General features: G+C 71.0%; 110 protein-coding genes and 1 pseudogene (1 of these 111 only partly in view). 55 read left to right on the forward strand and 56 right to left on the reverse strand.

Translation table 11 applies throughout. From position 1 onward, the window contains the following. Positions 1-327: transposase (locus tag BMZ47_RS08080; protein WP_139220957.1), on the forward strand; the 327-nt coding region annotated here is incomplete at its 5' end. Between the two features lie 519 nt (positions 328-846). On the opposite strand, the gene BMZ47_RS08085 is transcribed toward BMZ47_RS08080, so the two are convergent. Continuing rightward, complete coding sequence (locus tag BMZ47_RS08085; RefSeq protein WP_091860596.1) at positions 847-2,982, reverse strand: S9 family peptidase; 2,136 nt, start codon at positions 2,980-2,982, stop codon at positions 847-849. 393 nt (positions 2,983-3,375) lie between these two features. On the opposite strand from BMZ47_RS08085, the gene BMZ47_RS08090 reads away from it, so the two are divergent. From BMZ47_RS08090 to BMZ47_RS08100, 3 genes are all read left to right on the forward strand, one after another. Further along, positions 3,376-3,792, forward strand: a complete 417-nt coding sequence (locus BMZ47_RS08090; RefSeq protein ID WP_091860599.1) for a Ros/MucR family transcriptional regulator — start codon at positions 3,376-3,378, stop codon at positions 3,790-3,792. Positions 3,793-3,980: 188 nt separating this feature from the next. After that, the gene (locus tag BMZ47_RS08095; RefSeq protein ID WP_407942903.1) at positions 3,981-4,139 is read left to right on the forward strand and encodes a hypothetical protein; all 159 of its coding nucleotides are present in this window, start codon (positions 3,981-3,983) and stop codon (positions 4,137-4,139) included. Positions 4,140-4,231: 92 nt separating this feature from the next. After that, positions 4,232-5,080, forward strand: coding sequence for a DUF6456 domain-containing protein (locus BMZ47_RS08100; protein ID WP_208601022.1), 849 nt, complete (start codon positions 4,232-4,234; stop codon positions 5,078-5,080). Between the two features lie 240 nt (positions 5,081-5,320). Here the strand turns inward: BMZ47_RS08100 and BMZ47_RS08105 are convergent, their stop codons facing one another. Both BMZ47_RS08105 and BMZ47_RS08110 read right to left on the reverse strand, forming a co-directional pair. After that, a complete protein-coding gene (locus tag BMZ47_RS08105; protein WP_091860601.1) occupies positions 5,321-7,351 on the reverse strand; it encodes a methyl-accepting chemotaxis protein in 2,031 nt (676 codons plus the stop codon). A gap of 549 nt (positions 7,352-7,900) precedes the next feature. Then, on the reverse strand, positions 7,901-8,335 hold the full coding sequence (locus BMZ47_RS08110) for a response regulator (protein ID WP_007569116.1): 435 nt from the start codon (positions 8,333-8,335) through the stop codon (positions 7,901-7,903). Between the two features lie 229 nt (positions 8,336-8,564). Between BMZ47_RS08110 and argJ the strand changes: the two genes are divergently transcribed. From argJ to BMZ47_RS08125, 3 genes are read left to right on the forward strand one after another with little or no spacing between them, the layout of a single operon-like run. After that, positions 8,565-9,815: a bifunctional glutamate N-acetyltransferase/amino-acid acetyltransferase ArgJ gene (argJ, locus tag BMZ47_RS08115; protein WP_091860604.1), complete on the forward strand. Its 1,251-nt coding sequence runs from the start codon at positions 8,565-8,567 to the stop codon at positions 9,813-9,815. Beyond that, complete coding sequence (locus BMZ47_RS08120) at positions 9,812-10,531, forward strand: SIMPL domain-containing protein (RefSeq protein WP_091860607.1); 720 nt, start codon at positions 9,812-9,814, stop codon at positions 10,529-10,531. The genes argJ and BMZ47_RS08120 overlap by 4 nt, the downstream gene beginning before the upstream one ends. After that, positions 10,528-10,944: a (deoxy)nucleoside triphosphate pyrophosphohydrolase gene (locus BMZ47_RS08125; protein ID WP_007569123.1), complete on the forward strand. Its 417-nt coding sequence runs from the start codon at positions 10,528-10,530 to the stop codon at positions 10,942-10,944. The genes BMZ47_RS08120 and BMZ47_RS08125 overlap by 4 nt, the downstream gene beginning before the upstream one ends. Positions 10,945-11,419: 475 nt before the next feature. Here BMZ47_RS08125 and BMZ47_RS08130 read toward each other — a convergent pair whose 3' ends face one another. From BMZ47_RS08130 to BMZ47_RS08145, 4 genes are all read right to left on the reverse strand, one after another. Then, positions 11,420-12,397, reverse strand: coding sequence for a Gfo/Idh/MocA family protein (locus BMZ47_RS08130; protein ID WP_091860609.1), 978 nt, complete (start codon positions 12,395-12,397; stop codon positions 11,420-11,422). Positions 12,398-12,424: 27 nt separating this feature from the next. After that, complete coding sequence (locus BMZ47_RS08135; RefSeq protein ID WP_091860613.1) at positions 12,425-12,832, reverse strand: DoxX family protein; 408 nt, start codon at positions 12,830-12,832, stop codon at positions 12,425-12,427. A 38-nt stretch (positions 12,833-12,870) separates the two neighbouring features. Further along, on the reverse strand, positions 12,871-13,518 hold the full coding sequence (locus tag BMZ47_RS08140) for an alpha/beta hydrolase (RefSeq protein WP_091860616.1): 648 nt from the start codon (positions 13,516-13,518) through the stop codon (positions 12,871-12,873). A gap of 62 nt (positions 13,519-13,580) precedes the next feature. After that, positions 13,581-14,507: a ring-cleaving dioxygenase gene (locus tag BMZ47_RS08145; RefSeq protein WP_091860619.1), complete on the reverse strand. Its 927-nt coding sequence runs from the start codon at positions 14,505-14,507 to the stop codon at positions 13,581-13,583. Positions 14,508-14,630: 123 nt separating this feature from the next. On the opposite strand from BMZ47_RS08145, the gene BMZ47_RS08150 reads away from it, so the two are divergent. Next, complete coding sequence (locus tag BMZ47_RS08150) at positions 14,631-15,584, forward strand: LysR family transcriptional regulator (RefSeq protein WP_091860622.1); 954 nt, start codon at positions 14,631-14,633, stop codon at positions 15,582-15,584. A 398-nt stretch (positions 15,585-15,982) separates the two neighbouring features. Further along, positions 15,983-16,675, forward strand: a complete 693-nt coding sequence (locus BMZ47_RS08155) for a GntR family transcriptional regulator (RefSeq protein ID WP_091860625.1) — start codon at positions 15,983-15,985, stop codon at positions 16,673-16,675. 39 nt (positions 16,676-16,714) lie between these two features. Here the strand turns inward: BMZ47_RS08155 and BMZ47_RS08160 are convergent, their stop codons facing one another. Genes BMZ47_RS08160 through BMZ47_RS08175 form a run of 4 tightly spaced genes read right to left on the reverse strand, consistent with a single transcriptional unit; the run spans position 16,715 to position 19,907 of the window. After that, entirely contained in the window at positions 16,715-17,293 is a 579-nt protein-coding gene (locus BMZ47_RS08160) for a GbsR/MarR family transcriptional regulator (protein WP_007569136.1), read from the reverse strand. Between the two features lie 58 nt (positions 17,294-17,351). Beyond that, a complete protein-coding gene (locus tag BMZ47_RS08165) occupies positions 17,352-17,474 on the reverse strand; it encodes a DUF2474 family protein (RefSeq protein ID WP_007569138.1) in 123 nt (40 codons plus the stop codon). Further along, positions 17,474-18,481: a cytochrome d ubiquinol oxidase subunit II gene (gene cydB / locus BMZ47_RS08170; protein ID WP_091860629.1), complete on the reverse strand. Its 1,008-nt coding sequence runs from the start codon at positions 18,479-18,481 to the stop codon at positions 17,474-17,476. Before cydB ends, BMZ47_RS08165 begins: the two co-directional genes overlap by 1 nt. A 7-nt stretch (positions 18,482-18,488) precedes the next feature. Beyond that, positions 18,489-19,907 (reverse strand): cytochrome ubiquinol oxidase subunit I, encoded by a 1,419-nt coding sequence (locus BMZ47_RS08175; RefSeq protein WP_091860632.1) that lies wholly within the window; start codon positions 19,905-19,907, stop codon positions 18,489-18,491. Positions 19,908-20,143: 236 nt separating this feature from the next. Between BMZ47_RS08175 and BMZ47_RS08180 the strand changes: the two genes are divergently transcribed. Further along, the gene (locus BMZ47_RS08180) at positions 20,144-21,370 is read left to right on the forward strand and encodes a pyridoxal phosphate-dependent aminotransferase (protein ID WP_091860634.1); all 1,227 of its coding nucleotides are present in this window, start codon (positions 20,144-20,146) and stop codon (positions 21,368-21,370) included. A 250-nt stretch (positions 21,371-21,620) separates the two neighbouring features. Here BMZ47_RS08180 and BMZ47_RS08185 read toward each other — a convergent pair whose 3' ends face one another. Beyond that, positions 21,621-22,547, reverse strand: a complete 927-nt coding sequence (locus BMZ47_RS08185; protein ID WP_091860637.1) for a dihydrodipicolinate synthase family protein — start codon at positions 22,545-22,547, stop codon at positions 21,621-21,623. A gap of 204 nt (positions 22,548-22,751) precedes the next feature. Continuing rightward, positions 22,752-22,973, reverse strand: a complete 222-nt coding sequence (locus tag BMZ47_RS08190; protein WP_091860639.1) for a cupin domain-containing protein — start codon at positions 22,971-22,973, stop codon at positions 22,752-22,754. A gap of 359 nt (positions 22,974-23,332) precedes the next feature. Here BMZ47_RS08190 and BMZ47_RS08195 point away from each other — a divergent pair, with 359 nt between their 5' ends. From BMZ47_RS08195 to BMZ47_RS08210, 3 genes are all read left to right on the forward strand, one after another. Then, a complete protein-coding gene (locus BMZ47_RS08195; RefSeq protein ID WP_007569151.1) occupies positions 23,333-24,109 on the forward strand; it encodes an amino acid ABC transporter substrate-binding protein in 777 nt (258 codons plus the stop codon). Between the two features lie 316 nt (positions 24,110-24,425). Continuing rightward, a complete protein-coding gene (locus tag BMZ47_RS08205) occupies positions 24,426-25,106 on the forward strand; it encodes an amino acid ABC transporter permease (protein WP_050733667.1) in 681 nt (226 codons plus the stop codon). Next, the gene (locus BMZ47_RS08210; RefSeq protein WP_091860645.1) at positions 25,103-25,858 is read left to right on the forward strand and encodes an amino acid ABC transporter ATP-binding protein; all 756 of its coding nucleotides are present in this window, start codon (positions 25,103-25,105) and stop codon (positions 25,856-25,858) included. The genes BMZ47_RS08205 and BMZ47_RS08210 overlap by 4 nt, the downstream gene beginning before the upstream one ends. Positions 25,859-25,861: 3 nt before the next feature. Here BMZ47_RS08210 and BMZ47_RS28455 read toward each other — a convergent pair whose 3' ends face one another. From BMZ47_RS28455 to BMZ47_RS08225, 4 genes are all read right to left on the reverse strand, one after another. Next, positions 25,862-26,017, reverse strand: a complete 156-nt coding sequence (locus BMZ47_RS28455; RefSeq protein WP_007564628.1) for a hypothetical protein — start codon at positions 26,015-26,017, stop codon at positions 25,862-25,864. Further along, complete coding sequence (locus BMZ47_RS08215) at positions 26,014-26,505, reverse strand: DUF2243 domain-containing protein (protein ID WP_007564627.1); 492 nt, start codon at positions 26,503-26,505, stop codon at positions 26,014-26,016. The genes BMZ47_RS28455 and BMZ47_RS08215 overlap by 4 nt, the downstream gene beginning before the upstream one ends. 150 nt (positions 26,506-26,655) lie before the next feature. Further along, positions 26,656-28,677 (reverse strand): OPT family oligopeptide transporter, encoded by a 2,022-nt coding sequence (locus BMZ47_RS08220; protein WP_091860648.1) that lies wholly within the window; start codon positions 28,675-28,677, stop codon positions 26,656-26,658. Positions 28,678-28,954: 277 nt separating this feature from the next. After that, entirely contained in the window at positions 28,955-29,770 is an 816-nt protein-coding gene (locus BMZ47_RS08225; RefSeq protein WP_091860651.1) for an FTR1 family iron permease, read from the reverse strand. 382 nt (positions 29,771-30,152) lie between these two features. On the opposite strand from BMZ47_RS08225, the gene BMZ47_RS08230 reads away from it, so the two are divergent. From BMZ47_RS08230 to BMZ47_RS08240, 3 genes are read left to right on the forward strand one after another with little or no spacing between them, the layout of a single operon-like run. After that, complete coding sequence (locus BMZ47_RS08230) at positions 30,153-30,551, forward strand: DUF350 domain-containing protein (protein ID WP_007564624.1); 399 nt, start codon at positions 30,153-30,155, stop codon at positions 30,549-30,551. A gap of 1 nt (position 30,552) precedes the next feature. Then, positions 30,553-31,215 (forward strand): DUF1190 domain-containing protein, encoded by a 663-nt coding sequence (locus BMZ47_RS08235; RefSeq protein WP_091860654.1) that lies wholly within the window; start codon positions 30,553-30,555, stop codon positions 31,213-31,215. Further along, positions 31,215-32,381: a glutathionylspermidine synthase family protein gene (locus BMZ47_RS08240; protein ID WP_091860657.1), complete on the forward strand. Its 1,167-nt coding sequence runs from the start codon at positions 31,215-31,217 to the stop codon at positions 32,379-32,381. Before BMZ47_RS08235 ends, BMZ47_RS08240 begins: the two co-directional genes overlap by 1 nt. Before the next feature lie 49 nt (positions 32,382-32,430). Here the strand turns inward: BMZ47_RS08240 and BMZ47_RS08245 are convergent, their stop codons facing one another. The 4 genes from BMZ47_RS08245 to rsgA all read right to left on the reverse strand — a co-directional run bounded on the left by BMZ47_RS08245 (position 32,431) and on the right by rsgA (position 36,617). Then, entirely contained in the window at positions 32,431-33,009 is a 579-nt protein-coding gene (locus tag BMZ47_RS08245) for a cyclase dehydrase (RefSeq protein WP_091860660.1), read from the reverse strand. Further along, positions 33,006-34,178: a zinc-dependent alcohol dehydrogenase gene (locus BMZ47_RS08250; RefSeq protein WP_007564619.1), complete on the reverse strand. Its 1,173-nt coding sequence runs from the start codon at positions 34,176-34,178 to the stop codon at positions 33,006-33,008. The genes BMZ47_RS08245 and BMZ47_RS08250 overlap by 4 nt, the downstream gene beginning before the upstream one ends. Before the next feature lie 135 nt (positions 34,179-34,313). Continuing rightward, positions 34,314-35,171, reverse strand: coding sequence for a manganese catalase family protein (locus BMZ47_RS08255; RefSeq protein ID WP_007564618.1), 858 nt, complete (start codon positions 35,169-35,171; stop codon positions 34,314-34,316). A gap of 411 nt (positions 35,172-35,582) precedes the next feature. Beyond that, positions 35,583-36,617 (reverse strand): ribosome small subunit-dependent GTPase A, encoded by a 1,035-nt coding sequence (gene rsgA / locus BMZ47_RS08260; RefSeq protein WP_091860663.1) that lies wholly within the window; start codon positions 36,615-36,617, stop codon positions 35,583-35,585. A gap of 165 nt (positions 36,618-36,782) precedes the next feature. Here rsgA and BMZ47_RS08265 point away from each other — a divergent pair, with 165 nt between their 5' ends. Further along, positions 36,783-37,019, forward strand: a complete 237-nt coding sequence (locus BMZ47_RS08265) for a hypothetical protein (protein WP_007564616.1) — start codon at positions 36,783-36,785, stop codon at positions 37,017-37,019. A gap of 381 nt (positions 37,020-37,400) precedes the next feature. Here the strand turns inward: BMZ47_RS08265 and egtD are convergent, their stop codons facing one another. Continuing rightward, on the reverse strand, positions 37,401-38,351 hold the full coding sequence (egtD, locus tag BMZ47_RS08270) for an L-histidine N(alpha)-methyltransferase (protein ID WP_091860666.1): 951 nt from the start codon (positions 38,349-38,351) through the stop codon (positions 37,401-37,403). Beyond that, entirely contained in the window at positions 38,348-39,310 is a 963-nt protein-coding gene (locus BMZ47_RS08275; RefSeq protein ID WP_091860669.1) for a methyltransferase, read from the reverse strand. Before BMZ47_RS08275 ends, egtD begins: the two co-directional genes overlap by 4 nt. A 495-nt stretch (positions 39,311-39,805) precedes the next feature. Here BMZ47_RS08275 and BMZ47_RS08280 point away from each other — a divergent pair, with 495 nt between their 5' ends. Continuing rightward, positions 39,806-40,384, forward strand: a complete 579-nt coding sequence (locus BMZ47_RS08280) for a YgjV family protein (protein WP_091860672.1) — start codon at positions 39,806-39,808, stop codon at positions 40,382-40,384. A gap of 117 nt (positions 40,385-40,501) precedes the next feature. Continuing rightward, positions 40,502-41,242 (forward strand): DUF4336 domain-containing protein, encoded by a 741-nt coding sequence (locus BMZ47_RS08285; protein ID WP_091860675.1) that lies wholly within the window; start codon positions 40,502-40,504, stop codon positions 41,240-41,242. Here BMZ47_RS08285 and BMZ47_RS08290 read toward each other — a convergent pair whose 3' ends face one another. Further along, positions 41,243-41,509 (reverse strand): hypothetical protein, encoded by a 267-nt coding sequence (locus BMZ47_RS08290; RefSeq protein WP_091860678.1) that lies wholly within the window; start codon positions 41,507-41,509, stop codon positions 41,243-41,245. Between the two features lie 87 nt (positions 41,510-41,596). Then, the gene (locus tag BMZ47_RS08295) at positions 41,597-41,953 is read right to left on the reverse strand and encodes a hypothetical protein (RefSeq protein WP_091860681.1); all 357 of its coding nucleotides are present in this window, start codon (positions 41,951-41,953) and stop codon (positions 41,597-41,599) included. A gap of 219 nt (positions 41,954-42,172) precedes the next feature. Here BMZ47_RS08295 and BMZ47_RS08300 point away from each other — a divergent pair, with 219 nt between their 5' ends. Continuing rightward, on the forward strand, positions 42,173-42,439 hold the full coding sequence (locus tag BMZ47_RS08300; RefSeq protein ID WP_091860685.1) for a hypothetical protein: 267 nt from the start codon (positions 42,173-42,175) through the stop codon (positions 42,437-42,439). 24 nt (positions 42,440-42,463) lie between these two features. On the opposite strand, the gene BMZ47_RS08305 is transcribed toward BMZ47_RS08300, so the two are convergent. After that, positions 42,464-42,706 (reverse strand): hypothetical protein, encoded by a 243-nt coding sequence (locus BMZ47_RS08305; RefSeq protein WP_193375354.1) that lies wholly within the window; start codon positions 42,704-42,706, stop codon positions 42,464-42,466. Positions 42,707-42,856: 150 nt separating this feature from the next. On the opposite strand from BMZ47_RS08305, the gene BMZ47_RS08310 reads away from it, so the two are divergent. Next, positions 42,857-43,090, forward strand: a complete 234-nt coding sequence (locus BMZ47_RS08310; protein ID WP_050733686.1) for a DUF2171 domain-containing protein — start codon at positions 42,857-42,859, stop codon at positions 43,088-43,090. A gap of 9 nt (positions 43,091-43,099) precedes the next feature. On the opposite strand, the gene BMZ47_RS08315 is transcribed toward BMZ47_RS08310, so the two are convergent. Beyond that, the gene (locus BMZ47_RS08315) at positions 43,100-43,432 is read right to left on the reverse strand and encodes a hypothetical protein (RefSeq protein WP_039903142.1); all 333 of its coding nucleotides are present in this window, start codon (positions 43,430-43,432) and stop codon (positions 43,100-43,102) included. Positions 43,433-43,662: 230 nt separating this feature from the next. On the opposite strand from BMZ47_RS08315, the gene BMZ47_RS08320 reads away from it, so the two are divergent. The 4 genes from BMZ47_RS08320 to BMZ47_RS08335 all read left to right on the forward strand — a co-directional run bounded on the left by BMZ47_RS08320 (position 43,663) and on the right by BMZ47_RS08335 (position 47,012). After that, the gene (locus BMZ47_RS08320) at positions 43,663-44,034 is read left to right on the forward strand and encodes a VanZ family protein (RefSeq protein WP_208601023.1); all 372 of its coding nucleotides are present in this window, start codon (positions 43,663-43,665) and stop codon (positions 44,032-44,034) included. 60 nt (positions 44,035-44,094) lie between these two features. Next, a complete protein-coding gene (locus tag BMZ47_RS08325; protein ID WP_091860690.1) occupies positions 44,095-44,394 on the forward strand; it encodes a hypothetical protein in 300 nt (99 codons plus the stop codon). A 329-nt stretch (positions 44,395-44,723) separates the two neighbouring features. After that, the gene (locus tag BMZ47_RS08330) at positions 44,724-45,221 is read left to right on the forward strand and encodes a Ros/MucR family transcriptional regulator (protein ID WP_091860693.1); all 498 of its coding nucleotides are present in this window, start codon (positions 44,724-44,726) and stop codon (positions 45,219-45,221) included. Positions 45,222-45,698: 477 nt separating this feature from the next. Next, entirely contained in the window at positions 45,699-47,012 is a 1,314-nt protein-coding gene (locus BMZ47_RS08335) for an MFS transporter (RefSeq protein ID WP_091860696.1), read from the forward strand. A gap of 270 nt (positions 47,013-47,282) precedes the next feature. On the opposite strand, the gene BMZ47_RS08340 is transcribed toward BMZ47_RS08335, so the two are convergent. The 3 genes from BMZ47_RS08340 to BMZ47_RS08350 all read right to left on the reverse strand — a co-directional run bounded on the left by BMZ47_RS08340 (position 47,283) and on the right by BMZ47_RS08350 (position 51,584). Further along, positions 47,283-49,772 (reverse strand): TonB-dependent siderophore receptor, encoded by a 2,490-nt coding sequence (locus BMZ47_RS08340; protein WP_244536762.1) that lies wholly within the window; start codon positions 49,770-49,772, stop codon positions 47,283-47,285. Positions 49,773-49,943: 171 nt separating this feature from the next. Continuing rightward, entirely contained in the window at positions 49,944-50,948 is a 1,005-nt protein-coding gene (locus tag BMZ47_RS08345; protein WP_091861326.1) for a FecR family protein, read from the reverse strand. A 90-nt stretch (positions 50,949-51,038) separates the two neighbouring features. Then, a complete protein-coding gene (locus BMZ47_RS08350; protein WP_091860702.1) occupies positions 51,039-51,584 on the reverse strand; it encodes an RNA polymerase sigma factor in 546 nt (181 codons plus the stop codon). A 491-nt stretch (positions 51,585-52,075) separates the two neighbouring features. Here BMZ47_RS08350 and BMZ47_RS08355 point away from each other — a divergent pair, with 491 nt between their 5' ends. Next, positions 52,076-53,131, forward strand: coding sequence for a zinc ribbon domain-containing protein (locus BMZ47_RS08355; RefSeq protein ID WP_091860704.1), 1,056 nt, complete (start codon positions 52,076-52,078; stop codon positions 53,129-53,131). 10 nt (positions 53,132-53,141) lie between these two features. Here BMZ47_RS08355 and BMZ47_RS08360 read toward each other — a convergent pair whose 3' ends face one another. Together BMZ47_RS08360 and BMZ47_RS29295 are read right to left on the reverse strand one after the other, a co-directional pair. Further along, complete coding sequence (locus tag BMZ47_RS08360) at positions 53,142-54,839, reverse strand: PAS domain-containing hybrid sensor histidine kinase/response regulator family protein (RefSeq protein WP_425285056.1); 1,698 nt, start codon at positions 54,837-54,839, stop codon at positions 53,142-53,144. After that, positions 54,828-55,283, reverse strand: a pseudogene (locus BMZ47_RS29295) (PAS domain-containing protein); the annotation flags it as partial. The pseudogene BMZ47_RS29295 and the gene BMZ47_RS08360, both read right to left, overlap by 12 nt. A gap of 414 nt (positions 55,284-55,697) precedes the next feature. Here BMZ47_RS29295 and BMZ47_RS08365 point away from each other — a divergent pair. Beyond that, positions 55,698-57,173 (forward strand): protein adenylyltransferase SelO, encoded by a 1,476-nt coding sequence (locus BMZ47_RS08365; RefSeq protein ID WP_091860707.1) that lies wholly within the window; start codon positions 55,698-55,700, stop codon positions 57,171-57,173. A 164-nt stretch (positions 57,174-57,337) separates the two neighbouring features. On the opposite strand, the gene BMZ47_RS08370 is transcribed toward BMZ47_RS08365, so the two are convergent. Beyond that, the gene (locus BMZ47_RS08370) at positions 57,338-57,562 is read right to left on the reverse strand and encodes a hypothetical protein (protein WP_091860710.1); all 225 of its coding nucleotides are present in this window, start codon (positions 57,560-57,562) and stop codon (positions 57,338-57,340) included. 457 nt (positions 57,563-58,019) lie between these two features. Here BMZ47_RS08370 and BMZ47_RS08375 point away from each other — a divergent pair, with 457 nt between their 5' ends. The 3 genes from BMZ47_RS08375 to BMZ47_RS08385 are packed head-to-tail and all read left to right on the forward strand — an operon-like array spanning position 58,020 to position 59,752. After that, entirely contained in the window at positions 58,020-58,205 is a 186-nt protein-coding gene (locus BMZ47_RS08375; protein WP_007564576.1) for a hypothetical protein, read from the forward strand. A gap of 57 nt (positions 58,206-58,262) precedes the next feature. Then, entirely contained in the window at positions 58,263-59,345 is a 1,083-nt protein-coding gene (locus BMZ47_RS28790; protein ID WP_091860712.1) for a hypothetical protein, read from the forward strand. Between the two features lie 8 nt (positions 59,346-59,353). After that, complete coding sequence (locus BMZ47_RS08385; RefSeq protein WP_050733696.1) at positions 59,354-59,752, forward strand: lysozyme inhibitor LprI family protein; 399 nt, start codon at positions 59,354-59,356, stop codon at positions 59,750-59,752. Positions 59,753-59,762: 10 nt separating this feature from the next. On the opposite strand, the gene BMZ47_RS08390 is transcribed toward BMZ47_RS08385, so the two are convergent. Then, positions 59,763-60,095 carry a hypothetical protein gene (locus BMZ47_RS08390; RefSeq protein ID WP_007564570.1) on the reverse strand — a complete coding sequence of 111 codons (333 nt, stop codon included), beginning with the start codon at positions 60,093-60,095 and terminating at the stop codon, positions 59,763-59,765. A 101-nt stretch (positions 60,096-60,196) separates the two neighbouring features. Between BMZ47_RS08390 and BMZ47_RS08395 the strand changes: the two genes are divergently transcribed. From BMZ47_RS08395 to BMZ47_RS08410, 4 genes are all read left to right on the forward strand, one after another. Beyond that, entirely contained in the window at positions 60,197-60,643 is a 447-nt protein-coding gene (locus tag BMZ47_RS08395; RefSeq protein WP_244536763.1) for an MliC family protein, read from the forward strand. Between the two features lie 250 nt (positions 60,644-60,893). Next, on the forward strand, positions 60,894-61,916 hold the full coding sequence (locus BMZ47_RS08400; protein WP_091860715.1) for a glycosyltransferase family 2 protein: 1,023 nt from the start codon (positions 60,894-60,896) through the stop codon (positions 61,914-61,916). Between the two features lie 372 nt (positions 61,917-62,288). Next, positions 62,289-63,545 (forward strand): NAD(P)/FAD-dependent oxidoreductase, encoded by a 1,257-nt coding sequence (locus tag BMZ47_RS08405; RefSeq protein ID WP_091860718.1) that lies wholly within the window; start codon positions 62,289-62,291, stop codon positions 63,543-63,545. A 10-nt stretch (positions 63,546-63,555) separates the two neighbouring features. Further along, a complete protein-coding gene (locus tag BMZ47_RS08410; RefSeq protein WP_091860721.1) occupies positions 63,556-64,557 on the forward strand; it encodes a 4-hydroxyproline epimerase in 1,002 nt (333 codons plus the stop codon). Positions 64,558-64,587: 30 nt separating this feature from the next. Here the strand turns inward: BMZ47_RS08410 and BMZ47_RS08415 are convergent, their stop codons facing one another. The 6 genes from BMZ47_RS08415 to BMZ47_RS08440 form a co-directional block, all read right to left on the reverse strand. Continuing rightward, positions 64,588-65,649 (reverse strand): SLAC1 anion channel family protein, encoded by a 1,062-nt coding sequence (locus BMZ47_RS08415; protein ID WP_244536764.1) that lies wholly within the window; start codon positions 65,647-65,649, stop codon positions 64,588-64,590. Between the two features lie 120 nt (positions 65,650-65,769). Next, positions 65,770-68,043 (reverse strand): xanthine dehydrogenase family protein molybdopterin-binding subunit, encoded by a 2,274-nt coding sequence (locus BMZ47_RS08420; protein ID WP_091860724.1) that lies wholly within the window; start codon positions 68,041-68,043, stop codon positions 65,770-65,772. 10 nt (positions 68,044-68,053) lie between these two features. Beyond that, entirely contained in the window at positions 68,054-68,500 is a 447-nt protein-coding gene (locus tag BMZ47_RS08425) for a (2Fe-2S)-binding protein (protein ID WP_007564555.1), read from the reverse strand. A gap of 126 nt (positions 68,501-68,626) precedes the next feature. After that, entirely contained in the window at positions 68,627-69,583 is a 957-nt protein-coding gene (locus BMZ47_RS08430; RefSeq protein WP_091860727.1) for a GlxA family transcriptional regulator, read from the reverse strand. Between the two features lie 243 nt (positions 69,584-69,826). Continuing rightward, complete coding sequence (locus BMZ47_RS08435; protein ID WP_007564551.1) at positions 69,827-70,099, reverse strand: usg protein; 273 nt, start codon at positions 70,097-70,099, stop codon at positions 69,827-69,829. 230 nt (positions 70,100-70,329) lie between these two features. After that, complete coding sequence (locus tag BMZ47_RS08440; RefSeq protein ID WP_091860731.1) at positions 70,330-71,373, reverse strand: taurine ABC transporter substrate-binding protein; 1,044 nt, start codon at positions 71,371-71,373, stop codon at positions 70,330-70,332. Between the two features lie 513 nt (positions 71,374-71,886). Here BMZ47_RS08440 and serA point away from each other — a divergent pair. The 3 genes from serA to BMZ47_RS08455 all read left to right on the forward strand — a co-directional run bounded on the left by serA (position 71,887) and on the right by BMZ47_RS08455 (position 74,955). Then, positions 71,887-73,110: a phosphoglycerate dehydrogenase gene (gene serA / locus BMZ47_RS08445; protein WP_091860734.1), complete on the forward strand. Its 1,224-nt coding sequence runs from the start codon at positions 71,887-71,889 to the stop codon at positions 73,108-73,110. Between the two features lie 232 nt (positions 73,111-73,342). Next, positions 73,343-74,398 carry a catalase family peroxidase gene (locus BMZ47_RS08450; RefSeq protein ID WP_091860737.1) on the forward strand — a complete coding sequence of 352 codons (1,056 nt, stop codon included), beginning with the start codon at positions 73,343-73,345 and terminating at the stop codon, positions 74,396-74,398. Continuing rightward, positions 74,395-74,955, forward strand: coding sequence for a cytochrome b (locus BMZ47_RS08455; RefSeq protein ID WP_007564542.1), 561 nt, complete (start codon positions 74,395-74,397; stop codon positions 74,953-74,955). Before BMZ47_RS08450 ends, BMZ47_RS08455 begins: the two co-directional genes overlap by 4 nt. A 28-nt stretch (positions 74,956-74,983) precedes the next feature. On the opposite strand, the gene BMZ47_RS08460 is transcribed toward BMZ47_RS08455, so the two are convergent. Further along, positions 74,984-75,361, reverse strand: coding sequence for a PH domain-containing protein (locus BMZ47_RS08460; RefSeq protein ID WP_091860741.1), 378 nt, complete (start codon positions 75,359-75,361; stop codon positions 74,984-74,986). Positions 75,362-75,495: 134 nt separating this feature from the next. On the opposite strand from BMZ47_RS08460, the gene BMZ47_RS08465 reads away from it, so the two are divergent. Continuing rightward, positions 75,496-75,873 carry a hypothetical protein gene (locus BMZ47_RS08465; protein WP_091860744.1) on the forward strand — a complete coding sequence of 126 codons (378 nt, stop codon included), beginning with the start codon at positions 75,496-75,498 and terminating at the stop codon, positions 75,871-75,873. Positions 75,874-75,959: 86 nt separating this feature from the next. Here the strand turns inward: BMZ47_RS08465 and BMZ47_RS08470 are convergent, their stop codons facing one another. Genes BMZ47_RS08470 through BMZ47_RS08480 form a run of 3 tightly spaced genes read right to left on the reverse strand, consistent with a single transcriptional unit; the run spans position 75,960 to position 78,594 of the window. Beyond that, positions 75,960-76,853, reverse strand: a complete 894-nt coding sequence (locus tag BMZ47_RS08470; RefSeq protein WP_091860747.1) for an NAD(+)/NADH kinase — start codon at positions 76,851-76,853, stop codon at positions 75,960-75,962. 11 nt (positions 76,854-76,864) lie between these two features. Then, positions 76,865-77,851: an SPFH domain-containing protein gene (locus BMZ47_RS08475; protein ID WP_007564533.1), complete on the reverse strand. Its 987-nt coding sequence runs from the start codon at positions 77,849-77,851 to the stop codon at positions 76,865-76,867. A gap of 17 nt (positions 77,852-77,868) precedes the next feature. Continuing rightward, the gene (locus BMZ47_RS08480) at positions 77,869-78,594 is read right to left on the reverse strand and encodes an NUDIX hydrolase (RefSeq protein ID WP_091860750.1); all 726 of its coding nucleotides are present in this window, start codon (positions 78,592-78,594) and stop codon (positions 77,869-77,871) included. A gap of 251 nt (positions 78,595-78,845) precedes the next feature. Here BMZ47_RS08480 and BMZ47_RS08485 point away from each other — a divergent pair, with 251 nt between their 5' ends. From BMZ47_RS08485 to BMZ47_RS08510, 6 genes are all read left to right on the forward strand, one after another. Then, on the forward strand, positions 78,846-81,008 hold the full coding sequence (locus BMZ47_RS08485) for a marine proteobacterial sortase target protein (RefSeq protein WP_091860753.1): 2,163 nt from the start codon (positions 78,846-78,848) through the stop codon (positions 81,006-81,008). Next, positions 81,005-81,583 (forward strand): class GN sortase, encoded by a 579-nt coding sequence (locus BMZ47_RS08490; RefSeq protein ID WP_091860757.1) that lies wholly within the window; start codon positions 81,005-81,007, stop codon positions 81,581-81,583. The genes BMZ47_RS08485 and BMZ47_RS08490 overlap by 4 nt, the downstream gene beginning before the upstream one ends. A 119-nt stretch (positions 81,584-81,702) precedes the next feature. Beyond that, positions 81,703-82,416 carry a helix-turn-helix domain-containing protein gene (locus BMZ47_RS08495; RefSeq protein WP_244536779.1) on the forward strand — a complete coding sequence of 238 codons (714 nt, stop codon included), beginning with the start codon at positions 81,703-81,705 and terminating at the stop codon, positions 82,414-82,416. A gap of 94 nt (positions 82,417-82,510) precedes the next feature. After that, the gene (locus BMZ47_RS08500; protein ID WP_091860763.1) at positions 82,511-82,807 is read left to right on the forward strand and encodes a hypothetical protein; all 297 of its coding nucleotides are present in this window, start codon (positions 82,511-82,513) and stop codon (positions 82,805-82,807) included. A gap of 137 nt (positions 82,808-82,944) precedes the next feature. Further along, complete coding sequence (locus tag BMZ47_RS08505; RefSeq protein WP_091860766.1) at positions 82,945-83,334, forward strand: hypothetical protein; 390 nt, start codon at positions 82,945-82,947, stop codon at positions 83,332-83,334. A gap of 208 nt (positions 83,335-83,542) precedes the next feature. Continuing rightward, positions 83,543-83,728, forward strand: coding sequence for a hypothetical protein (locus BMZ47_RS08510; protein ID WP_091860769.1), 186 nt, complete (start codon positions 83,543-83,545; stop codon positions 83,726-83,728). A gap of 66 nt (positions 83,729-83,794) precedes the next feature. On the opposite strand, the gene BMZ47_RS08515 is transcribed toward BMZ47_RS08510, so the two are convergent. Next, entirely contained in the window at positions 83,795-84,028 is a 234-nt protein-coding gene (locus BMZ47_RS08515) for a hypothetical protein (RefSeq protein WP_091860772.1), read from the reverse strand. An 887-nt stretch (positions 84,029-84,915) separates the two neighbouring features. On the opposite strand from BMZ47_RS08515, the gene BMZ47_RS08520 reads away from it, so the two are divergent. Next, complete coding sequence (locus BMZ47_RS08520; RefSeq protein WP_268868566.1) at positions 84,916-85,293, forward strand: DUF1236 domain-containing protein; 378 nt, start codon at positions 84,916-84,918, stop codon at positions 85,291-85,293. 98 nt (positions 85,294-85,391) lie between these two features. Here BMZ47_RS08520 and fghA read toward each other — a convergent pair whose 3' ends face one another. Next, complete coding sequence (gene fghA, locus BMZ47_RS08525; protein ID WP_007564514.1) at positions 85,392-86,225, reverse strand: S-formylglutathione hydrolase; 834 nt, start codon at positions 86,223-86,225, stop codon at positions 85,392-85,394. Between the two features lie 175 nt (positions 86,226-86,400). Beyond that, entirely contained in the window at positions 86,401-87,537 is a 1,137-nt protein-coding gene (locus tag BMZ47_RS08530) for an S-(hydroxymethyl)glutathione dehydrogenase/class III alcohol dehydrogenase (protein ID WP_050733717.1), read from the reverse strand. Positions 87,538-87,782: 245 nt separating this feature from the next. On the opposite strand from BMZ47_RS08530, the gene BMZ47_RS08535 reads away from it, so the two are divergent. Continuing rightward, the gene (locus BMZ47_RS08535) at positions 87,783-88,895 is read left to right on the forward strand and encodes an FAD-binding domain-containing protein (protein WP_208601024.1); all 1,113 of its coding nucleotides are present in this window, start codon (positions 87,783-87,785) and stop codon (positions 88,893-88,895) included. 181 nt (positions 88,896-89,076) lie between these two features. After that, positions 89,077-91,500 carry a PAS domain S-box protein gene (locus BMZ47_RS08540; protein WP_007564509.1) on the forward strand — a complete coding sequence of 808 codons (2,424 nt, stop codon included), beginning with the start codon at positions 89,077-89,079 and terminating at the stop codon, positions 91,498-91,500. Positions 91,501-91,506: 6 nt separating this feature from the next. On the opposite strand, the gene BMZ47_RS08545 is transcribed toward BMZ47_RS08540, so the two are convergent. From BMZ47_RS08545 to BMZ47_RS08555, 3 genes are all read right to left on the reverse strand, one after another. Beyond that, positions 91,507-91,755 carry a hypothetical protein gene (locus tag BMZ47_RS08545; RefSeq protein WP_139220959.1) on the reverse strand — a complete coding sequence of 83 codons (249 nt, stop codon included), beginning with the start codon at positions 91,753-91,755 and terminating at the stop codon, positions 91,507-91,509. A 231-nt stretch (positions 91,756-91,986) separates the two neighbouring features. Further along, positions 91,987-93,294 (reverse strand): glycosyltransferase, encoded by a 1,308-nt coding sequence (locus tag BMZ47_RS08550; RefSeq protein WP_091860780.1) that lies wholly within the window; start codon positions 93,292-93,294, stop codon positions 91,987-91,989. 139 nt (positions 93,295-93,433) lie between these two features. Then, the gene (locus BMZ47_RS08555; RefSeq protein ID WP_244536765.1) at positions 93,434-94,600 is read right to left on the reverse strand and encodes a cytochrome P450; all 1,167 of its coding nucleotides are present in this window, start codon (positions 94,598-94,600) and stop codon (positions 93,434-93,436) included. A 368-nt stretch (positions 94,601-94,968) separates the two neighbouring features. Here BMZ47_RS08555 and BMZ47_RS08560 point away from each other — a divergent pair, with 368 nt between their 5' ends. Beyond that, positions 94,969-95,217, forward strand: a complete 249-nt coding sequence (locus BMZ47_RS08560; RefSeq protein WP_007564505.1) for a hypothetical protein — start codon at positions 94,969-94,971, stop codon at positions 95,215-95,217. Between the two features lie 63 nt (positions 95,218-95,280). On the opposite strand, the gene BMZ47_RS08565 is transcribed toward BMZ47_RS08560, so the two are convergent. From BMZ47_RS08565 to BMZ47_RS08580, 4 genes are all read right to left on the reverse strand, one after another. Beyond that, positions 95,281-96,138 carry an alpha/beta fold hydrolase gene (locus BMZ47_RS08565; RefSeq protein WP_091860786.1) on the reverse strand — a complete coding sequence of 286 codons (858 nt, stop codon included), beginning with the start codon at positions 96,136-96,138 and terminating at the stop codon, positions 95,281-95,283. 16 nt (positions 96,139-96,154) lie between these two features. Further along, on the reverse strand, positions 96,155-97,402 hold the full coding sequence (locus BMZ47_RS08570) for a multidrug effflux MFS transporter (protein WP_091861335.1): 1,248 nt from the start codon (positions 97,400-97,402) through the stop codon (positions 96,155-96,157). Continuing rightward, the gene (locus BMZ47_RS08575) at positions 97,399-98,667 is read right to left on the reverse strand and encodes a glycosyltransferase (protein WP_091861338.1); all 1,269 of its coding nucleotides are present in this window, start codon (positions 98,665-98,667) and stop codon (positions 97,399-97,401) included. The genes BMZ47_RS08570 and BMZ47_RS08575 overlap by 4 nt, the downstream gene beginning before the upstream one ends. 226 nt (positions 98,668-98,893) lie before the next feature. Then, on the reverse strand, positions 98,894-99,193 hold the full coding sequence (locus BMZ47_RS08580) for a hypothetical protein (protein WP_091860788.1): 300 nt from the start codon (positions 99,191-99,193) through the stop codon (positions 98,894-98,896). Between the two features lie 358 nt (positions 99,194-99,551). On the opposite strand from BMZ47_RS08580, the gene BMZ47_RS08585 reads away from it, so the two are divergent. From BMZ47_RS08585 to BMZ47_RS08605, 5 genes are all read left to right on the forward strand, one after another. Then, positions 99,552-100,313, forward strand: coding sequence for a response regulator (locus BMZ47_RS08585; protein WP_007564501.1), 762 nt, complete (start codon positions 99,552-99,554; stop codon positions 100,311-100,313). A 2-nt stretch (positions 100,314-100,315) separates the two neighbouring features. Next, a complete protein-coding gene (locus BMZ47_RS08590; RefSeq protein WP_091860791.1) occupies positions 100,316-101,320 on the forward strand; it encodes a cytochrome-c peroxidase in 1,005 nt (334 codons plus the stop codon). After that, positions 101,317-103,827: a two-component system VirA-like sensor kinase gene (locus BMZ47_RS08595; protein ID WP_091860794.1), complete on the forward strand. Its 2,511-nt coding sequence runs from the start codon at positions 101,317-101,319 to the stop codon at positions 103,825-103,827. The genes BMZ47_RS08590 and BMZ47_RS08595 overlap by 4 nt, the downstream gene beginning before the upstream one ends. Before the next feature lie 289 nt (positions 103,828-104,116). Next, positions 104,117-104,518, forward strand: coding sequence for a hypothetical protein (locus BMZ47_RS08600; protein WP_091860797.1), 402 nt, complete (start codon positions 104,117-104,119; stop codon positions 104,516-104,518). A gap of 205 nt (positions 104,519-104,723) precedes the next feature. Continuing rightward, positions 104,724-106,079 (forward strand): cytochrome P450, encoded by a 1,356-nt coding sequence (locus tag BMZ47_RS08605; RefSeq protein ID WP_091860801.1) that lies wholly within the window; start codon positions 104,724-104,726, stop codon positions 106,077-106,079. Between the two features lie 153 nt (positions 106,080-106,232). On the opposite strand, the gene BMZ47_RS08610 is transcribed toward BMZ47_RS08605, so the two are convergent. Continuing rightward, positions 106,233-106,775, reverse strand: coding sequence for a DUF3291 domain-containing protein (locus tag BMZ47_RS08610; protein WP_091860804.1), 543 nt, complete (start codon positions 106,773-106,775; stop codon positions 106,233-106,235). Positions 106,776-107,244: 469 nt separating this feature from the next. On the opposite strand from BMZ47_RS08610, the gene BMZ47_RS08615 reads away from it, so the two are divergent. Together BMZ47_RS08615 and BMZ47_RS08620 are read left to right on the forward strand one after the other, a co-directional pair. Beyond that, the gene (locus tag BMZ47_RS08615) at positions 107,245-108,051 is read left to right on the forward strand and encodes an SDR family NAD(P)-dependent oxidoreductase (protein ID WP_244536766.1); all 807 of its coding nucleotides are present in this window, start codon (positions 107,245-107,247) and stop codon (positions 108,049-108,051) included. Between the two features lie 80 nt (positions 108,052-108,131). Further along, positions 108,132-108,869, forward strand: coding sequence for a phytochelatin synthase family protein (locus BMZ47_RS08620; protein ID WP_091860810.1), 738 nt, complete (start codon positions 108,132-108,134; stop codon positions 108,867-108,869). A 130-nt stretch (positions 108,870-108,999) separates the two neighbouring features. Here the strand turns inward: BMZ47_RS08620 and BMZ47_RS28905 are convergent, their stop codons facing one another. Continuing rightward, positions 109,000-109,101: the 3' portion of a fumarylacetoacetate hydrolase family protein gene (locus BMZ47_RS28905; protein ID WP_244536767.1), read on the reverse strand. Its footprint extends 48 nt past the window's final position; only the last 102 of its 150 coding nucleotides appear in the window; its start codon lies beyond the right edge, outside the window — the gene reads right to left on this strand; it ends in the stop codon at positions 109,000-109,002.

Below are 109,101 nucleotides of genomic sequence, written 5' to 3' on the forward strand. Positions count from 1 at the left end.
CATCTCATGGCCGAGATGCCCGAGATCGGCACCCTGTCCAACAAGGCCGTGGCCAAGCTCGCCGGGCTGGCGCCCATCGCCAACGACAGCGGCCGGCGCGCCGGCAAGCGCCCGGTGCGCGGCGGCCGCGCGGGCGTGCGCGGCGTCCTGTTCGTCGTCGCCGAGATCGTGCGCCGGTACGAGCCTGACTTCGCCGACCTCCACCATCGGTTGAGCCAGGCCGGAAAGCCCAAAAAGCTCATCCGCGTCGCGCTCGCCCGCAAGCTGCTCGTGCGCCTCAACGCAAAGGCCCGCGATATCCGACGCGACCTCGCAATCGCCCCTTGACCCGACAGACAGTCGCTCTCCCCTCATCCCTAGCGAATTCACGGAACACGGTCCGAATGATTCTCGGCTGAAAGAGACGTCTGTCCGAGGCCGACACGCGCTTCCCTCCCCCCTCTGCGGGGGAGGGTGGCCCCCGAAGGGGGTCGGGAGAGGGGAGCGACGTGGCAGAACAGGGCTTTGCCCGTCATGCCGGTCGCGCCCTCTGCTGAACCCGGGCTCCCCTCTCCCGACCCGACCTGACGGCCGGCCCACCCTCCCCCGCAAAGGGGGGAGGGAGGCGCGCTTGGGGTTGGCCTTGGTTCTCGTCCGGCAGCGATGTGGAACATCGTAGCCCCTCATCCCGAGGTGCCGGAGCGCAGCGGAGGCCTCGCAGGAGCCTCCAGCCAATCGTGCGATCCCTGGAGGGCTCGCTCGAGGCCGCTGCGCGGCACCGCAGGATGAGGCAAGGGGGTGGGAAGGGCCGATCAGACGGGACGCAAGGCCGCCGGTGCCGATTGTTTATCCGCCCCTCGACGCTCCCTACGCCCGCTCCACCGCCATCAGCGCGAAGGCGTAGATCAGCGCCACCTCCTCCAGCCGGTCGAAGCGGCCGGCGGCGCCGCCGTGGCCGGCTTCCATATTGATGCGCAGGAGGATCGGGCCGCCGCCGGTCATGGTGGCGCGCAGGCGGGCGACCCATTTCGCCGGCTCCCAGTAGGTCACCCGCGGGTCGGTGAGGCCGCCGAGCGCGAGGATCGCCGGGTAGTCCTTGGCGGCGACGTTGTCGTAGGGCGAGTACGACAGAATCGTCTCGAACGCGGCGACGCTCTCGGCCGGGTTGCCCCATTCGGGCCATTCCGGCGGGGTGAGCGGCAATTCCGCGTCCAGCATGGTGTTGAGCACGTCCACGAACGGCACGTCGGCGACGATGCCGGCGAACAGCTCCGGGGCCAGGTTGGCGACCGCGCCCATCAGCATGCCGCCGGCCGATCCCCCGTGGGCGACGATGCGCTTCTCCGCCGTGTAGCCGGCCGCGATCAGCGCCCGCCCGCAGGCGATGAAATCCGTGAAGGTGTTGGGCTTCTTCTCGCGCTTGCCGTCGAGATACCAGCGCCAGCCCTTCTCGGTGCCGCCGCGGACATGCGCGATGGCGTAGACGAAGCCGCGATCGACTAGGCTCAAGAGGTTGGTCCGGAAGCCCGCCGGCATCAGCGTCCCGTAGGAGCCGTAGCCGTAGAGCAGGAGCGGCGCGGAGCCGTCGAGCGCAAGGTCCCGGCGGTGCAGGAGCGAGATCGGTACCTGCTCGCCGTCCGGCGCGGTGGCGAACAGCCGGCGGGTGACGTAGGCGGCCGGATCGTGCCCGCTCGGGACGTGCTGGCGCTTGCGCAGGGTCCGGTCGCGGCTGTCGCAGGCGTAATCCCAGGTCTCGGACGGCGTCGTCATGGACGAGTAGACGAAGCGGATCGTCGCCGTGTCGAATTCGTGCCCGCCCCGCAGGCCCAGCGCGTAGGCCTCCTCGGGGAAGGCGACGCTGTGCTCGGACTCGTCGGCGAGATCGCGCACGATGATCCGCGGCCGGGCGTTCTCGACCTCGAGGCGGATCAGGTGGCCGGCCAGCAGGTGCAGGTGGCGGATCATCACCCCGGGCCGGTGGGGCACGAGGTCGGTCCAGTTCGCCCGGCCGGGATCGTCCAGGGGGGCGGTGACGATCTTGAAGTCCTCGGCGCCGTCCGCGTTGGTCCGGATGTAGAGCCGGTCGCCGCGATGCTCGACGTCGTAGATCAGCAGCGGCTCGCGGGGCTGGACCAGCCTCAAGGAGCCCGAGGGCGCGTGCCGGTCGAGGAGCCGGATTTCGGAGGTCTCGTGGTCGCTCGCGGTCACGTCCAGGAAGGCGCCGGACTGGGTGCGGCCGATATGGACGAAGTAGCCGGCATCCGGCTCGGTGTAGAGGGTCTCGTCGGCCGATTGCGCGGTGCCGAGGCGGTGGCGCATGACCTTGGCGGGCCGGTGATTGGCGTCGAGGGCCACGTACCAGAAGCTGTGCCCGTCCGCGGCCCAGACGGCCTCGCCGGAGGTCGCCTCGACCCGGTCCTCGCGGTCGAGGCCGGTGGCGAGGTCGCGGACCTTGATCGTGTAGAGTTCCGAGCCCTTGGTGTCGGCGCTCCAGGCGAGCAGCCGATGGTCGTCGGAATGGACCGCGGCGGCGATCTCGAAGAACGGCAGGCCCTCGCCCTCGCGGTCGCCGTCGATCAGGATCGTCTCGTCCGGATCGGGGCCTGACTCCGGCACGTTCGGCGACGTGGACGGCCGCCGGCAGACCAGCGGGTGCTGCCCGCCCTCGCGGTGGCGGGTGTAATAGGCATAGGGCCCGTCGGGATCGGGCACGCCGCTCTCGTCCTCCTGGATGCGGCCGCGCATCTCGGAGACCAGGATCTTGCGCAGGTCGGCGCTGCCGGCGAGCGCGGCTTCCGCGTAGGCGTTCTCGGCCTTGAGGTAGGCGGCGATGTCCTCGGGGAGCGCGGCCGGGTCCTTGAGGACCGCCTGCCAGTTCTCCGCCTTCAACCACGCGTAGTCGTCGACGATCTCCCGTCCGTGGACGCTGAAGCGCCGCGGCCGGGGTTCGGCCACCGGCGCTTCGGTCCGGTGAGCATGAAAGCCGCGCCCGATCTCCGTCATCGTATCTCCCGCCGGGTCCTGTCCGCCCGGTCCGGGCGCCCGGTCCTGGCATGTGTCGCGCCCGGGGCCGCGACGCAAGCCGCCGCGACGCCGGAGCCCGCCGCCGCCAACTTTAAGTTCGATCGAAGCAAGAGCGTATCTACTTCTGGATGGACAATCTGATCCAATAGTGTCCGGGATCGGACGTATCGAACAGAACTTGGTAATCTCATTCGATCTTGTGGCCTAAAACTTCTTGTTGTACCTTGGTACAAGGGATCGATTGGTGCACGCGCGGCTTGGGGCCAGCACGTTCGCGTCGTGTACCCGTACGTCCCGGCGTGTGATCAGAAACACGCACGAAACTGTCATTGCGCTGGCGAATACAGAGCCTCGCAATACATCGGGGGTATCATGATAAGCGAAAACGGGAAACCCTTAGATCTTGTCGGCGCGACGGCCGAGGTCGTGGCTGCCTATGTGCGTAACAATTCCATTCCGGTGAGCGAGCTCCGCCCGCTGTTCGGCAACGTCTACGCGGCCCTGAAGCGCGTCGCCGACAGCCATGCGGTCACGGTATCGGAGCCGGCCGTGCCGGTTGAGGCGTCGGTGACGCCGGATCACATCGTCTGTCTGGAGGACGGCCGGAAGTTCAAGTCGCTCAAGCGGCATCTCCGGGCGATGTACAACATGAGCCCCGAGCAATACCGCGCGAAGTGGAATTTGCCCGCCGACTACCCGATGGTCGCGCCGAATTACGCCAAGACCCGCTCCGAGCTCGCCAAGGCGATCGGGCTGGGCCGGACCGACGCGCTGCGCGACGCCGCCTGAGCCGGACCCGGCCCGGACTCTCGGCACAACCGGGGGATACGGGCGAGGGATACGGAACCGATGTCGGACGTTGGGTTGCGATCGCTCGTTTGTGCGATGCGGTCGAGACCCCGTCCGGCGCCGAGGTGCTGTGCATGAACGCGTTTCCCGACCCGCGGGATGGTGATCCTGCGAAAGATCTCGAGCGGATGAACACCCTTCTCTCCGAATGGGCCGCGCGGTCCGCCACCGACAGCGCCGCCCTGATCGATCGCTTCGAAGAGTTGGGCTACCCGGTCCGCGGCAAGTCCGAGGACGAGATCGCCGAGATCCTGCGCCAGCCACCGAGTCGACCGCGCCGGACCTGATTCTTTTGATAGGCAAAAAATCCTTGACTTCGTAAAGGCGCCCTGCAAGGGTCGCGGCCGGTCGAGCCTGCGTACCATGGTAGGAACAAATCATGAACAAAAACTCGAGGGCCGGACGGGCCAGGGCGGGGGCGAGGCGGGGCGTACCGGAGCCGGTCGCCCTGTCGGCGGAGGCCACGCGCCTGCTGGCGCGGCTCGGCGAGCCCGGGGCCTACGCGCGGCCCGATCCTCTGACCGAGGACGGGCTGCTGGTCCGGCGCGGCGGCGACGGGGTCTCGGTGGGCAGCGGGCGTTTCGCGCAGGCCGCCGGGCGGGCGCTGGTCGAAGCCGACCTCGCCGCCTGGGATCCCACGGGCACCCGGCTGACGATCGGGCCGGCCGGGCAGGCGCGGCTGCGGCGCAGGCAGGCCCCGGACGGGATGGCCTATCGCGCCCAGCACCAGGATCTGACCGTGATCGACGGCGGCGGCGCGGAGCCGGCCATCCGGAACGCGTCCGAAAATCCCCTGGCCTGGATGGTCCGGCGCCGGAACCCGGACGGCACGCCGCTGATCGATCCGGCCGCGTTCGAGGCCGGCGAGCGGCTGCGCCGGGACATGACGAAGGCGGCGATGCTGCCCCGGATGGGGTCCGACCTCGGCGCGCCCCGGGTCGATGGCGGCGGCGCCCGCGATCCGGCCGCCGCGGCCGACCAGGTGATCGCGGCCCGCCAGCGGGTACGCGGCGCCCTTGACGCGGTCGGCAGCGACCTGTCGGGCCTGCTGATCGACCTCTGCGGCTTCCTCAAGGGCCTGGAGCGGATCGAGGCCGAGCGCCGCTGGCCGGCCCGCTCGGCCAAGGTCGTGGCCCGCATCGCCCTGGGGCGCCTCGCCGAGCATTACGGCCTGGCCCGGGAGGCGACCGGGCCGGATCACGGGCGGTTGCGGCTGTGGCGAGCGTGAGAGCAGAGAGCCGGGAGCGCCCACCGCGCTCTCACCCCGGCAGGTCACGGGCTCTCGGTCGCCCTTCCGACCGTGATCGGGCCAGAGGCTCGGGTGCCGCACAGGCGATCAAGGTCTGACCGGTTCACGAAGTCCGGGGTGCCGGCGATCCCCGAATGCCGGTCGTCCCGGGATGAGGCCGAAGGCGGGACAGACCCGGCCGGAACGGCGCGCTTCCGTCGGAGCGCGCCGTCGCCCGCCTCAGGCGGCCTGGATGTCCCGCAGGAAGCTATCGACCTCCTGCCGGACCTTCTGGGACTGGGTCGCCAGTTGGGAGGCCGCGTGCAGCACCTGGGTCGCGGCGCTGCCGGTCTCGCTGGACGAGGCCAAGACCTGGACCACGTTGGCCGACACGTCCCGGGTGCCCCGGGCCGCCTCGCCGGCATTGCGCGAGATCTCGCTGGTCGCGGCGGTCTGCTGCACCACCGTCGAGGCGATCGCCCCGCTGATCTCGTTCACCGCCGCGATGGTGCGGGCGATCTGCTCGATCGCGTCCGCGGCCTGGCCCGTGGCGGACTGGATCGCGGCGATCTGGCCGCCGATCTCCTCCGTGGCGCGCGCCGTCTGGCCGGCGAGTTCCTTCACCTCGGCCGCCACCACGGCGAAACCGCGCCCCGCGTCGCCGGCGCGCGCCGCCTCGATGGTCGCGTTGAGCGCCAGCAGGTTGGTCTGCCCGGCGATCCCGGAGATCATCGTCACCGCCGCGCCGATCTGCTCGGCGGCCACCCGCAGGCTGGCCATGGCGGCGTTGGTCGCCTGCGCCTCATGGGCGGCGGCACCCGCGACCTCGTTGGAGCGGATCACCTGCCGCTCGATCTCCTGCAGCGACGCGACCATCTCCTCGGCGGCCGCCGCCACGGTCTGGACGTTGGTCGAGGCCTGCTCGGCGGCGGCGCTGGAGGCCACCGCCTGGGTGTTGGTGTCGTCGGCGACCTGGGTCATCGAGCGCGCCGTGGCGTCGAGCTCGGTGGCGGCCCCGGTGACCACCTCGAGCGAGGCCGCCACGTTCTGCTGGAAGGCCCTGACCAATTGGTCGACCCGCTCGACCCGGCTGAGGCGGGCGGCCTGCTCGGCGGCCTGGGCGGCCTCCAGCTCGGCCCGGGCGATGGCGTTCTGGCGGAACACGTCCACCGCCTTGGCCATCTCGCGCATCTCGTCACGCACCTTTGGCTGCGGCACCGCCACGTTGGTGTCGCCCTCGGCCAGGCGCTTCATCGCGTTGGTCATGCCGACGATCGGCCGGATGATGCTGCGGGCGATCAGGAAGGCCAGCGCGCCGCCGAGCACCACCGCCAGGGTGATCAGGCCGATCTGGATGCGCCGGGCGTTCTCCACCGACGCGGTGGTCGCCTCGGTGAGCTCGTTCACGGCGACGAAGATCTTGTCGCGCGCGGTCTCGCCGACCCGTTCGATCGACGCCGCGAACGGCTTGATGCCCGTCTCGAACGCGTCATTGGCGACGCTCATCGCGCCGTCCCAGGCCGTCAAGGTCGCCGCGTAGGCGTCCAGCCCCTCGGCGACCGCCTTGATCTCCGGCGCGACGATCGCGCCGCCCTCCACCGCGCCGAAGGCCTTCAGGGCGCCGCGCGCCTGCTCGACCGCCGCCAGGAACCCGGCCCGATCCTCCGCCGAAAGCCGCATGGTGAAGCGCGCGGCCTCGAGCCGGGCCCGCAGGATGGTGTTCTCGATCTTCTGAACGCGATCGGACATCGCGGCGCTCGTGCGCTCGCGAACCGCGACGACCAGCGCATCCAGGGCGCGGGCGAGCGCGTCACCGGCCTTGAACATGGTCGTCCGGGTCTCGTTCACGCGCAGGCCGGCCGTCGCGAGCCGCTCCAGCCCCGGCTTCAGGGCGCGGGCATCGTCGCGCATCTGCCCGTAGAGCGGACGGCGCTCGGTATGCATGGCCCGGGCGAAATGCATCTCGCTCGTCTCCTCGATGGCGCGCCGCGACTGCTCCATCGCGGTGATCTGCTCGGCGCTCGGGGCGAGGCGGTAATGCTCTGCGGCGCCGGTCAGGCGGGCCGCCAGGCTGTTGATCGTGAGAATCGACCGTACGCCGACGTCGAACCGAGCGCGCATCTCGTATTGGTCGGTGATGAAGCTCTGTTGATAGAGCGAATACGCACCGATGCCGCCGGCAATCAGCACGAGCATGGCGAAGCCGGCATAGAGCCGGTGGCGAATTCCCAACTTCACGGGTGGACGACTTTCCAAAGAGCATGCCCGCATCGGGCACGACGCCGATAAAAGTCGGATCGATGACACTATTGTGTCAGCATTCGCACCTCAATCTCAGGCATTTTCAAAGTTGTTATTGTTTTAATATTGGACTTTACCTTACAGTCGCGCACAGGACGCGAGAGTAAAGATTCGCGGCGGTCGGATGGGGGCAATCCGCCCGGCCAATTCAGAGCTCGATCGACACTTTTGAATTCACGATCATATTCGAGGAATTTTTATGACAATCCTATTTTATACCCGCTGAGATCAAGTTTCCGCGGACGATGCCGAGCTGACAGGGCTCCTCGGACCAACAACCAAGAGTCTATCATCTCCTGGGATCCCGATGCCCTGCGCGGACAGCCGCTTGTCGGAGACCCGAAGCGCCGTCCGGCCGCGGGCATTCGGACCGATGCTCCGAGGCCCGGATTTCGGCTCGGGGAGCCCGGTTGGGAGATTCCAGGCGAAGCCCGCACGACCGATTCGGCGCGCGTCTGTCGGGCGGGCGACGGGCCGGGGGCAGACGTGGCGACGAGGATGTGCGCGCGACGACGCGCGTCAGGCCACGCGATTCGCCAGGGCCTCGCGCATCAGGCTGGCGACCATCCCGTCCTGGAACTGCTCGCGCTGGATGAACAGCGCGTCCGGAACCAGCACCGAGGCGTCCTGCTCCGGCGGGTCGACTGGATCGCTGGAGAGGACGATACGCAGGCCCGGGCGCAGGGCCCGCGCCTCGACCGCGAGCTGCGCGCAGCACAGGCCGCCCTGCAGGGCCGCGTCCACCACCATCACGTCCACGGGCAGCCCGAGGGCCAGGACCGTCATGGCGTCGACGCCCCGGTCGCAGGCGGTCACCTGGTAGCCCAGCATCCGGATCTCGGCGGAAATCTCGTCGCGCCAGCGCTTGTGGCGGCCGACGACCAGCACCTGGATCCGGTAACAAACGCCCTGGGGCAGCCTGCCGGAGGCCGTCTCGACGTCGGTTGTGGGCATCGTCCGCACTCGACCTCGCTCTGGCTTTGCGATGCATCATGCTAAGCCGGGAACCAAGCCACGCGCAAGCCTGTGGCCGCGAAGGCGCCGCATTCCGCGCCGCTGTTGCCCAAAGCGCATGCAGCCCGAAGCGTGGTCATAGCGTAGGCTTGCGGTTGACGGCGCCGGGGTCGCGCGGGCAACACCGGGCCGCCGCGGGAGGCCCCGCGCGCTGCCGGAGCTTGAGCCGATGTCGTCCGCGAAATCCCCTCCCGTCTCTCCGCTGGCGCCCGCTACGGTGCCGGAGCTGCCGCCGCTGCCGGGCGTGCGGATCGCCACCGCCCAGGCCGGCATCCGCTACAGCGGCCGCACCGACGTGCTCTACGTCGATCTCGCCCCCGGCACCCGGGCGGCCGGGGTGTTCACCCGCTCGAAATGTCCCTCGGCGCCGGTGGATTGGTGCCGCGAGGCCCTGTCGCACGGCGCGGCCCGGGCCGTGGTGGTCAATTCGGGCAACGCCAACGCCTTCACGGGCCAGCTCGGCCGGGAGGCCGTCGCCAAGACCGTGCAGATCGCCGCGCAGGCGGCCGGCTGCAGCGACCGGGAGGTCTACGTCGCCTCCACGGGCGTGATCGGCGAGCCGCTGCCGGCCGAGCGATTCGAGGGGGTGCTGGACGATTGCGCCGCCCGGGCCACGGACGGGCCGGCCGCCTGGGCCGAGGCCGCCCGGGCGATCATGACCACCGACACCTTCCCCAAGCTCGCGACCCGCACCGCCGAGATCGACGGCGTGCGCGTGACCATCAACGGCATCGCCAAGGGCGCCGGCATGATCGCCCCCGACATGGCGACGATGCTGGCCTTCGTGTTCACCGACGCCGCCCTGCCCCAGGCGGCGCTCCAGGCCCTGCTCGCGGCCGGCACCCAGACCAGCTTCAACTGCGTGACGGTGGACGGCGACACCTCGACCTCCGACACCCTGCTGCTGTTTTCCACCGCCAAGGCCGGCAATGCCGAGATCGCCGACGCGGCCGACCCGCGTCTCGCGGGCTTCAAGGCGGCGCTCGACAGCCTGCTGATCGAGCTCGCGCAGCTCGTCGCCAAGGATGGCGAGGGCGCGCGCAAGTTCGTCACCGTGCGGGTCACCGGGGCCGAGAGCGACGCCTCCGCCCACAGGATCGCCATGTCGATCGCCAACTCGCCCCTGGTGAAGACCGCGGTGGCCGGCGAGGACGCCAATTGGGGCCGGGTGGTGATGGCGGTCGGCAAGGCCGGCGAGCCCGCCGACCGGGATCGCCTGGCGATCTGGTTCGGCGACGTGCGCGTGGCCGTCCAGGGCGCCCGCGACCCGGATTACAGCGAGGACGCCGCCAGCGCCGTGATGCGCGAGCCCGAGATCGGGATCCGGGTCGATCTCGGCCTGGGCGAGGGCCAGGCCCGCGTCTGGACCTGCGACCTGACCAAGGCCTACATCGAGATCAACGGGGATTACCGCTCGTGAGGGCGCGCCTCGCCGGCCTGCTCCTGCTGGCCCTGCTGCCCGCCGGGGCGCAGGCCGACGATTCGGCGTGCAAGCGCCACATCAGCGTCGTCGGGCGGGCCGCGGAGACGCGGGCGCCGGACTTCGCCGAAATCACCGTCGGGATCGAGGCCCGGGGCGCGACCCCGGCCGCCGCCCTCGACGCCGCCTCGAAGGCCGTGGCCGGCATCTCGGCGCAGGCGCGGGCGCTCGGCGTGCCGCCGGCCGATATCGGCACCGCTGCTGTGACGCTCCAGGCCGGCTCGCGCAGCGTGACCCGGCCGGGCGGCGCGGTCACCGAGGAGCCCGACGGCTACCGGGCCGGCAACCGCGTGACGGTCCGGCTGGCCGACATGGACCGCCTGGGCGACCTGCTGCGCCAGGCGCTCGATTCGGGCGCGAACCGGATCGACGGGGTCAGCTTCGGCCTGCGCGATCCCGACACCGCCGAATCGGCGCTCCAGGTCGCGGCCGCCCGGGATGCCCGGAGCCGGGCCGAGGCCCTGGCCGAGGCGGTGGGTGCCAAGCTCGGGCCGCTCTGCACCCTGGGCAACGCGGGTGCCGCGGTCCCGCCGCCGCCGGTCTACAGCCGGGCGCTGGCGGCCCCGATGGCGGCCAAGGGCCGGCGCGTCCCGATCGAGGCCGGCACGATCCAGCTCTCCTCCGAGGTCTCGGCCAGCTTCGCGGTGGCGCCGTGAGCCAGCCGCTGCGCCTGTTGCTGGTGGTCGCGGTGGCGCTGGTCGATGTCGACGGCCGCGTCCTGGTGAGCGAGCGCCCGGCGGGCAAGCAGCTCGCCGGCCTGTGGGAATTTCCCGGCGGCAAGGTCGAGGCGGGCGAGCGCCCGGAGGAGACCCTGATCCGGGAGCTGTCCGAGGAGCTCGGCATCCGGGTCGAGGAGCCGTGCCTGGCGCCCCTGACCTTCGCGAGCCACGCCTATCCGGATTTCCACCTGCTGATGCCGCTCTACGTCTGCCGGCGCTGGTCGGGCACGCCGCGCCCGATGGAGGGCCAGGCGCTCAAATGGGTCCGCCCCAAGGCCCTGCGCGACCTCGCCATGCCCCCGGCCGACGCGCCGCTGATCCCGTTCCTGGTCGAGCTGCTGGGGAGCTGATCGGAGCCCGGAGCGGAGGGCTATCGCCGTCCTTGCACGCCGCAAATGGGTGACGGCGTGGGATACCCGGTCCGTACAGGGCACGCGCCTCCTCCCCCTCTGCGGGCTGCTGGCTACACAGATTTGCGAAGACCCGGCGCCGGGACGGGGCGCGGGTCCCCTCTCCCGTTCGGGAGAGGGACAGGGTGAGGGACCAGGACGTCCCGGAAGAGGCGCGCCCTGGCGGTGCGGCCAGGGTTACGCTTGGCCCTGAACCGTCTCGCCCCTCACCCCAACCCTCTCCCGCACGGGAGAGGGGGGCACGTCGCGCCGCTTCGCCGGCGGCGGTGCTCAGCGGAGATATATGAACCTCGTAGCCCGCGACGGGGGAAGGGAGAGGCGCCCATGACGGGCTGCCGCCCTCATCCGCCAACGGGGGGCGGAGTGGGGAACATGCCGCCCCTCCGGGGATATCGGGGCGGCGGCACCCGAAACCTCACAGCGCCAGAATCCCCTCCACCGCCTCCTGCACGGCGAGCGCTTCGGCGAGGGTGGCGAGGTGGTGGGGCTCGCCGCGCGTCATGCGGACGACGCCCGCGAGCTGGCGGCGCAGCGCGATCGGGCGCACCTCTGCGTTGGGGAGCGCATCGGGGGCCGGGGTGAAGGTCCCGTCCGAGCCGCGGCGCTCGGCGATGGCCCAGTCGCGCAGGCGGATGGCGCCGGCATCGCCCTCCAGCGTGCAGGTGTTGTGATCGTCCTCGGCGACGCCGCCGACCCGGCCGGTCAGGGTCACGGGAATGCCGCCGGCCCTCAGCGTCACGTCGATCGCCCGCTCGGATCGGCCGGCCTCCGGGAAGGCGACCGTGCCGGCGAGCCCGTCCAGCGGCCCGCACAGGCGGCGGGCGAGGAACAGGAAATGCGAGACGACCTCGCGGGTGAAGCCGCCCTCGGCCCGGGCGTCGAGCCAGCGCGCCGCGTCGGCCTGCCAGGGGCGCGGCCAGCGGGCGAAGGCCACCGCGATGCTGAGCCGGCGGGGCGTCCCGACCGCGCCCTCGGCGATCCAGCGCTCCAGCGCCGCGACGCCGGGCGAGGAGGCGAACGGGAAATTCACCGCCCCGGCCGCCCCGGCCTCGGCCACGAAGGCTCGGGCGTCGGCAAGGTTGATCGCCAGGGGCTTCTCGCAGAAGACGGTCCGGCCGGCGGCCAGCGCCGCGCGGGCGTAGCCGAGATGCGAGGCCGGCGGCGAGGCGACGTAGACGCAGGCGCTGGCCGCCACGACGGCGTCGGAACCGGCAACGAGCGGCACCGCCGGGAAGGCGGCGCCGACCCGGGCCAGGGCCTCCGGGGACGGGTCCCACAGGGCGGCGACCCGGACCGGCGAATCCGACGCGCCGTGGAGCACGCCGATCAGGCGCTCGCCCATGATGCCGGCGCCGATGATCCCGAGGGCGAGCGGCTGGTCGGTTGTGGTCATCCCGGTTCCCTGTGTGACGACGCCCGGTCAGGCCCGGCCCCGACGGGCGTCGAGGCTGAACGGGCCGGCCCCGAAGGCCGCGACCTGAAGCAAGCCGCCCGCCACGGCGAGGTTCTTGAGGAAGTGGAACATCTGGTTCGGGTCCGCCAGGGCCGTGTGGAAGGTCAGGGCGGTGGCCACCGCGAATCCCGCGAGCGCCAGGGCGACGAGCCGGGTCCGGTAGCCGGTAATTAGCAGCAGGCCGCCCAGCACCTCCACCAGGGCGGCGGCCGCGAACGACACCTCCGGCAGCGGCAGGCCGGCGGACCGGATCGTGGCGAGCGTCGCGGCCGGGGCGGCGAGCTTGCCGACCCCGCTCACCAGGAACAGCGCGCTCATCAGGACCCGGCCGGTCACCGGCAGCAGGGCGGTGGCGGAGGCGATCGGGGTGGCCATGGCAATACTCCGGTTCAACGTGGGATGTCTTGCGAGGATCAGGCCGAGCCCGGCTGGGCGAGGCCGCGGACCCAGTCGGCCGCGAGGCTGACATCGGCCTGCGACAGGCCGTGGCTGACCGGCAGGATCCGGTGCGCGACCGCCGCGCCGGCGGCTGTGAGCTGCCGGGCCAGCCGGCCGGCATTCTCGGCCGGGACGATCGGGTCCATCGCCCCGGAGAGCATCAGCACCGGCTTGCCCGCGAGGTCGGCGGCGGGCGGCTCGGCCAGCGGCACCATCGGCCGGATCAGCACCGCGCCCGCCAGCACCTCCGGGTGCAGCATCAGCAGCGCGGCGGCGATGTTGGCGCCGTTCGAGAAGCCGAGGGCCAGCGGCGCGGCCAGGCCGTAGCGCGCCCGCGCCGCCGCCACGAAGGCCGCGAGATCCGCGGTGCGGCGGCGCAGGTCGGCCTCGTCGAACACCCCCTCGGCCAGCCGCCGGAAGAAGCGCGGCATGCCGTTCTCCGACACCGCCCCACGGGGCGACAGCAGGGCGGCGCCCGGGGCCACGATCCGGCCGAGCGGCAGGAGATCGTGCTCGTTGCCGCCGGTCCCGTGCAGGAGCAGCAGCGGCCGCGCCTCGGTGGCGCCGGGCTCGAAGTGATGGATCAGGCCGAGGGCATTGGGCGTGCGGACGTCTTGGGTCATGGCGACCTCGCTGATGAGTATATTTGCACCTCCGCCCCGTTCGTCCGGGGCGGAGATCTGGTTCAGGCGACCTTCGGCAGCACTGCCTCGATCTGGGCCCGGTGCGGCTCCAGCCCGGCGGGCAGCTTCAGGGCGGTGCCGAGGGCATCCATCGGCTCGTCCACGGCGAAGCCGGGGGCGTCGGTGGCGATCTCGAACAGCACGCCGCCGGGCTCGCGGAAGTAGACCGACCGGAAATACTGGCGGTCCCGCTGCTCGGTGACCTGGAGCCCGAGCCCGGCGAGCTTGTCCGCCATCGCGGCCTGCGCGGCATCGTCCGCCGCCCGGAACGCGATGTGGTGGACCGAGCCCGCCCCCTGACGGCCGGGCAGGAAGCCGCCGACCGCCCGGAGGGTCACGAAGCTGCCGAGCGCCGCGCTGCCGGCGAACCGGATCAGGTTGCCCTCGCGGGCCTCCTCGCGCAGGCCCAGCACCTCCGTGAGGATCGCGGCCGTGGCCTCAGCCCTCTCCAGGAGGAGCGTGACCCCGTGCAGACCGCGGATCGCGTGCTCGGCCGGAACCTCGGCCGAGGCCCAGGCGGCCTCCGCCTCGGCGCCGTCGACGCCGACGAGCGCCAGCATCATCCCGTCCGGGTCGCGGAACCGCAGGGTCGGCGCACCGAACACCTGGACCAGCGGCTCATGGGCGACGCCCTTCTCGATCAGCCGGTGGGTCCACCAGCCGATCGCGCCGCGGGGCACCCGGAACGCGGTCTCCTGGGTCTCGCCGATCCCGACCCGGCCGGGGGCCGCATGCGCGATCGGGAAGAAGGTCAGGATCGTGCCGGGCTGCCCGGCCGCGTCGCCGTAATACAGGTGGTAGGTGCCCGGATCGTCGAAGTTGACGGTCTTCTTCACCAGCCGCTGGCCGAGCACGCGGGTGTGGAAGTCGAGGTTGCGGAGGGCCGGGCCGGAAAAGGCCGTGACGTGGTGGAGGCCGGACTGCACCATGACGCTATCTCCCGAGAAGCCGCCCTGCGTTGCGCGGGGCGTTTGCGATGACGGCAATCTGGCCCTTGCGAAGGCGCCTTAAAATAGAAACGATGGAAACCCATCGTTTCCGGAATGCGACTCATGCGGCTCCCCGATTTCGAGGCCTGGGCGGTCTTCGCCAAGGTGGTGGAGGTCGGCTCCTTCGGCCGGGCCGCGGAGGATCTGGGCCTGTCGAAGGGCACCGTCTCGAAGGCGGTCGGCCGGCTGGAGGCGCGGATCGGTGCGCGGCTGTTCAACCGCACCTCGCGCAAGCTCGCCCTGACGGAGGCCGGCCACGCCGCCAAGGCCAGCGCCGCCCGGATCCTGGCGGAGGGCGAGGCTGCGGAGGCGCTGGCCATCGCGGGCGCCGCCGAGCCGCGCGGCCTCGTGCGCCTGGCCGCGCCGATGACCTTCGGGGTGATGCATGTCGCGCCGCTCCTGCCGGATTTCCTGCGGCAGCACCCGGCCGTCTCGGTGGACCTGCACCTGTCCGACGCCGTGGTCGACCTCGTGGGCGGCGGCTTCGATATCGGGCTGCGGATCGCGGCCCTGCCCGATTCCTCCTTGCGCGCCCGGCGGCTCTGCGCGATCCGGCGCTCGCTGGTGGCGACGCCCGCCTATCTCGACCGGCACGGACGGCCCGTGCATCCGGACGACCTCGCCCGCCACGCCTGCCTGGGCTACGCCTACCTGCCGACCCCCGACCGCTGGCGGTTCATCGACGACTCGGGCGCCGAGGCCGTGATCGTGCCGGGCGGGCCGCTGCGCGCGAACAACGCCGAGGCGCTGGCGCCGGCGCTCCGGGCCGGCCTCGGCCTCGCCCTGCAGCCCGATTTCATGATCTGGGACGACCTCGAAGCCGGGCGCCTCGAGCGGGTCCTGCCCGGCTGGTCGCCGCCGCCGATCGCGCTCCACCTCGTGACGCCCCCCGGTGACCCGCGGCCGGCCCGGATCACGGCGCTGATCGGCTATCTCGGGCAGAGGCTCGCCCAGGCACCCTGGGCCGGGACGGCACCGCACCAGCCGAGCCGGATGGCGGCCCGGCCCGGGGCGTGAATGTCGGAATCGTACAAAACTTACCCTGTGGATGATTTTATACAAATATTCTTGACTTGCATGATCGTATCTGGCGTGGTCGATAAAGCTTAGATACCCTTGTGTCCTTGAGGGTTTCGACGTCTGTCAGCGGCCCATCTATGCCCGGTCCCGGCGCCCCTCAGGTTGTGTGTGGGCGCTCTATCCGGGCCGGTGCGCGTCCGACCGACGACGGGACCGTCTCGAAGGCCGGCCCGCCGTTGCGCGTGTTCGCAGCCGCCCGATGAGGCCGGCCATGCGGGCCCCGCGGAGCGCGGTTCGGCCTGTTCCCCGAGCCCGCCCGCGATTCAGGCATTGGCCTTGCGATTGCACGCGCGGCTTCCGGTGCCGGGCGATCCGATCCTGTCCCTGAGGCCCTGATGTCCCCTGCGGCACACCTTCGACCCGCGCCCGACCGGCTCGTCCACAAGACCGTGGCTGCCGCCGTCGCCGAGTCGCTGCGGCAGCGGATCCTGACCGGCGAGTTCCCGGCCGGCACCCAGCTGCGCCAGGACGCGCTGGCGGAGGAGTTCGGGATCAGCCGGATCCCGATCCGGGAGGCCCTGCTGCAGCTCGAGGCCACCGGCCTGATCAAGATCATGCCGCATCGCGGCGCCGTGGTCTCGGGCCTGTCGGTGGAGGAGGTGGAGGACATCTTTACCCTCCGGGTCCAGCTCGAGCCGGAGCTGCTGGCCCTCTCGGCGCGGCGCCTGTCGCAGGCGGATTTCGAGGCGCTGCACGGCCTCACCGAGGATTACAGCGCCGCCCTCGCGGCCGGCGAGATCCTGCGCTGGGGCGAGCTGAACCGGCGTTTCCACCTCGATCTGCTGCAGCACGCCGAGCGCCCGCGCTCGCTGAGCATCGTCGCCGGCCTGCTGCAGGATTGCGACCGCCCGACCCGGCTCCAGCTCTCGGCCTCCGGGGACGTCGCCCGCGCCGACCGGGAGCACCGGGAGATCCTGGGCCTGTGCGAGGCCGGAAAGATCGACGCGGCCGCCGACCTCCTGCGCCGCCATATCGAGAACGCGGCGCAATCGCTGATCGCGATCTACCGGCGCGCGCTCAGCGCGTGAGCCGGCGGGTGCGACCCGCCCCGCGGATATCCCGGCCCCTCACTCCCCCTTGTCGGTCCGCCGCACGAGGCGGCCGGGCAGGCCGGTCAGGTGGTCCTTCATCGCCAGCACCTTCTGGACCTTCGAGCCAAGGGTGAGGAGCTGGACCAGGCGCTCGGTGTCGAGCCGGCGCACGTCGGCGTACCAGCCGGCGAACAGCTCGAACAGGTCGTGCATCTCCCGCAGCCGGGCCTGGGCGTGGCGCTCCGCCTCGGTTCCGGCCTCGACCATCAGCAGCTCGCGCAGCAGGGTCAGGGTCGGGTCGATCTCGCGCTTCTTGCGCTCCTCGACCAGGGTGCGGACGATCTGCCAGATATCCTCCGGGGTGGCGAAATAGTCCCGCCGATCCCCGGGCATGTGCTGGAGCCGCACGAGGTTCCAGGCCTGCAGCTCCTTGAGCCCCATGCTGACATTGGAGCGCGAGACGCCCAGCCGCTCGACGATCTCGTCGGCGTTGAGCGGCCGCTCGGCCACGAATAGCAGGGCGTAGATCTGCCCCACCGTCCGGTTGATGCCCCAGCGCGAGCCCATCTCGCCGAAATGCAGCACGAAGGTCTGGATCAGGGGAGGCAGGTGCACGGCGGCGATCCGTCGAACGGTTTGGGCCCCCGGGAAAGCGGGGGGCGTTGCCGGCTTATCAGCTCTTGAGCCAGAACCGGAGGAGCGTCGCCACGGCGCCGAGGCCAAGGATGCTCCCGGCCCAGATCGCGGCGAACCAGGCGAGCCGTTTCCACAGAGGGAGCGGGGTTGCAGGCGCCATCAGTGATACCCGTGCGCGTCGACTTTGCCGCGGAACACCCAGTAGGAATACGCGGTGTAGATCAGGATGATCGGGATCAGGATCGCGGCGCCGACCAGCATGAAGATCTGGCTCGCCTCGGGGGCGGCGGCCTGCCAGATCGTGATCCGGCCCGGCACCACGTCGGGGAAGATGCTGATCCCGAGCCCGAGGAACGACAGGGCGAACAGGCCGAGCGCGATCAGGAACGGCGCCCGCTCGCCCCCGTCCCGCAGGGTCCGCCACAGGGCGTAGGCGGCGAGCGCCACGAGCAGCGGCACCTGCGCGGAGACCAAGACGTTCGGCATCGCCAGCCACCGCTCGAAGTAGCGCCCCTGCAGGAACGGCGTCGCGGCGCTGACCAGGGCGATCGCCGCTACCGTGGCGAGCGTGAGGCGCTGCGCCAGCCGGCGGGCCTGGAGCTGGAGCAGCCCTTCGGTGCGCATCACCAGCCAGGTCGCCCCGAGCAGCGCGTAGGCGACCACGAGGCTCGCGCCGACCAGCAGGCTGAACGGGGTCAGCCAGCCCCACCAGCCGCCGGCATAGGCCCGGCCCTCGACCGCGATGCCCTGCAGGAGCGCGCCGAGCGCGATCCCCTGGGCGAGCGCCGCCACCACCGAGCCGCCCGTGAAGGCGACGTCCCAGGCCGCCCGGTGACGGGGATCGCGCCAGCGGAACTCGAACGCGACGCCCCGGAAGATCAGCCCGAGCAGCATGGCGATGATCGGCGCGTAGAGCGCCGGCAGGATCACCGCGTAGGCCAGCGGGAAGGCCGCGAACAGGCCGCCGCCGCCCAGAACCAGCCAGGTCTCGTTGCCGTCCCAGACCGGGGCGACCGAGTTCATCGCGGTGTCGCGCTCCGGCCCCAGCCGCAGGGCCGGGAACAGGATGCCGATGCCGAGATCGAAACCGTCCATGACGATGTAGGCGAAGACCGCGAAGGCGATCACGAACGCCCAGATCACGGTGAGATCGACGCTGTAGAGCATGGCTGCCTCACTCGGCCGGCTGGAGGGCGCGGTCGGGATCGACCGACGGGGCGGGGGTGATGCCGGCAGTGCGGATCGGCGCGCCGGGCTCGATCCCGGTCTCGCCGGCATGGGGCGGCTGGGCCATCAGGCGCAGGATGTAGAACACCCCCATGGCAAACACCGAGAAGTAGATCACCACGAAGGCGGTGAGCGAGGCGGCCACCGCCGGGCCGTGGAGCGGCGAAGCCGATTGCGCGGTCCGCAGCAGGCCGTAGACCGTATAGGGCTGGCGCCCGACCTCGGTGGTGATCCAGCCGGCCAGCACCGCCACGAACCCGGCCGGCCCCATGGCGACGGCGAAGCGGTGCAGCGGGCTCCATCGGTAGAGCGCCCCGCGCCAGCGCGCGAGCAGGCTCAGGGTCCCGAGCAGCAGCATCAGCATGCCGAGCCCGACCATGATTCGGAACGACCAGAACACGATCGGCACCGGCGGCCAGTCCGTGCGCGGCAGGCTGTCGAGGCCGGCGAGCGGCGCGTCGAAGCTGTGCTTGAGCACGAGCGAGGACAGCTTCGGGATCTCCACCGCGTAGCGGATCGTGCCGGCTTCCTGGTCGGGCAGGCCGAACAGGACCAGGGGCGCCCCGTCCGGATGGCTCTGGAAGTGGCCCTCCATGGCCATGACCTTGGCGGGCTGGTGCTCGAGGGTGTTGAGCCCGTGGGCGTCGCCCGCGAGGATCTGCACCGGCGCCACCAGGGCGGCCATCCACATCGCCATCGAGAACATCGTCCGCGCCGCCGGGTTGGCCCGGTCGCGCAGCAGGTGCCAGGCGCCGACCGCGCCGACCACGAGCGCCGTGGTCAGGTAGGCCGCCAGCACCATGTGGACGAGGCGGTACGGGAAGGACGGGTTGAACACGATCGCCCACCAGTCCAGCGGCACGAACTGGCCCGCGGCGTTGGTGCCGTAGCCCGTCGGCGTCTGCATCCAGGAATTCACCGACAGGATCCAGAAGGCCGAGAAGAAGGTCCCGAACGCCACCATCAGGGTCGCGGCGAAGTGCAGGCGCGGCCCGACCTTGCTCATCCCGAACAGCATGACGCCGAGGAAGCCGGCCTCCAGGAAGAAGGCCGAGAGCACCTCGTAGGCCATCATCGGGCCGAGGACCGGGCCGGTCTTGTCGGAGAAGACCGACCAGTTGGTGCCGAACTGGTAGGACATCACCAGGCCGGAGACGACGCCCATGGCGAAGGCGATGGCGAAGATCTTCAGCCAGTACTTGAACAGGTCCATGAAGACCTGCCGGCCGGTGGCGAGCCACAGGCCCTCCAGCACGGCGAGGAAGCTGGCCAGCCCGATCGAGAAGGCCGGGAACACGATGTGGAACGCCACCGTGAAGCCGAACTGGATGCGGGCGAGGATCAGGGGGTCGAGGGTGTCGAGCACGACGAATCTCCGGCTCGGGATCTATGCCTTGACGTATATCAATTTCAGAAATTTCTGAAAAGCCGAAAATCGCTGAACCTGTGCCGGGGCTGTCCTGGCCCTGGACGCGCGCGGCCGGACACGGCAGGCTCGGGCCGATTCCCCGAACGGCCGGGACCTTGCAGGCATGGCGCCCGCCCGCTTGCCGCCGCGCCGCGCGGCGCGCCGTTCCCCGAACACCACGAGACCCGTCGCCCATGGCCGAACCCGTTGCCGTTGCCGCCCTCGACGCGCCCGTCGACCTCGCCGCCCTCCTCTCGGAGCGCATCCGCGGCATCGGCACGAGCCAGATCGGCCTGGTGGCGGATCGCGGCCGGGACGATCCCGACGTGGTCAAGCTCTGGATCGGCGAGGGCGACCTGCCGACGCCGCCCTTCATCGTCGAGGCGGCACACCGGGCGATGCAGGCCGGGCATACCCGCTACACCACCTCGCTCGGCCTGCCGGCCCTGCGGGCGGCGCTCGGCGCCTATCACGCCCGGCACTGGGGCGTGGACGTCCCGGCGGATCGGTTCGCCGTCACGGCCGGGGGCATGAACGCGATCATGCAGGCCGCGCAGGCGCTGCTGGAGCCGGGCGACGAGATCATCATCCCCGCCCCGGCCTGGCCGAACCTCGCCGAGGCGGTCCGCATCACCGGCGGCGTGCCGGTGACGGTGCCCTACCGGATCCAGCCCGACGGGCGCTTCACGCTGCCGCTCTCCGACATCGAGGCGGCCCTGACCCCGCGCACCCGGGTGATCATGGTCAACTCGCCCTCGAACCCGACCGGCTGGACCATGCCGCTCGCCGAGATGACGGCGCTGCGCGACCTCGCCCGCGCGCGCGGCCTGTGGATCCTCTCCGACGAGGTCTACGCGCACTTCACCTACGGCAACCAGATCGCCCCGTCCTTCCTGCAGATCTGCACGGAGGACGACCGCCTGATCGTCACCAACACCTTCTCGAAGAACTGGGCGATGACCGGCTGGCGCGCCGGCTGGGTGATCTTCCCCCGGGGCCTGGCGCCGACCTTCGCCAAGCTCGGCCAGTACAGCACCACCTCGATCCCGACCTTCATCCAGCATGCCTGCATCGCGGCCCTCGACGAGGGCGACGGCTTCATCCGCACCATGGTCGACCGCTGCGCCGAGGCCCGGGCGATCCTGGTGGAGGGGCTGGCCCGCCTGCCGGGCGTGACGGTGGCGCCGCCGGACGGCGCCTTCTACCTGATGCCCCGGATCGCCGGCGACGAGCCGAGCCTCGACCTCGCCTACCGCCTGCTGCGCGACGCCAAGGTCGGCGTCGCCCCGGGCACCGCCTTCGGCCCCGCGGGCGAAGGCCTGATCCGCATCTGCTTCGCGATCAGCCCGGAGCTGGCGCGGGAGGCGGTGCGGCGGATGTCGGGGGTGTTGGGGACGGGTTCGTCCGGGCGGGCGAACTGATCCGGGGGCCTGCGGTTTCAGCTTTGGCGCAAGAGTAGGGTCCCCACATTGCCGGATGACGCGCAGGTCCCCTCTCCCGTGCGGGAGAGGGACAGGGTGAGGGATGCGCCCTGTCCGGAAAGACCTGATCCCTCACCCCAACCCTCTCCCGCACGGGAGAGGGAGTCCGTCGCGCCTTCTGGACCCCGATGTGAGCCTCACAGTGAGGGAAAGCCGGGCGTCTGTCAGACCGCCACGCGCCCGATACCCCTCACCGCCCCCAGCGCAGCACCAGCGCATCGTTGCGCCGCGCCAGCTCGATCAGCGCCGCGCGGGTGTCGGGATGGAGCGGCTGGAGCGGCAGGCGGGCGGTCTCGTGGGCGATGATGCCGCCCTCGGCCATCAGCGCCTTGCAGGCCAAGAGCCCGCATTGCCGGTTCTCGTGGTTGATCAGCGGCAGCCAGCGCGCGTAGGCGTCGAGCGCGTCGTTCCGGCGGCCGGCCGCGTAGGCGTCGGTGATCTGGCGGATGCCGTCCGGATAGGCGCCGCCGGTCATCGCCCCGGTGGCACCGGCATCGAGATCGGCCATCAGGGTGATCGCCTCCTCGCCGTCCCAGGGCCCGACAACCGCATCGCCGCCGAGCGCGATCAGCTCGCGCAGCTTGCCCGCCGCCCCGGGGGTCTCGATCTTGAAGTAGGAGACGTTCTCGATCTCCCGGGCCATGCGGGCCAGGAACGCGGCCGAGAGCGGCGTGCCCGCCACCGGCGCGTCCTGGATCATGATCGGGATCGAGATCGCGTCCGAGACGCCGCGGAAGAAATCGTAGATGCCGAGTTCCGGCACCCGGATCGTAGCGCCGTGATAGGGCGGCATGACCATCACCATGGCGGCCCCGGCCTCTTGCGCCCGGCGCGAGCGCTCGGCGCAGACCTGCGTGGCGAAGTGGGTGGTCGTCACGATCACCGGCACCCGGCCGGCGACGTGGTCGAGCACCGCGTGCATCACGGTCTCGCGCTCGGCATCGGTGAGGACGAACTGCTCGGAAAAGTTCGCAAGGATGCAGATGCCGTGGCTGCCGGCCTCGATCATGAAGTCGATCGCCCGGCGCTGCCCGTCGAGATCGAGGGCGCCCGAGGCGTCGAACACCGTGGGGGCGACCGGGAAGACGCCCCGGTAGGGCTGGGCGGGCGAGCTCATGCGCGATCCTCCGCCGGGGCGGGCCGCGCGCCCCGGCTCACAGGAAGAGACCGGTCCGGGCCGCTCCGGGGCCGCGCGGCCACCCCGGAGCGGCGACACGCCGGCACTGTGCCGAAGGATCATCCGAGATCAACGCCCGTCCCGGCGCGGGCTCGACAAAAGCCGCGATGTGTTTGCGCGGCGCCGGCCCGGGTGCCGCAAGCCTTACGCCGACAGGATCAGCCGGATGAGCTTGCTCACCACGGAGCCGACACTCACGAACCCGTACGCGACATCGACCCGGATCGTCGCCGTGTCGCCGCCGTCCAGGGTGATGACTTCCCGGGTCGTCTGGATCTCCAGGCGTCCCGACAGGATATGGAAGATCTCGCGGGTTCCGGCCTTGTGGGCGGCGAAGCGGCTCGCCGTGGCGCCGGCCCGCCGCAACCTCGGAAAATTTTCTCCCCCATCCACAGCTTGAGGGCCCGATCGACGCTCGGTCCCCGCTCCGCCATCCCGGGGCCGCGCGACGGGGCCGGGGGGCGGAAAGGCTGGCCCGCTCAGAGCCTTGCGGCGCCGGCGGCCCGTGTTCGGGCACGTCCGGGCCTGAAACCGCGCGGGCCGGAGCGGAGAACGGATCGGCCCGAAATCCGGCGCCTCCGGAAAGACCCTGCTCCCGGGCGAAACCCCACTCCGGCGCGGCGTAGGCGCCGCCGGGGCCGCTTGGTATAGGAGTTCAGGCCTGACGCCGGCGGTGACGGGCCGGCCCCGAAGCACCCGATCATCCAGCCCTGGAGTTCCCCGTGATGCGTCTTGTCTCCGCCGCCCGCGTGGCCGTCTTCGCCGCCGCGGCGCTTCTCATGGGCGCGTCCGCGCGGGCCGACGACCTCGACGCGATCCGGGCCGCCAAGACCCTGCGGATCGGCACCGAGGGGACCTACGCGCCGTTCAGCTTCCACGACGCCTCCGGGGCGCTGGCCGGGTTCGACGTGGAGATCGGCCGCAAGGTGGCCGAGAAGCTGGGCGTCACGCCCCAGTTCGTCGAGGGCAAGTGGGACGGCCTGATCGCCGGGCTCGATGCCAAGCGCTACGACGTGGTGATCAACCAGGTCAGCATCACCAAGGAGCGCCAGGCGAAGTTCGACTTCTCCGAGCCCTATATCCGCTCCCGGGCCGTGCTGATCACCCGGGCCGACAACGGCACGATCAAGTCCTTCGCCGACCTGAAGGGCAAGAAGTCCGCGCAGAGCCTGAGCAGCAACTTCGCCCGGCTGGCCACCGAGGCCGGGGCCGAGCCGGTCGGCACCGACGGGTTCGACCAGTCGATCCAGCTGGTCGTCACCGGCCGCGCCGACGCCACCGTCAACGACAACCTGTCCTTCCTCGACTTCCACAAGAAGCAGCCGAACGCCCCCGTGAAGATCGTCGCCCAGAAGGACGACGCCGACGCCTCCGGCATCCTCCTGCGCAAGAACAACCCCGCCCTGAAGGCGGCGATCGACAAGGCGCTCGCCGAGATCAAGGCCGACGGCAGCTACGCGGCGATCGCGCAGACGTATTTCGGGGCGGACGTTTCGCGGTAGATAGCCGCCCTCCCCCTTCCGGTCCGCGCAGGCCGCGACGCACCCCCTCTCCCGTGCGGGAGAGGGTTGGGGTGAAAGACCCAGTTTCTCCGGAGAGGTCGCATCCCTCACCCTGTCCCTCTCCCGCACGGGAGAGGGGACCCGCGCCTCGTCCGGAAAGGTGTGAGCCCGTCAGCCCCCGCCGGGCGGGTTCGGTCACCGAACCGCATTCCCCTCAAGGCGCGGGTGATCCGAAACCAACCCGAAAAATCCCCCGCGCGATCCGCGGCGCAAAGCCGTATAGACCGTCGCCCGATCCCGCAGGAAACACCGACCCGTGCCGCACTGGCCCGACCTCATGCTCCAGTCGCTCGGGCCGCTGCTCGCAGCCTGTCTCCGGTTCACCGTGCCGCTGACGCTGATCGCCTTCGCGCTCGGGCTGAGCCTGGCGCTGGTGATCGCCCTCGCGCGCCTGTTCGGGCCCCGGCCGCTGGCGGCGCTCGCCTGGACCTATGTCTGGATCTTCCGGGGCACGCCGCTCCTCGTGCAGCTGTTCGTGATCTTCTACGGCCTGCCGAGCGTCGGCATCCTGATCGACGCGTTTCCGGCCGCGGTGATCGGCTTCACCCTCAATATCGGCGCCTACGCGTCCGAGATCGTGCGCGCCGCCATCGCGTCGATCCCGAAGGGGCAGTGGGAGGCCGCCTACGCCACCGGCATGACCCCGGCCCAGGCGATGCGGCGCACGATCCTGCCCCAGGCGGCCCGAGTGGCGGTGCCGTCCCTGTCCAACACCTTCATCGCCCTGGTGAAGGACACCTCGCTCGCCGCCGCGATCACGGTGCCGGAGATGTTCCAGGCGGCCCAGCGCATCGTCGCGGTCACCTACGAGCCGCTGATCCTCTACGTCGAGGCGGCGCTCATCTACCTCGTGCTCTGCTCAGCCCTGTCCTGGCTCCAGAGCGGGCTGGAGCGGCGCCTCGGGCGTTACGGCGGCTACCTGGAGGCCCGGGCATGATCGCCCTCCAGAAAATCGAAAAACGCTTCGGCGACAACCCGATCCTGCGCGGCGTCGACCTCACGGTGCCGGAGGGCAAGGTCACGGCGCTGATCGGCCCGTCGGGCTCGGGCAAGTCGACGCTGCTGCGCTGCGTGAACCTGCTGGAGATCCCGCAGGCCGGCACGCTGGTGCTCGGCGACCAGCGGCTCGATTTCCGGCCCGGCGCGCCGCCGGCCCGGCGGGACGTGCTCGCGGCGCGCCGCCAGACCGGCATGGTGTTCCAGAACTTCCAGCTGTTTCCCCACCGCACGGTGATCGAGAACATCACCGAGGGTCTGATCACCGTGGGCAAATGGCCCAAGGAGGCGGCCCGGGTCCGGGCGCTGGAGCTGCTCGACCGGGTCGGCCTCGCCCAGAAGGCCGAGGCCTGGCCGGCGAGCCTCTCCGGTGGCCAGCAGCAGCGCGTGGCGATCGCCCGGGCGCTGGCCCCCTCCCCGCGCCTGCTGCTCTGCGACGAGCCGACCTCGGCGCTCGATCCCGAGCTCGCCGCCGAGGTGGTGGACGTGCTGGCCGGCCTCGCCCGGGAGGGCATGACCATGCTGATGGCGACCCACGACCTGCGCCTCGCCCGCCGGGTCGCCGACGCGGTGGTGTTCCTCGACGGCGGCACCGTCGTGGAGCAGGGACCGCCGGCCGAGCTGTTCGCCCGGCCCGCCGATCCCCGCACCCGCCGCTTCGTCCAGACGCTGCTCGGCGAGGTCGGCGCCTGAGGCTCAGCCGGAGAGGCAGCGCAGGCTCAACAGGTCGTCGAGGGTGAGCGCGGTGCCGAAGACCAGGGGCCGCCAGGCCGGCATCGTCGCCAGGACCAAGGCCGCCCCGAGGACGAGCCAGGGGACGAATGCCGGCAGGGCGGCGCGCTGAAGCCTCACGCCGCCCGCTCCCGGCGGCCGGCCCGGACCAGCAGCCAGCCCACGATCAGCATGGCGAGACCCCAGAGCAGGAAGCCGGAATCCCAGAACACCCACTGGTCCCGGGGCATCGTCTCGTTGACGTGGTGCACCCCGAGGATCTGGTGGTCGATCACGCCCTCGACGGTGTTGAACAGACCCCAGCCCATGAGCAGCGAGCCGGCCAGCAGCTTGTTCGACCAGGACAGGTGCCCGCGATGCGCCGCGCGCCAGAGGATGAACAGCCCGAGCACCACGAACACGTAGGTGGCGCTGTGGAAGATCCCGTCCCAGCGGGTGTTCAGCTCGAGATTGGGAATGGAATCGACCGGGTACCAGCTGCTCAGCATGTGATGCCATTGCAGGACCTGGTGCAGCACGATCCCGTCGAAGAACCCGCCGAGCCCCAGACCGAACAGGATGCCGGCGCTCAGCGGGAACGCGCGGGTCTCGGATACGGCCGTTCTCATGGTGATCTCCCGGCGCGGGGATTGGACAACGGCCCCTGTTTCATAACCCGTCATTGCGAGCGCAGCGAAGCAAGCCAGTGCGGCGCGCGTTCTCCAACCGTAGCGTATCCCTCGGTTGCTTCGCTGCGCGCGCAATGACGGCGCGGTTCATCACGCGGTCTTGGATGCGACTTGGGTCACGCGCGCCGCGTCGTCGACCGTGGAGACCAGCCGCAGATAAACCCCGAGGCCGGCCAGAAACACCGCCAGCCCGAGCCAGGTCGCCGTCGAGGCAAAGCCCGGCCCGGCGATGGCAAGCGCTCCGCTATGCCCGGCCATCAGGTCGGCGGCCGCCAGCAGCACGCCGACGCAGCTCTCGCCGACCAGGAAGCCCGAGGCCAGGAGCACGCCGCGGCGGCGGGCGGCGCCCAGCACCGCTTCTCGCCGGGGCCCCTGGACCCGGCCGCGCAGCCGGCGCTCGGCGATCCAGCCGAGGATGCCGCCGATCGCGATGGTCATCTCGACGGAGAGCGGCAGGTACATGCCGATCCCGACCGTGAGCGCCGGGAAGGTGAGGTTGCGCCGCCGCAGCCAGGCCTCCACGGCCACCAGCACCACGCCGAGCCCGGCGCCGATCAGCACCATCGTCCAGGGCAGCGCGCCCTCGGTGATGCCCTTGGCGATCTGGGTCATCAGGGCGGCCTGGGGCGCCGCCATGGCGCTTGCCGGATCGAGCCCCTCGCGCGAAGGCGCGCCGATGAAGCCGTAGGCCTGGTAGAGCAGCTCGAGCAGCGGCGCGATCACCAGCGAGCCGACCGAGACCCCGATGATCAGCGCGACCTGCTGGTGCCAGGGGGTGGCGCCGACCACCTGCCCGGTCTTGAGATCCTGCAGATTGTCGTTGGCGATCGACGCGGTGGTGACGATGACCGCGGTGAGCAGCAGCGCCATGGCGGTGACGAACCGGTCGCCGTCCGGCCCGCCGACCTGGCCGAGGAACAGCGGCAGGAGCAGCGCGGTCGCCATGGTGGTGAGGATCCCGATCCCCGAGATCGGGCTCGACGAGGAGCCGAGCAGCCCCGCGAGGTAGCCGCAGGCGGCGGCCATCAGGAAGCCGAACAGGACCGTGAACAGGGTCGCGGCGAGCGCCAGGGCGATCATGGTCCCGCCGAGCCCGGCCGGCCCGGCGAACGCGCCGAACAGGAGCGCCAGCGGCACGCACAGGGCGAGCGCCCCGGCCCCGACCCAGGCGATCGGCAGGTCACGCTCCTCGCGCGGGTGGTCGGAGCCCAGGCTGCTGCCGGTGGTCGACAGGGCGGTGCGGATGCTGGCCGCGATCGGCCGGGCGAGCGAGGCCACCGTCCAGAGGCCGCCCACCGCGATGATGCCGGCCCCCATCAGCCGCACCTGCTCGGACCAGACCGCCTCGGCCGCCTGCCCGGCGGTCTTGCCCGCATCGGGCGCGAGCGCGGTCAGGATCGGCACCGCGATTCCCCAGGCGATCACGACGCCGGTGAGCAGGGCGAGGCACGCCCCGATCCCGACCAGGTAGCCGACGCCGACCAGCGCCAGGGAGAACCCGGTGCCGGTGCGGAAGGCGGCGCCGCCGAGGCTGATCGCGCCGGAGAGCCCGTCGCCCAGCAGCTTCAGCCCGGTCGTGGCGAGCCCGATCGTGCCGGCGATTCCCGCCGCCGCCAGCAGGTCGCGCAGGCCGTGGCCGCCGGCATCCTCCTGGCCGGTCTTCAGGACCTCGGCGGCGGCGACGCCCTCCGGGTACGGCAGGTCGCTGCCGGAGACGAGCGCCCGGCGCAGGGGGATCGAGAACGCCACGCCGAGCAGGCCGCCCAGCGCGCAGACCGCCGTCGTCTGCCAGAACGGGAAGCCGCTCCAATGCCCGATCAGCACGAGGCCGGGCAGCGCCAGCACGACGTTGCACAGGGTGCCGGCGGCCGAGGCCTGGGTCTGGACGATGTTGTTCTCGAGGATGCCGGCCCCGCCCATCAGCCGGAACGCGCCCATCGAGATCATGGCGGCCGGGATCGACGACGAGAACGTCATCCCGGTCTTCAGGCCCATGTAGAGGTTGGCGGCCATGAAGATGACCGTGATCGCCGCCCCGAGCACGATGCCGCGCAGGGTCAGTTCCGCGTGGTGGCCCAGGGCCGCCGGCGTCGTCGTGTTGCGGACGTCCATCGTGCACTCGTGATGTCGTCTCGCAAACCACCCGGATCCGGAAACCTATCCCGCCTGCGGCGTTGCGACGGGTTCACGGTGCGGGGGCCGGGACTCGGACCCGGGCCGGGACGACGATCGAGCGGTGCGCTCACGAATGCGCGTCAAATGCGGGCCGCCCGGATCGGCGGCGCCATAACCTCCTTCGCAGGACCAAAATCTGTAGTCGGCCCGGCTCGCTCGGCGAATGCCGCGGCCGGGTCAGGCTCTTCCCGATGCGCTCAGGATCGGGGCGGCTTCAGCGCGACACGGCCGGGCTGGTCCGGCTCGCCGGCTCGGCTCGCCGGGCCCGGACCACGAGCAGGCCGGCGAGGGCCGTCAGGACCAGGGCGCCCTGGATTCCCAGCGCCTCCCAGCTCCCGTTGAAGCCGATATCCGCCACGAAGCCCGGCACGCCGTCATCGTGCACGGCGACCAGCCCCTGCTCCTGCAATTCCTGGATCGCGGCCCCGACGAGCTTCAGCCCCATCACGAACAGGAACGCCGAGGTCAGCACGAAGATCGGCCGCAGCGGCAGGCGCAGCGCGAGCCATTGCATCGCCGCGTACAGGGCGATCAGCGCGAGCGCCGCCGCGCCGAGCCCGCCGAACAGCGACCCGTCCCAGCCGCCGGCGGTCCGGGCGAGCGCGTGCAGGAACAGCACCGTCTCCGCCCCCTCGCGGAACACGGCCAGGAAGGCGATGCCGGCCAGGGACAGCACGGTCCCGGCCCCGAGCGCCTGCCCGGCCAGGCGGTTGAGGTCCGCCTGCCAGGCCTTCGGATCCTGCCGCAGGAACAGCCAGCCGCTCATGTAGAACATCAGGGCGGCGGCCAGCAGCATGACGCCGGCCTCGATCAGGTCGTTGTGGTTGCCGTCGTAATAGGTCTCGAACACCCAGGCCATGCCGAGACTGGCCAGCACCGCGGCCCCGGCGCCGAGATAGATCGGGGCGATCCGGTGACCGGCATCGGCCCGCCGCATGAAGGCTGCGAGCGCGGCGACCACCAGCAAAGCTTCGAGCCCCTCCCTGAACAGGATCGTGAAGGCCTGGACGAACGTCGATCCATTATCCATGAGAGACCTCTGCTGTGCTTACGGATCATACGAAGCGCGCGCCGAACTTCTAGCGCTATGTTTTTCATTGCTTCTAAGAAGCATCGGGACGCGGCACCGCCGCTCTCGTCGTGACCGCTGCCTGCGGGACCGGATATCGACCGTCGCGGCGGCGAGGTCGAGGGCGGCACCTGCCTGCGGCGACCGCCCTCCTCCCGGGCGGCCCGCGCGGTGGAGCCGACCGGCGCCCGGTTTGTGAGCGTCCCCGAGCGCGTGTTACGCCTTGCGGAACGGCCGGTTCCACAACCATCGGCTGTGCGAGACGCGACGGATACGCCTCAATGGACGACCCGACCGACGCATCACCGGGCTCCACGCCGGCTTCCGGCACAGGGAGCGCGACGTGATCTCGATCTCGGGCCTGCCGGCCTTCCTGCTCTACGTCGTGACGGCCGGGGGCCTGATCGGCCTCTATCTGCTCGTCTATACCCTCGCCACCGCCCACAACGAGCTCGCGCTGATCCGCCGGGACGTGGCGGCGGCGGCGGTGGCCCTCGGCTTCAGCCTGGTCGGCTTCGCGCTGCCGCTCGCGGTGGCGATCTACAACGCCCAATCGATCCTCGATTGCATCGTCTGGGGCCTCGTCGCCCTCGTCGTGCAGATCCTGATCTACTGGCTCGTGCGCCTCGCGGTGCCCGATCTCTCCCGGCGCATCGAGGACGGGCGGATGGCCGCCGCCGTGCTCCTGGGCGCGGCCTCCTTCGCGGGCGGCCTCGTCAACGCCGCCTCGATGACCGCCTGACATGGCGGAGGCGCGCCCGGTCGGCGCCGGGGAAGACCCCGCCGAGAGAGGCCGCCGCAAGCGCTCGGCCGCCATCTCCCTGGTCCTGGTCACGGGGGCGGGCGCCGCGGCGCTGGGGCTGGGCTGGCTCGATCCCTCCCAGAAGGAGGAGGACGCCCTCGTCTACGACAGCCTCGCCGCCTGCATCGGCCAGGGCTTGCGCACGGAGGATGCCTGCACGACCGATTACGCGGCGGCCCAGTCGGCCTATGCCGCCACCGCGCCGCGCTACGCCACCGCGGAGGCCTGCTGGGCGCATCACGGTGCCGATGGCTGCGTGGCCGGGGAGACGATCGCCCCGGACGCGGCGGGGTCCTTCGTGCCCCTGATGGCCGGCTTCATGATCGGGCGCACGCTGGAGCAGGGCCTGCCGGCCCAGCCGCTCTACCGGCACGCGGAGGAGATTCCGGCCTCCGGCGGAAGCGGCGGTGGGGGCGGCGGCTATTGCACCGGTTCGGGCGGCCGGGTCTACGCGTCGGCGGGCCGCCCGGCGACCCGCGTCGCCTCCAGCGTGGCGCGCACGACCGCGTCCGCGCCCCGGATGGTCTCCCAGGGCGGGTTCGGGGCGACCGGGCGGGCGATCGCGTCCGCCGGCAGCCGTTCGGGCGGGTTCGGAGGCGGCTGATGCGCCGGGTGTCCCTGCCGGAACGGCCCGATTGGCGCGATCACGCGGCCCGGGCCGGCTTCACCTTCCACACCTTCGACGACGAACCCTACTGGGACGAGAGCGCCTATTACGCCTTCACCCTGGCCGAGATCGAGGACGACATCGAGGCGCCGACCCGGGAGCTCCACGCCCTCTGCCTCGCCTTCGTCGAGCGGGCCGTGACGGATGGCGCGATCCTCGCCTCCCTGGCGATCCCCGAACTGGCCTGGGACGCCGTCGCGGACAGTTTCCGGCGGCGCGACCCGTCCCTCTACGGCCGGATGGACCTTCGCTACGGCGGCGCCGGGAGCGGGCCGGCCAAGCTCCTCGAATATAACGCCGACACGCCGACCGCCCTCTACGAGAGCGCCGTGTTCCAGTGGCTCTGGCTGGAGGATGGGCTGGCTCGCGGAATCCTGCCCGCGGGGACGGACCAGTTCAACGCGCTCCACGAGCGGCTGATCGCCCGCCTCGCCGCGATGGGGCTTCCCGGCACCCTTTCCTTCACCTGCTATCCCGACGCGCCCGAGGACCGGGGCACGGTGGCCTACCTCCAGGACTGCGCCGTGCAGGCCGGGCTCGCCGCCCCGTTCGTGCCGCTGGAGGCGATCGGCCTGTCCGAGGACGGGCACTTCCTCGACGGCGGCGGCCGGCCCCTCGCCGCCCTGTTCAAGCTCTATCCCTGGGAGTGGATGTTCGGCGACGCCTTCGGGGCGGCGGTCGGCGCCACGCCGACCCGCTTCGTCGAGCCGCCCTGGAAGGCCGTGCTGTCCAACAAGGGCCTGCTCGCCCATCTCTGGGCGATGGCGCCCGGCCATCCGAACCTGCTCCCGGCCTATTTCGAGGGCGATCCCGCCAAGGCGGCGCTGGGCAAATCCTTCGTGCGCAAGCCGCTCGTCTCGCGGGAGGGGGCCAACATCATGCTCGTGCGCGACGGCGTGCTCCTGGAGCGCGACGCGGGCCCCTACGGGCGCGAAGGCTTCGTGCGGCAGGCGCTGGCCGAGCTTCCGGTCTTCGCCGGCCGCCATGCCCTGGTGGGCAGCTGGATCGTCGGCGACGAGCCTGCCGGCCTGTGCATGCGCGAGGGCCCGTCCCGCATCACCACCGACCGGGCGCGGTTCGTGCCCCACGTGATCGACGGCTGAGGCCGCCCGCGCGCGACGGCGCGGGCGGCCCGATCCTTCGCCGGGGTCGCTAGGCCCGCGTCTCCGTCCAGGGCCGCAGCGGCCCGGGGATACGGAAATCCTCCGGCGTGGCGAAGTCGGAGGCGGCGCCCCGCATGGTTCGCGCGGGCCGCGCGAAGCCGCTCCGGTCGCTGTAATCGAAGGCGCCGGGCCGCGAGAGGCGCTTCTGGCCGATCAGCCCCTGCGCACAGACCACGTCGAGGACGGTGACGCCCGCGACCGCGGCGGTGGCGGCGGCGAGGTTGGACTGCTTCGGGTTGTCGTCCTCGAAGCCGGTCGCCAAGGTGGCGAGATCGAGGGCGTCGCCGCCGACGCGAGCCAGGATCCAGGGGGTCGGATCGTGGCTCATGAGGATCGCGACGCCGGTCGCCACCTCGCGGACGCCGTAGGCCTGCACCAGGGTCTCGCGGCCCTTGAGCCCCAGCGCGCGACACAGGCCGTGGGCGGCGGTCAGTTCCAGGAGGCCCAACCCGATCGAGAACCAGCCGAGGCCCCGGGCCAGCTCGTCGTGGCGGGTATAGGCGCCGCCGCCGGGGGCCCCGCGGGGGGCGGTGCGGGGAGCGGGGGGTTGATGCGTGCTGATGCTCATGGCCGGATCACCACCTTGATGCAGCCGTCCTGCTTGTCGCGGAACACCCGATACATTTCCGGGCCGTCCTCCAGCCCGATCGTGTGGGTGATGACGAAGGACGGATCGATCTGGCCGTCCTCGATCCGCTTGAGCAGGTCGGGGGTCCAGCGGTTGACGTGGGTCTGGCCGGTGCGGACCGTCAGGCCCTTGTTCATCAGGGCGCCGATCGGGAACTTGTCGATCAGGCCGCCATACACGCCGGGGACCGAGAGCACGCCGGCCGGGCGGCAGACCATGATCATCTGGCGCAGCACGTGGGCGCGGTCGGTCTCCAGCAGCATCGCCTGCTTGGCCCGGTCGTAGACGGCGTCCACGGCGCCCATGGCGTGCGCCTCGAGCCCGACCGCGTCGATGCACTTCTCCGGGCCGCGGCCGTCGGTCATGTCGTTGAGGCGGCCGACGATGTTGGGTTCCGCGTCGTAGTCGATCACCTCGGCACCGCCGGCCTCGGCCATCTGCAGGCGTTCGGGCACGCGGTCGATCGCGATCACGCGCTTGGCCCCGAGGAGCAGCGCCGAGCGGATCGCCATCTGGCCGACCGCGCCGCAGCCCCAGATCGCCACCGTGTCGGTCGGCTGGATGTCGCACTGGACCGCGCCCTGCCAGCCGGTCGGGAACACGTCCGACAGGAACAGCAGCTTCTCGTCCGAGATGCCCTCGGGGACCTTGATGTGGGTCGAGTCCGCGAACGGCACGCGCAGGAACTCGGCCTGGCCGCCCGCATAGCCGCCGGTCAGGTGGGTGTAGCCGAACAGGCCGGCGGTCGTGTGCCCGAACGCGGTATCGCCCAGCGCCTTGTTGCGGTTCGAGCGCTCGCACACCGAGAAATTGCCGCGCCGGCACTGCTCGCACTGGCCGCAGGTGATGGTGAACGGGACGACGATCCGGTCGCCGACCTTGAGCGCCTTGTTGTCCTTGCCGACTTCCACGACCTCGCCCATGGCCTCGTGGCCCAGCACGTCGCCCGACTTCATGCCCGGCATGAAGTGATCGTAGAGGTGGAGGTCCGAGCCGCAGATCGCGCAGCTCGTCACCTTGATGATGGCGTCGCGGCCATCCTCGATCTCCGGATCCGGGACCGTGTCGCAGCGAACGTCACGGGTGCCGTGCCAGACGAGTGCCTTCATGGGAGCGATGTTCCGGCTGTCATTCCACGGGTGGTTGTCCGGAGACCAACCAACACTCGGGAGGATTGTTCTGTCCGCACGGCAAAACGGCGCTCCGGGGCCGGCCCGCGGGCCGACCGCCGGAACGCCGCGGGCTCAGCCGATCTGTTCGGACTGGGCGGCGCTGTCGGGACGGGCCGGGCCGAGCACCGGCTCCTGCCCCATCGGCTGGTTCTGGACGATGCTGTATTCGCCCTTGCCGTCGAGCGACGGGCCCTGGGTCCAGCGGCCTTCGGGCGGCGGCGAGCCGTCGGCCGAGGACGAGAAGAAGTTGTAGTTGAACTTCTGGTTCTCCTTCTCCTGCGGGAAGGAATTCGGGATCGGCAGGTTGCCCTGATGGCCGCCCAGCTCCTCGATCACGGCCAGCCATTGCTGCTGGTGCATCGTGTCGCGCGCGATCAGGAAGCTCCACATGTCGCGCATGCCGGCATCGTTGGTCGCGTTGTAGAGGCGCACGGCCAGGACCCGGCCGGTGCTCTCGGCGGCGACGTTGCAGTACATGTCGGCCGCGATGTTGCCGCTGGCGTAGATGTGGCTCATGTCGAAGGGCAGCCCGTCGGAATTGCCCGGGAAGGCCGCCATGCCGGTGGACAGCAGCGTCTTGTGCAGCATGCCCTCGGCGATGTGGCGCGGATTCTCGCCGCCCATCACGGCCCCGACGATCGCGTCGGCGGCGCCGGCCTCCTGCACCTTGGTGGGGGCGGTCTCGAGGTTCATCGCCACCGCGGTGGCGAGCATCTCGATATGGCCCAGCTCTTCCGTGGCGGTGTTGAGCAGCATGTCGCGATACTTCGTGGTCGGCGCACGATTGCCCCAGGCTTGGAAGAAGTACTGCATACACACGCGGATCTCGCCCTCGATCCCGCCGATCGCCTGCTGAAGCATGCGCGCGTAGATCGGATCGGGCTTGTCGACCTTCACGGGGTATTGGAGACGCTTGTCGAGGTAATACATGCTGTCCGGTCCTTGCTGGAGGCACGGCACGGGAGTTCACCGCGCGCGCTTTCAGGAACGCGATGTCCCGTCAGGGCATCCCGCCTTGCTCCTCGACCAACCGCGCTTCGGGCTATTGGTTCAGTATTCTTTAAGGTCGGCAGGCCATTTTCAGCCTAGTTCGCCCACAAAATTGCGCGAAAACCAAACTATGTTAATCGACAGCACGCCCAAGCTTCCGAGACGGACGGCCAAGATAAACCTATGTTGCGATCGACCTTCCGGCGACCTTGGCGGCACGGAGGAAACCCGAACTTTTGCTGGCAAAGGGGATCCGGCCACCGTGCAGCGCCGGGTCTTGCAGTGACGGGCCTTGCGTCGCGCGGTGATCGCGCGCCAGGGCGGCGTGACCGGGCCGGACGCGCGGCTTGATCAGGAATGCGGCCGTCTGCGGCCGCGCGGCCCGGCGGGGACCGAGGCGGGCCCGCGGCTTTCGGTGAGCAGCTTGCGCCAGCGGGTCAGGCGCTCCGGATCCAGCCGGCCGTCCGCGATGGCGGCCTGCACGGCGCAGCCCGGCTCATGCGCGTGGGTGCAGTCCCGGAAGCGGCAGGACGGGGCGAGCTCGGTGATCTCGGCGAACAGGGTCGCGATGCCGTCGGCGGCGTCGCTGACCTGGAGCGTGCGCATGCCCGGCGTGTCGATGACCCAGCCGCCGCCCGCGATGGCGTGCAGCGACCGCGCCGTCGTGGTGTGGCGCCCCTTCGCGTCGTGCTCGCGGATGCCGCCGGTCTGCTGGGGCGCGTCCCGGCCCGGGCCGGTCAGGGTGTTGACCAGGGTCGATTTGCCGACCCCGGAGGAACCGACCAGCGCGATGGTCTGCCCGACGCCGCACCACGGGGCCAGGAGGCCCGCCGCCTCCGGGACGCGGGGATTGACGGCCAGCACGGTCAGCCCGCGCTGCAGGGCGGCGGCCTGGCGCTCGAAGTCGCCCGGATCGGCGGTCATGTCCGCCTTGGTGAGCAGGATGACCGGATCGGCGCCCCCCTGGTTGGCCAGCGCCAGATAGCGTTCGAGCCGGGCGGGGTTGAAATCGGCGTTGCAGGAGGTGACCACGAACAGGGTGTCGACATTGGCCGCGGCGGCCTGAAGGGTCGCGCTGCCCTCGACGCGCCGTTCCAGGACGGTCTTGCGGTCCAGCCGACGCTGCACGGTCAGGGTCTCGGGATCGACCAGGACCCAATCGCCCACCGCGAACGCGCTGGTCTTCGTGTGGATCGGGAGCGCCAGCTCGACGGGGCCGGCGGAGGACAGGGCGGTCAGGCGCGCGCGGTGGACCGTGGCGATCCGCATGGCCGCCAGCGCGGCCTCCTGGGGCTCGCGCTGCTCCTCGAAGAACGCGGACCATCCCAGGCCTGTCGGGGACATCGCAGGGACGGGGGCGGGATGATCGATCACCGCGTTGCCCATGGCACGGCCCCGCGCGGATAGCCAGGGCGCGTGGCGGACCGTCCTCGAAACGGCGGCCGGGGCGGCTCCCCAGGCGGGCGGCCTGCGCCCGGCGCGTGAAGGCGCCGGATCGATGCCGGCCGGTCCCGCGTTTCCCGGAACGGCTCATCGCCCCGGAGGATCGTCGTGGGACTCACTGCTTTCGTCTTCTTCGTCGTGCCCTGGATGCTGGTCGCGGCCTGGCTATTCCGGTCGTCGAATTCTGCCATCCGCATGGGCCTGCCGGCGACGCCCTGGCGCCCGCTCACGGATTTCCCCCCGCCGGTGCGCGACCAGCGGACGATGGTCGACACCAGCACGGTGCCGAAGGGCGCGGCCGGGCATACCGCCGACGACAAGCACCGTCCGTTCGAGACGCCGTAGACCGCCGCTCGGTCGCGATCACCGGCAGGGACGCCCCCTCGTCCCGACGCGCCCGCACCGGCGGACTCCAGGGTTTCGGAGCGTCAGCGCCCGATGCCGCGCGCTCCGTATCCCGTGGCGACACAGGCCATCCCGGTTCGGAGCCGAGGGCGATAACGGAGCGCGACCGGCCCCATCCCCAGTGGGGGCCACGATGTTCACATATCGCTGCCGGACTAGGACCAAGGCCAAGCGCGTCTCTCGCAGCCGGGAACCCGTCCGGACCGCGTTCTGTGAACCCGCTCCCCCACCCGGGCGAGCGAACCCGCGCTTCATGCGGTCGCGAAGGGAGAACCGCCCCCCGTCGCCCAGGACCCCGCGCGGAAATCGAAAATCGCGCGATCAGCCCAGACTCTCCAGCAGATGCAGGGCGAAGCTGCCGCCCTCGGCCTGCCAGAGGCCGCGCGGCTGCCAGCCGCTCTGGATCGCCAGGGCCTGGAACGCCGCCGGGGTGTATTTGTGGGACGTGTCGGTCCGGACGTGCTCGGCGGCCGCGAAGGCGATGCTCGCCCCGCCCAGCCGGTAGGTTGCCGGCCGGTGTGCCACGAGATGCGCCTCGACCCGCAGCGGATCGGGGCAGAGCGTGATCGCGTGCCGGAAATTGTCGAGGTCGAAATCGGCCCCGAGCTCCCGGTTGAGCCGGACCAGGATGTTGCGGTGAAACGCCGCCATGAGACCGTCGGCGGCGCCATAGGCGCGCTGCAGCCGCTCGGGTTCGGTGGTGGCGTCGGCCCCCACCAGGAATAGGCTCGGCCCGAGGGTCGCCCGGGCCCGCTCCAGGAACAGGGCGGCCTCCGGGGGCGCGAAGTTGCCGATGCTGGTGCCGGGATAGAAGCCCAGGATCCCGCCCGGCCCCGCCGTGACCGGGAGCTGCACCGGCTTCGAGTAATCGGCGCAGACCGGCACCATGGCGATGCCGGGATAATCCGGCGCCAGGCGGCGGATCGCGCCCTCCAGGTATTCCCCCGAGATGTCGATCGCCACGTACGCGGCCGGCTCGGTCAGGGCGTCGAGCAGCGTGCGGATCTTGCGGCTCGCGCCGCTGCCGAACTCCACCACGGTCACCCCCGGCGCCACCCGGGCCGCGAGTTCCGCGGCGACCCGCGGCAGCAGCGTCATCTCCTCCCGGGTCGGGTAGTAATCGGGATTGTGGCAGATCCGGTCGAACAGGTCGGAGCCGGTCTCGTCCCAGAGATACTTGCCCGGCAGGGTTTTGGGCTCGGCCGTCAGGCCCGCCAGGGCGTCGCGCAGGAATTCCTGCTGCGCATCGGGGATATCGGCCGGGGCGCTCACGGCCGGGTCACCGTGACGACGACCAGGGCGAGGCGCTCGACATCGGCGTAGACCGCGTTCGCCAATTCCTCGCCGTACTCGTCCGGGTCGAATTCCCGGTAGGTCCAGTCCAGCCCGGCCCGGCCGCAGGCCTCGGCGACGGCGTCGCGGAACGGGTCCGCCCCCTCGACGATCGCCGCGCCGGTGAACATCACGAGGCTGCCCCCGGTGGCGAGCCGCTCGATCGCCTGCTCGACCACCGCCAGCGGCAGGCCGGCGCCCAGCGGGCCGCCGCCGTGCCGGTAGGCCCGGGCCGCGGGATCGACCATGAAGGGCGGGTTCGACACGATGAGGTCGAAGGCGCCCTCGACGTCGCGCAGCATGTCGCTGTGCCGGGCCTCGACGCCGTCGGTGCCAGCGAGCCGGGCGTTGACCCGGGCGGCCCGCAGGGCGGCGGGGTTGATGTCGACCAGCACCACCTCGGCCCCCGGCGATCGCTTGGCGATGCAGATCCCGGCCGCACCCGAGCCGCAGCCGAGATCGACCGCCCGGCGCACCGGGGTCTTGCGCGCCGCCAGATGGGCCAGCACCGCGCCGACGAAACGCATCGTGTCGGGCCCGAAGAACACCGCGTCGGTCGCGCTCGGCGGGTAGGAGGAATGGGCGAACAGCTCGTCGTCGAGGCTGGAGAACCGGACGGTGGGGCGCAGGATCCCGCCGTCTTCGACCACCGCCCCGGCCTCCCGCATCAGCGCGAGGAGCGGCGCGGGCAGGATCTCCGCCCGGAACGGCCTGGACCAGCCGACCACGTCGCGCAGGTTGCGCGCCTCGGCGTTCTGCGATCGGGCGTTGACGATGGCGTGGGTGGCGGGCGTCACGGTGGTGAAATTGTAGCCGGCTTCACGGAGTGCATGGCCGAGCGCCAGCAAAGCGTCCGTGTTGTCCGGGAAGGGCTCGGCCACGGGATCGGATCGCGTCATCGGGCTGTCCTCGAAGGTCCCTTCGGCGGCCCGTCGCAGAAAGCGGCGGCGCGCAGGCCCGATCCGGCGAAAGGATGCCCTCCGCCCACCTTGAGGCCCGGGGGCCGGACGGCGATGCGGCGGCGTGCGCCGCGGGGAAGCTGCATGGGAGCGCCGGGTCGGGTCGCCGGGGGCGGCAGGGGCGGACGCACCGCAGCCGGGATCGGCGCCGGCAACGTCCAGAGGTGAATGCCCGGAAAACTGGATCGCTCCGGCATTGTTCCCGAATTTGCCGCAGATCAGGCGCTCGTAACTTATGTTATTCGGGCAATGATTTGCCTCGAATACTGATGGATCGGTGATAGACGCCCGGCCCCCGGCCGGCCGGGATTGCGGCGCTTCTGCCACCCTCGCGCCGTCGTGATCGTCCGGCCCTCCGTCGTTAACCAACTGATTACCGTGCGAACCTAGCGCAAGCACCAGAAACGGCGCATCCGCGCCGGCTGAGCGCGACCGATGATTGCCGCCGACACCGTATTAACCTGGTACGACCTCGCCGGGACCCATCTCGACATCTTCGGATCCCTGGGCCTGACGCTCGGCTTTATTGCCGGCCTCATGCCGCGCCGCGCGTGGATGCTTGGCGGCTCGGCGGCCTGCGCCGCCTGCTTCGGCGCGCATTACCTGACCCTCGGCGCGCTCACCGGCACCGCGATGTGCGCCATCTCGGTGGTGCAGAGCCTCGTCTCCCTGACCTGCCTCGGCGCGCCGAACCGGAACGGCTGGGTCCATCCCCTGTTCGCCGCCACCACGCTGATCGCGGCGTGGCTGACGATCACCACCTGGAACGGCACCCCCTCGGCCTGCGCGGCGCTCGGCGCCCTGCTGGCGACCGCCGCCCGCCTCAACGCCGCGCCGCAGACGATGCGCCTGCTGTTCCTGGGCGCCTCCCAGTGCTGGGCCGGCCACAACCTCCTGGTCGGCTCGGTCTTCGGGCTGACCTGCGACCTCCTCACCATCCTGGGCCTTGGGATCGCCCTGTGGCGCGCGCTGCCGCCCCGTCCGGTCACCGCGCCCGGCTATCTCCAGGCCTGAGCGTACGCGATCGGGCACGCGATCGGGTCTGCGTCGATCCATCCGGGAAACCCTTCGGCCTCCGGCGGTTGCCTGACTTTCCGGCCGTGACGCCGGGGCGACCGGGAGGATCGGATCTTGGCAGAGGCGACCTATCCGCCGCTCGACGTGCTCAAGCCGGTCGCCGAGGGCGTCTGGATCGTCGATAGCGGCCCCCTGCGGATCCTCGGCATGCCGCTCCCGGTGCGGATGACCGTGATCCGGCTCGGCGACGGCAGCCTGTGGCTGCACTCGCCGACGCGCTACGACGCGGATCTGCACCGCGCCCTCGCGGCGCTGGGGCCGATCCGCCACCTCGTCGCGCCCAACGTCGCGCATTGGACCTTCCTGAAGGATTGGCAGACGCATTGCCCGGAGGCCCTGACCTGGGCGGCGCCGAACCTGCGCCAGCGCGGCCAGGTGCGCCGCTCCGGCCTGAAGATCGACCGCGAGCTTGCCGACGCGTCGCCGCCCGAATGGGACGCGGATCTGCGCCAGATCGTGGTTCCGGGCGGGCTCGGCTTCCGGGAGGTCGCGTTCTTCCACGGGCGCAGCCGGACCCTGGTGCTGACCGACCTCGTGCTCAACCTGGAAGCGGCGAAGATGCCGGCGCTCCTGCGCCCCGTGTTGCGCCTGGCCGGCATGACCGCGCCGGACGGGAAGCCGCCGCCCTATCTGCGCCTCGTGATCAAGCTGCGCCGGGCCGCGGCGGCACGGGCCGCGGCGGATCTCGTCGCGCTCAACCCCGCCGTCGTCATCTTCGCGCACGGGCTGTGGTTCGCCCAGGGCGGCACCGAGCGTCTGCGGCGCTCGTTGCGCTGGCTCGGCGATTTCAGCTGATCAGGCCCCCTCCCCGGCCGGATCCGGCGCCTCGGAGCCGTCCAGGGACTTGGCCAGCTCCATCAGCACCTCCTCGACCATGGGCGGCCACGGCACCTTCTCCTCGTCGAGGAGACGCGCCGCCCCGACCAGGGCGTTGATCTGCTCCTCGTAGACCGGCCGCTGGACCAGCTGCGCGTACCGCACCCGAGCGGCCAGGGCGGTCGCGAGGCGCTGGACCTCGGCGATCCGTGCGTTCGACGCGCCGGCGCCATCCCGGTTGCCCATCCCTCACCCCTCTCGGATCCGCGCAGGGCCTAGATAGGCCCCAGGAAAGGGGCGCGGGGCAATCCCGGTTCCGCTCGCCCAGTCCGCTCAGCCCGACCGGCGCACCGCCTCGACCCGCCCGGACGCGGCGTCGGCGAGGAGCTTGCGCTTGCCGGACCTGTGGCGGACGAAATCGTCGAGCGGCTTGCAGGCCGGCAGAGCGGGCGGGCCCTTCTGCGCGGGCAGGGTCGGCGCGTCCGGCGGGGGCGCGTCCTCGGGCAGCTCGACCCGCTGGCTCACCAGGAACGCGTCCAGATCGATGAGACGGTGGCGCAACCGGCGGATGTCGTTCTCGACGCCGTTCAATTGGACCAGCAGGTCGGAGACGGTTCCCTCGCGGGCCGCGATGGCGGACTGGATTCCGGCGCGCTCGTTCAGCAGCACGGCCTTGACGGTCGGATTCATGAGGCGTCCCCGGAGCATGACGCCGCCAGGGACACGCCGTCCCGCGTCAACGCCAAGCCTCAATTGGGAGGAGGCGCTACGCCGGATGGCGAGGCCGTGCGGGCCCGCACCGGCCTGCCGCGCAACCCGTATCCCAGCGGGGATGCCCGACCTGGACGCGGAACTTTCGGTCCGTATCTGCGTCAGTTCCACGCAGACAAAAAGCGCCGGGAGGTTATCATGCGCGCGCCCTTGAAGATCGCCACACTCGTCGTTCTGGTCTTGGGAACGCAGCCGGGCTGGGCCCAATCCGTCAGCCAGACGGGCACCGGCGGCGGCCCGACCACAGCCGCGAAGGCGCCTCACACCGCCGCCACCGGGCAGACGGTGCCCAACCCGAGCGCGCTCGGCCCCAACGAGACCGGCAGTATCGAGCGGCGCAACCCGGCCGAGCAGCGCAACGACGCGATCACCCGCGGCATCTGCATCGGCTGCACGAACCGATAGCCAGCCGGAGCGCGGCGCGGTCCGTCAGCTCTCGGCCCGCAGGCTCTTGATGATGCGGCCGGCGATCTTGCGCACGGCCTCATCGTCCCGGTCCTCGCCCTCAGCCCGATCCCACAGGTGGTCGAGGCTGCGGTCGAGCTCGTCCAGAAGCTCCGGATGGCGCTGGGCTAGGAAGCGGATCGTCCCGAACAACAGGTGTTCGGTCGCCATCTCGTGACGCCTTGCGTCGGCAACCTGATCCATGGGGTTCGCGCTCGTATCGGTCATGGCACGCAAACGATCCGCACGGAGTGCGGTTCAGCGGCGCCCGCGCGGTGCGACGCCGCGGCCGCCCGGGGATCGCTCTGGGTCCGGATGGCGCAGCCCGGAACCGCGCCCCGCGGGGCGCGGTTTGACGGCCTTACAGGGAGGATACCGATGGTCGACGCTGCGCAGATTCAGGAACATGCCGAGGTTCTCGGCTCGGACGGCACCCATGTCGGCACGGTCGATCACATCGACAAAGGCGAGATCAAGCTGACCAAGACCGACGCGGCGGCGGGCGGCCTGCACCATTACATCCCGCTCGACTTCGTGCGGGCGGTCGAGGGCGGCAAGGTCCATCTCGACCGGCCGGCCGAGGAGGTGAAGCGCGAGTGGTCGACCTCCTGACCCGCCCCGTCAGCGCCGCAGGCCGCCGATCCAGGCGGTGAGCGGCTCGACGAACGCCGCCCAGGTCCGGGCCCAGACGGTTCCGGACCGCCCCCCGTCCGGGGGCCCGGCGGCCATCAGCGATGCCACGAAGGCGTCTTCCTGTGCCTTGCATTCGTCGAGGGCGTTGCGCTCGTCCCCGGCCCGGCTCTGGCCGGGCGGCTGGTGCGCGTAGGCCTCGCGCAGGCAGCGGTGCCAGGCCAGCTCGAGCGCCCGCGGCTCGGTCGGCGCAGCCGCCATGGCGGCCGACCCGACGTCGACCAGGACGAACATCGTGAGGAGGCTGAGCACGGGCATGCGCATGCCGCCTCTATGCCTGATTCGGCCGCCTCCTGCCTAGAACGAACGAGCAACAGGTCCGGTGCCGAACGCGGCTTTGATCGGGCCCGGCACCGCGTGGTTGACGTCATGCCCAATCGTTCAACCGGTGGGCGCGGGGACGGCTTTCCCGGTCCTGGCCGCGGAACTGCAACAGCCTGCCGGCCCCGTCCCCTGTATGCGGAAGCGGCCGGGGCGGTGGTGCGGGGCGCGGGATGGACAAGCGGGTGCTGACCCTGGTGCGGATCGTGGCCTGGATCCTGGTGGCGGCAATCGTCGCCATCACGCTGGTGCCGATCGGATTGCGCCCGGTGGTGACGGCGGATCCCGGCATCGAGCGGGCAGCCGCCTACGCGCTCACCTTCCTGCTCCTGACCTTCGGCTACCCGCGCCGCTGGCCCTGGATCCTGCTCGCGGCCGTGCTCCTGGCCGGCGGTCTGGAAGCCGGACAGACCTTGACCGGCACGCGTCACGGCCGCGTCGACGACTTCCTGGTGAAGGCGGCTTCCGCCGTCGCGGGCGGCCTCGTCGGGCTCGTCCTGGCGGCCTGGACGGCCCGGCGCCTGCCGGCGCGCGCCGGTGGCTGAGCCGGAAACCGCCGAGCTTCCGGCGCGTTATCGTTCCGGACTCTCATGCGAGGTGCTGCCATGTTCGGCGCGGGCAAGCTCACGGGGCGGTTCTGGTTTCGGAGAACGTGGACGGGCAAGCTGGTCCTGCTCGTCGAGGAAGAGAAGCCGCGGTGGTTCAGCCGCAAACATCTGACCAAGCTGCGATGGCGCGATGCCCGGCTCCTCGATCTGGCCGAGGCGCCGATGCGCACGCTGATGACCCTGGAACGCACCTATCGGGCGGAATACGGGTCCGGCGGCTCGGCGCTGCAGGCGGCCGTGCCGTCCCTCGGGCGCGGGGCGATCGCGACGCCGATCGGGCGGCCGGCCAGCGCCTGAGCGGCGCCGACAAAAAAGGGCGCGGGCCGAGCGTGAAGGGCAGACTCGGCCCGCCTGCCGTTCGGCTTCGTACCCCTCGAAGCCGCAGCGACGCCTTCAGAGACCACGCCAGCGTTAAGACTTCCTGAACGAAGCCGCCCCGCTGCGGGCCGGCGTCCGCACCCTGCGCCGCCCCCCGATCTGCCGCGCCGGCGTCACCAATTTATGTTGGTATTCAACAGATATATCGGTCGATAACAGAGGCGATCACTTGTTTTTGCCCAGGCAGGTGCTTGACTGGCGGCAGACAGAGCGGTGTTCATCGCGCAGTCCCCCATCGAGAGCCGCCCATGGAAGACGAAGCCGGGTTTCCGCAAGACGATCACGCCGACGTCATCGCGCTGACCGCCGACATCGTGTCGGCTTACGTGTCCAACAACTCCGTCCCGATGCTCGAACTGCCGACCCTGCTGTCGCGTGTTCACGAGGCCCTGGCCGCGCTGGGCCAGACGGGCGCTCCGGTCGAGCCGGAAGCCAAGAAGCTCACCCCCGGCCAGGTCCGGAAGTCGATCACGCCCGACGCGCTGATCAGCTTCATCGACGGCAAGCCGTACAAGACCTTGAAGCGGCACCTCACGGGACACGGCCTGACCATCGAGGCGTACCGGGAGCGCTTCGGCCTGCCGCACGATTATCCGACCACGGCGGCCAATTACTCGGCCATGCGGGCGGAATTCGCCCGGACCGCCGGCCTCGGCCACAAGCGCCGGAAGCCGGCCCAGACAGCGGCGGCCGAGCCCGCGGATTCCGTCGAGGCGCCGGCCAGGCGCGCCCGGAAGCCCGCCTAGAGCCGCTCACAAAACTCCCGCCGCACCGTCGCGTGCGAAGGGAGGGCTCCCGGGAACCGGGAGCTTTGTGAGGTGCCCTCAGGCCCCGGCCTCGGGCGCGATCGATCGCGGCCTTCACGGCACGCGCATTCGCGCTCGAAATTCGAAACCAGCGACAAATCGGAAGTCTTCATTCCCCGGCGCCTTCCGATCATCGGGCTTTCGCGTTAGATCGGCTGGCCAAGATCGGCGTTCGAACCGACAGGCTGCGAGGAAACCCGAGATGATCCGCACGCGATGCGCCGCGGCGACGCTCTGATGCCGTCCCGGATCGATCCGGGCGCGTGCGACCGGGTCGCGCCGCCCGGCCAATGCTCCGCAGCAGCCTGCCCCTTCGACGTCGACATCCCCGTCGCCGGAGCGCCGAACCGGCGCTCCCGGAGCCCGCGCCTGCACCCGTGAGCGGCCCGAAGACGGCCGCCGCCGAGGAGGATCACCATGGCCGAGTCTGAGATCGAGCGGTCGGCAATGCGGCGCATCGGGTGGCGGCTCGTGCCGTTCCTGATCCTCGCCTATTTCGTGTCCTTCCTGGACCGGGTGAATGTCGGCTTCGCCGCCATCCAGATGAACCACGATGTCGGGCTGACCGCGACCGTGTTCGGCTGGGGCGCCGGGATCTTCTTCCTCGGCTACTTCCTGATGGAGGTGCCCAGCAACCTGATGCTGGAGCGCTTCGGGGCGCGGATCTGGATCGCCCGGATCATGGCGACCTGGGGCGTGATCTCCATGGCCATGGCGCTGGTGCAGGGGCCGTGGTCGTTCATCGGCCTGCGCTTCCTGCTCGGCGTCGCCGAGGCCGGGTTCTTCCCGGGCGTCATCCTGTACCTGACCTACTGGTTCCCCTCGGCCTACCGAGCGCGGATCGTCGGCATCTTCATGATCTCGATCCCGATCTCGTCGTTCCTGGGCTCGCCGATCTCCGGGGCTCTGCTCGGCCTGAACGGCCTGGGGCTCGCGGGCTGGCAATGGCTGTTCATCCTGGAGGGCCTGCCCGCCGTCCTGATGGCCGGGGCCGTGCTGTGGTTCCTGCCCGACGGGCCGCGGCACGCGACGTGGCTGCCCCCGGCCGAGCGGGACTGGCTGGATGCGCGCCTGCGGGAGGAATCCGCCCGGAACGCCGCGCGCACCGGCGGGACGGGCTCGCCGTCGCTCGGGACGATGCTGCGCGACCGGCGCCTGATCCTGTTCGCGGCGATCTATTTCGGCTCGACCGCCAGCAGCTACGGCCTCACCTTCTGGACGCCGCAGATCGTCAAGAGCTACGGCCTGACCAACTTCGAGACCGGCCTCCTGAACAGCATCCCCTACGGCGTCGCCTCCGTGGCGATGATCCTGTGGGGCCGGCACAGCGACCAGGTCGGCGAGCGGCGCTGGCACCTGGCGATCCCGTTCCTGGTCCTGGCTGCCGGGCTCGCGGGCGGCACCATTCTGACCGGCATCCTGCCGCTGGTCGGCGCGCTGACCGTGGCGGCGGTGGGCGTCTACATGCTCAAGGGGCCGTTCTGGGCCCTGGCCACCGAGGAGCTGCCGCCGGCCGCGGCCGCCGCCAGCATCGCGGCGATCAACGCCGTGGGCAATCTCGGCGGCTTCCTCGGCCCCTACCTGATCGGCGCGATCAAGGACGGCACCGGCAGCTTCACCCTGGCCCTGACGCCGCTGATCCTGTTCGCCCTGATCTCGGCCGGGCTGTCGCTCGTGCCGGGCCGGGGGCGCACGGCAGCGCCCGCGCCGCAGGCCGCGCCGGCCCGCTGAGGCCGGCCCGGTACTCGATGGCGTTCGGCGACTGCCCGCTCATGACGGGATCGGAGGATCGGTAAGGCAGACGTCGCCGCGTGGGTCAGCCCGTTTCCGAACGCGCCCATGCCGCGCATGCAGCGTCGTCCTTGGCGGAGGCCAAGACAACGAGACGGATCTCACGCGGCCAGGACCTGTCGGGATTCCGGGTGAACCGGCCTGCGCGGCACCGACGCGCAGGGTGGTCCGGGCTCAGCCAGGCATCTGCCCGGGAACGTCCTTTATCCGTCACCACCGATATCGGAGCGTTGCGAGGATCGTCTGCCGGTTGCCGTAGAAGCATCCGGTGGCCGCGATGCACGTCGTCACGTAGGTCTTGTCGAAGAGGTTCGTCGCGTTGAGCGCGAGATCGACGCCCTTCAAGATGGGGTAGCGATACCCGAAATCGTACCGCAAGGCCGCGTCGACGAGCGTGACGACCGGCGTCCGATAAAGATTGGCGTTGTCGCCGACCGAGACGCCGATGTACCGGACGCCCGCTCCCAGGCCGAGGCCCGCCCAGTCGCCCGTCCGGATCGTATAGTCGAGCCAGACGGACGCCTGATGACGCGGAACGAAGGGCAATTCGTTCCCGACGATGCTGGCTCCCGTGGCGTCGGCATTCGCCTTGGTGAAGCGGCTGTTCATGGCCGCATAGGAGGCGACGATGTCGAGACTGTCGGTCAGGCTCGCCTTGGCCTCGAGTTCCAGCCCGCGGACCCGTACCTCGCCGGCCTGGGTGTTGAAACGGAAGTCGAGGGCATCCGGCGTCAGCACGTTCTGCTGCTTCAGATCGAAGACCGTCCCGGTCAGCAGGAGGCTCGTTCCGGTCGGCTGCACCTTGATGCCGCCCTCGACCTGATCTCCGGTGGTGGGCGCGAACGGCGAGCCGACGCGGTTCGTGCCGGAGGTCGGCTGGAACGAGGTCGCGTAGCTCACATAGGGGGCGAAGCCGCCGTCGAAGAGATAGCTCAGGCCGACGCGACCGGTGAAGGCGGCATCGTCCTGCTTCACCCGCGCCAATGCGCCGGTCGCCGCCGTCCGGGTTCGCGTGAGGGCGTCGGCCCAGTCCTGCCGCCCGCTCAGCGTAAGGCTGAAGCCGCCGAAGCGGATCTCGTCCTGGGCGTAGAGGCCGACTTGGTTCCGGCTCTGCGTGATCCGTGTGCCCAGCGGCGGCCGGGTGACCGTGCCCGCGTAGACCGGCGCGAAGATGTTGACTGAAGGAACGCCCCGCAATTGCGATTCGTCGTAGCGCGCATCCTCGCGCAGGTAATCGACGCCGAGAAGCAGGGTATGATCGAAGGGTCCGGTGGAGAAGCGCGCCTCCGCCTGATTGTCGACGTTGAACAGGTTCGAACGCTCCGGGAAAGCCCAGGCATAGCGGGAGAGCGTGCGGCCGTCGGCCCCGAGCCCGATGGCCTGAACCCGCTGGGTGTCGGCTTCGACATGCGCGAAGCGCAGGTTCTGGCGCAGGGTCCAGACGTCGTTGAACCGATGTTCAAAGGCGTAACCGATGAAGCCCTGGTCGAGCTTGAAGCTGTCGTAGTTCGGTTCACCGATGAACCGACTGGTGGGAATGCGCCCGCGCGGGTTCGTGTACAGGGTGCCGAGCGTCGGCAGGCCCTGCGGCGCGCCGCCTCCGGGCGAGTTGATGTGCAAGTATTGCGAGAGGATCGTGAACGACGTGTCGGCATCCGGCCGGATTGTGACGCTCGGCGCGATGAAGACGCGGTCTTCTTCTAGATAATCGACCTGGGTGCCGGTGGTGCGCGCGAGCCCGGTCAGCCGGTACAGGCTTCGGCCGTCCGGATCGATCGGACCCGACAGGTCGAAGGCGGCCTGAGCGCGTCCGAAGCTGCCGGTCTGGAGCTGGATCTCGCGTAGGGGAACCGCGCTCGGCCGCTTGCTGACGAGGTTGAGCAGACCGCCCGGCGAGTTCTGCCCGTAGAGCCCCGAGGCCGGGCCCTTCAGCAATTCGATGCGCTCCAGGCCGTAGGATTCGATGCGCGGCTGCGAGTATCCGCGGGCACCGAACGGCAGGCGCAACCCGTCGAGGTAGCGCCCGGGCACGAAGCCGCGGACATAGAGCCAATCGTAGCGCACGTCCGTGCCGTACTGGGTGAGAACCCCCGGCGTGTAGAGAAGCGCCTGGCTGACGCTCTGCGCCTGCCGATCCTCGATCTCCTTTCGGCCGATGACGTTGACCGCCTGGGGCGTTTCGAGAATCGAGGTGCCGGTCTTGGTCGCGGTCGCGCTGCGCCGGGCGACGTAGCCATGCGTGGGCCCGATGGCGGTTTCGCTGGTCACCTCCAGCGCGTCGAGGACGACGGCGCCGTCATGGATGCCGGCGGGGTCGGCCTCGGCTACGACGCCCACGAGGGTCGCCGAGCGCTGGGCCGTGAATTGCGGCACCAGACCCGTCCCGGCGAGCAATTGCCGGAGCGCTTCCACCCGGTCGTAGCGTCCGGTGATCGGTGTCGCGCGAAGCCGCCGCGTCGCATGACTGTCGTAGATCAACTGGACGCCGCTGATCGTCCCGTAGGCCGCCAGGGCCTCGTCGAGGGGCTGAGCCGCGATGGCGAAATCCAGGATCTCGTCCGCATCCGCGACGATCGCGGCAACGCGGGTGATCCGCGCGCCGATGGCCGTCCCGTCCCGCGCCGCGTGGTCGATGGCCGCCGTGGTCGGCGTCGGCATGGCGAGCACCAGCGCCGCGACACCACTCAATCCGATGACCATTCGACAGCCGTTCCCCGCCCGGTTCGCCCCGTGTCCCCGCACCGTCATTCGCCCCACCGTCCGTGCGCGGTTTGCAACCGCGGCCCGGCGGGTCATGATCGCCCGCCTGACTCTTCAGACGTGCCCCGGGTGACGAGCCCGCAAAAAAACCTGGTGGCTCCTGCGCCGGCCTCAGCGGAGGACGACGAGCCGGTCGCCGAGCCGCACCTCCGACAGGGCGAGCGCGGTCCGGATGCTGCGGAGGGCCTCTTCCGGACGCGCCAGATGAAAAATCCCTGTCACGCGTCTCGCGGCAGCCGCCGAGCTGGCCAGGACGATCCGACCGGGGCGGTATCGGTTGAGATCGTCCACGACCTCCGACAGGGGCGTGTCGCGGAAGACAAGAAGGCCCCGCCGCCATGCCGCCGCATGGGCGACGTCGATGGGGTGAACGCCGCGCGCATCCGGCCCGATCCTGATCTCTTCCCCTGCCGTGAGACGCGTCGGCTGTGCGCCCGCAGCGGGAACGACCGTGATGGCGCCGGACAGGCAGGCCATGTCGGCGTCCAGGCCGCCGACCCAACCGGAGAGGCCTTCGCTCGGCCTGCAGCGCACGATGAACTCCGCGGGCCGACCCGGCTCGGTGACGAGGCGCCCCTGGCCCGCGCCCAGGGTGAGCGCCGCACCGCTGGCCGGGACCGTGACGGCCACCGAGCCCGCATGCAGGACCATGTCGTGCCCCTCGTCGTCGAGGCGGGCGTCCAGGGCGGTTTCGGCATCCAGCTCGATGCGGATGCCGCCCGATAGGACCTCGGTTCGGATCTCACCGGTTCCTGTCCGATAGGCCGCATTCAGCACCGGCCATCGCAACGCCAGCGTGGCGCTGGCCGCGAGGGAGGCCGACGCGATGCTTCCCGCGGCCACCCGGCGGAGCATGCGGCGGCGGGTCATCGCCTGCAGGTCACCGCGGCTCGCCGGCGCTGACCCGGCAAGGGCGTGGCCCGCCTGCTTCCAGAGTCCCGCCGCAGCCCGGAAGGCGGCGTCCTGCTCCGGATCAGAGCGCCAGGCGGCAAGCGCCTCGGCGTCCTCGCGCGTCGCGGCGCCCGACGTGAGGCGAACCACCCAAGCGTGCGCCTCCTGCGCGACGCGCCTGTCCCTGTCGGCGGACGGCCTGTCCTGATGGTCCGGCGCGCTCATTCGTCTCTCGCCGATCGCCGGGAGCGTTTCGAGCGATCTCCTGAAGCGCATTCCATGTCGGGGTTCATTGTCATCAGGACGTGGCCGCGATCAATCCGGGACCCGGACGGATCGCAGACGGTCGGCACAATGATCGAGAGCCATCCTGATCTCGGCCTCCACGGTGCGGAGCGATACGCCGAGACGGTCGGCGATCGACGCATGAGTCAGGCCCTCGATCCGGCTGAGGCGGAAGGCCTCGGCGCGCCGGAAAGGCAGTTCGCGCAGTGCCGCATCGAGCGCCTGCAACTCGCAACGCGACTGGGCGAGCCGTTCCGGGCTCGGGGTCTCATCGGCGACCGTGAGGAGGTCGTCGACCTCGACGGCCGTAAGGATGCGGGATCGGCGCAACTGCGCACGTTTATGGTCCACGACGAGGTTGGCGGCGATCTGAAACAGGAAGGCGCGCTCGTTGTGGAGGCGTGCCTGGCCGTGTTCCGTATGCGCGATCCGAAGGAACGCCTCATGCGCCAGGTCCGACGCATCGGTCTGGCCGACCTTCCGGCCCAGAAAGCGCAGCAATGCTTTACAATGGCTGCGATAAAGCTTGGCCAACTGGCTTGCGCGCGCATCGCGCGAAGGATTGACGACGGACATCGACCTCTGCCAGCGAGAGATCGCCGGAGCAATTTTGCAGCGCCACGGCGTATCGTAACGGTGCGCCGCCTGGCAAGAACATAAAAACGACACCGCGAAGCAGAGTATCAGTTTGTATTTATTCCATTTCTATCGCTTCAAACCGTCTGTGCGGTTTCGATCACGGAAAAACTCTCCTGTAAGTCGATCGGGCGATCCTGCGCGACTCAAGATACCTTGGTGACCTCCATCTCGCACAACACGTCCCGTCTCCGATAGCGGAATAAACGGCCGCCTCCGGGCTCGGCCTGAACGGACTTCGACGAAGAAATCGGGTCGAAAGCGGTACATCCGCTTCGGGACGAAAGGCCAAGTCCGGTTGCCACCCGCACGGCGATCTGCATGGTCAAGGTGATCGGGTTGAGACGCCGGAGCTTGCGGGAGACCGGAGCCGGCCGTAGATCCGACGCGTGCCCGGCGGCGCGCGGAACTGAAACCGTGGAGTCGCTGGCGTGCGTGCTGGGTCCCGATTGTCCGAGCGCTGGTTCAACCTGGCCCTCTGGCTCGTCGCGCTGCTGTTCGCGTGGTTCCTGATCGGGCTGGGCTCCCTGGTCGTCGGCGACCTGCCTCAGGTGGAGCAGCGCTACACGCTGGAGCAGTTCCTCGAAACCGACCCGGCCCGAGCGTCGAGCGAGACGCTCAAGCAGGTCCGCCGGGAGATGGACGACACGCGGCGCCGGATCGAGCAGGATCAGCTCGCCCTCGAGGCGGCCCAGGGGGCGACCGAGGGCGCCCGCGAGACCTTCGCCAACTGGTTGAAGACCCGGGACGCGACCCAGCGGGTCGACCAGGATCCGGGCCTGATCGCGCGCACGCAGCGGCTCGACGCGCTCAAGGAGGCCGAGCGGGCGGTCGAGGACAGGCTGACCGCGCTGGCCCAGGCGCAGGCCGACCTGTCCGAGCGGGAACGCGAGCAGGTCCGCACGGAGAGCGCCCTGCGCGCCGCGGCCCAGGAGAAGCTCGACGCGGCCGAGCGCGGCCAGGAATTGCGGGTGTTCGGCTACCGGCTCGCCCTGACCCTGCCGCTGCTGGTGCTCGCCGGATGGCTGCTGCTCAAGCGGCGCACCACGCGCAACTGGCCGTTCGTCTGGGGCTTCGCCTTCGCGGCCGCCTTCGCGTTCTTCGTCGAGCTGGTCCCGTACATGCCGAGCTACGGCGGCTACGTGCAGTACGGCGTCGGCGTGGTCGTGACGCTGGTCGGCGGGCGGGCGGCGATCAATGCTCTGCACGCCTACCGGGAACGCCAGGCGCAGGTCGAGGCGCGGCCCAACGAGGAGCGCCGCACCGAGATCGCCACCGATCAGGCCCTCGCCCGGCTCGCCAAGAAGGTCTGCCCGGGCTGCGAGCGGCCGGTCGCTCTCGGCGATCCGAGCACGAATTTCTGCCCCCATTGCGGGCTCGGCCTGTTCGAGGATTGCCCGGCCTGCACGCAGCGCAAGAGCACCTTCGAGCGGTTCTGCCACGCCTGCGGCACCCCGGGCGCCGGCGCGGCGCTGCCGGCCGCGTAGCGCGAAGCCCTCACTCGACGGCGGCCGGGGTCGGCCGTCCGGCCACCCGGCTCAGCACGCGCCCGAGCTGCTCGGCGGAATAGGGCTTGTGCAGCAGCTCGAAGCCGTGGGTGCCCTCCTGGGCCAGGACGTGGCTGTAGCCGGAGGTCAGCAGCACCGGCAGGGCCGGGAAGCGGCGCGCGAGCTCCTGGGCGAGCGCCAGGCCGCCCATGCCGGGCATGACCACGTCCGAGAACACCACCTCGAACCCGCCGCCATCCTCGCCGAGCCGCTCGAGCGCCGCCTCGGCGTTGACCGCCCAGACGGTCTCGTAGCCGAGATCCTGCAGGATCTGGGTGGCGAACTGGCCGACCTCGACATTGTCCTCGACCACAAGCACCCGCTGCCCCGCGCCGAGCGGCGAGAGCGGCACCGCGGCGCCGTCGGTCGCGTCGGCCCCGCGATCGACCTCGACCTGCGGGAGATACAGGGTGAAGGTCGCCCCCTGCCCCGGGGCGCTGGTGACGTCGACGTTGCCGCCCGATTGCTTGGCGAAGCCGAACACCTGGCTGAGGCCGAGGCCGGTGCCCTTGCCGACCTCCTTGGTGGTGAAGAACGGCTCGAACAGGCGGCCGAGGTCGGCCTCGGCGATCCCCGCGCCGGTATCGGTCAGCGACACCGCCGCGAAGGCGCTGTCCGCCCCGGCATGGCCGCGGATCGCCGGCATGGTGCGCCCGCCGGCCAGCCGCAGGGTCAGCGTCCCCTCCCCGTCCATGGCGTCCCGGGCGTTGACCGCCATGTTCACCAGGGCGGTCTCGAACTGGCTGACATCGGCCCGGATGTAGCAGGGCTCCTCCGGCACCTCCGCGATGACCCGGATCCGGGCGCCGATCACCGTGTCGAGCATCTCGGCGATGCCGCGGACCTTCTGGCCGACATGGAACACCTCGGGCTTGAGCGCCTGCCGGCGCGCGAAGGCGAGGAGCTGGCCGGTGAGCTTGGCGGCGCGGTCGACCGTGTCGGAGACCGCATCGAGGTAGCGGGCCTTGCGCGCCTCCGGCAGGTCGGGCCGGCGCAGGAAGTCCACCGACGAGCGGATGATCGTCAGCAGGTTGTTGAAGTCGTGCGCGACGCCGCCGGTGAGCTGGCCGACCGCCTCCATCTTCTGCGACTGGCGCAGGGCGTCCTCGGCCCGCATCAGCTCGCTCGTCCGCTCGGCGACGCGCTGCTCCAGCGTGTCGGTCAGCGTGCGCAGCATCATGATGGCGCGGTCGCGCTCGGCCTCGACGGCCCGGCGGTCCTCGACGTTGATCAGCACGCCCGGGAAGCTCAGCGGCGTCCCGTCGGGCCCGAGATCGACCCGGCCGTTGGCCTCGATCCAGTAGTATTTCCCGTCGGTGCGCCGCACCCGGTACTGGTGCGCGTAGGCGCCGCCGCGGCCGATCACCTCGTTGATCGCCGCGATCAGCCCCTGGCGGTCCTCGGGATGGACCGTGGCGATCACCTGCTCCAGGCTGAGCCCGACCCGCCCGAGGGCCGGATCCAGGCCGAAGCTGCGGGCGAAGGCCTCGTCCACGGTGAACGTGTCGGCCTGCAGATCCCAGACCCAGGTGCCGATGATCGCGCCGGCCGACAGGGCGAGCTGGATGCGGTCGGCATAGAGCTGGGCCAGCGCCTGGCTCGCCTTCAGCTGCTGCTCGGCCAGCACGCGCTCGGTGGTCTCGACCACGACGGCGATGACCCCGGCCGGCTGCCCCGCCTCGTCGAGCACCGGCGAGTAGTCGAGGTTCATCCAGACCTGCTCGGGCCGGCCGTAGCGGTGCAGGGTGAGCTCCTGGTCCTTGTAGGACAGCGTGCCGCCGGCGAGCCCCACCCGCATGACGTGGTCGTTGAAGTCGGCCACCTCGGGCCAGCCCTCGCGGACCTTCGAGCCGAGCAGGTGCGGGTGCCGCCCGCCCGCGAAGGCCGAGTAGGCATCGTTGTAGATCATGATGCCGTCCGGCCCCCAGAGCAGCACGATCGGCACCGGCGACAGCAGCAGGGTGCTGACCGCGGAGCGCAGGCTCTGGGACCAGCCGGTGATCGGGCCGAGGGGCGTGGACGACCAATCGTAGCCCCGGACGATCGCGCCGAGCTCGCCGCCCCCGGGAAGGATTGCAGCCGGCATGCTCATCGCCTGCCCGGGCCGCGCGGTCGCGCGGCCGCCACCTGCCCGGCCGGACGGGGCTCACGGGCCGTCGCCCGCGATGCGGGCTTCGACAAGATCGATACGGGTCCGTGCATAGCCATGGCAGCGGCATCGCCCGTGAGGATAAGTGTTACAAGCATCCGGTCAGCCGTGCCCGCATGTTTTCGTCCAGAGAAGCCAGCCTGAGCCCTGCCTGCCACAGTGCCGATCGACGGCGCCGGACGGGACGGGAATCGACGGATGCCTGAGGCGAACGCGGATCCGGGCATTTCGGTCGCAAAACCGACCGGATGTTCGGCACGAGGACTGCGCCCGCGGGGAACGACGCACGCCCTGAACCGTCTTCCCTCCACGGCGGCCGCGCTTGCTGGCCGCCGGGCGCGTTCATAGATGCCGGCGATGAGCCTGATTCCCTTCGATAACAGCTACGCCCGCCTGCCGGAGCGTTTCTACGCCCTGCGAGCGCCGACCCCGGTGGCGGCGCCGCGGCTGATCCGGCTCAACCGGGCGCTGGCCGAGGATCTCGGCCTCGACCCGGACTGGCTCGCCGGACCCGAGGGGGTGGCGGCGCTCGCCGGCAACCGGATGCCGGAGGGGGCGACGCCGCTGGCGGCGGCCTATGCCGGGCACCAGTTCGGCCAGTTCGTGCCGCAGCTCGGGGACGGCCGGGCGATCCTGCTCGGCGAGGTGCTCGACCGGACGGGGCAGCGCCGCGACATCCAGCTGAAGGGCTCCGGCCCGACACCGTTCTCCCGGCGGGGCGACGGCCGCGCGGCGCTCGGGCCGGTGCTGCGCGAGTACCTCGTCAGCGAGGCGATGGCGGCGCTCGGCATCCCGACCACGCGCGCGCTCGCCGCCGTGGCGACCGGCGAGGCGGTGGCGCGCGAGACGCTGCTGCCGGGGGCCGTGCTGACCCGCGTGGCGGCGAGCCACATCCGGGTCGGGACCTTCCAGTTCTTCTCGGCCCGGGGCGACGTCGAGGGCCTGCGGGCGCTCGCCGACCACGTGATCGCCCGGCACTATCCCGAGGCGGCCGGCGCCGAGAAGCCGTACCGGGCGCTGCTCGAGGGCGTCGTCGCCCGCCAGGCCGCGCTGGTGGCGCGCTGGCTGCTCGTCGGCTTCGTCCATGGGGTGATGAACACCGACAACATGTCGGTGGCCGGCGAGACGATCGATTACGGGCCCTGCGCCTTCCTGGACGCCTACGACCCCCGGACGGTGTTCAGCTCGATCGACCGGAACGGGCGCTACGCCTACGGCGAGCAACCGCGCATCGCCCTGTGGAACCTGACGCGCTTGGCCGAGACCCTGCTGCCGCTCCTGGCTGCGGACGAGACCGAGGCGGTCGCCGAGGCCGAGGCGGCGCTCACCGGCTACGCGCCGCGCTTCGAGGCCGCCTATCACGGCGGGCTCAATGCCAAGCTCGGTCTGACCGATATCCGGGACGGCGATCCGGCCCTGGCCGGCGACCTGCTCAAGCGGATGGCCGAGAACCAGGCGGACTTCACCCTGACCTTCCGGACCCTCTGCGCCGCCGCCGCACAGCCGGCGGCCGACGCCGCCGTGCGCGACCTGTTCGTGGATCCGACCGCCTACGACGCCTGGGCCTCGGGCTGGCGCGAGCGGCTCGCCCGGGAGGCCCGCGACCCCGCCACGACCGCCGCGGCGATGCGCCGGGTCAACCCGGCCTTCATCCCGCGCAACCATCGCGTCGAGGCGATGATCGCCGCGGCGGTGGAGCACGACGATGTCGCGCCGTTCGAAGAGCTTCTGGCGGTGCTGTCCAAGCCCTATGACGACCAGCCCGCCATGGCGCGCTATGCAGAACCGCCCGAGGGCGGCGGGGTCGGCTACCGGACGTTCTGCGGCACGTGACCGGCTCGCAAGCACGGCCCGAGCCTCACGGGGGTGCCTTTCGATCGATGGCCTTCGGTCTGCGGTGAGTCGGTTGCCGGGCCGGTCACGGACCGGCTCGCTGCCCAGGATGCGGCGCCGGGCTCCCCGCCCGTTCCCGTGGTTTCGTACGCGGGACCGAACCTCTAGCGTTGCGGCCAGGCATAGATCTCGTGCACGCTGTCCTTGTGCCGGAACCAGTGCACCCGCGTCGCGGGGTTGAAGCCGTGATCCTGATAGGAGGCGGCGATCACCGAGACGAGCGCCTGTGCCGCGCGCCGGTCCGGGATCTCGTAGGCGAGAAGTCGCGGAGGATCCCCACCCGCCTGGGTCAGGTCGCGAAGAAAGATCGAGTAAGTCTTCATCCCCATCACACCTGGCTCGACATGATGCATGAGAGCAGATGTCGAACCCGACGCAATGGTTCATCGGCCGCGACGATCAAGGTTAACGAATTTTAAGAGAAATTCTGATATTTTATTTACCTGGCTGCCGGTGTGGGCCTCCCCGGACGCGCGACGGGCCGGAACGACTGGACGACGACGACGCTCTGGATTCCCTTCCTAGAATGGTCTACCTGCCGGACCGGGGCGGTACGTGCCGTCCTGGGGCGTGGAAACCCCTTGTTTGACGGTTTGGTGCCGGCCGAGACGGCACCCGAATCCTTGACCGCGCGGTCGGGGAGCCTGCGACGCATGTCCAGGTGTTCCGGCGCTAAAGGTCGTAGGGACCGTTCAAGCACGGTTTTCCAACTCCCCGACTATGGGTGGTTGAGGAGGCTTGTCCGCGGGGACGTACCGCAGACACCCGCCTGTCGGGAGGTAGCCCATGGGCTCCGACGATCCCGCGCTGCGCGCCCGCCAATTGGCCGCCTTGCGGGCGGCCTACGACGCCTGCGCGGGGCTGGCCGACGAACGCACCGGCCGCGGTGTCGCGCTCCACGCCCGGGCGCTGCTGGGCCGCATCCTGGTTCTGCTGGGGGAATTGAAGGAGAGCCCCGGGTCCCGGCGCTGAGGCTCGGCCCGAAGCCTGCGGGATGCTACGCTGGCGCGATCGCTCCCGGGTCCAACGATGCGCCACGCCATCCCGAAACAGGTTCGACCGCGCCTTCTCGCCCTGGCCGCGGTGCTCGATGCCTTGCTGTTCGGGCGGCCCGCGGAGGCGGGCGAGCGCCCGAGCTACGGACAGGACCGGCGCGGCCTCTTCCTGGCCTTCCTCAACGCGCCGCAACCGGGCGAACCGATCGCCCATTCGCCGCGCCTCGGCCTGTCCTTCGGCGGCGAGCCCCGGCCGGTGCTGGTCGATACCGGCTCCACCGGCATCGTCGTCTCGGCCGCCCGCGTCCCCAATGTCGAGGCCCTGCCGGGCCGCCCCGGACGCCTGACCTATTCGAGCTCCGGCCGGATCATGATCGGCCGCTGGGTGACGGTGCCGGTGACCCTGTGGGGCGGCGACGGCGCCAGCCTGCCGACGCGGCCGATCCCGGTGCTCGCGGTCGAGCGCATCGCCTGCACCGACAAGGCCCGCCACTGCACCGCCGAGGAGGCGCCGGACCACGTGGCCATGATGGGCATCGGCTTCGGGCGCGAGGATGACAGCCAGGCCCAGAGCACGCCGGACACCAATCCGCTGCTCAATGCCGAGCCGCCGGGCCCCGGCGCGGTCCATCGCGGCTACGTCGTGACGCGGCGGGGCGTGCATGTCGGGCTGACCCGCGCCAACACGCGGGGACGCTTCCGCTTCCTGAAGCTCGACCCGCATCCGCGCGTCGCCGGGGACTGGCTCGGCGTTCCGGTCTGCATCGCGGTGGACGACCGGGAGCCCGGCGCCTGCGGTCGCGCCCTCATCGATACCGGCGTGACCGGCATGTTCTTGACGCTCCCGCCGGAGCAGGTGGCGGACAGCCTCGACGGGCCCGGCGCGCTCCGGCCCGGGACGCGCCTGCGCTTCCGCTTCGGCGATGCCGCCGGCTACACGATCGCCAGCGGCGACACCGCCTCGCCGGTGGCGCCCGAGCGCATCGTCCTGAACACGACAAGGCAGCACCCCTTCGTCAACACCGGGCTGCGCCTGCTCAACGGCTTCGACGTCCTGTACGACGCCGATGGCGGATACTACGCCTTCCGCGGCCGTCCGACCGGCGGCGCGGATTAGGAGCCCCCATGCTGCGCATCGCCCGCCTCGGCCTCCTGCTCCTCGTGCCGACCGCCGGCTTCGCGGCGGATTGCACGCAGGCGCCCAACCAGATGGAGGCGAATGCCTGCGCGGCCCAGAGCTTCGCTGAGGCCGATGCCGAGCTGAACCGGCGCTACGCGGCCCTGCGCGACAAGCTCGACGGCAACGGCCGGCACAATCTCGTCGCCGCCCAGCGGGCCTGGATCGCCTTCCGCGACCGCGAATGCGACCTGCGCACCGGCTACGACGCCACCGCGCCGGAGGCCAACGGGACGATCATGCCCCTGCTCCAGGCCGCCTGCCGGACGCAGCTGACCCGCCGGCGCAGCGACGACCTGGCCGCGCAGATCAAGTGCCCGGGCGGCGACCTCGCCTGCACGCCCTGAGCCCCCTGGCTCAGATCACCTCGTAGGCGAACAGGAACGCGACGCCGGTGATCCCCACCAGGCCGAGCAGGAAGAAATTGTCGGCCACCTGCTCGAGGAACCGGCTGAGGCGCGGCCGGGCCTCGAGCCGGGTCGACAGGTAGGACAGGATGGCGCTCAGCAGGAACAGCACGGCGACGATGCCGCTGAAGACGTCGACCTGGCTCGGGCCGGAATAGTGCTCCAGGAGCTTCACCAGGCCGATCAGCGTGGTGCTGATCCCGATCATCGTGCTCGCGGTCGGGAGGATGTGGCGGGCCTTCTCGGGCGCCTTCGCGCCGCCTTCCCCGGCAGGTTCGCTCACCGCTGGTTCCCCCACCCAAACGGCCCGGCGCGGGACGCAAAGCCGCGCGTCATCGACCGGACCCGGACCTCCATTATGACCGGGACCGATTGATAACCGGTATGCGCATCTCGCTTCGTCCGCCGGATTTTGCCACGGTCCGGGGCGTTCCCCCGGCCGGAGATGCCCCGATCATGCGAAGACTTGCCCAAGCCGTCTGCCTTCTCCTCGCCGGATCGGCCTGGATCGGCGCGCGTGCCGCCGAAGAGCCCGCGACGGGCGGCGCGGCCGACGCAGCCCGGTCCGCGCCGCACCGCGTCGTCTTCGCCTGCCCCGGCAATCAACGTCTGATTGCGACCTTCCGGACCGTATCCGCCCAGGCGCAAGCCGTGGTCGAGCCGCCGGCCGGCCCGAGCGTCACGCTGCCGATCCAGCTCAGCGGTTCGGGCTTCCGCTACGCCGACGCGACCCACGAATTGCGCGGCAAGGGCCAGACCGTGACCTGGACCGACGCGTCCCAGCCTCCGCTCGTGTGCACCGCGCCCCCGCTTGGCACCGCCCCGCGATAGCGGGCCGGCGGAAAGGCCTTGCGTATCAGCACTCCGCTTGCCGCGTGACTTGCGTCGAGGCTCACGGCGCGAACCAATCTGGTTCGGATGCACTATCTACAGGGCGTATGACTGAATTTGCGTTTAATCCCGATTTAATTTGAGCGGATCGGTATTTACCGGGCCTCACCAAATGTGGATAATAGAGATACCCAACATGGATCGCGCTTCAAAATAAATATACTGCACCACATTGATATAGGCAGACGCAATGGAACCCGAAGATGCGAAGCTTGCGATTATAATAAACTGCTACAATTATGAAGAATACGTCCGTCATTCGATCGCGAGCGTGCTGGCCCAAGAAACGTCGCAGTGCGAGGTCCTCGTCATCGACGACGGATCGACGGATCGCTCCTGGGAGGCGATCCAGACATTCGGCGTCCGATCCTTCCGGAAGGAGAATGGCGGCCAGGTGAGCGCCTGCCGATACGGCGTCGCGAAGACGAAAGCGCCGTTCATCTTGTTTCTGGACGCGGATGACGAACTCGTACCGGGCGCGATACAGACGATCATCCGGCACCTCGACGCGAACGTCGCGAAGATTCAGTTTCCTCTTCTACGGATCGACGACGCCGGATCCGATCTGGGCTCGGCCTTCCCGAAGCTCGCGAATGCCCGCGATCGCGCCTCCTTCGTCGCCTCCGTCGAGAAGGCCGGCACCTACATCTCGCCCCCGACCTCCGGCAACGTGTTCCGCAGGGACCTGTGCGCGCTTCTGGATGACGCGCATTACGATTCCGCGGTGGACGGCGTCATGCTGCTGGCCGCGCCGTTCTACGGCGACATCATCAGTCTCGCCGAGCCGCTCGGCCGCTATCGCCTGCACAGCAAGAACAAGTCCGGGACCAACCAGCTGCCGACGCCGCCGCTGCTGCGGCGACAGCAGAAACGGTTCGCCGATCGGGTTTCCCACCTCAAACAGGCGCTGAACAGCCAGGGCGTTGCCCGCGATATCGGCAATCCGACCGATATGTACGTCTATCTCCGCTACGGCAATTACTGCGATATCTTGGATCACAAGCGCATCACCTGGGCGACCTTCGTTCGCACCGTCACTGCCCTTCCGGCCTGGTATGGGCCGGCACGGCGCGTCTCGGTCGTCCTGTTTCTGCTGGCGAGCATCGTCCTGCCGGTCCACACGGTCCGATCGATCCTGGAGGCGCGCCTGACCCGGACCTGGAAACCGGTGGTGGCGCGCCTGCGCACGCTGGGCATGGCCCGGTCCGGCTGACGCCGCACCGCCCGGTCATCGGCGCCACCGATGGCGGCGCACAACGCGCCATGACCATCATGGCTCGATGGAAAGCTGTATCCCAGCATCGGATACTCACGCGATAGTCGTTCTCAGCCTGGTTTTTCCGGTCAGGCCGAACCGGGCTTGGATATGCGGCTCGGCACGACGTCGCTTCGCGAGACCATTAAAGCTCGATGCCTGGGCGCGGCCCGAACTATGCTTCCTGGCCGTCCGGGGGCATCATGATCTGCATGTGGGACGCGCGACGAATCTTCCATCGGGGGACCAGGCTCGGGATCGGCCCGGGGGGCGGGCGGCGCGGCCCCCGACGACCCCGCGGCGCGTGCCGGCCTTCGGCGGCCCGTTAGGATGGGCGCGTCTCCTTCCCGGCCGCGCGACGTGGTCGTCATCGGCGCGGGCGTCATCGGCCTGTCCGCAGCGCTGGCCCTGCGCGCCCGGGGCCTGTCGGTCACGGTGCTCGACCGCGAGGGCCCGGCGGCCGGGGCGAGCGCCGGCAATGCCGGGGCCTTCGCGTTCTCCGACATCCTGCCGCTGGCTTCGCCGGGTATCCTCCGGAAGGCGCCACGCTGGCTGCTCGACCCGCTCGGGCCGCTCTCGGTGCCGCCGGCCTACGCGCCCCGGATCCTGCCCTGGATGCTGCGCTTCTGGCGGGCCTGCGCGCCCGAGCGGGTCCGCCGGGCGACGGACGCCCAGACCGCGCTGATGGATGTTTCGCGGGCTGCGCTGGAGCCGTTTCTCGACGCCACGGGCACCCGGGCGATGCTGCGCAAGGACGGCAACCTCCAGGTCTACGAGGGGCAGGCCGAGTTCGAGGCCGCGCTGCCGGGCTGGCAGGTGCGGGCCGATCACGGCATCGCCTTCACGCATCTCGACGCCGCCGGCATGGCGGCGCTCCAGCCCGGCCTGTCACCGCGCTTCACGCACGGGACGTTCACCCCCGGCTGGTTCTCGATCGCCGACCCGAAGGATTACGTGCTCGTCTTGGCCGAGCGCCTGCAAGCGGAGGGCGGCACGATCGAGCGCGCCGCCGTGACGGCGCTCCGGCCCGCGGAGGACGGGGTCACCCTCGTGACGGAGGCCGGGACCCGCCGAGCCGCGCAGGTCGTGGTCGCGGCCGGGGCGTTCTCGCACCGGATCGCCCGCAGCCTCGGCGAGCGGATCCCGCTGGAGACCGAGCGCGGCTACAACACGACCCTGCCCGCGGGCGCCCTCGACCTGCGCACTCAGGTCACCTTCGGCGGCCACGGCTTCGTGGTCACCCGCCTGTCCTCCGGCATCCGGGTCGGCGGCGCGGTGGAGCTCGGCGGCCTCGACCGGCCGCCTGATTTCCGGCGCTCGGCGGCGATGCTGCGCAAGGCGAAGGCCTTCCTGCCGGGCCTGGACACCGAGGGCGGCCGGCCCTGGATGGGCTTCCGGCCGTCCCTGCCCGATTCCCTGCCGGCGATCGGCCATGCCGCGGCGACCCGCCGGGTCGTCTACGCCTTCGGGCATGGCCATCTCGGGCTGACCCAGTCGGCCGGCACGGCCCGCCTCGTCGCCGACCTCGTCACCGGCGCGGCGCCGGCGATCGATCTCGTGCCGTTCTCGCCCCAGCGCTTCCGATAGGGCTTCCACGATGACGAACCACACCTTCTCGTGCCTCGACGGCCATACCTGCGGCAACCCGGTCCGCCTGGTCTCGGGCGGCGGCCCGATCCTCGAGGGCCAGACCATGCTGGAGAAGCGCGCCCATTTCCTGCGCGCCTTCGACTGGATCCGCACCGGGCTGATGTTCGAGCCCCGGGGCCACGACATGATGTCGGGCGCGATCCTGTATCCGCCGACCCGGCCCGATTGCGACGTGGCGGTGCTGTTCATCGAGACCAGCGGCTGCCTGCCGATGTGCGGCCACGGCACGATCGGCACGGTCACGATGGCGATCGAGAACGGCCTGGTCAGCCCGCGGGAGCCGGGCAAGCTCGCCATCGACGCCCCCGCCGGCCGGGTGGAGGTGACCTATCGGCAGGAGGGCCGCTTCGTGGAGGAGGTGCGGCTGCGCAACGTGCCGGCCTTCCTGCACGCCGAAGGGCTGACCGCCCAGGTCGAGGGGTTCGGCGAGATCGTGGTGGACGTGGCCTACGGGGGCAACTTCTACGCGATCGTCGAGCCGCAGAAGAACTTCCGGGACATGGCCGACCATTCCGCCGGCGCGCTCATCGCCCTGTCGCCGCGCCTGCGGGCGGCGCTCAACGCCCAATACGACTTCATCCATCCGGAGCATCCGGAGATCCGGGGCCTGTCCCACATCCTGTGGACCGGCGCGCCGCGCCATCCCGAGGCCCAGGCCCGCAACGCCGTGTTCTACGGCGACAAGGCGATCGACCGCTCGCCCTGCGGCACCGGCACCTCGGCCCGGATGGCGCAGCTCGCCGCCAAGGGCCGGCTCGCGGTGGGCGACGCCTTCGTGCACGAATCGATCATCGGCTCGCTGTTCCACGGCCGGGTCGAGGCCGCGACCACGGTGGCCGGCAAGCCCGCGATCGTGCCCTCGGTGGCCGGCTGGGCGCGCCAGACCGGGATCAACACGATCTTCATCGACGACCGCGATCCGTTCGCGCACGGGTTCGTGGTGGCGTAGCGCGTCCGTCGCCCGGATGCGCGTCCGGCCTCACTGGGTCAGGGTGCGCAGCTCGCCGCGGGCGAGGCCGGCCAGGGTCCGGCCGAGCAGCCACAGGATCACCAGCGTCGCCAGCCCCAGGAGCGCCAGGGCGGTGCCGTCGGCGAGCGCGCCCGGCCGCGCCGCCGCGATGCGCAGGGACGCGACCGCCGCGGCGGCGAGCGGGAAGCTCACCGCCCACCAGGCGACCCGGAACGGGCAGGCCTGGACGAGCCGGGCGAGCTTGGGCAGCAGCACCGCCAGCAGGAACAGCGCGACGGTGTAGAGCGCCTCCGCGAACAGGTCGATCGTCCCGGTGGTCGCCACGTAGGTCGAGAACCCGACCGCGAAGGGGGCGATCAGGATCAGCAGAGCCGGCTGGAGCGCCACCGGCAGCGGCGCCTCGAACAGCAGCCGCGACAGGATCAGCGTGAACAACGGCACCGCGAAGAACAGGCCGACCGCGAGCCCGAACATCATGACCGCGTGCATCGGCGGCAGGCCCAGCCCCGGCAGGGCGAGCGGCACGTCGAGCAGGCCGACCACCGGGACGATCCAGGCCGGCGTCGCGTGCGCCGCCTGCTGGCGCTCGCTCAGCCAGCGGGTCACGATCAGCCAGGCGAACACGGTCATGCCGACGGCGCCCAGGACCCACAGGATTTGCGCGGCGAGGAGGTTGGCCCGCGCCAGCGGGATGGGCAGGAGCAGCAGGCTGATCAGCGGCGTCCCGAACAGGTTGCCGGCGATCGGATGGACGAACTCGGCGCGCACCGCCTGCGGGGCGATGGCGGCCTTCACGGCATAGCCCGCCGCGATCGCCACGAAGGCGGCCAGCGCCGCCCATCCCAGGACGTCGGCGATCCAGGCCGGCGCGGCGTAGCGGGCCTGGGCCAGGCTCCAGGCGACGCTGAGGCCGGTCAGGCCCATCACGGCGGCGAACAGGCCGACCGGCAGCACTTCGAGCTGCTGCCAGCCCGCCGGGGTGGCCGGCGGGGCCTCGGGGGCCTTGTGCGCGGTCAGGGCGGCCTCGGAGGGTTCCGCGATCCGCTCGGCCCGGTCGACCACATCCAGCATCGGCTGACTCCCTTTCCAGGCCGGCCACCCCGTCGGGTGCCGGCCGTCACGGGGGCGCGCAAGACGGCGCGTGCCCCCCTCCCCGCCCGAGCGCTCGGACGGTCCTGCAAACCGCCGCCGTCAGGCCGCGGAGAGCTTGGTGTTGGCGACCGGCAGGGCGCGGATCCGCTGGCCGGTCAGGGCCGCGATGGCGTTCAGCACGGCGGGCGGCACGCCGGGCAGGCCCGGCTCGCCGACGCCGCCCATCGGGGCGCCGCTCTCGACGATGCGCACATGGACCGCCGGCATGTGCTCCCGGCGCAGGATCGGGTAGGTGTCGAAGTTCTGCGCCTGGCGCACGCCGTCGCGGTAGACGATCTGCTCGAACAGCACCGAGGAGAGGCCCAGGGCGGCGGCCGACTCGACCTGCGCCCGCACGATCGCCGGGTTGACCACGCTGCCGGGATCGAACGCGATCCACAGGGTGTGGACCCGGGCCTCGCCGCCCTCGACCGAGACCTCTGCGATCGTGGCCGTCTCCGACCCGAAGGGCGAGGCCATGGCCAGGCCGCGGGCGCGCATGCCGCCCCCGGCCGCATAGGGGCCGCGCTGCCAGCCGCCGGACATCTCGGCCACCGCCGTCAGCAGCGCCAGGTGGCGCGGGCTGTCCTTGAGGAGCGCCTGGCGCAGCGCGAACGGGTCCTGGCCGCCCGCCTGCGCGATCTCGTCGAGGAAGCTCTCGTAGAATGCGTCGTTCATCGAATGGCCGACGGAACGCCAGAACGCGATGGTGACTGGGTGGGCGAGCTTGGTGAAGGTCATCCGCCGGTTCGGGATGGCGTAGGGCTTCTCGACGATCCCCTCCACGGCCGAGGAATCGACCGGGTTCTTGAACAGCGCGCCGAAATAGCGCCCGATCGGCCCCTCGCCGACGGTGCGGACCTCGATGGCGCTGGGCCGCCCCTGGGCGTCGAGGGCGGCGCGGAAGCGGCTGTAGCTGAGCGGGCGCAGGGCGTCCGAGCGGAACTCCTCCTCGCGCGACCACAGCACCTTCACCGGGCGCCGGGTCGCCTGCGCGAGGCGGATCGCCTGCGGGAACGGGTTGCCGGGCCCGTAGGCGAAGTGGCGGCCGAAGAAGCCGCCGAGCATCGGCGAGTGGATCCGCACCTGGGCGGGCTGCAGGCCGGCCACCTGTGCCGCGATCGCCTGGAACAGCTCCGGCATCTGGTTGGGCAGCCAGAGGTCGAGCGCCCCGTCCTCGGAAAAGCGCGCCAGCGCCGAGGGCGGCTCGAGCTGGGCATGGGCGAGATAGGGCGCCTCGTAGTCCGCCTCGATCACCTTGGCGGCCTTGGCGAAGGCGCCGGCCGTGTCGCCCACCGCCTCGGCCGGGAGGCCCGGATCGGTGGAGGCCTTGAGCGCCGCCACCATCCCGTCGGACGAGAAGTCGGCCGCCACCGTGTCGAGGCCGCTGGGCTTGGGCGCGGACCAGCGCACGCCGAGCGCCTCGACCGCCTTGCGGGCCCGCCACCAGCTGTCGGCCGCGACCGCGACGGCGCCCGGCAGGCGGTGCACCGAATGGACGCCCGGCATCGCCCGGATCTCGGCCTCGTTGGTGAGCGCCTCCGGCTCGGTGCCGAGATGCGGCGCGTGCTGCACGGCGGCGTAGAGCATGCCGTCGAGCTTCTGGTCGATCGCGTAGACCGCCCGTCCCGTCGCCTTGTCGTGCACGTCGAGCCGCGGGACCGGCTGGCGGATGTACCGGAAGGTCGACGGATCGCGCAGCTCCACGGCCTCGTTCGGCTTCAGCAACAGGGCGTCGGCCGCGAGATCGCCGTAGGGCAGCGACCGGTTGGTCGCCGCGTGGATCACGGTTCCGTCGCGGGTGGTCAGCTCGGATTCCTGGACCTTGAGCCGGGCCGCGGCGGCGCGGATCAGCATGTCGCGGGCGGTGGCCCCGAGCCGGCGCATGACCGCGTAGCTCGACCGGGTCGAGAAGCTGCCGCCGGTCATGCGCAGGCCGTTCACCACGGCGTAGTCGGGGCCCGGCGGCGCGCAGTCCACGACGAAGCGCGCGGGCGGCACGTCGAGCTCCTCGCCGACGATCTGCGCCATGCCGGTGGCGATGCCCTGGCCGCCCTCGACGAACGGGCTGAGCAGCTTGACGGTGCCGTCCGGGTGGATCTCCAGGAAGGCGGCAACCCGGGTGCCGGGCTTGGGCGCGATCGCGCCCGCCCCCTCCGCGGGCCCCTGCGCCTGGGCGCGGGCGCTGCGGCCCGGCAGGGCCACGCTGAGCACCAGGGCGCTGCCGGCGGCCGCCAGGAAGCCGCGCCGCGACGCCCCGGGGGCGCCGTCCCGCGCGAGCGGTTCGACCACGGTCACGGCGTCCGCGCGGGCCTCTGTGAGAAACTGGTCCATGCCGGTCTCCTCAGGCCGCGGCCTGCCGCACGGCGGCGGCGATGGCGTTGTAGGTCCCGCAGCGGCACAGGTTGGTCATCGCGTCGGCGATGTCGGCCTCGGTGGGGTGCGGCGTCTGCTGCAGCAGGGCGGTCGCGGCCATGACCTGGCCCGACTGGCAATAGCCGCATTGGGGCACCTGCAGCGCCACCCAGGCGGCCACGACCTTCCGGCCGACCGCGTCCTGCTCGACCGCCTCGATCGTCGCGACGGATTGCGTGCCGACGCTCTCGATCGGGATCTGGCAGGAGCGCGTCGCCTGGCCGTCGAGCAGCACCGTGCAGGCGCCGCATTGGCCGATGCCGCACCCGTACTTGGTGCCGGTCAGGCCGAGCGTATCGCGCAGGACAAACAGTAATGGCGTATCGGGCTCGGCATCGATTGCATGCTGGCGACCATTGATTGTCAGGCTCACCATGATTGCGTCCGTCCGAATATCAGCAAGGGCCTGCGCCCTGCTTAAGCAGGGCCGTGCCCGCCGCCTACGCCATAAAGGCCACGTTTTCGGACACGGCCCGCGCACCGCACGCGGGCCGGGTCCGCCTCACATGACGGCGAGCGGCCCGGCGGCTTGCCGGATCGCCCGGGGGACCTCGCCGTAGACCCGGAGGAACGACCGGCGCATCCGCTCGCGGTTGGCGAAGCCGACCGCCTGGGCGATCTCCTCCAGGGGCAGCCGGCTCTCCTCCAGCATCAGCTTGGCCGCCTCGACCCGGATCGTCTCGACGGCCTTGGCCGGCGAGGTCCCGGTCTCGGCCCGGAACAGCCGCGTCAGCTGGCGCGGGCTCAGGCAGGCCACCGCCGCCAGATCCTCGGCGGTCAGGGGCTTGCGCAGGTTGCGGCGCGCATAGGCCAGGACGGTCTGGATCCGATCGGTGGGCGGATCGACCTCGAGCAGGGCCGAGCGTTGCGCCTGGCCGCCGGACCGGCGCCGCTCCATCACCAGCCCGCGGGCCACGGAGGTGGCGAGGTCCCGGCCGTGGTCGCGCTCGACCATGCCGACCGCGAGATCGAGCGCCGCCGACATGCCCGCGGAGGTCCAGATGTTGTCGTCGGCGATGTAGATCTTGTCGACGTCGAGCTTGCAGGCGGGATAGCGGGCGCGGAACTGGGGCGCGAAGTACCAGTGGGTCGTGGCGCGCCGCCCGTCGAGCAGGCCGGCATCAGCCAGGATGAAGGCCCCCAGGCACAAGCCGGCGAGCCGGCGGGTCGAATGCGCGGCAGCGCGGATATAGGCGGCGAGCCCCGGCGCCGTCGTCGGGATGCCGACGCCGGCCGCGACCAGGACCGTGTCGAAGGCGTCCGGCTCGGCCAGGGGCTCGGTGGCGACGTCGGCGCCGAGGCCGGCCCGGAGCCGGCCGCCCTGCTCCGACAGGAGGCGGACGTCATAGAGCCGCTCGCCGGCGTACCAATTCGCCATCTCGAACGGCGAGGTCACGGCCAGGCCCATGAAGTCGAAGTCGGGGCAGAGGACGAGGCCGACGCGACGGGCCGCTGCCATGAAGAAACGCTCCGCTCCACCCCGATAAGAGCGGCTGTATTAGCATTCCTTCCGAGAGGGCGCGACGCGCGGAAGCACATCCCGTCGCGCGCTGTGCGGGTTGTGCAACGGATACCGGTCGATCGCGGCGCGAACCTGGCTCGGTACTCGGGACCGAACCCGCGTGCAGACGAGCCTCCGGCGGCCCGGGCCCGTGAACCTGCGGCGCGCCGAATCTCCGCGACCGGCGCGCCGGGATTCAGCTCAGTGCAGCAGGAAGTCCCCGGAGACCGCGCGCAATTCAGCCGGCTTCACGAGCTGACAATGCATGACCGTCACGGAATGCACGGGACCGTCGAGCTGCGCCTGCCAGAACGCCAGGAACTTCTTCAGTTCGGGAAGATCGGGGAACAGATCCAGCTGCTGCCAGATGAAGGTCTGGAGCAGGTTCGGGTAATCGGGGAGATGATAAAGAATTTCCGCCGTCGTCAGGCTGTAGCCTTCGATCCAGGTGGGAAGCTTTTTCAAGGTCGCCATCACCCAACTCACGCAAGCCGGTTGACCGAAGCCGTACGCTAACCCGGGCCGTTTGCCGCCTCAAGGAAGCGGCTCCTCGATTCCGCGTTTCTGCGGATGCTCACACCGCTCCAGGCCGCCACGAGGCGCAGGCCCGCTCAGCTTGACAGCGGGCCTGACGCCACGCTGGCCCGTGCACGAAACGGGCCGCGCGAGCGGATCCGTGCCGGCGCGGCGGAGCGAGCGCCGGCTCACGCCGGAAAGGCGCGGTTGAGCAGATCGTAGTTCACGAAGGGCCCCAGGGCGGCCGGGATGCCGCCGCGCTTGATCTCGCCGGTCTCGATCAGGAAATCGGCGGTGTCCGACAGCGCCTTGAGGAACGGCGCGGTGTTCGCCTTGGCCGTGCGCCCCCAGTATTTCGGGCCGAGCTGCTCCTGGGCCGTCGGATAGGACAGGCCGGCCAGGGTGTCCCGCAGGGGCTCGAACGGCGCGCCGAAATCCTCGGCCAGGATTCGGGCCGTACCCTCGGGATCCGCCCGGTAGCGATCGAGCTGGGCCTGCACGGTCCGCAGCCAGGCGATCACGGTCTCGGGCCAGCGCTGCGCGAAGTCCGTCCGCACCACCGCGGAGTTCCAGAACAGGAAGCCGTGCGGCCGGAGATCCCCGGAGACGAGGAGCTGTCGTCCGCCCGAACCGAGCAGGTCGCCCCAGAACGGCCCGTTGATGTAGGTGCCGTCGATGTCCCCGCGCGTCCAGGCGGCGATCGTCTCGGGCTGGCCGAGCGGCAGACGCTTGATCGCAGCGGGGTCGAGCCGGTTGATCCGGATCACCGCGTCCAGGGCGCAGGCCATGGTGGAGGACGGCGCCACGGCGATGCGCTTGCCCTCCAATTGCTTGATCTCCGTGATCGCGGGCCTGACCACGAGGCGTTCGCTGGTCGCCACCACCTCGGGCGAGCCGAGGATCTGGATCGGCAGCCCGCGGCCGAGGCCGGCCACGATCGGCGCACTGCCGAAGATCGCGAGGTCGAGCCGGCCGGCCGCGAGCATCTGCAGCGCCAGCCCGCCCGACGGAAACGGAAACCACTCCACCCGCGTGCCCAGCGCGGCCTCGAACGCGCCGTCATGCCTGCCGATCACCCAGGCCCGGGGAGCCGTCAGATGGCCGATTCGGACCAGGGCGGGCTTTGCACCCGGCTGGGCGCCGCCGCGGCCCGACCCGGCAAGCGTTCCGAGCGCGCCCGCGCCGAGCGCCAGCACGCCGCGGCGGGACGGGTTTGCGCGACCGCGCGTCATCGGTCGCCGCCTTGGCGGTCCGGGCGCGCCCGTCCGTCCGGCCCCTGCTCGCGGGCGGCGCGGACGGGAACCGGACTGCCGATGCACCACCGGCCGATGTCAGCTTTCCTATACACGCGGTCGATCCCCCTGCGGGATGGAGCCGTGCGGCAGCGGACGGCTCGAAGCAGCGGCGGATACAGTGTGATCCGGCAGCCGATCAGGTCAACGGGATCGACTGTGCATGTCGAACGCGACCGCTTAAATGCCCGCCTTTTTGCGCTATAACGTTAGCGACATTACTTTATCGATGAAATACTAAAGTCATCGCGTAGTTTATATAAATTTATTCGGGCCAAAAATTTCGATCACCTAAGTATTAAAACAGAAAAATCCCGGTTCAGCCAATGTCGTGACGCCGCGGGCATCACGAAAGCGGACCTGCGTGTCGGCATCCGTCGCAGGCGACCGGGTATGAACCCGTTCGCGAGGAACGTGATAACCTGTGCCCTTCCATCCATCGAGGGACCGGTTTTGCCCACGGATCGTATCGTCCTGACCGAGAACATCGCGTCCACGGCCCGTCAGGTCTTCGCGCAGGCGGGGCTCGACGATGTCCAGGTGCTCTCGCATGCCATCGGCCTGCCCGACGCGCCGCGCATCGCCGAGACCAACGTGCTCGGAATCCGGTCCCGGACCAAGATCACCGCGGCGCTGCTCGACGCGCTGCCCCAGCTGACCGCCATCGGCTGCTTCAGCGTCGGCACCAATCAGGTCGACCTCGAGAGCGCCCGGGCCCGCGGGCTGCCGGTCTTCAACGCGCCGTTCTCGAACACGCGCAGCGTCGCCGAACTCACGATCGGCGAGATCGTCATGCTGCTCCGGCGCATCCTGCCGCGCTCGGCCTCGGCCCATGCGGGCGGCTGGGACAAGTCGGCCTCGGGATCCTTCGAGGTCCGCGGCAAGACCCTCGGGATCGTCGGCTACGGCAATATCGGCTCGCAGCTGTCCAACCTCGCCGAGGCGATGGGCATGCGGGTCATCTTCCACGACCTGACCGACAAGCTGCGGCACGGGAACACCGAGCCCGTGGAGAGCCTGGAGGCCCTGCTCGCCGCCAGCGACGTCGTCAGCCTGCACGTCCCCGAGACGCCCGGGACCCATGGGCTGATGAATGCGGACCGCATCCGGTCGATGAAGCCCGGCGCCTACCTGATCAACAACAGCCGCGGGACGGTGGTGGATCTGGACGCCCTGGCGCAGGCGTTGCGGGACGGGCGTCTCGGCGGCGCGGCGATCGATGTCTTCCCGGTCGAGCCGACATCCAACGCGGAGCGATTCGTCTCGCCGCTCCAGGGCCTCCCGAACGTCATCCTGACCCCGCATATCGGCGGGTCCACCGAGGAGGCGCAGGACCGGATCGGCGCGGAGGTCGCCCGCAAGCTGGTCGACTACGCGCAGACCGGCTCCACCCTCGGCGCCGTCAACTTCCCCCAGGTGCAGCTGCCGCCGCGCCTGTCCGGGGCGCGCTTCCTCCACGTGCACCGGAACGTGCCGGGCGTGCTCGGCAAGATCAACGCGATCTTCTCGAGCCGCGCGCTCAACATTGATGCGCAGTACCTGCAGACCGACGGCGAATTCGGCTACGTCGTGGTGGACGCCTCGGTGCAGCTGCCGGAGGCGGATGCGGTTCTCCAGGCGCTTCGAGGCATCGACGGCACCGTGCGCACCCGTCACCTCGCGCCGCGGGCGGCGTGAGCCCGGGCGTGGAACAGTAGATCCCGGGCCGAAACCCGCCCGTCGGCGAGCGCAGCCCGTATCCGGCGGCGCAAGGAAGCTTAGCTTTCCTGAATTCAAAATTTCTGGCAGCTTACGAGGCCTCGAACGCGGGCGGAGCCGGGCTCCGCCGCCGTCCGGGACCGGGATCGTTCGTCGCCGCGCCGGAGCCGTCCGCGGCCGGCGCCGCGCGACGTCCAAGGGAGACCGTCACATGCCGCTGCCTTCGTCGGGGCCACGCTCGACCCTGACCTCCCTCGCCGTGATCGCGGCAATCTGCGCCGGCGCGACTGGCGCGTTCGCCTACACCGCGGGCTGGCTCTCCCCCGACCGCCTGACGCCGACGAAGCTCGTCGACGCCCTCGCGCCGCCGACGGGGCCGGTTCCCGGCTATCGGCGCAACCATGCCAAGGGCATCTGCTTCACCGGCGTGTTCGAGGCCAACGGCAACGGCACGGCGCTCTCGCGGGCCCGGGCCTTCGAGACCGGGCGCCATCCGGCGCTGGGGCGGTTCAACCTCGGCACCCCCAATCCCGGCGCGGCGGATGCCACCGTCCGGGTGCGAGGCTTGGGGCTTCAGATCACCGCGGAGGACGGCGCGGTGTGGCGCACCGCCATGATCAACGCCCCGGTCTTCCCGGTCTCCAACCCGGAGGCCTTCTACGCCCTGCTGCGGGTGCCCGCGAGCAAGAAGCCGAACGCGATGGCGGGCTTCGTGGCCGCGCATCCGGAATTCGCCCCGTTCGGCACCTGGGCCAAGAGCCCCGACTGGACCGCGAGCTACGCGCAGGAGCCCTATAACAGCCTCAACGCCTTCCTGTTCACCAACGCGTCCGGCGCCGAGCAGGCGGTGCGCTGGTCGTTCCGCCCGCAGGCGCAGGCGGAGCGGATCACGCCCGAGGACCTCGCCAAGCGCGGCGCGGCCTATCTGGAGCAGGAGATCACCGAGCGGGTCGCGGCCGCGCCGCAGCGCTGGAGCCTGATCCTCACCGTCGCCGAGCCTGGCGACCCGACAGCGGATCCGAGCCGGGCCTGGCCGGAGGGACGGCGCACCATCGAGGCCGGCACCCTGGTGGTCGAGCGCATCGAGCCCGAGGCGGACGGCCCGTGCCGCGACATCAACTTCGATCCGACGATCCTGCCGGACGGCATCCGGGTCTCCGACGACCCGTTCCCGGCGGCGCGCTCGGCGGCCTACGCGAAATCCTACGATCTGCGCACCGCGGAGGCGAAGGACTATCCCAAGCGCAGCTCGGAGGCGCAGCGATGACACCCGACGCGAAGCGCTTCACCGGGCTCCAGCGGCTCCTGCACTGGTCGATGGCCGTGTGCATCATCGCGATGTTCTTCATCGGGGTCGGCATGGTCTCGACGATCATGCCGAAATACGTGCCGCTGCTGGCGACCCATAAGACGCTGGGCGTGGCGATCTTCGTCCTCGCCCTCATCCGCCTGGCGGTGCGGGCGCGAAGCGGGACGCCGCCCCTGCCGGCGGACCTGCCGGCCCCGATGCGGCTCGCCGCGCACCTGTCCCATTACGGGCTCTACGGGCTCATGGTCGCGATGCCGCTGCTCGGATGGGCGATGCTGTCGGCCGGCGCCTACCCGGTCGTGCTCTACGGCGGCCTCCGTCTGCCCGCGATCGTGCCGCAGAACCCCACGCTCCATACGGTGCTCTGGAACGCGCATTCCTACCTGGCCTTCGCGTTCTTCGCCCTCGTGCTGACCCATGTCGCGGCGGCGCTGTTCCACGCGCTGGTGCGCCGGGACGGCGTGTTCGCGGCGATGGCCCCGGTCGGATCGCGGACCGGGGCGTCTGCCCGGTAAGCCGGCGCCCGGCGGTCGGGACGCGGCGCTAGCGCAGCACGCCCTCCGCCAGGGCGCGCTGGATGCCGCGCACGTCGGCGCCCTTCTTCAGGGTGCGCTCGATCGGCTGGGGCGTGCCCGAGACCCAGATCTTGAGCTCGGCGTCGAGGTCGAAGGTGCCGGCCGTCTCCACCGAGAAGCGGACCACCGCCCGGTAGGGGATCGAGGTGAACTCGACCTTGCTGCCGGTGACGCCCTGCACGTCGATCAGGATGATCCGGCGCTCCGTGAACACGAACACGTCCCGGATGATCTTGAACGCCAGGCGCGCGGTCTCGCCGTCGATCAGGATGCCCGCGAGCCGCCGCTCCAGGGATGCGGCATCGACCTCGCTGCCGTGGCCGAGCAATCCGTCCAGCAAACCCATGGCTCGCACGCTCGCTTCGCCTGTTCCGGGACCGACACCATGCCGTCCGGGATCCGCGCCGGCAACAGGGCGGCGGTCCGGACCGGACCGTCGACGCGTTGGCGTTTCGCAGGGCCGGCGCTAAAGCCCCCGGCATGTTCGACGACGCAGCCGCTCGACGCTATCTCGCGGGCCTGGCCCCGGCGGCCCCGGGCTCGGTGCGCTGGCTCATCTATGACCAGGCCCGGCAATGGGTGTCGGTCATCGACACGGAGCTGGCCGCGCTGCGGCGGGATTGCGCGCATGTCCTGAGCACCCTGCCGGAAGAGGACCCGGACGCGTCCCTGGCCGCGGCGATCCGTGAGTTCCTCGCCGCGGGGGCCGACCGCGCCCCGCACGTCATCGCCCTCTCCTGCGCCGTGCTGATGCAGGGCACGGGTGATCGCGAGGCGGTCTTCACCCGGGTCCAGTCCGGCGTCATGGCGACCCTCGTCGAATCCGAGGCCGTGGTGGTCAGGCCCGTCGCCGCGTGACGGGCCGGCGGCTTGTGCCCTGACGGATCGCCCCGCGCGATCGCCGGCGTCTCGACGCGGGCCCCTCCGCATTCGGGCGCGCGGCCTCAGGCGACGACGAGGTTGAGGGTCCGGGCCGCGGGGGCGATGGCCACGCGCCGCCCCCAGTCGAAGGCGAGGAAGTCCTGCTCGATCCCGTCGGCGAACACGACGCCGCCCTCGTTCATCCGCGAGGTCACGGTGAGGGACTCGGCGGCGAGCTTGCCCGCGCGCAGGCCCGTCGCGGTGGCGACGCTGGCAAACGGCTCGCGCACCCAGTAGCCGACCGCAGCCTCCTCCACGCCGACATCGAGGGCGATGTGGGTCGCCTCGGCGATCGACCGGGCCCAGCCGGTCAGGCCGGTGCCCGACGCCACGATCAGGCCGCTCGACGACTGGTCCTCGGCCCGGCCGTGATCCTCGATCCGGTAGCGGGCGGATTGGTGGCTGCGATGGCCGACGAAGATCTCGTTCAGGGCGAGCAACCGCTCGCCGCCGTCGAGCACGGCCTGCACCATGGTGCGGTGCTCGATCGGTGCCGCGCCGGCGACGCTCGCCGGCAGCAGGGCGCCCAGGCGCTCCACGGCGGCGCGGGCCAGCACGCCGTCGTAGAGGTCGGGCGCCGGATTGACGCCCACCACCGGCTGCCCGTCGAGATATTTCGCCACGTTGGCCACCAAGCCATCCTGGCCGACCGCGACCACGACGTCCTCGGGGGCGAACAGGAAGCGGTCGAGATCGGGGCGCCGCACCAGCGCCTGCCGCCACTCGGTCGGCACCGTGGCGCGGGCCTGGGCGAGGACCGCGTGGAAGCGCGCGTGGCGGTCCTCGATCGCCGCGATCGACTGCCCGCGGCTCTCCAGGAAGAACCGCACCTGGCCCCGCGTCGCGTGCCGGGCGAGCAGCAGCTCGTAATCGGTGTCCCGGGTCACGAAGACCACCCGGGGCGTGACGGAGGGCATGGCGCGTCTCCTCAGCGCGGCGCGACCGACAGGGGCATGGCCCGGCGGAACTCGCCCAGGGCCGATGCCAGGAGATCGGGCGTGACGTTGAGGTGCTCGATCGTGTCGAGCTTGCCGGCCAGCTCTCGGGCAGCCAGCCCGAGCAGCACGGTCGGCGGCATGTCCCGGTAGATCGCCGCCCGGCGCTGCTCGGCCTCGATCGTGGCGCCCTCGACCAGCCGGATCCGCTCGGCCTCGGCGGCCGCCTCCAGCCCCTGGGCCTCGGCCAGGCCGGCGGCGCGGTCGCGGGCGTTCTGAGCCTCCTGGGCGATGAGCAGCGTCTCGCGCCGGGCGAGCTCGGTCTTCGTCGCGAGCTCGTTCTCCGCGATGGCCCGCTCCTTCTCGACCGCGAGGGCGCGGCGCGCGAAGGTCGCCTCGTCGGCCTTCTGCTGCAGGGCCTCGAAGGTCGGGGTCTGCAGGGCGCGCTCCAGCTCGCTCGTCGGCGCGAGGTTCGTGAGCCGCACGGAGACCACCGCGACCCCGATCTCGGCGAGGGCCGGGGCCTCGGCCAGGACCGCCTCCAGGGTGAGGCGCAGCGGCTCGGGGCCGGCATCGAGCAGGGCGCCGATCGGCTTCGCGCCGAGGTGCTGCAGCACCGCCTGGCCGGCGATGCCGTTGAGGCGCGCCTCGATCCGCTCGATCGGCTCGCCCTGCAGGCGCCCGGTGGCGAGGTTGATCGAGAAGTCGACGCGGGTCGCCAGCAGTTCAGGATCGACCACGTGCCAGCCGATCGTCCCCTGGACCGCCACGGTCTGGAAGTCCCGGCTGCGGCCGCGCACGAACAGCGTCGTCTCGCGGTCGTCCACCGGCACCTCGCTGATGCTCGCGGTCTCCGGCCGGAACCAGAAGACCAGCCCGCGCCCGCTCTCCCGGACGCGGCCGCCGCGGTAGCGGATGATGTGGCTGCTCGCCTCGCTCCTCAGCTGGGCGATCAGGCCGATATTGCGGATCGTTGCCATGACATCCTCCTGGCGGATCAACGGGACGGTCGGAACCGGTAGAGCTCGGCCGGGCGGAACGCCGTGCCGGCCTCGCGCGCGCCGGTCGGCTCCAGCCAGCCGCGGTCGAGCATGCGGCGGCGGAAGGCGGGCTTGTTGAGCGGGGTGCCCAGGATCGCGGCGTGCACGTCCTGGAGCTGCCGGAGGGTGAAGTGCTCCGGCAGGAGCGCGAAGGCGACGTCCGAGTAGTCGAGCTTGCCGCGCAGCCGCAGCACGGCGAGCGCCAGGATGTCGGCGTGGTCGAAGGCGAGCGCGCGCGGCTCCCCGCGCTCCGACAGGGCCGAGACCGGGCCGCCGGCCTCGCCCGCCCAGGGCACCGCGAGGGTCGCGGCGGCCAGGCCCTTGCCGCTGTCGAGCGCCGCGGCGAAGGCCGGCTCCGGCAGCAGCGCCAGATAGGCCACAGAGACGATGCGCATGCGCGGATCGCGGTCGAGGGCGCCGAACGTGTAGAGCTGCTCGAGCCGCGCCCGGGCGATCCCGGCCTTCTCGCGCAACACGCGCTCGGCCGCCGCGTCCAGGGTCTCGGCGATGCCCACGAAGCCGCCCGGCAGCGCCCAGCGCCCGGCATGGGGATGCTGCCTGCGCTCCGCCAGGAGCGCGGTCAGGCGGCCCGCGCGCAGGCCCAGCAGGACCAGATCGACGGCGAGCGCCGGCCGCTCGAAAGCGGCGGGGTCGTATCCGGCGAGGAATTCGGACTCGGTCATGCCGTCAACTATGCTCAACTTGAGCATAACTAAGACGCAGATTGCGTATAAGTCAAGCGCCGTGCCGGCCCCGTCACGCAGCGCCGATGGGCGGACATGTCCGGACACTGTCCGCACCGATCCGCCGGGGCGCGACCGGCCTGTGCGGTTGCGCGCCGAAAAATGGCGAAGCTTCTCGTGGCCGCCGAATCCGGCGCGGGAGAACCTGATGTCCGAGCCGGCCCCGACCCGCCGGCACCGGAGGTTCCACGATGCCGATGCCCGTCTCCCGTTCCTCATCGCTGATCGAGCAGCCCCACACCGCCGCGCTGTCGCCGCTCTTCCTCGCCGCCCTGGCGCTCCTGATCATGCTGGGCTCGGCCCGCGCCCTCCCGGCGCCGACGGGCAGCGGCCTGCTGCTGCACGGCCCGGCCGGCGCGGCGGCGGTGCCGGCCCTGCGGCTGGCCACCGACATCGCCGTCGACGTCAGCGGCCCGACCGCCCGGGCCGTCGTGACCCAGGCCTTCCGCAACACCACCCCGGACTGGATGGAGGGCACCTACGTCTACCCGCTGCCGGAGGACGCGGCGGTGGATGGCATGACGCTCGTCGTGGGCGAGCGCGTGATCGTCGCCGACATCCGCGAGCGCGCCGCCGCCAAGCGCGCCTACGCGGCCGCCAAGGCCGCCGGGCAATCCGCGGCGGTCACCGAGCAGGAGCGGCCCAACGTCTTCACCAACACGGTCGCCAACATCGCGCCCGGCGAGACGGTGCTGGTCCAGATCACCTATCAGCAGACGATCCCGGTCGCCGACGCGACGCGCGCGCTGCGCCTGCCCCTGGTGGTCGCGCCCCGGTACAATCCGGGATCGCAGGCCCTCGCGAGCGTCGCCACCGCCCCCGCCGCCGACCCGGTGCCCGACCGCGCCCGGATCAGCCCGCCGGTGCTCGATCCGTCCCAGGTCCTGCCGGTGAATCCCATCACCGTGACCGTGCGGCTCGAGGCCGGCTTCGCGCTCGGCGCGGTCCGCAGCGCCACCCACGCGATCCACGTCGCCGAGACCGGGCCGCAGGGCCGCCGCATCACCCTCGCCGAGGGCGTTGTCCCGGCCGACCGCGATTTCGAGCTGACCTGGGAGCCCGCGCCGAGCCGGGGCCCCGAACTGGGCCTGTTCCGGGAAGAGGTCGCTGGCCGGACCTACCTGCTCGCCACCGTGAGCCCGCCGGAGGCCGAGGCGGCGCCGCGCCCGGCGCGGGACGTCACCTTCGTGATCGACAATTCCGGCTCGATGGCCGGCGCCTCGATGCGGCAGGCCAAGGCCGGGCTGCTCGCGGGCCTCGCCCGCCTGACGCCGCGGGACCGCGTCAACGTCATCCGGTTCGACCACACCTGGGACGCGCTGTTCCCCGAGGCCGTCCCGGCGACCCCGGAGGCCCTGCGCAAGGCGGAAATCTTCGTCGCGGACCTGGAGGCCCGGGGCGGCACCGAGATGCTGGCGCCCCTCAAGGCGGCCCTGGCCGACCCGCATCCCGAGGAGACCGCGCGGGTGCGCCAGGTCGTGTTCCTCACCGACGGCGCGGTCGGCGACGAGGAGCGGATCCTCGCGGCGATCCACCAGGGACTCGGGCGCTCGCGCCTGTTTATGGTCGGCATCGGCTCGGCGCCCAACGGCCACCTGATGCGCCACGCCGCCGAGATCGGCCGCGGCAGCTTCACGGAGATCCGCGACCTCGGCCAGGTCGGCGAGCGCACCCGCAGCCTCTACGCGAAGCTCGAATCGCCCGCCGTCACCGACCTCACCGCGACCGTCTCGGCCCCGGATGCCGAGGTCACGCCGCGCAGGCTGCCGGACCTGTATCGCGGCGAGCCGCTGGTCTTCGCCGCCCGGCTCGCGCATCCGGACGGCACCGTGACCGTCTCCGGCCGGGTGGGCGGCAAGCCCTGGCGCCGCACGCTGCCGCTCGGCGAGGCGGTCGCGGGGGCCGGCATCTCGAAGGTGTGGGCGCGCTCCCGGATCGGCGAGACCGAGACGGCGCGCATCACCGGGCACCTGACCGCCGAGGCGGCCGACGCCACGATCCTGGGCCTCGCCCTGGAGCACGGGCTGATGACGCGCCTGACCAGCCTGGTCGCCGTCGACGCCACGCCGCGCCGCCCCTCCGGGACGCCACTCGTGGCCGCCGACCTGCCCCTGAACCTGCCGGCGGGCTGGGACTTCGCGACGGTGTTCGGCGAGGGCCCGCACGGCGGGACCGCGGAACCGCGCCAGCGGCGGGCCGAGGCCTCCGCGCCGGGCCCGGTCGCCGAAGCCGGCATCGCCCTGCCGCAGACCGGCGCGGGGTTCCTGCCGCAGCTTGCCCTGGGCCTGCTCCTCGCCCTGCTGGGCCTCGGGCTGCAGCGGCTCGGCCGGCGCCTGCCCCGGAAGGCGCCGTGAGCCGCCGGCGCAGCCTCGGCACGGGGCGGGCGCTCTGCGCCCTCCTCGCCCTGGCCGGGCTCGGGCTGGCGGCGCAGGCCGCCTGGATTCCCGCCAAGGCCGCCCTGGCGCAGGTCCTGCTCGCGCGGTCCTTCGCCCGCACCCTGGCCGAGGGACGTCCGGTCCGGCCCTGGCCCTGGGCCGATACCGAGCCGGTCGCCCGGCTCGCCATCGCGGGACGCAGCTTCGTGGCCTTGCGCGGCGGGAGCGGCCAGGCCCTCGCCTTCGGCCCCGGCCATCTCGACGGCACGCCGGAGGCCGGGGATCCCGGCACCGCGGTGTTCGCCGCCCACCGCGACACCCAATTCGCGGTGCTGGGCGGGGTCGAGCCCGGCGACCCGGTGGCCGTGACCCGGCGCGACGGCCGGACCGCGCGCTTCCGCATCACCGGCAAGCGGGTCGCGCGCTGGGACGCCTCGGGAATCGACGCGCAGTCAGCCGGGCGACACCTCGCCCTCGTCACCTGCTGGCCCCTCGACGGGCTTCGCTCCGGGCCCCTGCGGTTGATCGTCGAGGCCGAGGCCGAGACGCCCTGACGGCGCGGCAGTTGCGCAGCTGTGCGGTTTCGTGCGGATCTGTGCGGGACGAAGCCGCACGGGCCGCACCGGTGACTGAGATCGAACTGACCGAGGCGCAGAGCAGCGCCATCGCCCAGATGGTGCGCGAGGCCCTGGCCCGCCGCCGGATCTCCCGGCAGACCCTGGCCGTGCAGGCGCAGATCAGCCTCTCCACCCTGGAGAAGGCCCTGGCCGGCCGCCGCCCCTTCACGTTGGCGACCACGATCCGGCTCGAGGAGGCGTTGGGACAATCCCTCCGCCGGGACCCGGGCCGGACGGCGCCCGCGCCCGAGCCGCCGCCGCACGCCCCGGACGAGCTCGGTTCCTACTCGCGGGAGGGCGTGGCCTGGATCGAGGGATGCTACCTCACCCTGCGCCCCTCCTTCGGGACCGCCGGCGCGATCTTCGCCTACCGCACCGAGATCGCCTGGGATGCCGGCCTGTCGCGCCTGGTGTTCCGCGAGGCCGAGCGCATGGACGCGCCCTTCGCCCAGTCCGGCAGCGTCGCGGTCCCGAGCCAGTCGGGCATGATCTACCTGGTGACCAACTGGCACGGGCAGCATCGCCTGGCCGTGCTGTGCCGCCCGAACATCCAGGGCGAGATGTACGGCATCCTGACCACGCTCCATGCCGGCCGCGGCACGCAGCTCACCCCGGCCGCGGCGCCCCTGGCGCTGATCCCGGAGCGGGCGGCGGCGGACCTGGCCTACGGCCGCATCGCCCCGCAGGAGCCGGGTCACGCCCGGTACCGGGCCTATCTCGACCGGGTGCGCGAGGACGGCTACGCGGCGTTCTTCACGGACGTCTCCTGATCCGTCGATGAGTTGCCCGCACCTGTGACACCGGCCCCGGGACACATGCCGCGCGATCGCCTGTTTCCTCTTCGGACACAGACGAAAGACCCCCATGATCAAGTATATCCTCGCCGCGGCATCGGCCGCGGCGCTGACGACGCCTGCCCTGTCGCAGGTGATCGAGACCCCCACGAGCACCACCGTGATCGTCCCGCCCGGCGCGCCCGGCGTCGTCACGCGCCAGCCCGGCTCGACCGGAGAGGACGAGGCCGCAAGCTACTCGCCGACCGGCCGTGCCGCCGACGGCATCGCGGCCGACTCGGCGGCGGCGGGTAACGCCAACCAGCCCGCGCGCGTCGGCACGACCGGGAGCGGCGGCGGCGGCAGCGGGAATGGCGGCGGCGGCTGAACCGGCCCCGCTCGAACCGACCCCGTCACGGCGAGCGCCGGACGGGGTTTTTTTTAATCCGCCAGGACCAGCCAGACGTCCCGGATCACCGGGTTTGAAACCGTCGCCCCCTCCCCCGAGCGGTGCCGCATCGAACGATGCCGGATGCCGCTGCCCTGAAAGGCGCCCCCGTGCTGCTTCGCTCCGAGACCCCGCCGCCGCCCGGCAACCTGCATGTCGCGGAGCCGCCCGCTTCCGACCGGCCGACCACGGCCATGCTCAAGGCCGACATCGACAGCGGCGCCACCGGCGACAAGGTCGCGGCCTACGATCCGGGCCTGTCGCAGCTCGGGACGGATGACGAGGCGGCCGGCAACCCGCCGTCGCCCGAGCGGATCGCGCTGGCCCGCAAGACCCAGGCGGCCTCCGCCAGGGTTCGGAATGCGGCGCGGCCGCGCGGGCTGGATGCCTGGATCGTGCTGGGGTTCGGCGGATTCATCGGCGGCATCGGGGTCGTGCTGAGCACCGCCATCTGGCTCGGACGGTGAGCGCGCAGCGCACCCGGTGCGTGTGGATCGTTCAGGGGCGGATGCTCTGAAAACCCCGGAGCACTCACGATTCTTATGGCGAATACGGCGGAACACAACCAGAACGATAAATATCGTCTGAACCATCGACGTTACGGAGGTTTAACCCAGATCAAAGTCGGTCCGCGGGCCGCCCAAATCCCCAGAACGTTCGGGCCCACATCCGACCATGCGCACACTCGATCTGCACGCCCCCACTTTCGGGTCCTCACACGATCCGATCCTGCACGGCGTCGCCACCGGGCTCGCCGACCTGTTCCCCCCGGTCGACCATCCGGTGGGTCTGGTGGACGAGCCCGCTACGCCGTCCGACTTCGCTCTGGCGCCGGACACGCCGCCGGATGCCGAGCTATGATGGTACGGCGACGGCCCGGCTGACCGGCAACCCGGAGGCCGGGCGCATCGGCGGACCGATGCGGATTCATCCCGCTTCGGCGGGCTGCTCGATATTCGAGGCGACCGTGAAGCCCTCGCGATCGAACACGTTGTAGATGATTGCAGCGGGCTCCAGGCCGAGGCCGGCGATATGCGCGACTGCCGCTTCCTTGGCGTCGGCGACCGTGTCGAACGGCTCGGGCAATTGGTACATCTCCGGCAGCTCATCCTCACCCGCGCTCTTCACGGGCGGCGTGGTGATTTCGACCGTATAGGGCATGTCGGTGCCTTCCTGACGTCCAGTGGAACCTGCCGCGGACCGTGGGCTGGACCACGATCGCAGACCAACCCGAAGTTGCCAGAGCCATTCGCTCCGGCCGGCTGCCGTCCTGGCCTGCGATCGATCCTGCCAAGACTCGCGTCGATGCGATTGGTAACGCACGGATACGGAAAACCGTTGCTCAATACGGCCCCGCACCGGCAAACGTCTTAACCCTGCCGCGGAAACACGATGGTGCCGGGCGCTCCGTCCCTAGCCGCCGCCGGGCATGAGACTCAACCCAGGCGGGTGCCGCGACGGCCGATCCCACGGAGCTTTCGCCGGCAGGATGTGCTCTCGCGCACCTCGCGGGAAGCGGCCCGGGCGTATCCAGGGCTGAGGCCGTCTCCGCCCCCTCGGACGGCCCGATCAAGCGGCGCAGTGACCTCCCCGGTTGCTGCGCCGTTGTCGTTCCCGGTCCATCGAGCCCGAGGGTGTCGCGCCGGCCGGCGCGTCGACCGAGCCCCGGCATCGGAGCGGGCCGAAAGCGCCCCGGGGCTTGCACCGGTTCGGCGTGCAAGGGTTCGCTAACCGAAGCCCCCCACCTTCGGGCTCATGTCCAAGCGAACGATCCGAACTGCGAGAGGCGTGCTCTGGGTCGCGGCCCTCGCGCTCTGCTGTTTCTCGGCCGTGATGCTGGCGAAGGCCAACCGTCCCGTGGACCGGGCCGCTGCGTCTCCGGCCGCCTCCGATCCCGCAACGACCGGGGCGATCGATCAGGCTCCGATCCGATGGTGCGGGGCCGCCCCGTGGTGCCGCTGACCCGCAATCTCTTTCACGCCGCAATCCCTTTCACGCCGCCCAACGAGGACACCGTGCGAACCTGGATCTCTCTACCGATCGTGCTGATGCTCGGCGTCGCGACGCAGGCGCATGCCCAAGGCCTGGAGCGCGGCGCGCGGGACGGTCGGGAGCGCGGCGAAGCGATCGCGGGTCCTCTGGGCGCTGCCGTCGGCGGCGCGATCGGTGCCGCGGTCGGCACGGCCAACAACATCCTGGGCATCGACCGGCGCGACCGCTTCCGCATCTACGTGCTCGGCGAGCGCCGCCCGTCCTTCGCCTATGCGGGACCGGTGCGGGTCGGAACCGTGCTACCGGAGGACGGCGTGGTCTATTACGACGTACCGCCCGAATTCGCGCTTCCGAACTACAATTACACGATCGTCAACGACCACCCCGTGCTGGTCGAGCCGCGGACGCGCCGGATCGTCGAGGTCATCGAGTAGGGCCTGGACGCATCGCGGCGGGCCCTCCGGCCTGCCGCCGCCGAGATGCGCTCGGCGGCGGGCGCGCCCCGCACATGACGGGGCGCGCGGACGGCCGGTTACTTCAGGCGCGCGGCAGCCCAGGCGATGTGGTCGGCCATGAAGGTCGAGATGAAGAAGTACGAGTGGTCGTAGCCCTCGCGCATGTTGAGGGTCAGCGCGATGCCGGCCTTCTTGCAGGCCTCCTCCAGCAGCCAGGGGCGCAGGCCGTCCTGCAGGAAGCTGTCGGCGGTGCCCTGATCCACCAGGAATTCGGGGAAGCGCTTGCCGTCCTCGATCAGCGCGGTGGCGTCGTGGGCGCGCCAGGCGGCCGGGTCGGAGCCGAGATACTTCTCGAAAGCCGGCTTCGACCAGCCGGCCGTGGAGGGCTGGGCGATCGGCGCGAAGGCGGAGCAGGACTTGAACCGCTCCGGGTAGGTCAGCGCGATGGTCAGAGCGCCGTGGCCGCCCATGGAATGGCCGAAGATGCCCTGGCGGGTCATGTCGGCGGGGAATTCCTTCGCGATGAGCGCCGGCAGCTCCTCCGTGATGTAGCTCCACATCCGGTAGTTCTTGTCATAGGGCGCCTGCGTGGCGTCGAGGTAGAAGCCGGCGCCGGAGCCGAACTGCCAATTGCCTTCCTCGTCCGGGATGCCGGGGCCGCGCGGGCTGGTATCGGGGGCCACGATGATCACGCCGTGCGCGGCGGCGGCGGCACGGTACTCGCCCTTGTCCATGACGTTGGCATGCGTGCAGGTGAGGCCGGACAGGTACCACAGCACCGGGACCGGGCCCTTCTCGGCCTGGGGCGGCACGAACACCGCGAAGGTCATCGGGCATCCCGTGGTCTGCGCATCGTGCTTGTAGACGCCCTGCGTGCCACCATGGGCGCGGGCCTTCGAGACGGTTTCCATCGGCTGTGATCTCCTGCGAGTGGGCTGAGACGATCGTCTTCAGGAATGCGCGGCTCTCCTCCCTCTTGCGGGGAGGAGTTGAAGCTGGGGGTGGCTCAGCCGGCCCCGGCCGGGAGAGGGTCGCCCGACCACCCCCGCCCCTGCCCCCCCCCCGCACGGGGAGGGGTGGTGATGGTCAGTAGACGACCACGGACCGGATCGACTTGCCCTCGTGCATGAGGTCGAAGCCGTGGTTGATCTCGTCGAGCGGCATGGTGTGGGTGATCAGATCGTCGATGTTGATCTTGCCCTCCATGTACCAGTCGACGATCTTCGGCACGTCCGTGCGGCCGCGGGCGCCGCCGAAGGCCGAGCCCTTCCAGACGCGGCCGGTGACCAGCTGGAACGGACGGGTCGAGATCTCGCGGCCGGCCTCGGCCACGCCGATGACGATCGACTCGCCCCAGCCGCGATGGCAGCACTCGAGGGCCTGGCGCATCACGTGGACGTTGCCGGTGCAGTCGAAAGAGAAGTCGGCGCCGCCGCCCGTGAGATCGACGATGGCCTGGACCACCTTGTCGGTGCCGACCTCGTTCGGGTTGATGAAGTCGGTCATGCCGAACTTGCGGGCCATGGCCTGCTTTTCCGGGTTGATGTCGACGCCGATGATCTTGTCGGCCCCGACCATCCGGGCGGCCTGGAGCACGTTGAGGCCGATGCCGCCGAGACCGAACACCACCACGTTGGCGCCGGGCCAGACCTTGGCGGTGTAGATCACCGCGCCGATGCCGGTGGTCACGCCGCAGCCGATGTAGCAGATCTTGTCGAAGGGGGCGTCTTCACGGATCTTGGCGAGCGCGATGGCGGGCAGGACCGTGAAGTTCGAGAAGGTCGAGCAGCCCATGTAGTGGAACACGGTGTTCGCGCCGGAGGGACTGCCGCCGGTGGAGACGCAGGAGAACCGGCTCGTGCCGTCCGGCATCACGCCCTGGCCCTGGGTCGCGCGGATCGCGGTGCACAGGTTGGTGCGCTGGGACAGGCAGGACTTACAGTTGCGGCATTCCGGCGTGTAGAGCGGGATGACGTGGTCGCCGGGCTTCAGCGTGGTGACGCCGGCGCCGACCTCGCGGACGATGCCCGCGCCCTCATGGCCGAGGATCGCTGGGAACTTGCCCTCGGAATCGAGGCCCGAGAGGGTGTAGGCATCGGTGTGGCAGATGCCGGTGGCCATCAGCTCGACAAGAACCTCGCCGGCCTTGGGCCCTTCGATGTCGATGGTCTCGATCGTGAGAGGCTTCTTGGCCTCCCACGCGACCGCAGCGCGCGTCTTCATCACCTGTTCCTGTTGTCTGGACGATCACGGACGGCGCCGAACTGCCGACTCTTCGGCGCGCCTCGCCCGAAGGCGGCACACCGAACGGTCCGAAAATCTGGCGTGTGTTTGATGCTTCTCGCGCCGGGATGCAATCTTTGCGGCCGCGTTGAGACCGCGCGCCCCGCCGGACGGTCCGGGGAATGGGTCGCATCCGCCCGGCGCGGGCCGCGCGCTAACTCCCGGGGATGGATCGCACCTTTCCCATGACCCGCGCCGCCGGGCTCGACCGGCTCGCCGCCTTCCTGGCGGGCGCCGGGGCCGATTACGCCGCCGCCCGCAACACCGATCGCGGCCCCGGCGTCGAGCCGACCACGTCGGCCCTATCGCCCTATCTGCGCCGGCGCCTGATCACGGAGGCCGAGGTCGCGGCAGCGGCCGAGCGCGCCTTCGGCGACGGCGGCGCCGAGAAGTTCGTGTCCGAGGTGTTCTGGCGGACCTACTTCAAAGGCCACCTGGAGACCCACCCGTCCGCCTGGACGGAGTCCCTCGCCCTGGCCGCGTCCGACCGGGAACGGCTCGCCGCCGAGCCCGGCCTGCGCCGGACCTACGAGTCCGCCGTCGAGGGCCGGACCGGCATCGACGGCTTCGACGATTGGGCGCGCGAGCTCGTCGAGACCGGCTGGCTGCACAACCACGCCCGGATGTGGTTCGCCTCGATCTGGATCTTCACCCTGCGCCTGCCCTGGGCGCTCGGCGCCGAATTCTTCCTGCGCCACCTCGTCGACGGCGACCCGGCGAGCAACACCCTGTCCTGGCGCTGGGTGGCGGGCCTGCACACAAGGGGCAAGCACTACGTCGCCCGCGCCGAGAACATCCGGCGGTATACGGAGGGGCGCTTCGATCCTGCCGGCCTCGACGAATACCCGGACGCCCTCGACGAGGCGATGCCGCCCCGCGAGGTCGCGCTGCCGCGCCCCGAGCCCGTGCCGGCCGGCGACGTCGCGCTGCTGCTGCATCTCGACGACCTGAGCCCGGAGAGCCTGCCGCTGGGCGCCGCCCGTGTCGTCCGCGTCGGCGGCCTGCTGGCCCACGCCCCCGGCGCGTCCGATCGGGTGCGCGCGGCCGACGCGGCGGCGATGGCCGATGGCCTCGAACGTGCGGCGGCCCGGTTCGGGTGCGCGGCGCGATTGGTCGAAGGGGATTGGTCCGGGGACCTGCCTGTCGTCACGGCCTGGGCTCCGGTGGGTCCGTCGGCCGATGCGCTGCCGGACGCGTGCATCCGGATTCGCCGGGGATGGGACGAGGCCGCCTGGCCGAGATCCAACCGCGGCTATTCCCGCCTGCGCTCGGCCATCCCGGCGGTGCTGACGGCCTGACGCTCCATACCGGCCCGCCGCGGATCCGCGGCTCGGCCATCCGGACCCCAGAGTTGTCCGCTTATCCGGCTTCAGTCCTCATGGAGGTTGCCCCGGCAAATACGGTATGGAGCAGCCGGACGACCCGGCCGTTGTGAGAGCGGCGGGCAGGTATGGCGATGCGAGGTCGGGATTTCGCCCCATGGATGTCGAAAACGACACGTTGCGCCGACGCCTGCGTGAGGCCGAGGCCGAGATCGAGCGGCTGCGGTCGCGCAACGAGAGCCATGTGCATACCCCGAGCGCCGGCCAGCGCACCTCGGCGGCCGGGGTCGATCTGCTGTTCACGGCGGCGGAGAAGACCCGCATGCCGCAGATCGTCACCGATCCCAACCTGCCCGACAATCCGATCGTCTTCGCCAACCGCGCCTTCCAGGAGCTGTGCGGCTACGGCGCGGAGGACCTGATCGGCCGCAATTGCCGGTTCCTCCAGGGGCCCGGCACCGACCCGTCCGACGTCGCCAAGGTCCGGGACGCCATCGCGGCCCGGCGCGACGTGGTCGTCGAGATCCTGAACTATCACCGCGACGGCACGCCGTTCCGCAACGAGCTCTACGTCAGCCCGGTCTTCGATCCGTCCGGGCAGCTGCGCTACTTCTTCGCGAGCCAGCTGGACGTCACGCGCTTCCGCACCGAGGAGGAGCGCTTGGCCGAGAGCGAGGCGCGCTACCAGACCCTGTTCGAGGCGATCGATGCCGGCTTCTGCGTCGCGGAGATGCGGTTCGACGCCGAGGGCCGCGCGGTCGATTACCGGCTGATCGAGGTCAACCCGGCCTTCGAGCGCCATACCGGCCTGCGGAACGCGGCCGGGCGCTGGGTCAGCGAGCTTGTGCCCGACCTCGAACCGTCCTGGTTCGAGACCTACGGCGCGGTCGCCATGACGGGGCAGCCCGTGCGCTTCGAGAGCGCCGCGGTGTCCATGGGCCGGTGGTTCGACGTACATGCCCTGCGCGTGGGCGAGCCGGCGCGGCGGCGCGTCGCGATCCTGTTCAACGACATCACCGACCGGCGTCGGCTCGAGGATCACCTCGAGACCGCCGCCCGCGAGCGGACCGACGAGCGCGATACGCTGTGGCGGGCGAGCCGCGACCTGTTCGTGGTCTGCGGCTTCGACGGCCTGTACCGGGCGGTGAATCCGGCCTGGACGGCGACCCTCGGCTGGACGTCCGAGGATCTCGTCGGGGCGCGGTTCGACGATTTCGTCCACCCGGACGACAAGAAGCTCGCGGCGCAGGCGTTCGAGCGCGTGATCACCGCGGGCGACCTCGACGACGTCGACGTCCGGTTCAGGACCCGCGACGGCGCCTACCGCTGGATCTCGTGGAACGTGGTCCCGCGCGGCGACCATTTCTACGCGGCGGGCCGGGATGTCACCGACCGCAAGGCCCTCGAGGAGCAGCTGCGCCAATCCCAGAAGCTGGAGGCGGTGGGCCAGCTCACCGGCGGGGTGGCGCACGACTTCAACAACCTGCTCACCGTCATCAAGTCGTCGACCGACCTGCTCAAGCGCCCGAACCTCCCCGAGGAGCGCCGGACCCGCTACGTCGACGCCATCTCGGACACGGTCGCCCGGGCGGCCAAGCTGACGGGCCAGCTGCTGGCCTTCGCCCGGCGCCAGGCGCTCCAGCCCGAGGTGTTCGACGTCGGGCGCGGCGTGGCCTCGGTCTCCGACATGGTGAGGACCCTCACGGGCTCGCGCATCCATGTCGACATGCAGGTCGTGCCCCTGCGGGACGCGATGGGGCGGGAGAGCCCGTGCCTGGTCGACGCCGATCCCAGCCAGTTCGACACCGCCCTGGTCAACATGGTGGTCAACGCAAGGGACGCCATGTCGGGCGAGGGCCGGATCACCATCCGGGTCCGGCCCGTGGGCCTGGTCCCAGCCGTCCGGGCGCATCCGCCGATGCGGGGGGATTTCGTCGCGGTCTCGGTGGCCGATACCGGCACCGGCATCGCCCCCGGCGACCTGGAGCGGATCTTCGAGCCGTTCTTCACCACCAAGGGGGTCGGGCAGGGTACGGGGCTGGGCCTCAGCCAGGTGTTCGGCTTCGCCAAGCAATCCGGCGGCGAGGTCGTCGCCGAGAGCCGGCTGGGCGAGGGCAGCACCTTCACCCTGTTCCTCCCGCGGGCGGTGGCCGCTTCCCTGCCCGAGGCCGAGACGCCCGAGCCCGCGGCACTGGCCGACGGCCACGGCACCTGCGTCCTCCTCGTCGAGGACAACCTGGAGGTCGGCTCCTTCGCCACGCAGGCCCTGCAGGAACTCGGCTACCATACGGTCTGGGCGACGGATGCGGAGAAGGCGCTGCGCGAGTTCGAGCGCATCCCGTTCCGTTTCGAGGTCGTGTTCTCGGACGTGGTGATGCCGGGCATGAACGGGGTAGACCTGGCCCGCGAGATCCGCCGCCGGCAATCCGACCTCCCGGTCGTCCTGGCCTCGGGCTACAGCGACGTGCTCGCGGCCCAGGGCACCCACGGCTTCGAGCTGCTGCGCAAGCCGTACTCGGTCACCGACCTGTCGCGCATCCTGCGCCGCGCCGTCGAGCGGGCCAAGTCGGCCCGTCGGTGACGGGCCTCATCGGCAGCCCACGCAGACGCGGTTGATGATCCGCTGCGCCCGGACGTGCTCGTCCTCGACAGTCGCCGGGCGGGACTCCCGGTTCGTCCAGGACGGGGCAGGCCGGATGACGGGGTCGAGGTTCGGGACGTCGGGCTGCGTGAACCGGGGGACGGGCTCCGCCCGGGCGGCGGGCGCCACCGTCAGGAAGAGAAGAAGGGCCCCGCCGAAAGCACCGGCGGACGCTGCTGCGCGGTTGAGGATCATGTTGGCGTATTCCCGTTGCTGGAGCACGAGGAATAGGCAGGCTGAATTGCAGCGCGATTTCGCGGCGCGCGGGAATGATTACAGCAGACATGCCACTCGCTCGGGCCGATACGTCAGATGTTCGGGCCGCGAACAGGCGCGGGCGGCACCGATCTCTCGGATCGGCGCCGCCCGGATCATGCGGGGTTTGGCTGTCGCTCTCGGCAGCCGGAAATCTGACCGTCGGGTCGGTCAGGCGGCGCTGCGCACCCGCCCGGGTTCGGCGTGCCGCGCGAGCACCCGCAGGATCCCCGCCCGGGCATCGTAGGCGGTGAATTCGGCGGCGAGGCGCCGAGCCTCCCGGCGGTGACCGGGTTCGTCGAGCACGGTCCGCACGGCGCGCCGGAGCGCCTCCGGGGTCGGATTGTTCGTGCCGAGGTCGATGCCCGCCCCCGACCAGGCGATGCGGGCGTTCACGTCGGCCTTGTCCTCGGTCAGGCCCGCGGCGACGAGGGGCACGCCGAAGCTGAGGGCCTGGTTGACGCTGCCGTAGCCGCCATTCGTCACCATCGCGTCGATCCGCGGCAGGATCCACTCGAACGGCAGGTAGTCGGCGAGCCGCGCATTGGCCGGGATCGGCCCCGGGATGGCGTCGCGCGCGCGTCCGCCGGCCGTGACGACGGTGAGGATGTCCGGCTCACCGGCGAGCGCCGCGAGGGTCGGGCCGACCAGCAGGCCGAGATCGTGGTTCGCGACGGTGCCCTGCGTGACGAGCACGACCTTGCGGGCGCCGTCGAGATCGTTCGCCCAGGCCGGCAGCGGCGCCTGCCCCGGCACGATCGGCGGCGCGCCGACGAAGGTCACCGCCGGCGGCAGCGGGAACGGGTATTCGAAGCTCGGGACGGTGAGCTGCAGGTAGGTGTCGGCGAGCTGCACCACCGCGTCGAACAGGGTCCAGGACGGGGCCGGAACCCCGAGCTCCTCCAGCACGCCCGCCAGGCGGCGCGCGACGGGCCGGTCGACGGCCGCCTCGTGCGCCCGCGCGATCCGCGCATAGGCGTCCCGCTGCTCGAGGGTCTGGGCCGGCGGCAGCCCGAGGAAGATCGGGGCCTTGTCGGGCCGTGAGCAATGCAGGATCGACGTGCCGCACAGGACGATGGCCGGCCGCTTCGATCGCGGCCCGAGCAGCAGGGGCAGGACGCCGAAGAACATGTCGTCGCCGATCACGACCGCAGCCGGGAAAGCCCGAAGGGCGTCCTGGAGGCCGCGATGCTGATCCGGGATCCGCTCGATGAAGATCCGCTCCATGGCGACGCGCAGCCAGTCCGGGCCGGGCGGGGTATGCGCCAGCTCGGGAACGACCGCGACGAGGTTGCGCCCGTCGAAATCGGCGATGCCGGGCAGCGCCGCGAACCGGGCGCCGGTCGCCTCGATGCGGTCGCGGAAGGCCGAGCCCGACAACACCATGACCTCGTGGCCCTCGTCGGCCAGCATCCGGGCGATGGCCAGTATCGGGTTGAGATGGCCCGTCGCGGGCGTAGAGCAGAGGAGGATCTTCATCGCGCTCGTCCTGTCTTCGCGTGGGGAAGCGGGCGCCGCGCCGATGCGGCGACCCAGGCGCGAGGCTGGGGGCCGCCCGTTACGCGATGGCTGCGGAAGGACGCCGAAACGGTTACCGCTGGAACGCCCGGCCGCGGGGCTACCAGGCGACCCGCAGCGCATCGATGCGGCGGATGCCGCTGTGCCCGTGCAGCATCGGAACCGGGCCGGCGAAGCGCAGCCGCGGGGCCAGCCGCACCAGGGCGCCCAGGCCCTCCTCCAGCTCGATCCGGGCCAGGGCCTCTCCAAGGCACCGGTGCACCCCGCCCCCGAAGACGGGGTGCAGGCGCGGGCGGTCGGTGCGGTGGATGTCGAACGCGTCGGGCCGTGCATAGGCCTGCTCGTCGCGCATCGCCGACAGGATCGAGAGCATGATCAGGCTGTTGGCCGGCACGACGTGGCCGTCGAGGGTGATATCCTCCTTGGCGACGCGTCCGGCGGAGCCGACGCTCGGCTCGAACCGCAGGGATTCCGCCACCGCGGCCGGCACGAGGCCGGGATCCTGCTTGACCGCCTCCCATTGCTCGGGATGCTGCAGCAGCAGGGCGATCTGCATGGCGCCGGCCCCCCTCGTGGTGTCGGTGCCGCCGATGATCATCTGCACGAGCTGGATGACCACCTCGTCCGGCGTCAGCTCGCCCGCCGCATCCGCCTCCGCGAGGAAGCGGGACAGGAAATCGTCCCGGGGCGCCGCGCGCCGGGCTTCGAGGATCTCGACGACGTAATCCTGCAAGGCGACCGCCGCCGCCTCGATCTCGGGCAGGTCCTCCGGGCCGAAGGTGAAGCTCAGGACCCGCGAGACCTCGTAGGCGAGCCGCGTGAACCGGGGGATGTCGCCGCGCGGCAGCCCGAGGATGTCGGCGATGGTCTGGGCGGGGATCAGGCCGGTGTAGCTCGCGACGAGATCGACCTCGCCCTCCTCCATGCAATCCCGGACGAGGGCCTCGGCGGCGTCCCGGATGCGGGGGCGCAGATTCTCGACCAGGCGGGTCGCGAAGGTCCGGGTGAACGGTGACCGGCGCCGCCGGTGGACCGCACCGTTGGCGGTGAGCATGCCGTGCGCGAAGATGTCGAACAGCCGGCCCTGCGGGATCTCGCGCATCTCCGGATAGAGGGTTTCGGTCGCCTGGACGCGCGGATCCCGCATCAGCTGATCGACGTCCTGCGCGCGCAGGACCATGTAGCCGCCGATCTCATGGATGATGAACGGCACCCGGGGCCGCCAGGTGCGGAACACGCCGTGCGGGTCGGCCTCGAGTTCAGCCACGGACAGCGTCGGGACAGCGTGGCGGGCCCCGGCGCTTCCGACGTATCCGTGCTCGTCCCTGTGACACTTCATCGACACATCCTCGCTGCTGTTCAAGCGCGCGGATTCTCGAAAGGCCGGACTACAGGACGATTTCGAAAGAGCGGCCGTTGGTTACGGTCATAACATTCGGGCCGCCCGACGAGCCCCGGTGGCGCGGCGCCGGTGGGGCCGACCTCCGCTCGATCGGCCGCCGGGCGTCGATGCCGGCGACCCGGATCCCGCGGGCCCGCATGGGCCCGAGGCTATTTCGGGCGTCGGCGATTCCGAAATCGTGCCGTAACGGGCGCGGCTCAGAACGACGATGCTTCGCGCAAGGAGGTATCGCCATGATCGCAAGCGAGCCCAGTCCGGACGATCGCTTCGAAATGCTGCTGCGGCGGCTCATCACCGACTCGGTGATCGGCGGCACCGATGACGGCCAGCACCTCATCGCGCGCCTGAGGCGCTTCGACCTGCGGGCCCGGAGCGAGCAGCTCAGCTCCCAGACCCTTCAGGTCATCGCGTCGGCCCGGCGTCTCCTGGGTGACGAGCCGGCTTCCGGCCGGACTGTCAGCGGCCGCAGGCGCGCGCAGTAACGGGAGAATGCCGGACGCCGGAGCGGAGGTCGCCCCGGCGCCGCGCGTCATCCGGCCGCCCGGTCAGCGCGCCCGGGGCTTCAGCCCGACCGCGAGGAAGCGGTCGATCATCGCGTTGACCTGCTCGGCCACCTCGATCGTGTTGAAATGGCCGGCGAGCAGCGTCTTGGCGGTCACCAGCTGCGGGCAGAGTTCGCGCAGCCGTTCGAGATCGCGTGCCGACTCGATCAGCGGCACGTCGGCGGAGATGTAGGCCAGCGGGACCCGGCAGGCGCGCGCGGCCGGGATCGGATCGTGGTTCTGGACCATGTTGTGCAGCGTGGAATGCGCCACGTGCTGGGGCGTCTTGCGGCAGGGGCCGAGAATATACGTGTCGAAGATCGCCTGGCGCCGGGTCGGCTCGTCGAAGGCGCCCCCGATCGACCAGGCGGCCGCCAGCGCCGCCGCGGGGTAATCCGGACCGCCGACGCCGGACAGGAGCTGCGCCAGCTCGACATTGCCGCGCTGGTCCGGCGACGGCAGGACGATGGAATCGATCATCATCAGGCCCGCGGCGAGGTCGGGATGGCGCCCGCACAATTCGAGCCCCACCGCGCCGCCGAAGCTGTGGCCGATGACGATCGGCTTGACCAAGCCCAGCTGGCGGCACTGCCAGGCGACGTCGTCGGCGAAGCCCGCGACCGTATAATCCTGCTCCGGCGCGTCGCTGGCGCCGTGACCGCGCAGATCCACCGCGACGACCCGCCGGAGGCGCGAGAAGTGCCGGATCTGCGGCGTGAAGATGCCGTGATCGCCGGTCCAGCCGTTGATCAGCACCAGGGGGTGGCCCTGGGGCGTCATCGGCCCGGCCTCGACATGGGCGAGCCGGACGCCGTCGCGGGCCAGATGGACGGGCTGCCACCGGGGCGGTTCGAAGGTCATGGGAATCTCCGTGTGATCAGGATCGGGGCATCGATCGCCCGGCGGCAGGACTCGGGAGGCTCGCGATGGCGGCGATCGCCGCCAGGCAGGCCCCGAGCATCACGGCGGCCATCGACAGGGCGGAGCGGCCGTCGAAGGTCCGCGCCACGCCATCGCTGGCGAGGGCGCCGACCAGCATCTGCAGGCAGATCGCCACGCCGCTGGCCGCGCCGGCGGCCTCGGGCATCGGCTCCGTGGCCCCGTGCAGCGCGTTGGGCGAGATCAGGCCGAAGGCCAGCGCCGTGCCGACCATGGCGACGACCACCGGGACCGGCGAGGGACGTCCGGCCAAGGCCGCGCCCATCAGGATCGCCGCGACGGCGGTCGCCAGGGCGAGCCCCGCTCCGATCGCCTGACGGGGCTGCCCGCCCCGGGCGACGAGACGGCCGTTCAGGAACGCGCCGGCCATGACGGACAGCGAACTCGCGCCGAAGACGATGCCGTAGGTCTGCGGGCTGACGCCGAAGGCGTCGATGAAGACCAGCGCGGAGCCGGTGATGTAGGCGAAGACCGCCCCGGCCGAAGCGGCGTTGCACAGGGCGTTGCCGCGGAAGACCGGGTCCGCGAGGATGCGCGCGTAGCCCTGCAGCACCGCGCGCGCATTCAGGCCGGGCGACGGTGTGAGCCGCGCGGTCTCATCGACATGCCGGACGGCCACGAGAGCCGCGAGGGATGCGGCGATCGGCGCCGCGTGAATCAGGCGCCAGCCGCCGAGACCCATCAGCGCCGCCCCGACCGTCGGGGCGATCATCGGCACCACGTTGATCACCAGGACGACGAACGACATCCGGGCGCGCGCGGTCTCGCCTTCGGAGACGTCGCGCACGATCGCCATGGCAGCGAGGCCCGGCCCCGCCGCGCCGAACCCCTGCACGGCCCGGCCCAGCAGCAATTGCGGCAGCGTCTGCGCGGCGAGGCAACCGAGGCTGCCGCCGATCAGGAGGAGGCAGCCGCCGATGATGGTGGGCCGGCGGCCGAGCCGGTCCGAGAGCGGCCCGTAGACCAGCAGGGCGATTCCGAGGCTCAGCAGGTAGATCCCCATGGCCGAGCCGATGGCGGAGGACGGGACCCGCAGGGCGGCGGCCGTGTCCGGCAGGCTCGGCAGGATCATGTCGATGCCGAAGGTCGGGAGCGCCGCCAGCAGCCCGATCAGGGCCGAGAACGCGGCGGTGCCCGGCCGGAGGCGTCCGCGCGGCCGGATCCACCCGTCGGTGAGCGGGATCACGCCCAACGCCGGTCTGCCGAATCCGCCCTGGTTTTCCGGGCCGCGACCATCGCGTCGATCTCGCGGACGAGACCGGCCGCATCGAGATCCGCCCGGACGGCCGCGCCGAGGGTGCCGGCCGTGACGCGAAACTGCGGCTCGGTGAGCAGCCGGCGCATCGCCGCCGCGATCTCGGCCTCCGGCGCGTCGGGGGCCAGGCGCAGGCCGGCGCCGCGCGCGCCGACCCGGGCGGCGTTGTCGGTCTGGTCGCGGGCCATCGGCATGACCAGCAGCGGCACGCCGTGCAGCAGCGCGCGGGACACGGTGCCGTGCCCGCCCTGGCTGACCACCAGGGCCGCCTCCTCCATCAGGGCTTCGTGGGAGGCCGCCGTCACGACGCGGACATTGGCGGGCATCGCCAGGTCTTCCGGACGGACATGGGGCCCGGTGGTCACCAGCGCCTCGGCGTCGACCGTCCCGACGGCGCGCACGATCCGCTGCAGGAGCTCGGTCTGGTTCTGGGCGCCGGTGCTGCCGGCGACGAGGATGCGCGGCCGGCTGGTGCCGGGCCAGGCCGACGGGCCGCCCCGCGTCCAGCCCGGCTCGTCGAGCAGCGGGCCGATATACCGGTAATTCCCCGGGAGCGTCGCTGCGTCGAAGTCGAAGGCCCGGCTGATCGCCAGGAGGACGCGGTCGGCCCGGTCGAAATAATCGAACGCGCTCGCGACCGGCGGCAATCCCAGGCCGCGCCGCGTGGCGTTGAGGGCCGTGCGGCCCTTCTCCATGGCCGTCGTGATCGCGTCGGTGGCCGCCGCCATCGCGGCGCGCTCCTCGGGGGTCCGCGGGGGCGTGAGGCCGCTGGCGGCGGGCGGCATGCCGGGCAGCGGGCGGATGCTGATATGCGGCGACAGGATCGCGTGCGGCAGGTCCGCCGCCTCGGCCGCCAGCGCGCAGCCCAGCAGCAGGTCGAGGCTGAGGACGGCGTCGGTCGGAACGCGCCGGATCTCGTCGAGCGTGTCGGCCGCGTAGGCGCCGGCCGGCACGAACAGCGTCTTGCGGAACCAGTCGGCGAGGTCGGAGAAATCGGCGGGGTCCGCATCGGTGCCGACGGGGGCCCGGCGCCATCCGATGAAGGGAAAGCCGGCCGCCTCGACCTCGCTGCGCATCACCGGATCGGCCATGATGCGCACGCGATGCCCCGCCCGGTGCAGCTGCCGTCCGGCCGTCAGCACGGGGCTGAGATTGCCCGTGGTTCCCCACGAGATACACAAGACGCTGAGCGACATCTGAAAGGCTTCCCAATAGGACTGCGCAGGAGCGCGCTGTTTCGGGATCGATCGACGATTGGATTTGACATTCACGGCGCGAAATCGCGCGACGACGCGGAAGATCTGGAGCATCCGCACGCACTGCTTGGAAAAGTGGTCCGTTTCGACCGGATCGAAGCGCTGAAGTCCGTGGCGCGCGCCGCGACGTCTTTTCCGAAGCAATGGGTTTCCGGCGGGATCTTGTCTAGCGCCGCGCGTTGCTGTTGATGTTACGCAGGAACGCGATGTAATCCGGGTGGGTGTGATGGATACAGCCGCCATGGGCGAAGCTGACCACGAGGGCATCCAGCAGCCACCGCCCGAAGACGAAGAGCGCGGGTCGGGCCGGTGCGATCGGGGGCGAGGCTATCGCGATGCGCCCCAGTGGAAGACCGCGGCGGCCGGCGGCTGGAAGATCTTCGCCGCGAGGCAATCGATCGGGCACAATCTTGTTGAAGCGCCCCGGGTCTACGCCGCAGACATCTCGGATCAGAGCGTCGGTCATAATCACCCCTTCATCCAGAGAGGGTGACGATCATATTCGGCAGTTACATCGGCATGTCAGCCATCACGACTTCCGGTTACAACCGTAACTGAAATGCTTCTTGCCGGATCGAGACGGCGTTATTGAGAGTCATCGCCCGCGTTGTGCTGCCTCGCACAATGTGGTGGGCGCAATCCTTTTGGGGCCGTGATATCAACTCAGCGGTGCAGGGCCACACCCGGGCGCCCTCGGAAGGGCGATCGGGCATGGGCTGGCGACGACGGTTCGATGACTCCCCGGGTGGCGGCGTCCCCGACACGGTGCCGCCATCCAGCAGCGGAGGTCGGGGCGGTGCTCTGCCGCGAAGCGTGAGGTGCCCATGATCGAACCCAGTCTGGACAGGGGTCAGGGCCGGAGGCCGCGCCCCGGCAAGACCCGCATCCTGCTCATTGAGGACGATGCGGGCATGCAGCGCATCGTCTCGGATCATTTCGCCGACCACGACGTCGACGTGACGGCGGCGACCAACCGGGCCGAGGCGGAGCGGTGGCTCGCGGAGGGCGATTTCGACCTCGTGGTGCTCGATTTGCGCCTGGGCTCGGAGAACGGCCTCGACCTGCTGCGCGACCTGCGGACCCGGAGCGATCTGCCGGTGATCATCACGACCGGCCATCGCCGCGACGAGATCGATCGCGTGATCGGCCTCGAGCTCGGCGCCGACGATTATCTCGTCAAACCCTACGGCCTGCGCGAGCTCCTGGCCCGCATCCGGGTCATCCTGCGGCGGGCCGAGGTGACGCCCGTTCCGCCGAAGGCGCAGGATTCGCATCGCAGTCGCTTCGACGGCTGGGTGCTCGACCGGCGGCGGCGGCGCCTGACCAACCCGGCCGGTGAGGGCGTCGCGCTGAGCAACGGCGAGTACGCGCTGCTCGTGGCCTTCCTGGATGCGCCCCAGCGCCCCCTGAGCCGCGAGCACCTCCTGCAGGCCACGCGGGTCCACGAGGACGTGTTCGACCGCAGCATCGACGTCCAGATCCTGCGCCTGCGCCGCAAGCTGGAGGTGGACCCGAGTGCGCCCCGCCTGATCGTCACCGAGCGCGGCGTGGGCTATGTCCTGACCACGCCCGTCGAGAAGCTGTAGCCGTGATCGGGCGCCCGGCACGGCCCCTCCTCGCGGCGCTGCTCGGCAGCGCCGTGGCCATCCTGGCGCCGGCCGCCCAGGAAGGGCCGGCCGGCAGTCCGGCGATCGCCGATGCCGTCGAGGCCTCGGCCGTCATCACGCCGATCCCCAGCTCGCTGGGGGCGGACCCGGACCGCGTCGATATCGGCCGGATGCTGTTCTCCGACACGCGGCTGTCGCGCCGGGGCGACCGCGCCTGCATCACCTGTCACGACATCCGGACCAACGGCGCAAGCGCGGTCCCGCGGAACGTCACCACCGACGGCGCGCCGGTGCCGCGCAACACGCCCACGGTCTTCAACGCCGCCCTGAACTTCCGCCTGGGCTGGGCGGGCGATATCCCGACCCTCAAGGATCAGGCCGAGCTGGCGCTGACCCAGCCGGAATTCCTGGGCGGGTCGTGGCCCCGCATCCTCGACACGGTCCGCGCCGATCCGGCGCTCGCCGCCAGGTTTCGGTCCGCCTACGGCCGCGAGGCCGACCGCGAGGCCGTCGTCGACGCGATCAACAGCTTCGAGCGGCACCTGCTCACCCCGGACAGCCGGTTCGACCGGTGGCTGCGCGGCGATGCGCGGGCCATCACCGAGGCCGAGCAGCGGGGCTTCGCGCTCTTCCGCGGGATCGGCTGCTCGGCCTGCCACCAGGGCGTCAATGTCGGCGGCAATCTGTTCGAGAAGGTCGGGATCTTCGTCACGATCCCGAACAAGACCGCCGAGGTGCTGCGCGTCCCCAGCCTGCGCAACGTCGCGGTCACGGCGCCCTATTTCGACGACGGCGGCATCGCCACGCTTCCGGAGGCCGTGCGGCTGATGGCCCGGGTCCAGCTCGGGCGGGAGCTGACCACGACCCAGATCGCATCGATCGTCGCCTTCCTCGGCACCCTGACCGGATCCTACGAAGGCCACCCCGTGACCGTGCCCCCGGCGACGCCCCCCGGCCCGCCGCCGACCGACGACCATCGGCCATGAGGTTGACCGCGCAGGCCGCCGTACTCGGTGCGCTGTTGGCCGCGCTGCTGACGTGGCTGCTGATCAACGGCAATGGCGAGATGGAGGCGGCCTATGTGACGATGCAGCGGACCGTCGGCAGCCTCGCGCTGGCCGAATCGCGCCTCCAGCACGACGTGCTTCGGGCCCGCGCCGGGCATCTGCGCAATTACGATCCGATCGTCGCCCATCTGCGCAAGATGCAGGCGGCGGTGGCCGACCTGCGGGCCGCGAGCCGGCCGGACGACGCCGAGGTGCGGGCCCTCGCCGAGGTGGTGGACCGGGAGGCGCAGATGGTCGAGCGCTTCAAGACCGGCAACGCCCTGGTGCAGAACTCGGTCGCGTATTTCGACTCGGTGAGCGATCGCCTGTCCGAACCGGACGTCGATCCGCGGCTCGTGCAGGCCGTGGCCGCCCTGCAGATCCGCGTCTCGCAACTCGCCCGCGACGGGAGCGCGAAGCATCTCGAGGACATCCGCGCGCGGCTCGACGCCATGGCCGCGATGACCCTGCCGACGGACCAGGCCGCGGATGTCGCCGCCATCGTGCTCCACGGGCGCCAGCTCCTGGATCTGCTGCCCCAGGTCGGCGCCGCGACGCGCTCGCTTCCGGTCGCGTCGAGCGAGAAAGCCCGCCAAGCGCTGCTGGATGCCCGCCGGGAGCTGCACGCCGAGCGCCAGGCCCGCGCCGATGGTTTCCGCCTCGCGCTCTACGCCGCCGCCCTGGCGCTGCTCGCCCTCGCCGTGCGCGTGGGCCTGCTGATGCGGGCCGGAACCCTGATCCTGCGCCGGACGGTCGCCTTCCAGACCGTCGTGGCCCAGGCCGCCAACCGCTTCCTGGGGAGCCAGCCCGACGAGATCTCCGCCCACATCGTCGACGTCCTGGCCATGGTGGGCGGGGGCCTGAACACGGACCATTGCTATGTCCTGATGCTCGACGGCAGCGGCGCCGTGCATCTGTGGAGCCGGCCCGGCCTTGCGCAGCCCCGGGGCTGGCCGATGGCGCAACGCGCCCTGATCCCCGACATCACCGCCGCCTCGGACGACCTCATCTTCATCGAGACCGCGGACGCGACCGGGCATCCGGCCTTGCGGCACGCCCTCGCCGAGCGCGGCATCGTCTCATGGGCCTGCGCGCGGCTGCGCCGGGGCGAGCGCACCGTCGGCTTGCTGTGCTTCGAGCGCAGCACCTCCGATCTGCCGGGCTGGCTCCGGCAATCGTGCGGCCTGCTGCAGGTCGTCGCCGACAGCTTCGGCGCGGCGCTGGAGAGCCAGCAGGTCTGGGCGGAGCGGCGCGCGATCGAGGGGGAGCTGCGCCGGGCACAGCGGCTCGAGGCCATCGGCACCTTCGCGAGCGGTGTGGCGCACAACATCAACAACGTCCTCAACGTCATGCTCGGCCATGCCGAGATCGCGGCCGAGGCCTTGCCGGCGCATCCCGATCGGGCGGCGCGGCAGATCGAGATGCTGGTCCAGGCCGGCGGACGGGCGCACGAGATCGCTAGCCAGATTCTCGATTTCGGGCGGCGCGGCAGCGCGATGCAAGGCACCAGCGCCGTCGAGGCGGTCGTCGCCGAGACGATCGCCCAGATCCGCTCCTCGGCGGCCGACCCGACCGTGATCCGGTTCACCGGGACGGCCCAGGGGGCGATCGTCGGCGGCGAGCCGGCGCAGCTCCAGCAAGTGGTGCACAACCTGATCCGCAACGCCGTGCAGGCGTCGAGCCCGGATCGAGCGGTCGAGATCCAGCTCGACCGGATCACCCTGGCGGAGCGGCAATCCCTCTCCAACGGGACGTTGCGCCCGGGCGATCATATCCGGATCCGGGTCAGCGATTCCGGCCGCGGCATGGACGAGGCGACGCTCGCGCGGATCTTCGAGCCGTTCTTTACCACCCGTCCGGCCGGAACCGGCCTCGGGCTCGCGACCGCGTTCGAATTCGTCCAGGAGCAGGACGGCGCCTTCAACGTGCGCAGTGTGCCCGGCGCGGGCAGCACGTTCGAGGTCTGGTTGCCGGTGATGACGCCGGCCATCAGCGACGCGTCGCGCGCCTGCGGCGCCGTGATGATCCTGGGCCGGACGCGCGCCGCGGTCCAGGAGGACGAGGAGACCCTGGCGGCCCTGGGCTACGAACCGGTCGGATACGTCGACCCGGAGGCGGCCTTGTCCGCCCTGCGCACGGCGCCGGAGCGGTTCGATCTGCTGATCGTCGAGCACCCGCTGCTCGGCTTATCGGGCCTCACCTTTGCCCGCCGGGCCGCCCAGATCGCGAAATGGCCGATCGTGCTCTCGTTGTCGGCGTCCGAGGCCGTGCAGCCGGAGATCCTCTCGGCCATTCCCGTCGTCGAGGTCGCCCGCCGGCCCTGGCGCTCCAACGCGCTCGCCTTGACCCTGCAGAGACACCTGGCCTCCGGCGCGAAGCTGGCCTCCGGCGCCAAGCTGGCCTCCGGCCCCGAGACGGCGCCGCCGCGCACGCTCTCGAAGCGTTGAGGCGTGCGCCGCGAGCGCACCAGCTCCGGGGCTCCCGAAGCCCGACTGCCCGCCTGAACGCCTTGCAGGCGACCGTCCGCCGGAGACCTCGGTGCCACGAAACCGCGGGGGCCATCCGCGGCCTGTTTCAGGCGTAACCGAGCCGGCGGTCGGTTGAAATGCCACCGAAACCGCGCCTGGATATCGCGGTCACGGGCGGGCCGGGGCAACTGGGCCTGCATCCGCAAGACCCGGAACCGGCCCGGCCGAAACCGGCCGGCATGATCCTCCACGGCATGGTGTTACGCGCATGAAATCTGGTGCTCCCCTGCTCTACGCCGCCGGCGTGTTCTCGGCGTCCGTCGCCTGCGCCGGGTCCCTGAAGGCGGAGCCGCTGCCTCTGTCCCACGGCAGTTACGTCCAGGCGGATCTGGCCTGCGAGGGCGCGCCGTTTGCCGCCTTGAGGACCTATGACGGGCAGGGTCTGGGCGGCCCGCACGACAGCAAATGCGTCAGCAGCATCGTGGACGCGCACGGCAAGACGTACAGAATCGCGACCTCTTGCGCCGCCGCCGGCGACGGAAGCCCGGTCGCGCCCACGACCACCTCCGAGACGGTGTTCGTGCAGTCGCGCCGAAGCTTCAAGATCGCGGATGGGTCGTCTGGCGACCAAGGGGGCGTATCGTATAAGCTCTGCCCCGGAAGCAAGTAACGTCCATCAGGGGCTTTGACTGGATTCCAGCCGCCGGGTTTTCAAGCAGAGATCGCGCCGAATATGTGGCGCCACTGGATCGCGGGCGCAGGCGGGCGATGCCGGCTCGCGCCCGGCGGACGGCGGTGCGTTCGATGGTCTGCGCCGTATCGGCGGCGTCGGATCGGGATATCCGGGACCCGGATGAGGTCAGGCGAAAGGTACCATGCATAGCCCTGGCCACCGTTTCGAACCGCCGGCGCCGCCGCTCGCGCCCGACCGCGTCACGGGTCTCGGCGTGCTCATGCGGGTCCGGCGCAACGCCTTCTCGGCATTCCCGGCCCGGTGCTTCACTGCGCCGGCGATCACGTACCGCCTGGGCATCACCGACCTGATCCTCGCCAACACCCCCGACGCCATGCGTCATGTTTTGGCGGATCATCCGGACCGGTTCCGCCGCGTGCGGGCGACAGGGCGCGTGCTCGGTCCCATCCTCGGCCGGGGCCTCGCCGCGGCGGAGGGGGAAGCCTGGCGGCGGCAGCGGCGCACGCTCGCGCCCGCCTTCACGCCGCGGACGCTGCCCGTCCTCTCGCATCATATCGCGGCATGCGCGGAGGCGACCTGCGCGCGGATCGAAGCCGCGAAGGGCGGCCCGATCGATCTCCTGTCGGCGATGCAGGACCTGAGCCTGGATATCGCGGCGCGCTCGATGTTCTCGCTCGAGACGGCGCGGTTCGGGCCCGAGCTGCGGCGCCTGCTCCTGTTCTATTCCGCCACGATCGGACGTCCCCGCGCGAGCGATTTCCTGCTGCCATCGACGCTGCTGACACCGACGGATGTGCGGCGCGCCCTGTTTCGGCGGCGCTGGTCGCGGATCATCGCCGCCGTCATCGCGGAACGCCGGTCCACGGCCTCGCCCGATACGCCGCGCGACCTGTTCGACATGCTGGCGGATGCTTACAAGGACCAGGACGAGGGCTTGTTGGCCGACGAGGTGTCGACGATGCTCTTCGCCGGCCACGAGACCACGGGGCTGACGCTCTTCTGGGCGTGCTATCTCCTCGCCAACGCCCCCGACTGGCAGGACGCCGTGCGCGACGAGGCGCGCGCCTGCGACGTGTCGCCGGGTTCGGCCGGAGAGGCGCTCGCGCGCCTGCCGCTGACCCGGGCCGTGGTCGAGGAAACCCTGCGCCTGTATCCTCCGGCCTATATGTCGGCCCGCGAAGTCGGGGACCCGCACGACCTCTGCGGATCACCGGTCCGAGGTGGCAGCCTCGTCCTCCTGCCCTTCTGCATGCTGCACAGGAACCCCGCGTTCTGGGCCGCCCCCGCGCGTTTCGATCCGTCGCGCTTCCTCGGCGCTGCGAGGCCGGACCGGTTTACCTTCCTGCCGTTCGGTGCCGGACCGCGGGTCTGCATCGGTGCACAACTCGCCGTGGCGGAGAGCGTGCTCGTCCTCGCGCGGCTCCTGCGCGGCAACGCGATCGCGATGGAACAGGCCGATCCTGTCCAGCCGATCGGATCGTTCTCGACGCGGCCGAGCCACGTGCCGGTGTTCACGCTGCGCCCCTGCCTGCCTTAGGCGCCCGAGCGGGCCGGCATCCGAAAGGATCGGTCGCGCCCGGATCCGTGCAGCCATCACACGCTGGTGTCGGAACCGGGGTGACGTCTTCCGGTGCGGCAGGGGAGCGAAGCTCAGGTGGTCGTCTCCGGATATCACCCGGGGCTCCCGCCGTCAGTGCGCCGCAACCTGCTTCGCGAGCTCGGGACGGCCGGATTCATCGTAGCGTCGCGCGAAGCTGAACCCGGATGCCGTCGGTCCCGCATCGGCCAGGATCTCCAGACGTTGGACGCCGTCCGACCAGGTCGGGACGACATCCTCGGGAACCCACCACAGAACGTAACCCGGCCATTGCGGCGGCTGAAACCAGGCCGAGCGCCGTTTCAGGGCGTCGCGATGCAGCCCTTTGTAGGCGAAGCGGCGGGCGGCTTCGCAATCGCGCCACAGCGACAGCGTTTGAACCATGCTGGCGCCGCTCGCCTGCCAGTTCGCGTCGAAGAAGCGCGGCGCCACGTAGACGCCCCAGGGCCCGAAATCCTCACCGTGACCAGCCCGGCCAAGCAGGTCGGGACGCGCATCCCCCGCCTGAGCGATGAAACCGTCCGCACCGCCCAGGGTCGGGAATATCATGCGGGCCATGCCGGCGAATTCCGTCAGCGCCTCGGACTGATACGCACCCTTCAAGATTCCGAATGTGTAGAGCGCGACCCGAGCCATCCGACATTCTTTCTCTTTATATCGACTATTTCGGTGCGCTTTCTGCCCAAGACCCCTCTATTCCTGGGGCACATCCGTTGAGAGCAGAGAATTATGATACCCGCTCGCATCCTCGCTGATGCCGACGCACGATCATTGGTCAGTCCAGCCGCGTATTCGGCTTGCCGAGGCGAAGTCTTCGGCACCGGCCGACAGCTTCGTGATGGGGATCGTACGGCGGAGGCCGTCCAAAGCGGCCGTCGCGCCGACCAGACCGGCAGCGTGAGATTATAAATACAAACCTGGTTCGGTCAACGTATTTTATAGTCTTTCGAAATGTTACATAAGAAACGAAAGATTTTGAATTTGTATCGACGCTGTAACGAACCGGTCTTATCGAGACGCGAACCTCGCCTTGATGCGATGCATTTCGAACACGTGATTTTATTGACGCCGCGACATGGGAGACCAAATGCCGAAGTCTTGGTTCGTGACAGGCAGTTCCCGCGGCCTCGGCCGGGCGATCGTCATGGCCGCCCTCGAGGCCGGGCACAAAGTCATGGCGACCGCGCGCAACCCCGGTGACCTCGACGATCTCGTCATCCAGTATCGCGGACGCATAATCCCCTATGCGCTCGATGTCTCCGATGCCGCCGCCGTCGGCCGGGCGGTCGCCGACGCGAAGGACACATTCGGCCGGGTCGATGTGGTCGTGAACAATGCGGGCTATGCCAGCCTGGCGTCGGTCGAGGACATGAGCCAGGACGCCTTCGCGGACCAGATGGCGACGAACTTCTTCGGCACCGTCCACGTCTCCAAGGCGGTTTTGCCGATCCTGCGCGCGCAGGGCGCCGGGCATATCTTCCAGATCGCGTCGGTCGGAAGCCGCATCGCGTCGGTCGGCCTGTCCGCATACCAGGCGGCCAAGTTTGCCGTTCGCGGCTTCAGCCTCGTCCTCGCGCAGGAGCTCGCTCCGCTGGGGATCAAGGTGACGATCCTGCAGCCGGGCGGCGTGCGGACCGATTGGGCCGGCTCCTCGATGACGATCCCGGTGATCAGCGAGCCCTATCGGCAGACGGTCGGGCCCTTCGCCGAGATGTTGCGGGCCGGGTCCGGCAGGGAGCCCGCGGATCCGAGGAAGGTGGCCCGGGCGATCGTCGATCTGTCCGGCCGGGACGATGCTCCGGTCGAGCTCCTGATCGGCGAGGATGCCTATGCCTATGCGCAACGCGCAGCCGATGCCGTGGCCGCGTCCGACCGGGCCTGGAAGGACCTGACTGTATCCGTCGCGTTCTGAGGCCGGGCGCGGACCCGGAATGCGCGTCTGCGCCCGGTCGCCCCTGCGGCCTGTCCTGATGAGAGCGGAGTGCTGCGTGCATGGCGAGTGAACAGGCCCGACGGGGCTGGACGTGGGGGCGCCGTCTGCTCGCCGTCTTCGCGGCGATCGTGATCCTGGCCGGCATCGCCGGCGCGGCGGTTCTCGGCCCGATCCTTCTCAGGCCGAACGCCTACAAGGCCGTCACCTCGATCGAGACGCAGGCCACGTTCCACGATCCTGCGCTCCTGGCGCAGGCCTGGGCTCTGCCCGTGGCCGAGAAATACCGGCAACGGCCCTACGAATACCAGAGCAACCCGAGTTTCTGCGGTCCGGCCACCGTGGCCAACCTGCTGCGCTCGCTCGGGGTCGATTTCTCGCAAGCCGATGTCATCCGCGGCACGAAGTTCCAGCCCTGGTTCGGCATCCTCGTGAACGGCCTGACGCTGGACGAGCTGGCGGATCTGATCCGCAAGCGGCTCGATCGCCCGGTGCGCGTCGTGCGCGATCTGTCGTTGCCCGCGTTTCGCGAGGCGATGCGCAGCAGCAACGATCCGAGCAAGCGGCTGATCGTGAACTTCCATCGCGGGCCGTTGTTCAGCCGGGGCGCCGGGCACTTCTCGCCGGTTCTGGGCTACCTGCCGGACCGGGACCTAGTCTTCGTCGGCGACGTGAACGGAACCTACACGCCGTTCCTCGTCGGGACGGAACGCCTCTGGCAGGCCGCGACGACGATCGACGGCACGTCCGGCAAGGCCCGCGGGTTGCTGGTCATCGATTCCACTCTTCCCTCGCCGTGATGGACAGCCCGCCCGCGAATGGTGCGCCCCGCGTGCCGACGCAGCCCGGCGCCATCGCGTCGGTCGCGACCGCCGGCGCGGGCGATCGCGACGCGGATTGCCTTCTGTGCAGGCAATCCGGTCAGGTACGTCAGGCCGGCACGGCCTGGATCACGTTGCAGAGCGTGCCGATGCCGGCGATCTCGGTCTCCATCACGTCGCCGGGCTTACGTGCGTTGCCGATGCCGGGCAG

The sequence above is a fragment of the Methylobacterium brachiatum genome, assembly GCF_900113845.1.
GTDB classification, from domain to species: Bacteria; Pseudomonadota; Alphaproteobacteria; order Rhizobiales; family Beijerinckiaceae; genus Methylobacterium; species Methylobacterium brachiatum.

Excerpts from the sequence above, each read along its gene's own strand:
- BMZ47_RS08085 (WP_091860596.1), bottom strand. The coding sequence starts at position 2,982 with ATGACGGAGATCGGGCGCGGCTTTCATGCTCACCGGACCGAAGCGCCG.
- BMZ47_RS08090 (WP_091860599.1), top strand. The coding sequence starts at position 3,376 with ATGATAAGCGAAAACGGGAAACCCTTAGATCTTGTCGGCGCGACGGCC.
- BMZ47_RS08095 (WP_407942903.1), top strand. The coding sequence starts at position 3,981 with ATGAACACCCTTCTCTCCGAATGGGCCGCGCGGTCCGCCACCGACAGC.
- BMZ47_RS08100 (WP_208601022.1), top strand. The coding sequence starts at position 4,232 with ATGAACAAAAACTCGAGGGCCGGACGGGCCAGGGCGGGGGCGAGGCGG.
- BMZ47_RS08105 (WP_091860601.1), bottom strand. The coding sequence starts at position 7,351 with ATGCGGGCATGCTCTTTGGAAAGTCGTCCACCCGTGAAGTTGGGAATT.
- BMZ47_RS08110 (WP_007569116.1), bottom strand. The coding sequence starts at position 8,335 with ATGCCCACAACCGACGTCGAGACGGCCTCCGGCAGGCTGCCCCAGGGC.
- argJ (WP_091860604.1), top strand. The coding sequence starts at position 8,565 with ATGTCGTCCGCGAAATCCCCTCCCGTCTCTCCGCTGGCGCCCGCTACG.
- BMZ47_RS08130 (WP_091860609.1), bottom strand. The coding sequence starts at position 12,397 with ATGACCACAACCGACCAGCCGCTCGCCCTCGGGATCATCGGCGCCGGC.
- BMZ47_RS08135 (WP_091860613.1), bottom strand. The coding sequence starts at position 12,832 with ATGGCCACCCCGATCGCCTCCGCCACCGCCCTGCTGCCGGTGACCGGC.
- BMZ47_RS08140 (WP_091860616.1), bottom strand. The coding sequence starts at position 13,518 with ATGACCCAAGACGTCCGCACGCCCAATGCCCTCGGCCTGATCCATCAC.
- BMZ47_RS08145 (WP_091860619.1), bottom strand. The coding sequence starts at position 14,507 with ATGGTGCAGTCCGGCCTCCACCACGTCACGGCCTTTTCCGGCCCGGCC.
- BMZ47_RS08150 (WP_091860622.1), top strand. The coding sequence starts at position 14,631 with ATGCGGCTCCCCGATTTCGAGGCCTGGGCGGTCTTCGCCAAGGTGGTG.
- BMZ47_RS08155 (WP_091860625.1), top strand. The coding sequence starts at position 15,983 with ATGTCCCCTGCGGCACACCTTCGACCCGCGCCCGACCGGCTCGTCCAC.
- BMZ47_RS08165 (WP_007569138.1), bottom strand. The coding sequence starts at position 17,474 with ATGGCGCCTGCAACCCCGCTCCCTCTGTGGAAACGGCTCGCCTGGTTC.
- cydB (WP_091860629.1), bottom strand. The coding sequence starts at position 18,481 with ATGCTCTACAGCGTCGATCTCACCGTGATCTGGGCGTTCGTGATCGCC.
- BMZ47_RS08180 (WP_091860634.1), top strand. The coding sequence starts at position 20,144 with ATGGCCGAACCCGTTGCCGTTGCCGCCCTCGACGCGCCCGTCGACCTC.
- BMZ47_RS08185 (WP_091860637.1), bottom strand. The coding sequence starts at position 22,547 with ATGAGCTCGCCCGCCCAGCCCTACCGGGGCGTCTTCCCGGTCGCCCCC.
- BMZ47_RS08195 (WP_007569151.1), top strand. The coding sequence starts at position 23,333 with ATGCGTCTTGTCTCCGCCGCCCGCGTGGCCGTCTTCGCCGCCGCGGCG.
- BMZ47_RS08210 (WP_091860645.1), top strand. The coding sequence starts at position 25,103 with ATGATCGCCCTCCAGAAAATCGAAAAACGCTTCGGCGACAACCCGATC.
- BMZ47_RS08215 (WP_007564627.1), bottom strand. The coding sequence starts at position 26,505 with ATGAGAACGGCCGTATCCGAGACCCGCGCGTTCCCGCTGAGCGCCGGC.
- BMZ47_RS08220 (WP_091860648.1), bottom strand. The coding sequence starts at position 28,677 with ATGGACGTCCGCAACACGACGACGCCGGCGGCCCTGGGCCACCACGCG.
- BMZ47_RS08225 (WP_091860651.1), bottom strand. The coding sequence starts at position 29,770 with ATGGATAATGGATCGACGTTCGTCCAGGCCTTCACGATCCTGTTCAGG.
- BMZ47_RS08235 (WP_091860654.1), top strand. The coding sequence starts at position 30,553 with ATGGCGGAGGCGCGCCCGGTCGGCGCCGGGGAAGACCCCGCCGAGAGA.
- BMZ47_RS08240 (WP_091860657.1), top strand. The coding sequence starts at position 31,215 with ATGCGCCGGGTGTCCCTGCCGGAACGGCCCGATTGGCGCGATCACGCG.
- BMZ47_RS08245 (WP_091860660.1), bottom strand. The coding sequence starts at position 33,009 with ATGAGCATCAGCACGCATCAACCCCCCGCTCCCCGCACCGCCCCCCGC.
- BMZ47_RS08250 (WP_007564619.1), bottom strand. The coding sequence starts at position 34,178 with ATGAAGGCACTCGTCTGGCACGGCACCCGTGACGTTCGCTGCGACACG.
- BMZ47_RS08255 (WP_007564618.1), bottom strand. The coding sequence starts at position 35,171 with ATGTATTACCTCGACAAGCGTCTCCAATACCCCGTGAAGGTCGACAAG.
- rsgA (WP_091860663.1), bottom strand. The coding sequence starts at position 36,617 with ATGGGCAACGCGGTGATCGATCATCCCGCCCCCGTCCCTGCGATGTCC.
- BMZ47_RS08275 (WP_091860669.1), bottom strand. The coding sequence starts at position 39,310 with ATGACGCGATCCGATCCCGTGGCCGAGCCCTTCCCGGACAACACGGAC.
- BMZ47_RS08280 (WP_091860672.1), top strand. The coding sequence starts at position 39,806 with ATGATTGCCGCCGACACCGTATTAACCTGGTACGACCTCGCCGGGACC.
- BMZ47_RS08290 (WP_091860678.1), bottom strand. The coding sequence starts at position 41,509 with ATGGGCAACCGGGATGGCGCCGGCGCGTCGAACGCACGGATCGCCGAG.
- BMZ47_RS08295 (WP_091860681.1), bottom strand. The coding sequence starts at position 41,953 with ATGAATCCGACCGTCAAGGCCGTGCTGCTGAACGAGCGCGCCGGAATC.
- BMZ47_RS08300 (WP_091860685.1), top strand. The coding sequence starts at position 42,173 with ATGCGCGCGCCCTTGAAGATCGCCACACTCGTCGTTCTGGTCTTGGGA.
- BMZ47_RS08305 (WP_193375354.1), bottom strand. The coding sequence starts at position 42,706 with ATGACCGATACGAGCGCGAACCCCATGGATCAGGTTGCCGACGCAAGG.
- BMZ47_RS08310 (WP_050733686.1), top strand. The coding sequence starts at position 42,857 with ATGGTCGACGCTGCGCAGATTCAGGAACATGCCGAGGTTCTCGGCTCG.
- BMZ47_RS08315 (WP_039903142.1), bottom strand. The coding sequence starts at position 43,432 with ATGCGCATGCCCGTGCTCAGCCTCCTCACGATGTTCGTCCTGGTCGAC.
- BMZ47_RS08320 (WP_208601023.1), top strand. The coding sequence starts at position 43,663 with ATGGACAAGCGGGTGCTGACCCTGGTGCGGATCGTGGCCTGGATCCTG.
- BMZ47_RS08325 (WP_091860690.1), top strand. The coding sequence starts at position 44,095 with ATGTTCGGCGCGGGCAAGCTCACGGGGCGGTTCTGGTTTCGGAGAACG.
- BMZ47_RS08330 (WP_091860693.1), top strand. The coding sequence starts at position 44,724 with ATGGAAGACGAAGCCGGGTTTCCGCAAGACGATCACGCCGACGTCATC.
- BMZ47_RS08335 (WP_091860696.1), top strand. The coding sequence starts at position 45,699 with ATGGCCGAGTCTGAGATCGAGCGGTCGGCAATGCGGCGCATCGGGTGG.
- BMZ47_RS08340 (WP_244536762.1), bottom strand. The coding sequence starts at position 49,772 with ATGGTCATCGGATTGAGTGGTGTCGCGGCGCTGGTGCTCGCCATGCCG.
- BMZ47_RS08345 (WP_091861326.1), bottom strand. The coding sequence starts at position 50,948 with ATGAGCGCGCCGGACCATCAGGACAGGCCGTCCGCCGACAGGGACAGG.
- BMZ47_RS08350 (WP_091860702.1), bottom strand. The coding sequence starts at position 51,584 with ATGTCCGTCGTCAATCCTTCGCGCGATGCGCGCGCAAGCCAGTTGGCC.
- BMZ47_RS08365 (WP_091860707.1), top strand. The coding sequence starts at position 55,698 with ATGAGCCTGATTCCCTTCGATAACAGCTACGCCCGCCTGCCGGAGCGT.
- BMZ47_RS08370 (WP_091860710.1), bottom strand. The coding sequence starts at position 57,562 with ATGGGGATGAAGACTTACTCGATCTTTCTTCGCGACCTGACCCAGGCG.
- BMZ47_RS08375 (WP_007564576.1), top strand. The coding sequence starts at position 58,020 with ATGGGCTCCGACGATCCCGCGCTGCGCGCCCGCCAATTGGCCGCCTTG.
- BMZ47_RS28790 (WP_091860712.1), top strand. The coding sequence starts at position 58,263 with ATGCGCCACGCCATCCCGAAACAGGTTCGACCGCGCCTTCTCGCCCTG.
- BMZ47_RS08385 (WP_050733696.1), top strand. The coding sequence starts at position 59,354 with ATGCTGCGCATCGCCCGCCTCGGCCTCCTGCTCCTCGTGCCGACCGCC.
- BMZ47_RS08395 (WP_244536763.1), top strand. The coding sequence starts at position 60,197 with ATGCGCATCTCGCTTCGTCCGCCGGATTTTGCCACGGTCCGGGGCGTT.
- BMZ47_RS08400 (WP_091860715.1), top strand. The coding sequence starts at position 60,894 with ATGGAACCCGAAGATGCGAAGCTTGCGATTATAATAAACTGCTACAAT.
- BMZ47_RS08405 (WP_091860718.1), top strand. The coding sequence starts at position 62,289 with ATGGGCGCGTCTCCTTCCCGGCCGCGCGACGTGGTCGTCATCGGCGCG.
- BMZ47_RS08410 (WP_091860721.1), top strand. The coding sequence starts at position 63,556 with ATGACGAACCACACCTTCTCGTGCCTCGACGGCCATACCTGCGGCAAC.
- BMZ47_RS08415 (WP_244536764.1), bottom strand. The coding sequence starts at position 65,649 with ATGCTGGATGTGGTCGACCGGGCCGAGCGGATCGCGGAACCCTCCGAG.
- BMZ47_RS08420 (WP_091860724.1), bottom strand. The coding sequence starts at position 68,043 with ATGGACCAGTTTCTCACAGAGGCCCGCGCGGACGCCGTGACCGTGGTC.
- BMZ47_RS08425 (WP_007564555.1), bottom strand. The coding sequence starts at position 68,500 with ATGGTGAGCCTGACAATCAATGGTCGCCAGCATGCAATCGATGCCGAG.
- BMZ47_RS08430 (WP_091860727.1), bottom strand. The coding sequence starts at position 69,583 with ATGGCAGCGGCCCGTCGCGTCGGCCTCGTCCTCTGCCCCGACTTCGAC.
- BMZ47_RS08435 (WP_007564551.1), bottom strand. The coding sequence starts at position 70,099 with ATGGCGACCTTGAAAAAGCTTCCCACCTGGATCGAAGGCTACAGCCTG.
- BMZ47_RS08440 (WP_091860731.1), bottom strand. The coding sequence starts at position 71,373 with ATGACGCGCGGTCGCGCAAACCCGTCCCGCCGCGGCGTGCTGGCGCTC.
- BMZ47_RS08450 (WP_091860737.1), top strand. The coding sequence starts at position 73,343 with ATGCCGCTGCCTTCGTCGGGGCCACGCTCGACCCTGACCTCCCTCGCC.
- BMZ47_RS08455 (WP_007564542.1), top strand. The coding sequence starts at position 74,395 with ATGACACCCGACGCGAAGCGCTTCACCGGGCTCCAGCGGCTCCTGCAC.
- BMZ47_RS08460 (WP_091860741.1), bottom strand. The coding sequence starts at position 75,361 with ATGGGTTTGCTGGACGGATTGCTCGGCCACGGCAGCGAGGTCGATGCC.
- BMZ47_RS08465 (WP_091860744.1), top strand. The coding sequence starts at position 75,496 with ATGTTCGACGACGCAGCCGCTCGACGCTATCTCGCGGGCCTGGCCCCG.
- BMZ47_RS08470 (WP_091860747.1), bottom strand. The coding sequence starts at position 76,853 with ATGCCCTCCGTCACGCCCCGGGTGGTCTTCGTGACCCGGGACACCGAT.
- BMZ47_RS08475 (WP_007564533.1), bottom strand. The coding sequence starts at position 77,851 with ATGGCAACGATCCGCAATATCGGCCTGATCGCCCAGCTGAGGAGCGAG.
- BMZ47_RS08480 (WP_091860750.1), bottom strand. The coding sequence starts at position 78,594 with ATGACCGAGTCCGAATTCCTCGCCGGATACGACCCCGCCGCTTTCGAG.
- BMZ47_RS08485 (WP_091860753.1), top strand. The coding sequence starts at position 78,846 with ATGCCGATGCCCGTCTCCCGTTCCTCATCGCTGATCGAGCAGCCCCAC.
- BMZ47_RS08495 (WP_244536779.1), top strand. The coding sequence starts at position 81,703 with ATGGTGCGCGAGGCCCTGGCCCGCCGCCGGATCTCCCGGCAGACCCTG.
- BMZ47_RS08500 (WP_091860763.1), top strand. The coding sequence starts at position 82,511 with ATGATCAAGTATATCCTCGCCGCGGCATCGGCCGCGGCGCTGACGACG.
- BMZ47_RS08505 (WP_091860766.1), top strand. The coding sequence starts at position 82,945 with ATGCCGGATGCCGCTGCCCTGAAAGGCGCCCCCGTGCTGCTTCGCTCC.
- BMZ47_RS08510 (WP_091860769.1), top strand. The coding sequence starts at position 83,543 with ATGCGCACACTCGATCTGCACGCCCCCACTTTCGGGTCCTCACACGAT.
- BMZ47_RS08515 (WP_091860772.1), bottom strand. The coding sequence starts at position 84,028 with ATGCCCTATACGGTCGAAATCACCACGCCGCCCGTGAAGAGCGCGGGT.
- BMZ47_RS08520 (WP_268868566.1), top strand. The coding sequence starts at position 84,916 with ATGCTCGGCGTCGCGACGCAGGCGCATGCCCAAGGCCTGGAGCGCGGC.
- fghA (WP_007564514.1), bottom strand. The coding sequence starts at position 86,225 with ATGGAAACCGTCTCGAAGGCCCGCGCCCATGGTGGCACGCAGGGCGTC.
- BMZ47_RS08530 (WP_050733717.1), bottom strand. The coding sequence starts at position 87,537 with ATGAAGACGCGCGCTGCGGTCGCGTGGGAGGCCAAGAAGCCTCTCACG.
- BMZ47_RS08535 (WP_208601024.1), top strand. The coding sequence starts at position 87,783 with ATGACCCGCGCCGCCGGGCTCGACCGGCTCGCCGCCTTCCTGGCGGGC.
- BMZ47_RS08540 (WP_007564509.1), top strand. The coding sequence starts at position 89,077 with ATGGATGTCGAAAACGACACGTTGCGCCGACGCCTGCGTGAGGCCGAG.
- BMZ47_RS08545 (WP_139220959.1), bottom strand. The coding sequence starts at position 91,755 with ATGATCCTCAACCGCGCAGCAGCGTCCGCCGGTGCTTTCGGCGGGGCC.
- BMZ47_RS08550 (WP_091860780.1), bottom strand. The coding sequence starts at position 93,294 with ATGAAGATCCTCCTCTGCTCTACGCCCGCGACGGGCCATCTCAACCCG.
- BMZ47_RS08560 (WP_007564505.1), top strand. The coding sequence starts at position 94,969 with ATGATCGCAAGCGAGCCCAGTCCGGACGATCGCTTCGAAATGCTGCTG.
- BMZ47_RS08565 (WP_091860786.1), bottom strand. The coding sequence starts at position 96,138 with ATGACCTTCGAACCGCCCCGGTGGCAGCCCGTCCATCTGGCCCGCGAC.
- BMZ47_RS08575 (WP_091861338.1), bottom strand. The coding sequence starts at position 98,667 with ATGTCGCTCAGCGTCTTGTGTATCTCGTGGGGAACCACGGGCAATCTC.
- BMZ47_RS08580 (WP_091860788.1), bottom strand. The coding sequence starts at position 99,193 with ATGACCGACGCTCTGATCCGAGATGTCTGCGGCGTAGACCCGGGGCGC.
- BMZ47_RS08585 (WP_007564501.1), top strand. The coding sequence starts at position 99,552 with ATGATCGAACCCAGTCTGGACAGGGGTCAGGGCCGGAGGCCGCGCCCC.
- BMZ47_RS08595 (WP_091860794.1), top strand. The coding sequence starts at position 101,317 with ATGAGGTTGACCGCGCAGGCCGCCGTACTCGGTGCGCTGTTGGCCGCG.
- BMZ47_RS08600 (WP_091860797.1), top strand. The coding sequence starts at position 104,117 with ATGAAATCTGGTGCTCCCCTGCTCTACGCCGCCGGCGTGTTCTCGGCG.
- BMZ47_RS08605 (WP_091860801.1), top strand. The coding sequence starts at position 104,724 with ATGCATAGCCCTGGCCACCGTTTCGAACCGCCGGCGCCGCCGCTCGCG.
- BMZ47_RS08610 (WP_091860804.1), bottom strand. The coding sequence starts at position 106,775 with ATGGCTCGGGTCGCGCTCTACACATTCGGAATCTTGAAGGGTGCGTAT.
- BMZ47_RS08620 (WP_091860810.1), top strand. The coding sequence starts at position 108,132 with ATGGCGAGTGAACAGGCCCGACGGGGCTGGACGTGGGGGCGCCGTCTG.